Source organism: Rhodococcus aerolatus, from assembly GCF_054783215.1.
This window is the reverse complement of sequence record NZ_BAAGQZ010000046.1, coordinates 173,015-271,088: the sequence shown is the minus strand read 5'-3', so window position 1 is coordinate 271,088 and position 98,074 is coordinate 173,015. Positions and strand designations below refer to the sequence as shown.

Sequence of the window (98,074 nt, the reverse complement as noted above, 5' to 3'; positions counted from 1 at the left end):
ACCGGCGGTGCCGCCGGCCCCGAGGCCGCGCCCGCCGAGGCTGCCGGCGCCAGCGCTGCCGCGGCCGGAGCCCACACCGCCGACACCGCCCGCACCGTCGAACCCGCTCCCGCGGCGGGTGCCCGCGCTGCCGGGTGCGCCGTCACCGGTGCCCGCTCCGCCGGGGTTTCGGCCGCCGACCCCGCTGCCGCCGATGCCGGCCGGGCTGGTGCCCGCGCCGCCGCCGGGCCCGGTCGGGACGGTGCCCACCGTGGCGGCGCCGACGGAGCCGGGTCCGCTGCCGTTCCCACCGCCGCCGGAGCCGCTGCCGCCCGTCGACCCGCCGCCGGTGCCACCGGTCTGCTGCTGGGTGATGCCGCTGCCCTGGTCGAGGTAGCTCGCTCCTACGCCGGGTCCCTGGGCCGCCCCGACGAAGCCCGCGCTGCCGGTGCTGGCACCCGCGCCACCGACCTGCCCCGGGATGTCGGGTCCACCGCCCACCCCGGGGGGCTGGGTGGTGGGCGCCGCGACGCCGCTGTTGATGGTCGGAGGGGCCGCGAACTGGGGCATGTAGGAGACGTTGGACGCCGAGTTGCCCGCGTAGGAGGTGGCGACGGCCTGGTTGTGGGCGGTCTGGGCGGCGCGCTCGGCCATCTTGGTGTCGTAGTCGTCGCCGCCGAGCGCCCCGCCAATGAGAGGAACGTAGGCCTGCCATGGCTTGTCCGGCTCGGAGGCGACGGGGACGACCGACGACGATGCCGTGCCGAAGTCGCCCGACTGCATCGTCACCGCGCTCTTGGCCATGGCAGCGGCGGTCGAGGCGTTGTCCGCCCACGTGGCCATGGGCGCCACCGCGGCCTGCATGGCGTCAGCCGACTCGCCCGACCACACGGCGCCCGCGTCGCTGAGGACCTTCTGCACCGACTCACGGACCTGGGCCAGCTGGGTCTGGATCTGCCCCCAGGACTCGGCGAGGGGGTCGGTGCTGGACGCGGGCCGGGGGCCCTCGGTGAACCACCGGTAGATCGTCTCGCCGTCCACGCCGGTGACGCGGATGTCGGAGCAGCCTGGTGTCGTCATCGTCCGTCCTCTCTGTCGTCAGCCGGCAAGCTTCGTGATGACCTGGGTCGCGATCTCGGACGCCTTGCCGCAGGGGTCGCTCGACTCGGCAGTACCGAACGAAGGGATGTAGTCCACGCCCAGCAGCTGGGTGTCGTTGACTCCCACGCTGAGGCTGCAGTCGGTGTCACCGGGTATTGCCTGGGCGTTGACCGCGGGGTACCCGTCCACCGTCAACGGGGTGAAGACGGCGAAGCTCGAGCGACGCTGGTACGCGCCTTCGATCCCACCGGTCTGGTTGTTGACGCGGATGGTGAGGCGGGGACCGGAAGGCTGGGAGGCTTGCCACGCACATTCGGGCCCGAGCCCGAGCTTGCCGGTCGGGCTCGAGACGCCTGGGCCCGCGAGCCCCAAGGCGCTGAGCGCGCTGGTGTCCAGCACGCTGCAGGGGTTGGCCTCGGCTGCGGCGAGGTTGACCTGCGGCGCCGTGATAGCGGGCGCCAGTCGAGTGGTCGGAGCGGCTGCCGTGCTCGGGGTAGCAGTTCCCGACGCCGTTGACGTGCACGCCGCCGCGCCCATGACCAGGAGCGAAGCCGTGACGGCCTGCGCCGCACTGATGGCCCTCACGAGCCCGTCGACCCGAGGGACGAGCTCGTCGCCTGTTCTTGCGCCTGGGTCGACTTGAGCAGCTTCTCGAGGTTGCCGATGGTCTGCTTGATGCTGTCCACGTAGGCCATGTGCGCCTGGATGTATGCGTTGCTCCCGCCCGACATCGTGTTGGCGAAGTTCGTCATCGCGTCCGCGCTGTACGGGTCCCGTCCCGGGGGCTGCAGCATGATCGATTGCCCGGCGGTCTCGCGGATGACGTCGAGGTCGTTCAGCGCCGTCCTGAGGCCGTTGATCAGGCCGGGGATCTTGTCCGGCTCGATGCGGAACGCACCACCGCCGAGCTGCTCGGGTGGCGCATCGGGCGTGCAGAACGGGATGCCCCCGCCTCCGCCGTCTGCCGTCAACATTCTCGCGTCCCTCCTCCGATCACAGGCCCATCAGTGTCTCAGACGCGCGCGGTGGCGTCAGGGTTCCGACCATGTCCGTCGCTATCAGACCCGGCCAGGCGGTGACGCGTAGTCATAGTCACTGTCACTACCGCGGCGGGCCGGCGTCCAGGTCGGCCGTCTCCCGAGAGCTGCGCGACGACAGCAGCGCCGTCATGGGCGACGTGGCTGCTCCGCGGGGATCGGTGACGACTCGGGTCCCAGTCCGATTCCCGCGCTGAACCGCTGTCGCCACGGCCCAGGGCGGTCGCGCGGCCTAGCCGGTCGACGCAGACCGCGGCCCAGCTCAGCCAGGTCGGCGCGCGTCGGACGGACCCGGTGGTCAGCTGAAGGCGGAGCTGGGCACGTCGCGCTCGTCGCCGGTGAGTGCGGCGACGATGCGGTCGGCCACCGCGTCGGGGTCGGCCCCGTTCGGCATGGACGGCGCCTCGCCGGCGATGGCGCGGTCGGCCAGACCCGTGTCGGTGTGCGGCGGGCGGATGTCGAGCACGCGGATCTTGTTGCGCCGCGCCTCCTTGGCCACGGCGACGTACAGCGCGGACGCGGCGGCCTTGACCGCGGAGTAGGTGGCCATGTTCCCGACGGGCTGCTCGGCGAGCACGGCGCTGATCCCGGCGATCACCCCGCCCTGCTCGACGACGGGCAGCGCCGCACGCAGCACCCGCAGCGGGCCGAGGAAGTCGACGAGGACGAGGTCGTCCACGGTGTCGTCGTCGATGTCGGCGAGCGGGCCGAACGCGGCGATGCCGGAGGCCACGACCACGCCGTCGATGCGGCCGTGCTGCTCGCGGGCGGCGTCGATGACGGCCTGCCCCGCGTCCGGCCGGCGCAGGTCCGCGGCCACGGTGTGCGCGCCGTCGGGCAACGAGCCGGTGTCGCGGGCGGTGAGGGTGAGGGTCGCGCCCGCGTCGGCCAGCCGGGACGCGATGCGCGAGCCCAGCGCCCCAGAGGCGCCGACGACGACGAAGACCTTGTCCGAGAGATCAGCCATGCCCCCATCGTCCCGGGTTCGGGGGCATCGGCCAGTCGAGGTTCGCGCCGTCTCGCCGGGAGTCCGTGCCGAGCTCCGTCCCGACCTGCGCCGGTCCTCAGTCCGGCGGCCGCCACCGTCGGGCGGCGTCGCGCTCCTCGACGGTGACGTAGTGGCCCAGGGTGTTGAGCACGACCGCGAGGAGGTGCCCGACGACGAACGGTGCGCCGAGGACGGCGATGGGGCCGAGCCCGATGCCGGCCGCGCCCTGGCGGGAGCGGGGTGCACCGAGGGGCCGTGAGGGCCCGGCCCAGTAGGCGCGCCGCCAGCGGTACGCGCTCACCAGGCTGGCGCTGACCCCGAGGACGAGCACGACGACCACCACGACGCGCGCAGTGGGCCCGGCGGCCTCGAGCACCCCCGTGACCACGGCGACGGCGACGAACACGGCGAACGCAGCAAGCAGGGTGAAGCCGACGGTGATGAGGACGCGCCGGACGCGGTAGGCCGCGCCGCGGCGGTACCAGGTGGTCCCGAGCAGGGGGATCGACGGCGGCTCGCCGTGGTGCGGCGGGGCGGGGGTCCGGCTCATCCGAACACCGAGTGCCACGCCCCGGTGGCCAGGTCCTTGAGGTCACCGCCGGTGTTGCTGAGCACGTCCCCGCTGCCGTGCAGGATCCCGGCGATCACGCCGTGGTCGTGCACGTCCTCCGACCAGTGCTCGTGGAACGCCTCGTAGGCCACCTCCAGGAGGGCTGAGCCGACCGTCGCCCCTCCGCGGCACCGGCCTGCTCGGTCTACTCTCACACGCCCCCCGTTCGGTCGGAGGAGACGCTAGCGACGCCGGCCCGGATGCGACGGCGGTCCGCGGCGTTCGTCCGGAACACGGCCGATGTCGGGTCGGTGTCGGACCTCGGGTGCAGGGTGCGGGCGTGGTGGGTGATCCGGGCGCGGTGGTGACGTCGACCGACGCGAGCGAACCTGATCGGGTGCGGCCGGAGGCCGTCCTGGCCCGGAAGATGTCGACGCTGCGGCGTCGGGACACCGCGCCCGAGCTGGCGCTGCGCCGCGAGCTGCACGGCCGGGGCCTGCGCTACCGGCTGCAGGTGAAGGCCCCCGGCAACCGTCGGCGGACCATCGACATCTGCTTCCGCCGGCGCAAGGTCGCGGTATCCGTCGACGGGTGCTTCTGGCACGGCTGCCCGGTGCACCACCACCGGCCGCGGGCCAACGCGACGTGGTGGGACTGGAAGATCGCTAGCAACCGGGCCCGCGACGCCGACTGCACCCGGGCGCTCGAGGCACAGGGGTGGACGGTGGTGCGGGTGTGGGAGCACGAGGACCCCGTTGCGGCGGCGGATCGCGTGTGCGCTGCGCTGGGCAGCTTGAGATGACGAGGCAGGCGTGCGGACCTCGCGGGTGCGAGCACCAGCTACGACGTCAACCGCCAGGGCGGTGCGACGAGCGCACGCGCGAAGGCCCGCTCGAAGTTGCGCTGCTGACCGCTGCTGGGGAAGGGGATTCTCTCCTGCACGACGGGGAGTCCGGCGCTGAGCAGTGCGTTGTTCGCGACATCGAAGACGGTGGTTTTGATGAGGATGACGCGGTCAGGACGTAACGCTCGAGCCCGCTCGACGAGGCCAGGCACGCAACCGGCCAGTCCCTGCTCGCTCACCGGGTCTTCGCAGGCGTCGATGAGGAAGTACCCGCGGTCCCGGAGCATCCGGAGGTGTCGGGCTTTGTCGTGCGGCGTGCGCGACGGTTTCGCACCGAACACCCCCAGGGCGACGTACTGGAACAGCCAGTCGTTGGTGGGGACGTCCTCGTAGTAGAAGTAGCGGTCAGGTGCGGCAGGTGGGGCCTCGGCGACCAGCAGGCACGAGACTGAGAGCGGCCGGTAACGCTCCGCTGCGAGGGCGCGCCGGTGCCGGGACTGCTCAGACATGGTCGAAACCGTCCCCGCCGACGCCCAGTGCCGCAACCTCCGTGCCACGCATCATCCGGCGACGACGGAGCCGCTCTGCAGCACGTCCACCGGCATCGGCCGGGCCAGCCGCCACGTGATCGCGATCGGCCGCTCGCCCTGGTGCTCGACGTAGGTCGCCGGACCGAGGCAGAGGAACGGGGTCACCCCTAGGTCGTCGGTGGGCCGGTCCCGGACGAACAGCAGCGTGGTCGCCGAGCTGTCGAGGTATCGCCGGCCCGCGGTGGACGACGTCGACGTGGCGTTCTGCGACTCCCAGTGGAAGAGGTCCCGGGAGATCGGGTAGTCGCGGTACATCGTGGTGGGGCTGAACCCGCTGCCCTCCTTGTGCAGGTTGATCATCAGCGCGTCGATCTGCTCGGCCTCGGAGTACGCGACGCCGGTGATGTTGCCCCGCGCGCTGCGGTCCCACGACGCCCAGCTGATGCCGGCCAGCAGCTCTTCGCGTCGGTAGGTGGCGTGCGAGAGCAGCGGCAGGTGGGCCAGGGCCGGGCTCAGTGCGCGGGGCACGTGCTGCACCCGGTCGAGGGCGACATCGAGCAGCTGCCCGACCTCGTCGGCCACCGCTGGGTGCTCGCGCAGCGTGGCCAAGCCCGCCGCGTACGAGGCGTGGTCGCCCTTGTTCGGCCACAGCAGGAAGAACAGCATGCGGGCGAGGTGCTGCTCGCGGGGCTCGAGGTCGTCGTAGTCCGGGGCGTCGGGGGAGAACATCCGGCGGTAGAGCGCGGCCCGCTCCGCGTCGTCGACGTGGGCCAGCGCGGACATGCGACGCAGCAGGGCTTCCTCGCCCGCCCCGGCCGGGGTGCTCGTCGTGCCGGCCGCCCGACGGAGCGCCGTCCAGCTGCTCGCGCGGTAGACGTCGCTGAGCTCGCGGCCTGACTCGTCGAGGAAGCGCCCCAGGGTGACGTCGCCGGCCGCGGTGAGGTCGCGGATGACCTCCTTGCGGGCACCGAGGTTCATCGACCCGCGCACGCTGTCGAGCACGGTCTGGCTTGCCACCCGGTCGAGGACGATCCGGGAGCCGCTGGGCAGGAACGGGAACCCTGCCTCCACCTGCGTCTCGAGTTCCTTGCGGGTGCCGCCGGTCAGCGCGCGGAGCTTGAGGTCGAAGCGGAACTCGCGCCGCTGCTGGCCGATGAAATCGAGGACGGTGAGCACGGCCTTGCCGCGGGTACGCCGCAGCCCCCGGCCGAGCTGCTGGAGGAACACCGTTGCGCTCTGGGTGGGGCGCAGCAGCAGGAGGGTGTCGACGTCGGGGATGTCCAGACCCTCGTTGAACAGGTCGACGGCGAACAGGCAGCGGGCGTCCCCGGCGCGCAGGGAGGCGAAGGCGGCGGCACGGTCGTCCCGGGAGGACTCCCCGGAGACAGCCAGCGACGGCAACCCGGCCTCGGTGAACACCCGCGCCATGTACTGGGCGTGGGCCACGGAGACGCAGAAGCCCAGCGCACGGATGGTGGACGGGTCGTTGACGGTGTCGCGCAGAGCGTTGAGGACGATGCGGGCGCGGGCGTCGTTGCCGGTGTAGACGTTCGACAGGCCCGCCAGGTCGTAGGCGCCGCGGGTCCACTCGATCGTGGAGAGGTCGGTGCCATCGGCGACGCCGTAGTAGTGGAACGGGCACAGCAGGTCCTGGTCGAGCGCGTCCCACAGCCGGAGCTCGTAGGCGACGCGGTTGTCGAAGAACTGGCTGACGTTGACGCCGTCGGAGCGCTCGGGGGTGGCGGTGAGGCCGAGCAGCTCGCGCGGCTGCAGATGCTCGAGGAGGTGGCGGTAGGTGGGGGCTTCGGCGTGGTGGAACTCGTCGATGACGACGACCTCAAACTGATCGGGGTCGAGTCCGTCGAGCATCGTCCGGTTCAGGCCCTGCACGCTGGCGAAGACGTGGCGCCACCGGGTGGGCCGGAGCCCGTCGACGAAGAGCTCGCCGAAGGCACCGTCGCCGAGCACCTCCCGGTAGGTACGCAGGCTCTGCTCGAGGATCTCCTTGCGGTGCGCCACGAACAGCAGGCTCGGCTGGTAACCGGACTGCTCGCACAACGCGGCGTAGTCCAGGGCGGCGACGACGGTCTTGCCCGTGCCGGTGGCGGCGACGAGCAGGTTGCGGTGCCGGTCGTGGACTTCGCGCTCCACGGCCAAGGCCTCGAGCATCTGCTCTTGGTGCGGGTACGGCCGCACCTGCAGCCCCGAGGTGGACAGGACCGACTGGATCGGTGTGCTGGAGCCCGCGTCGGCGAGGGCGGCGTCGAGGCGCTCCGCGTCGGCATCGGGGTCGTAGGGGGTGAACGCGGGGTCGTTCCAGTAGGTGTCGAAGGCCGCGGTGAACTGGCGGACCAGGGTGGGGGTGGCGACGGAGGAGATGCGGACGTTCCACTCGAGGCCGTCGACCATGGCGGCCTGGGAGAGGTTGGAGCTGCCGACGTAGCCGGTGTCGAAGCTGCTGCTGCGGTGGAACAACCACGCCTTGGCGTGCAGCCGGGTGGAGCGCGAGTTGTAGCTGATCTTGACCTCGGCGCCGAGGTCCCGGACGAGCTGGTCGATCGCGCGCCGCTCGGTGGCGCCCATGTAGGTGGTGGTGATGACGCGGAACGGGATGCCGCGCTCGCGGAGCTCGACGAGCTGGTCGCGGATGATGCGGATGCCGCTGAACTTGATGAACGCGCACAGCAGGTCGACCCGGTCTGCGCTCCCGATCTCAGAGGCGATCTCTGCGCCGACGCCCGGAGTTCCTTGCGCGTTAGTCAATAAGGCGGTTTCGGAGAGCTTGGTCTGCGGAACCGGAATTTCTCGAAGGCGGGCGGCGCCGGGGGCGACCCGCTCGGTCAAGGTGATGAGCTGCTCAAGGGCAATCACGATGTCGGGGTGAGCGCTGGCGGAAGCGAGGACGGCGTTGACCAGCTTGAGGCGCTCCTCGGACTTGACGTCGGCCAGCGCGCTGCGGAGCGCCTCGGCGATGTGGCGCGCAAGGACGTCGGGAGCGTCGTCTGCCGCCACGCCGACGAAGATCGGGGTATACGGCGTCCGTGCAATGTGGGCGTCAAGCGAGGTGGTGCGGAGCGCCTCATAGGCGCCAGTCGTCAGGTCCTGAACCATGTATGTCAGCTGATCACGATATTCTCCCGTCCGCCGGCGTTTCGGTCAGCCGAGCGGGGTCGATGGGGCCGCGATACGAGCGGTGTGGGTGTGACTCGACGAAGTGGAGGGTCCACGGTGACTTTTGCGACGACGTTGGTAGCGATTCTCGCCGGTGTAGGCGCGCTGCTCTTTAACGGGGTCCAGTTGCTTAGGCAGGTGCGCGCTGATGAGCGTAATCGGGAGGTCGAACTGGAGGGCGTGGCCCTGACCTGGAAGGCGCTCGACGTTCCCCGCGAACCAAGAAGCGATTCTTGGTCAGTCGCAGAGCATATTTTTACTCTGCACAATCCGAGCCGACTGCCGATTACCTCAATATGCATCACGGTCTCGGCCCCCTGTGACATCAAGCGTTTTCACTACGATGGCTCCGCCGAACAAGTTGCTCGCGAACTTGAACTGACAGATCATGTGCTCGCAGGCGGCGAGACTCGTGAATGGAAGAGAAAAATCGGAGTCCAGTGGCCGGATCGAGATATGATGCGAAATCTCGGAGCCGAAGTGACGTTCTACTCGTTATACTATAATGAGCAACGCACTACCAGTTGGGGAACTAGTCGACGCGAAGGACCTTAACTGCAGTTCAAGATTAGTTCTCTTAGTCGAGAATTGGTCTCCGCGTCTATCGAGAAAAGTACCGTTCCGGCCATTCCTCGTGTCAGCAGCACTTTGTAGACGTGACGCACCAACTGGTCGAACTGCACGTCGGTCACCTTGGTGCGGTTGCGCATGTCGGGGTCGCGGTTGGCGTCGCGGACCGTCGTGAAGCCACCGTCGCGCCACACCAGGTCGGGGCCGAGGATGACCCCGCTCCAGTCATACTCGAACCCTTGGGCCGTGTAGATGCAGCCGACCTGGCCGAACCCGCCCTCGTTGGTCGCCCACAAGGCGGACGGCGGTGCCTCACCGACCGCGCGATCGCCCTTGAGGTTCCAGGGCCGTGCCCACCCACCGATCTCGACGTCCGGCACCAGCGTGCCGTCGTCGCGGGGGTCGCTCCACGGCCAGCAGTACCCGGCGGACATTCGCGCTGAGTAGCCCTCGTCGAGCCGCGCCTGCAGGAGGGCCTCCATCTCCTCCGGGCTGTCCGCCACTGTGACCGCGAAGGCGGGGTCGCCCCGCCACGGGCCCGGTTCACCATCGATCAGACCTAGCAGGCGCTGCACCCACAGCACATACTCCTCGCTGCCGCCGCAACGGAACTGCTCGCCGAGGTGTACGTGCTCGACCTCGAGGTGCAGTGACTCGGCGTAGCGGGTGATCTGGTCGAGCGACCCCATCTCGCCCGGCCGCACCACCTGGTGCTCGTCGAGGAGGAACACCGGTACTCGCGCAGCGGAGATCAGCTCGTCGATCTGAGGACGGTCGGTTCGCAGCGCTGCCTTCGTGTACCGGTCGACCGAGGTCTGCCGGATTCGGTGTGCCTCGTCGAGCACCAGCACGTCGAGGTCGTTCGCCTCCGCGGTCATGAACTGGTTGAAGTACTTAAACATCTTCTGCACGCGCGGAGCCCGTGCACCGGCCACCTTGCGAAGCGTCTGCGTGAACGACCTCGAGCCCGTGGCGTGGAGGACGGATCGCCCCTGCCTGGCCAGGTCCCCGAGCAGGGAGAGTGCGATGACGCTCTTGCCGCTGCCCGGCCCGCCCGTCACGACGATGACTCGCTTGGTGTTGGCGCGACGGGACTGCTCGACCTGGTGCATCACGAGGTCGACCGCGAGCTGCTGGTTGCCGACGAGTCGGAACTGCTCGCGGTCGCGCACCTCGCTCGCGGCCACCTTGAGCAGCTGCTTGGACGGTGCGACCGCGGAGTTGATGAGCCTGTCGGCCGCGACGCGTCCGCCGCCGTGCGTCGACAGGCGGGACTGGAGGAACCCGATCAGCTCGCCACGGTCGGCGCCGGTGTACAGCCGCCCGGTCGTCGACACGGGGTACCGGCGGAGATCAGCGACGGAGGCCCGGTCGGTGGCGTTGTGGAGGTAGGCGACGCCGGCGAGGGCGTCCGGCTGGTCGGCGAGAACGCGGGTGAAGTCGGCGAGGTAGTCGCAGTAGCCCTGCACTTGGGCCACCGGGTGCAGCTTCGGCCCACCCGGCATGCCGGGCACGTCGACGAGCTCGGCGGACCCCTCGAACGACCGGGCCGTTGACCACTGCTTGAGTTCGACCACCACGTAGGACGCCTCACCGGTGACGGGGTGGGTCCCGGCGAGCACCACGTCCGCTCGTTGAGAAGTCAGCGGGAGGTGGTACTCCACGAGCATCTCGACGTCGCGCAGCCCGGCGTCGACGAGGTCCCGGGCGAGCACGGGCAGGCTGCGACCCCAGGACGTCTGTTCTGACGGGCTCGCCCGCCGGCCCGTCCGGATCAGCATCTGCTCCAGCAGCTGCTCGACGAGCGAGTCAGGGCTGGCCATGCCGACGATGCTCGTCGGTGAGGTGCGCAGCAGCGTCACGAATGTGTCCCCCGGGCAGCACGAACAGAGTCGTGCGGGTGGGGGCGTGTCCGATGCTCACGTGCTCAGCGGGGGAAGCCGGTCGGGCCGCAGCGCCGACGTTAGCCGCCTGCGGCCGTGGACGTGGGACCCGACGGGGCGAATGAGCAAAGCCCGGGTAACTACTTGCCCCAGGGAACAGATAGGTTGCGGCTGGTTCGGTAGATCGCGGCGCCAGCAACGGGGGCATCGCCGCAGCGACGCATCAGGGGTGGGTACGGCATGGGTGTGTTCCTCAGCTTCGCAGGCTTGGTCGCCTTCCTGGTGGCGGTCTGGGGTGTCGTCAGAGGCCGGGTCGGATGGGCTCGCGTAGGCAGTCGTCGTGGTTCGGTTGCTCTGCTCGTCGTGGCCTTTGTCCTCATGGGTGTTGGTGGACAGCTCTCTCCGCAGACTGCGGCTGTCGAAGCGTCCGAGACGCCCGTCCCGGAGAGCACGGCACGTGCCGAGTCGACGTCTGCGGTTCCGACCACTACTCCTGCCACCACGACGACGGCGTTGACCACGACGGCGAAGTCCCCGGCGCAGCTGTGCGCTGAGAAGCCGTGGCCGTTACGAGCACCGGCCGTTGGCGGGTGGGATCTGGACCAGGCGCGCACCGGCCCGCTGAGCTGCTTCGCGCTCGCCGTGGCGACGGCCCCCGACGGCCATGACGTCCTGGTCGACGCTGCCGGCACGACCGCGCAGTGGCGCATCGTGAGCCAGATTCCCGCAGCGGGAGCACAGGTCGCGGCTGGCGAGAAGGTCCGCCTGACCGTGGCCTCGCGCCTCAGCACCCCGCTCCCGTCCTCCGTGGTGGCTGCTAGCCCGGAGCCGGCCCCGGTCGTCTCTCCCGCGCCGGTCTACGTCCCGGCACCTATGCCGGCACCCGCCCCGGCTCCGGAGCCGGCCCCGCAGTACGCAGGGAGCGGTGGCAGCTCCGACGGCGGTGGGTACTCCGGTTCCTGTGGCGACGGCGGGTACATCAACTCGCGCGGCAACTGCGTCTCCAGCCCAGTGGTCGCTGACACGGCGCCTGCAGGCGCGTCGGCGCAGTGCCAGGACGGCAGCTACAGCTTCAGTCAGTCGCGCCGTGGCACCTGCTCGGGGCACGGCGGTGTGGCGCAGTGGCTGTAGAGGCTTGCCTCGCGGCGACTACCCGGAGTTGCGACGCCGCTTGAACTCGATGGGGCCCTTGTTCATCTCGAACGTTCCATCGGGGTGCAGGACAGGACGTCGTTCGCTGCTGGCTTTGCTGTAGGTCTCCACGTGCTCGATTGACACCTCTAAGTCTGCGGTCAGGTCGATTCTCGCGATGGCGACCCAGTAGGCGAACGAGTTCTTGTGGAACAGTCCGGATGACACGGTGCTTCCGGCATGGTCTGTCACTTCTGCGTACGCGCCGAAGCTCTTGAAAGAGCCGAACCCGTTCTTGAGCGCTGAGTACGCGCAGATGAGGACGTACCGGACCTGGTCGGGTCGCGAGATCTCGATCGTCTCCTGTCCGGCGCGCTTCGAGTCGCCGCTGACCAGGCAGATGTACGGCGACGACGTGAGGGAACCCTGATTCTTGTAGTAGCAGACCCCTTGCTCACCGTTGCGGTCGACGTACAACGCGTACAGGTCGAGGTCCTTGTTCTTCGTCCATCTCAGGTGCGCGGTGATGGTCGACGTGGTCTTGGCGAACGAGACCTTCTCCGACTTTCGCAGCTCGACAGTTCCGAGCGGCGGCTTGGACAAGTCCACGACGCCGAGCGCTGGGGTAGGCGCCGGGGCAGCCGTGGCCTCCTCGTCGACCGTGACTCCGAACTCGGTTGCCACGCCGCCCAGACCGGAAGCCCAGCCCTGGCCGACGGCTCGGAACTTCCAGTCCTCGCCGCGCCTGTAGAGCTCGCCCATGAGAACCGCCGTCTCTGAGCCGAGCTGGTCGGCAGTGAACTGCATCAGCTCAGCTCCGCTCGCCGCGTCGCTCACCACCAGAGTGGTCGTTCCGAGCTGGCCGAACGGCCGCCCGTCGGCCGACGCGAGGAGGACGATGCGGTCGACCGTCGTTGGGACACGGTTCAAGGCGGCGATCAAGATTCCACCGTCGAAGGACACTGCTCCAGACGGGTGGCACGGTTGGTTGTAGAAGACCATGTCCTCGTCGCCCCCGACACGACCCGAGCTGTTCAGCAGAAGGGCCGAGACGTCGAGCGGGTTGCCGCTCGAGGTCGACATCGCCAGCCGAAGGCTCAGCGATGCTGTTGCCGAGTTTGCGCCCTTGCTCATTGAGATCACCCCGCAACATTCCACTGCGACAACTCGCTGTGGGCGGGTTCGGCTAGATGCGACCGCCCACCCGAGTGAGGTGACCTTGTCCGCAACGACCGGTTTGCGAGAACAGACCCGGTGATGCCAGACGGGATGTGACACTCCGCCGGTGAAGTTTCCCCGAGTCGCTGTCCTCGTCCTCATCGCCTCGATTGCCGCAGGGTGCGGCACGTCTGACGACCAGGTCGATGCATCACCAACGTCGATCGTGCCGGCCAGTGGATCGTCGACGACCACGGAGTCGACCCCAACCACGACGACCCCGACGCCGACGACACGTGCCGCGACGATGACCCCGCAGCCGACCACGACGACGCAACCCACCCCCGCACCGCCCGTCTTCAGCACCGGGATGGTTCGAGCTCGCGGAGTCTCGAAGGAGAACAAGGGTGGCCAGTCCAACGTCCGCTTCGTTGCAGAGAGCAGGGACGCGCAGGAGCTGGAGCAGCTCGCCCTGGCGTGCGTGGCCGAATTCGTGAAGCAGACCAAAGCTGCCTTTTGCTACGCCTACGGGACTCAGGCCGACTACGACGTCACGGAGCCCGACTGGACCCCCGAGTTTGACGAGTCGGAGTACGGCGGGTCGCGACCGTGCTGGGTCGCCTACGCGGGCCAGGCCTTGGCAGATTCATCGCCTTCGGTCGTCGTGCCGCCCAGCCCAGTGGGTTACGAGGTCAGCGGCTGTCCTGGTGGCGTTCAGTTCAGGTAGCAGTGGCGGTCCTACCCGCATCTGACCAGCCCCAAGTCCTGGTCTTGGTGGTGTGCATCGCGGGCCGTATTGACTCGTTCGGGGCCCCGCCGTCGTGCGGGTCACCGTGGTCGACGCCGCCGAGGCTGCTCGCCGCACCGCCGACCCGGTGGTGGTGCAGGAGGCGCTGTTCCAGCAGGTGCAGACCGACAAGCGACGCACCAGCCGGCTGCTGGCCCACGGCCGCACCGCCGAGGCGGCGGACCTGCTGCGCTCGACGTCGTACCTGCTCAGCGCCGCCCCGGGGCTGCGCCAAGACCCGCACCGGCAGCCGCCGCCGCTGAGCCCCACGGCCGGTCGGGCAGCGTCCGTGGTCACCACGACCACGGACGCTGCCCGATCGCAGCGGCGGATCGATCAAGGTGGCGCAGCGTGGCGCCCGGAAGTCGGCTCGACGAGGCCTGCAGGAGCCCAACCGCGGTCCAAGACATCGGCGACCCGGCCGAGGTAGCCGCGTGTGTGTCGCTCCCAATGCGCCCGCGCCAGCGGGTTCCACCGCATCCCGGCCGGCAGGTACATCTCGACGGCCAGCGTGAGCAGGCATCCCGTCGGCTGCTCCTGGACGCTGTGGAAGGTCCGGGTGGTCGAGTCCGGCGTGGGCAGGAGGGTCCGCGTGACGGCTTGCTGGAACGGGATCTCGTGCAGGACCTCCAGCACCGAGTAGGTCCCGTCGCGGTGCAGGAAGCACTGTTGCTCCCCGGTGCCGTCGGGCGTCCCCGGAATACGAAACCCGAGCATGACGTCCGGGTCAGTGAGCTTTCCGTTCTCGGCGGGCTTGATCAGGGACCAGACGTGCTCGACCGAGTACGGGAGCAGCAGCGACTCGCACTCGCGGGCCGCGGTGGACCACGACGGAGCAGGCTCCGCGGGGACCTCACGACGCCAGAAACCCACTGTCTGTCCCCCCGCCGTACTCGCCCTGAACGGGCTGACGGCCGACGATCACACGCGCCTCGGGCGCCGTTCAAGACCCCGAACGTGTGTCGTCGACGGGCCCTGGGTGGTGCCGCTCCCGGTGCGGGCCGGCCCTCATCACGTGCCGGCGCTAGCTGTCGACGCCGCAGTCGGAGCTGCGCCGGCGATGTGGGCGACGAGCTGCGGGAGTTGCTGCCCGAGGGCGGTGTCGGACGGCCGTGCCGGCTCAGTCACCGGTGCTCGTCCCGTCACCAGGGCTGGGCAGACCGGCCGCCCGTAGCTGTGCGGCCGGGGTCCACGCAGGGGGTGGCTGCGCGATGCGGACCGGGCGCCACGGCATCCCCGCCGCGATCCACCGCTGCCGCCACCCGGCGTAGGAGAAGTGCTGGTCGTCGTCGGTGTAGCCGGGTTCGAACCCGCACGACGGGCAGATGTCGTAGGAGGCCCACCGTGAGCATCCCGGGGTGGCTCGTCGAGCGCGGAGAGGTGGCGGGAGCCGGTCGCCATGTCCGCGGCGTACCGGTCGAACGCGTCGAACGCACCGCGGACGTCACCGCCGAAACCCTCGTCGAGGCGGGCCGGTGTGCCGCCGAGCAGGACGTGCTCCTCAGCGGTGTCGAGGAACGCGGACGACAGGTCGGGCTCGGCCAGCACGACGTCGACCATGATGTGCTCCTCCGCGCGCCACGCGTCGAACTCGTGCGGCTGCAGCGTCACCGCTTCGCGGGGCCAGGAGGCGATGGTCCAGCCGTCGAGCGGCTCGCACGTGCAGGCCACCAGCTCGGGGTGACCGCGGGTGAAGGCCTGGACCACCGACGACACCGCGTCGTGGGCGATCTCCCCGACGGGCACCGGTGCCCACCCCTGGGCGGTCACCCAGGCGTCGTCGAAGCGCGTGAAGTGCGGGACCGTTGTGCGCCGGATGGTCGTGACCGCCCGTTCGGGAGCCTGCTCCACGTCCGCCCCCGTCCCCTAGCTCTTGTCCTGCACGTTCGCGTTCAGCAGGTCGGCGTAGAAGTCGCGCACCCCCAGCTCGCGCCCCAGGGCGCGGATGGTGTCAAGCCCCTCCCGGGACACCGGCACGTCGTACTCGAAGGCCTGCTCGCACATCACCTCGAACGCGAGGACCCACTCGCCGCCGTCCAACATCGACTCGACTGACCCGACGTCGGTCGGTGAGAGACCGGGCACGAGCGCCATCGCAGCGCGGACCGCGCCTTCCGACCGGGACATCGACGGGTCCGTGGCCATCCCGTGCTCCGGCTTGCCGGCTCTCTGCGTGCTGAGCTCGTCGTCACTCATGGCGCCTCTCCGGGGCTGCGGGCAGGACCGGGGATGGGGACCTCCCGCGTCCGCACGTCTCCGTCCGGCTCGGCCCGGAGGTTGTCCACGTTCACGTAGTAGACCCGCCGCTCGCTGTCCGCGGGACTGCCGAACTCGTACTGGCTCGTGTCGAGGAGAAGCTCCGCGGTGGCACCGTGGTCGATCAGCTCGGGCTCGTCCTGCCACCGGCCACCCCACACCTGGATGCGGTGGGACTCGAGCAGCGAGACGAGGGCGCGGGCAACGTCGTCTGCTCGCCCGGATCGGTGGAGGAGCCCGACGGTCTCGACAGCGTGCAGCGTCTCCGGCAGCGCGATGAGATCCTCCATCCCCAGGTCGAGCAAGGCCTGCTCGAGATCGGTCACGTGATTCATCCTGCGGCCCGTCCGTGCAGCCCCGCGCAGATCCAGCCCGCGTACCACGCGTCGACGCCCAGCTCGCGGCCCAGCCGCTCGATGTAGTCGACTCCGACCTCGCTCACGGGGACGTCGTACTCGTCGATCTGGGTGCACACGACCTCGAAGGCGAGCTCCCACTCACCGCCTTGCATCATCATGTCGACCGAACCGACGTCACTCGGTGACAACCCAGGGGCGTAGGAGAGTGCTCGGTAGATCGCGATCTCCATCGGAGCGGTGGGACGGTAGCCGCCGCCGACCGGGTCCGTTCCTGCCACGATTCCTCGCCTCCAGGCTGAACAACGACTCCGGTCTCGTACCGCGTCACCAGGGCCGCTTTCCTCGAGGGGGGAGCGGAGACCGATCAGCGCAACACATGCTCAAGTCCAGTCAGGCGCGGTAGGCATCGCGTTGTTTCGTCGACCGACCCGGTTTGCCGTGCCGTCGGGCTCATTCCGATGACGACATCACGGCTCGGCGGTGTCGTCACGGGGTGGTCGTCCCCGGCCTGCATCGCGGCTCCGTCTGTCCGGGCGCGGGTCCGTGGGGTCGACGAGGTTCAGTGTCCCGTCGGGGTTGGTCCCGATCCCGAACTCCTGCTTGCCTGTGCTGAGCGTGCTGGATGGAGCGCCGGAGTCGATGAGACGCTGCTGGTCGGCCTTCATCCTCGCCAGCTTGGCCCGCTGCTCGTCGGACGGGACGAACTTGCTGTCACCGGTCACGGCGCTTCCTCCAGGTAGACGGTGGTAGTTCCATTCGGAAGCTCCGCGCGATCGAGGACCGTGAATCGGCTGCCGCTGTCGAGGCCAGCTGCTCGGTGTCGACCGTGAACTCCCCGGCCACCTCAGGCCCCCAGGTCAAGGCTGGACCCGGACTGGTCGAGCCCAGCGGCGTTGGTGCGCTCGGTCCCGGCGTAGGCGTGTGCGTTGTCGGTGAGCAGACCCGCGGTGGTGTCGAGCCCGCCGATCACCTCGTGCGCCCCGTGCGCCCGCTGGTCGACGTCGCGGCGGAACGCATCGGCGGCCTGGCTGGACCACCCGCCAGCGAGCAGTGCGTCGACCCGGGCGAGGAGGGCCCGCACCCGGCCGTCCAGCGCGTCGGCGGACGCCTGCACCCCGGCCGAGGCGCGGTGAGCTCCTCCGGGGTGACCCCCAACGGACCGGACACGCTCACACCCCCTCGCTCGGCCTCCTGTCTACCTGCGACGGGGGCCGGCGCGCAGCGGTTCCCGGACGAGACCGGTTCGCGCGCAACAAGATCGGACCAAGCGCGCAGGTCGGTAGCAACGGGACAACTCCGTCACCGATCGGCCGGGTCCGGCGTCGACCGGGCAGCGTCCGTGGTCACGGGGACGACGGGTGCTGCCGGATCGGTGCGGCGGAGGGGGAGCCTCAGGCGCGCTGGACGGCGTCGGCCTGCGGGCCGCGGTCGCTCTGCCGCGTCCGGAAGCGCACGCGGTCGCCCGCCTCGAGGGGCTCCTCGCCCTCGACCACCGACACGTGGACGAACAGGTCCGCCCCGCCGCCGTCCGGGGTGATGAAGCCGAAGCCGCGGTCGGCGTCGTAGCGTGCGACGGTGCCCTCGCCGCCCCCGCCCGGGGACCGACGGGCCGTCGGCGCCGGGCGGGTCGCCGCGTCACCCACGAGCTCCACGTCGCGGGCCTGCCGACCCTGGTCGGTGGTGACCGTGGAGAACGTGACCCGGTCCCCGGCCGCCAGCACGTGGTCGGGGTCGACGAGAGCGCGGCTGTGGACGAACACGTCACCCTTCCCGTCGTCGGCGGTGATGAAGCCGAAGGACTTCTCCTCGTTGAACCAGTCGACCGTGCCGTCCGCCCCGTCGCGCACCGCCGACGAGCCGGTCGCCGCGACGCCGGGACCGAGGGGGACGACGTGCTGGGCCTGCGGGCCGCGGTCCCCGGGCTCCACGACGAAGGCGACGCGCTGCTCGGCGGTGAGCACCCCACCGGTGACGATCGCCGACGAGTGGACGAACACCTCGGCCCCGCCGCCGTCAGGGGCCGCGAAGCCGTAGCCCTTGGCCGGCTCGTACCAGGAGACGGTCGCGAGCACGCCCAGCACGGCGCCGGCCGCGACGTCCCCGGTCACCGTCACCCCCAGCGCCTGGGGGCCGCGGGGTCCCTCGCCGGTCTCGAACTCGACGGCCTGTCCCTGCCGCAAGACCCGCTCGCCGGCCACGGGCGCCACCTCGGAGACGTGGACGAACACGTCCGGGGCGCCGTCGTCGGGCGCGAGGAAGCCGAAGCCGCGCTCGAGGTCGAAGAAGCGGACGGTTCCCTGCTGCACGAGTCCTCCACGGTTGGCCGTCACCTGTCGGGCCCAGTGTCGCAGCCGCCGACCCCGGTGGTGCCCTGGTGGTCGACGGGCCCGGGGCGTGGCCGGTCGGGCAGCGTGGGTGGTCGTGGTGACGACGGGTGCTGCCGGATCGGCGTGAGACGGGGCCGCGGGACGGCCGAACGCCCCGCCCGTGGTGCTGGTGGGCGGGGCGTCCGGGTCGTGCTCGGTCAGTACTGGGGGTCGGCGCCGATGACAGGAGGTGCGACGACGCGGCCGTCGGCGAAGTGCTCGAAGTCCTTGAGGTAGTCCGGGGTCTCGTGCTCGTCGTCGTCCTGCCCACCACGGCGACCGGCCCCACCCGGGCCCACCCCGGCACCACCACGACCACTCGTCCCGGCACCGCCGCGGGCACCGACACCCTCCCCGGCCGGACCGGACCCGTTCAGGGCACTGGAACCGCCGAGCTCGCCGCGGCCACCACCCTCGCCAGCGACCCCGCCACGACCGGTGGTCTCGCCGAACCCGCCGCGACCGGACACCCCACCACCGCGGCCGGCGGACGCCCCGGCACCACCACGGCCAGCCCCGGTGCCACCGCGGCCCGTCCCGGACCCGGCCAGACCGGCCGCACCCGCGGCCCCGAGCTGACCCGCACCGCCACCACCCCGACGCCCTGCGGTGCCGGCCCCAGCACCCGTGCCCGCTGCGGCACCCCCGGTAGCCGGGGCCGCGGAGTGCGCACCGCGTCCACCAGCACCCGCGGCGGTGGTGCCCGCACCACCCGGGGCGACCGAACCCCCTGTCACCGGGGTGTACCCGGCGCTCCCGGTCGAGGACCCCGGAGCACCGGACGCACCGGACACCGTGCCCTGCTGCGCACCCTGGTACTGCTGGGTGCCCTGGGCCACCTGACCACCCGCACCACCACCGGTCTGCGCCGTCGAGCCCACCGACGCCGCCGACGTCGTCGCCGCGTACCCCGACACCGCACCACCACCCAGACCGTCATACGTGGCGTTGCTGCCGCCGGTCCCGCTTCCGTCGGCGCCGCCGCCGGCCGTCATCGGCGGGACGGGCGCCCACTCCTTCGGCTCTGTGTGCTTCGCCGAGGCTGCGGCGTAACTGGCGAGCGCGGCTTGGGCCTGCGCGTTCTGTGCGGCGACGACCATGTCGGCGTGCTCGGCGGCGAGGGGCGAACCGGGCAGAGGCATGCCTAGCTTGGCGGCCTTGTTCCAGGCGCCCGCGGCCGCCTGGGCTGCGTCCGCCTCGGCAGGCGTCGGGCAGGCGTTCTTGCCGGCTTCGTAGGACACGCCGTATCCCGCCGCGCCCGCCCCGGTGAGCGACGCGTTCAGGCCGGCGTCGTCAGACCAGTCGCCAAACGGCGAGAGGCGGGCGATCGCGGCGTCCGCGGCCTCGCCCTCCCATCCCTCTTTCGCGTTGCCGAGGGCCTGCGTGAACAGGTCGTTAGCCGCGTCCATCGCCTCACGGACCGCCACCCACGCGTACTGGGCGTTGTAGGCCTCGGCTGAGCCAGGGCCGTTGTACAGCTGGTGCGCGATGTCAACGGCGGAGAGCGAGCCGATGTTTGGTGACTCCATGGGTCCTCCAGCTAGTTCGAGGTGAGGGCAGTGATGGCGGCGGCGGCGAACTCCGCGGCTTTCTCGCACAGCGGGGCTACCGGGTCCGACTGCGGCCCGCTGCTGCTCGTCGACAAGTTCTGCGAGTCGGCGACATCAACCGCGATGGTGCAACCACCGAGCTGCTGGTCCTGCACTGAATAGGCCATGTAGCCCATGATCTTCATGGGGCTGACGATGTTGCCTGGAGACGATTGGGAAAACTTCTGGTAGCCCTCAGCGGCGTCGAAGAACAACGTTGTTCCTTCTATTCCCGTCAAGTCTGGGTAGTCGCAGGCGAGAGCTGCCACGCCAGTTCGCTTCTGACCCACGCTTGAACGCCTGTAGCCCGAGCTGGCTAACACGTCGGCAGGAACAGCGGTGCATGGGTCCAGCCCCGCAAGGTCGATCTCGCGTGGCCGGGCGTTCACTGCTGGCGGGGGGCTTTCCGTCGCCGACCCCACTGTCGCTGTGGACGCCGTCGACGGCGTCTGGCTGGACTTAGCCGGTGCCGCACTTGGCTGTGAACTGCACGCGCTGACCAGGACGATCGACGCCACGGCGCCACCGACGACGGCAGATAAATTGGGGGTCAGAACGCCGAGCCTGCCCGTCATGGCAGTCGATCGTCGGCCAAGTAGGCCGATCCGTTTGCTCTGAGGTTCGTGATCGCGGCCTCGACCTGCTGCGCGGCTTCTTCCATCCGCGCTAAGAGACGCGCTGCCGACGTGTGCAGGTTCTCAACTGCGTTCGACGAAGCGAAGTCCAACGCAGCGGGATGTCCTGCGAACTGCTGGATCTTCATCCGTCGAACTGCATTGATCTGGTCGAGGACCCCTTGAAGTTGTCCGATGGTGGCCTCGATTGTCTCGGGTGCGAAGACGAGGTTCTTGCCCCCGATTGATAGAACTGCGCCGCCAGCTGCCCCTGCTGCGGCGCCTGCGCTGACACCTGCGTAGTCCGACATCGCATCCTCCCAGTGGCCGATCTCCACGCTAACAAGGACGCAATCGACCCCGCAGCGGTTCCCGCGAGCTCGCCTGTGCGGTCCGACGCGCTGGAGGGAGACGAGAGCGGACAGCAAGCGGGGTGCCGCGGTCGCAAGCAGGCGTGAGGGCTTCCCGCACGGTGAGGGCTAGCCGGGCGCCTCGATCGGTCAAGGCGGCACGCGCCCTCTGGGGTGCCTGCAAGTCCGCCGCCCGGGAGCCGTCGAGGTGCGAGGGGCACTGCCGAACGCTGTCGAGCAGCAGTGGGTCCGGATGGTCGATCTGGGGCAACGGCCGCCGCCCGCGTCATCGCATCCGCGCCGCAAGACCGAGGGCCACGAACTTGGCGGCTCGGTCGCATCGCTCCGCGGGGCCGACCGACACTGTGCCCGGTTCCTCGCTGGCTACCGACGCCGCGGTTCGGGCCGCATGTACAGCTACTTGGAGATGAGAGCGGTGATGGCAGCCGCAGCGAACTCGGCGGCCTTCTCGCACAGCGGTGGGACCGGCGCGTCGAACGACCCGACGGTGGTGGTCGCCAACGACTGCGAGTCGGCGGTGTCGACGCCGACGGTGCAGGCGGCGCGCGACGGCTTCTGAACGGCAGAGGCCCTGAAGCCGGCGACATCGACCGGTGTCACGACGACGCCCTCATTTCGCTCGCCGTACTGCTCGTACCCCTCGGCCACGTCGAAGCTCAACGACGTTCCGTAGGGCGAGTTGACATCGCGGTAGGAGCAGGCCAACAACGATGAGCTGAGCTGTTGGGCTCCCAGCTTGGCCGGTGACGAGCCCAGACCAGCCAGCTCTCGGTCAGACATGACCGTGCACGGGTCCTTGCCGTCCAGGTCGAGGGAACGCGCTCGTTCCGAGGAGCTGGACTGGCTCAGCGGCGCAGCGTCGGGCGTCGGCTCCTTGCTCGTCGCGGGAGCAGGTGTGGGTACGCCGCCAGTGGCGTCCTGGCTACACCCCGCGCACGCTGCGCCCACCAAGGCCATGACCAGCAGGGCCGTGGGCCGCCTCACGACTGAGCACTGGCTGGTCCAGTGACGTCGCTGGTGCGGTAGGCCGACCCGTTCGCCTTCAAGTTGTCGATCGCGGCCTGCACCGGTACCTGCGCCTCGTCGAGTCGGACGAAGAGCGACTCAGCGGACGCACGGAGGTTCTTGACGGCGTTGGCTGACGCAAGATCGAGGGCGGCGGGCTCGCCCGTGAAGCTGAGGGCGTCGAATTGCCGAACCTGGTCGAGTATCCCCTCGAAGTGCGCGATCGTGGCGGCAATCGTCTCGGGCTCGAAGACGAGCTGCTTGCCCCCGATCGTCAGGGCTGCTCCCCCTGCGTCCTGCAGCATCGTGACCTCCTGTTACGCGTTTCCCACGCTAACAAGGACGCACTGGACCTCGCAGCGGTTCCTCGAGGTTCTCGGCTCGACGTGCCGCGAAGCGGCGGGACGCGCAGAGCTGCGGCAGCCCTTCCCGGTGGCCGCTACCCGCCGCGCAGCTAATGTGCGTGCCGCGTTCGTGACTGATTCACCCGCCGCGCAGAACCGCCACGGTGAGTGTCGCGAACTGGATCGCGCGGTCGCAGAGCGGCGCGACGGGTTCGGATGGTGACCCGATGCCGGACGCTGAGAGCGTCTGTCCGTCGAAGACGTCAATCTTGACGGTGCAGCCCCCGAGCTGTTGGTCCTGCACGGTGTAGGCGGAGTACCCGGACACCTCAGTCGGTGCGAGCGTCGTGCCGGCAGGCGCCCCACTGGGCAGCGTCGCACCGGCCCCCGTGTCGAAGAAGAGACCAGCTCCGTCCATGCGGCCATCAAAACGGAACGTGCAGGACTTCTTTGTTGGGCCGATGTCTTGGGCTACGCCTGGGACCCGGTAGCCGAGCCCCGTCAGGGCAGCGGGGTCGATGGTGGTGCAGGGGTCCTTGCCGGTGAGGTCGATGTCCGTGGGTCGGGCCGAAGCCGTCTGGGTCGGGGCCTCCTGCGTCGTCGGCGGCTCTGCCGTCGTGCTCGAGTCCGCCTGCGGCGTCCCAGGTGAGACCGAGGGCCCGCCGCACGCGGCAAGCAGCAGTGCCGACCCGACCAGCGAACCGGCGCACGAGAGCAACGCAACCGTGGTGTGTAGAGCCCGCCGGCCTGGTGTCAGCACCTCTGGACGGTAGCGAGCGGCGGACCGTGATGGTCGCGAACTGATGACCGACTGGCGCACCCAGCTCGCAGACCGTGGACTCCGAGGGTGTGCACGACCGGCCGCGCCACGTCTCTGTTCCCGCGTCCCGGCCGTCAAGTAAAAGTCGAGGTCGCTGTGACGGCACGCCCCGTGGCGCGGTGGTGACTGCATCGACCCGGCCGTGGCGGCGCGACAACCCCGTCGAGGTCGTGGTGGTCTACGTGCGGTGGCGGCCGGTCCTGCCCAGGTGGTCGCCGATGCCCAGGTGCTGCCGCGCGGGTCGGTTGGTGTCCGCTCCTGCGGCCACTGAGTGCTCGAAGCCGTTGCGCACCAACGCCCAGGCGTCCCGGTTCTCGTAGAGGCTCGCGTTCGACACCCTCAGTCGGCGCCCGCTGGAGTCGCGCAGGACCCAGTCCATCCGCGTGAAGTAGTTCCCGCGGATGCTGACGAGGTCGTAGAGGCTGACCCACTTCCGGCCCACCCTCAGCCAGTCGGAGCCCACCTCGAGCGTCGTCCGGTGCCCGCGCGGCCAGGACACGACCACCACGAGCACGATGAACACCCAGGCACCCCACGCCGACAGCCACGAGACACCGTTCGACGCGATCGTCATCAACGCGACCCCGTACACGAGTATCGCGCCCCCGACGAGGAGAACGGTGCGCTGGCTCGTCGCTGTCCACTCGAGCGCGGGACCGCGACCGTCCGGGGGCGGCGTCGTCGGTCGCCCGGGCCGGTCCTCGCCGGCCGTCGGGGTGCTGCCGCTGGGACGGGGCAGACCGGTCCACCGGTCGGGGCGCGGCTCGAGCGGTGGCACCCAGCCCCCGCCGTCGGGGTCGTTCAGGGACACGGCCACGCGCGAAACCGGACCCATCTCCCGTGGTGACGGAGCCTGCGAGCAGTCACCCGACCACCGTAGGTCGAACCCGCCCGGCGCCGGGGGCCTTCCGGTGATCGGGCAGCGCGCGTGCTCACCGCATGATGGCCACGCGCTGCTCGGCGGTGAGCACACCGCCGGCGATGATCACGGACGAGTGGACGAACACCTCGGTCCCGCCGCCGTCGGGGCCGCGAAGCCTTGTCTCGATGAGACCAACCCGCCCGCGTAGCCGCGCACGAGGTCGACCACGCGGGCTCAGAGTCGCGGCCGTCGGTTGCCACGCGACCGTGGTGCCGGCGTCACGCGCGGCCGCCCAGCACCCCGGCGGCCCGTGCGGCGCGCAGCCAGTCCGGGAACTCGCCCAGCAGACGGTCGTAGAGCTCCGCGTCGCTGACCGCGTCGATGTCGTCGAGGGCGAAGAAGCCGACGTTGTCCACCTCGCGGCCGTCGAGCTCGTCGAGCCGCGTGAGCAGCCCGTAGTTGGCCTGCCCCACCCCGACGAACTGGAAGAACGCGGGCAGCCCGGCGGCGCGCCGGATGAGCGCGGTGATGGCGGCCTTCTGCGAGAACCCGCCGTCGGTGAAGAACAGCACCAGCGTCGGCAGCTCGGCCCCGCGCTGCAGCTGCTGGAGGATGGTGGTGAGGACGGGGATCTCGTCGTTGCTGTGACCGATCGCGTCGTGGTCGATGCCGGCGTGGACACCGGCGAGGTGCAGGTGCGCGTCGCACCACCGGGACAGCTCGGCCACGTGGAGGTCCGGCAGCACGGCCACCCCGCGGGCGTAGAGCAGGCACTCGAGCGCGCCGTCGTCGTCGAGCTGTACCGCCACGGGCACCACCCGCTCGACCACGCGCCGCACCACACCGGTGTTGTACTGCTTGCGCATCGAGCCGGTCTTGTCCATGACGAGGACGACGCGCGCCCGCACCTGCGGCGCCCCCTTGGTCAGCAGCACCGTCGCCACGGCCCGCTTGCGGAGGTCGAGCTTCTCGCGCACCGCCGGGGCCAGCCGCTCCTCCCCGGGCACCGAGCGGACCACCGGCTCGGTCGGCGCGTCGTCGTTCTCGTCGTCGTCGACGCTGACCCCGTGCTCGCGGACCAGTGCGGGCAACCCCTCGGCCCACCCGGCGGACCGGTTCCGGACCTTCCACGCCCCCGCGCGCCGGTAGACCTCCACGAGCACGGCAGCCCGCTCGGTCGTCAGCCCCGCCGCGTGGCACTCGTGCCCGCCCACCCGCACCGCGAGCCCGGCGACGTCGGCCAGCGGGGTCTCCGCGGCGACGGCCACCGCCAGGGTCGTGACGTCGGCGGGCACCCGGGCCAGGTCGACCTCGACCTGGTCGCCGCCGACGAGCCGCACCGCACCCTCCGGCGAGCGGGGCTGGTTGTAGAAGACCAGGTCGTCGTCGGTGCGCACCACGCCGGCGTCGGTGAGCTGCAGGACGAGCAGGTCCACCGTGCCGGGCTGCGCACCGGTGACGGCCAGGGTCAGCCCGCGGTCGGTCGGCTCGGTCAGGACGGCGTTGGCGCCGCGGGGGAGGTCGGCCACGCTGCCCAGTGTGACGGCCCCCGCGGGGGCAGCTGTGGACGAGACCTTGCCTCCTGGCTGCAGCAATCACGCACAGCCGTCAGCGGGCGTAGATCTCCAGCTCGTGCAGCGAGTACCCGAACGGGGTTCCCCGAGCCACACCCTGCATCCGTACGTACCGCGCCGTGGTCGGGTCGAACCCGACGGACACCGTGCCCGGCTGCCCGTCGCGCACGGCGGCCACGGTGCGGGACGTCGTCCCGTCGTCGGAGACCTGCACGTCGAACGACCGGCCGTAGGCGTACTCCCAGCGCAGCACGGCCCGGGCCACGGTCTGCGCCGAGCCCAGGTCGACGGTGATGGACTCCCCGTCGGCCCACCGCCCGCTGGCCCACCGGGTGCGCAGGTCGCCGTCGGTCGCGTTCCCGGCAGGCAGGTCCGGGCCCAGGCCGAGCACGGGGCGCTGGCTCGAGCTGGCCGTCGCCGGGCGGCCCAGCGCCAGGTTGGCCACGTCGTCCCCGCGGTGCGCCGGGTACTGCACCACCTGCTGGTAGGTGGGCCGGTTCTGCCAGCTGATCTGCGGGTCGCTGACCCCGCCGAACGGTGACTGCACGATGGAGTCCGCGCACCACTGGTCCCCCGCCGCGCAGTAGCTGTCGCCCGGGTAGGTCGTGGTCAGCGGCGTGGCCGCGGCCGCGCCCAGGGAGTCCAGCAGCACCTGCCGGCACGCCGCGGGATCCCCACCGCCGCAGAAGGTCCGGGGCAACGGGTCGGCCACTGGCCGGCCCAGCACCCGGCGCAGGTCCTTGTCGAGGTAGCCCCACCAGCCCTGCTGGAACGCCGAGCCCCGGTGCTTCACCCCCGACGGGGACTGGTCCACCGGCAGCGTCGCGGCCAGCGCCGTGCGCAGCCCCGCGCTGATCCCGTCCGGCCCACCGCCCAGCACGGCCTGGGTGACCAGCGGCCACCAGGCGTCCATCAGCGTCAGCGCGTCGGCGTCGGCGTTCGTCCTCGACCCCGCCGCGGTGGGGTGCCGGCCGGCCCCGTCGGCCAGCCACGACCGCAGGGTCGCCACCGCCCCGGCCTGCGCCGGGTCGGCCACCGGGGCGGACCCGATGACGTCGAGCAGCTCGGGCAGCACCTGCTGGCCGCGCAGGTCGGCCTCGGCGGCGGACTCCATCGCCTGCGTCAGCTCGACCGCGCTGACCCCGCCGCGGGCCACGAGCGCGGACACCCGCTGGTCGAGCAGGTCCCCGCGGTGCACCGCGCCGTAGGCGAAGTTGCCGTCGGCCGCGCTGTAGGCCGGGGCCTGCTTGTTGTTCCACGAGATGTAGTAGTCCTGGTCGACCGACTGCGGGTGCGCGTCGAACGGGGTCACCGCCGAGCGGTTCGTCGTCGGGTCGTAGCCCACCCACTCCTGGTCGGGCCGGGCGCGGGCGGGCAGGTTGGGGTCCATCGTGGACGACCGCACCGGGTTGGTGCCGGAGTTGTAGTAGGCGGTGCTGCGGGAGTCGGCGTAGAACCAGTTGAACGCGTAGCCGATGTCCGACGCCGCCCGCTGGAAATCCGCGGCCGACTGGACGAACGCGGGGTCGTTGAGCTCCTGGAACCCGATGATCGAGTCGGCCTCGTGGAAGTACGTGGAGCGCAGCTTGGCGAAGGCCACCGGCACCCCACCCACGGTGGCGCGGCTGCTGACGAGCCCGTACTTGGTCCGGTAGGTGACCAGGTCGTAGGAGCCGGCCGGGGTGTCGTCGGCCAGGGTCGGCGACCACGTGTTGCTCCGGGTCAACGCCTCCATCGGGGTGCAGCTGCCGTGGTAGTCGTAGAACAGCGACTGCGGGTCGACGGCGCCGCCGCTGGGGTTGCACAGGGTCAGCGCGTAGGTGTCGGTGATGTCCTGCCCCGCGGAGGTGGCCGACCACGAGTAGTCCTGCCCGCGGCCGAGCAGGGTGTAGAAGCTGACCCCGGCGAAGGCCGCACCGCGCGAGGAGATCCCGGGCCCCTGCAGCTCCTGGAGCATGAGCAGCTGCGGGGCGTAGTAGCCGGTCTGCGGGCCGAACACCGCCACCGGGTGGCCGTCGTCGGTGTGCGCGCCGGACACCAGCAGGGCGTTGGACATGCCGTGGGTGGGGTCGCGCAGCAGGCCGTCCGGCAGCACACCGGTGGCCTGCGTCTGCGCGGTGGTGGCCGAGCCGGTCGGGTTGGTCACCAGCGGCTGCGGGGTGAGCGTGCCCGGGTCCGGCAGGGCGACCCCGGAGGTGTCGGCGGGGGCCTGGCCGTACGGGAAGGAGGTGCCGTCGTGCACGGTGGTGACGGCCTCGGCGTCGTTCTGCGAGCGCAACGACCGCCACAGCGCGTCCCCCTGCTCGACGCCGTACTGGGCCTGCGCGGCCTGGCGGACCAGCGCGGACTGCAGCTCCATCCCGCCGCCGGCGCCGAAGATGCCGCCGACGAGGGAGGCGATGGCGACGACGTCGTTCGGGGTGAAGTCCGCGATGCCCTCCCCGGTGAGGCCGTTGGCGTTGCCCGTCAGCAGGTACTCCCCGGGCTGGGTGAGCACCCCCTTCGCCCTCGCGATCCACGCGTTGATGCCGGCGACGTAGGCCAGCACGTCCTGGTAGGCCTGCTCGCCGCGGGCGCCGAGGCCACGGACAGCCTGCACCTGGGCGGCCAGCTCGTCCTCGGTGTACGGCGCCTTGGACCACTGGTCCTGCTCCATGCTGCGGTTGCCCGCCGCGCCCCCGGCGAAGCTGGTGAGGTCGGCCCGGCCCGCGTGGCGCAGCACGTCCATCAGCCAGAGCCGGTCCTGCCCCGCGGCGTACCCGGCGCCGAACTCGGTGCCCTCCCGGGTGGTGCCGGTGACGTGGGGGACCCCAGTGGCCTTGTCTCGGACGATGGTGACGTCCGGGCGGGGGGAGACGCTGCTGGCCACCTGGTCGGGGGCGACGCCGAACGACGCGTCGTTGAAGAACCGCCCCAGCTGGTCCTCGGTGAGACCGCCGTACGACGTCAGCAGCGCGTCGTACGGGCCGAGCTGGTCGTCGGTGTGGGGCGGGCGGTAGTCGACGAGCTTGTTGCCGATGATCTGCAGCAGGGTGGCGCTGCCGTTCTCCCCGGGCGGGAGGATGTCGTGGCACTGCCCCAGGCAGTAGTCACCCGCGGCCGCGTACGGGCTGGTCGGTGGTGCGGCCTGCGCGGGCGTCGTGCCGGCGAGCCCGGCCGCGACCGCCAGCGCGGTGAGCAGCGTGGCAGCCCGTCGTCCCCAGCTGGTGTGCATGCCCGCTCCCGCCCTCGGTGACCCCGTCGGGCGCACCCTATGACCGGGGTCACACCGGCGGGGATCAGGTGGTGCGCAGCACCAGGAGGAACTGCCCGCCGCCGGGGTCGACCTGCGTGCTCACCCGCAGGTCGGGGGCGAGGCGGGAGAGCCGGTCGACCAGCCAGGCGCCGGCCTGCTCGGCGTCCTCGCGGGTGGGGCAGCGGGCGACGACCTCCCGGCCGCCCCTGCGGCCCAGCCGTTCCGCGACCCCGACGATGGGGGCCGGGTCGACGACGAACAGCTCCGCCGGCCACGGGACGACGGGGGTGACGGCGCCCTTGCGGGTGTTGCACGCGCGGTGGGCCAGGCGCTCCTGGCCCTTGGCGGCCTTCTTGCCCTTGGGTGCGGCGATGGAGTCCATGCTCGGGCCGCGGGCGTCGTTGACCGACATGGACGGGTCGACGGGCTCGTCGCACAGCCAGCAGCGCCAGCCCTCGCGCTCGCCGACCTCGGTCAGGGTGCTCATGACGGGCCACGCTACGGGGCTGGGCGGGCCGCGCTGCGGGGCTGGGCGGGCCGCGCTGCCGGGTTCGGCGGGGCGATGATGGGGGCATGGGAGCGCAGGAGAGCATGGCGGCGGCGGGCGAGGCGCTGGTGGACCGGGTGCTGGCCCTGGGGGTGGAGGGCGTGGGGCCGCTGCGCAGCGCCGTCGAGGTCGCCGACCGCGAGCTGGTGACCGCGGCCGACGCCGAGGTGGCCATCCAGTCGCTGCTCACCGTGCACCGCCGGCTGGTGGGGGCGACCGGGTTCGTCACCAGCATCGGCGGGGCGGCCGCGCTGGCCGTCGGGCTGCCGGCGGACGTCACGTCGTACCACGCCGTGGCCGCGCGGCTGTCCTTCGCGATCGCGCACCTGCGCGGCTACGACGTGACCGACGAGGCGGTACGCACCCTGGTGCTGCTGTGCCTGCTGCCGGAGTCGGCGGGCCGGGAGCTGTTGTCGAATAGGGGGATCGAGCCGTCCCGGTCGTCGACCGTGGGACAGCTGCGGACGCTGGACGCCGAGGCGCTCGTCGACCTGCAGCGCAGCGTCGGGCACAAGCTGGTGGCGTCGTTCGGCCGCAAGGGCGCGCTGAACCTGGTCAAGCTGGTGCCGATCGTCGGTGGCGGGGTCGGCGCGGGGACGAACGTGGTCGACCTGACCGGGAGCGCGCGGCGGACGAAGCTGGCGTTCCCGCCGCGGGGGCGACCGCGCTACGACGAGGGTGTGACGGTGATCGACGGCTGACCGGTCCGCCTGTGTGTGCGGTCGGGCAGCGTGGGTGGTCGTGGTGACGACGGGTGCTGCCTGATCGGCGGGACGCGGCAACGCGCGGTGACGTGCCCCGTTACCGGAGGTCGCGTGCTTCCCAGCGCTACCTCTGAGCAAGCAGGTTGGTCATCGCGATCTCAGCCAGCTGCTGCGCTGCGGAGCAGATGAGCTCGAGCGGCGTTCCCGTATCGTCGTCGCGCTGTGTCTCGAGCAGCTGTCCGTCGGCGACGTCGACCACGATGATGCAGCCGAGCGGGTCGGTGGGACGGGTAACCCTGAACGCGGGAAAGCCGGCCACGGACACGCTGGTTGAGTTACGGCTGCTGTTCGAGCCTCCGTACTGGGTGGCCGCTTGGCCGCTCGTTGTGAAGATCTCGTACGAGGACGGGACGGAGCTGCTGTTCAGCAGGCACTGAATGCCGGGGCCACCATCTTCCGGGCGCGACGAGCTCCGCACGCCGGGACCGAGTGCTGCGAGCTGGACGTCGGTGATCAACGAGCACGGCAGTACTCCGGTCAGGTCGATGGCGCGGGGTCGAACCGAAGAACTGGACGTCTCGACCGCCCACGACGTCCCCGCCGCCGACGGCGCAGCCGAAGGGGACTCGTACGCCGCCTCAGGTGATCCGCCGGTACGCGCGTCGCACGCCGCAATGCAAAGCCACGTGACCACGACGAGGAGGGCGGGAATTGTGCTGCGCGCAGGGCGGGCGGGGCCCCGGTGACCCGACGCCGTGACGCGACTGGCCGGGCTGGGCTTGTCAAACATCGCGGGGGGCCGCACGTCGTCCGCGGGGTGCGTCGCAGTCTGCTCGCCATGTCCCCGGACCCGGGGTCGGGCGGAGTGCGTCAATCGACGTAATGGGCTGGCCATCGTTCTGCAGTGCCGGCATTCTCACCCCCTGGCGACGTCGGCTGACGATAGCGAGCGGGCACTCACGCCCGCTGCGTTTCGCACGATGGCAAGCTCGGCCTCGGGATCGGGCAGCGTGGGTGGTCGTGGTGACGACGGGTGCTGCCGGATCGGCCTGAGGCGGGGGCCGCGGATGGCGGACGCCCCGCCCGTGGTGCTGCTGGGCGGGGCGTCCGGGTCGGGCTGGGGTCAGTACTGGGGGTCGGCTCCGATGACGGGGGGTGCGACGACGCGGCCATCGGCGAAGTGCTCGAAGTCCTTGAGGTAGTCCGGGGTCTCGTGCTCGTCATCGTCCTGCCCACCACGGCGCCCGGCCCCACCCGGGCCCACCCCGGCGCCACCACGACCACCGGTGGCCCCGGCACCGCCGCGGGCACCGACACCCTCCCCGGCCGGGCCGGACCCGTTCAGGGCATTGGATCCGCCGAGCCCGCCGCGGCCACCGTCCTCGCCGGCGACCCCGCCACGACCGGTGGTCTCGGAGAACCCGCCGCGCCCGGACACCCCACCACCGCGGCCGGCGGAACCCGCCCCGGCACCACCACGACCAGCCCCGGTGCCGCCGCGGCCCGCCCCGGACCCGGCCACCCCGGCCGCGCCCGCGGCCCCGAGCTGACCCGCACCACCACGACGGCCCGCGGTGCCGGCCCCAGCACCCGCACCGGCCGCGGCACCCCCGGTCACCGGGGTTGATGCGTGCGCACCCCGCCCCCCAGCACCGGCGGCGGTGGTGCCCGCCCCACCCGGGGCAACCGAACCGCCCGTCACCGGGGTGTACCCGGCGGTCCCGGTCGAGGACCCCGGAGCACCGGCCGCACCGGACACCGTGCCCTGCTGCGCACCCTGGTACTGCTGGGTGCCCTGGGCCACCTGACCACCCGCACCACCCCCGGTCTGCGCCGTCGAGCCCACCGACGCCGCCGACGTCGTCGCCGCGTACCCCGACACCGCACCACCACCGAGACCGTCGTAGGTGGCGCTGCTGCCGCCGGGGCCGGTCGTGCCTCCACCGGTGCCGGCGGTCAGCTGCGGCGAGGCAGCAAACGGGGTGGGCGTCGTGTGCTGAACCACCACAGCCTGGTAACCAGCCATAGCTGCCTGGGCCTGAGCGTTCTGCGCCGCGACAACCGCGTCGGCGTGCTCCGCGGCGACGAGGGATCCGGGAAGAGGCATGCCCGCAGCAGCGGCGGTGTTCCACGCAGCCGCGTTGGTCTGCGCGGCCGCGGCTTCCTCGGGGCTCGGGCAAGCGTTCTTGGCGGCCGCGTAGGCGACGCCGTAGCCCGCTGCTCCGGCACCCGTCCGAGAAGCCGCCAAGCCAGCGTCATCCGTCCACGCGGAGAAGGGGGTCAGCCGGGCAATCGCGGCGTCCGCGGCCTCACCTTCCCAACCCTCCTTGGCGTTCCCCAACGCCTGGGTGAAGATGTCGTTCGCGCGGTCCATGGCCTCGCGCATCGCGACCCACCCGTACTGGACGCGGTACGCCTCGGCAGCGCCCGGCCCGTTGTACAGGAGAGCGGCGATCTCGACGGCGGACTGCGATGCGATGTTCGTTCCCACAGCGGGCTCCAACTATTTCGATGACAACGACTGAATTGCGGCTGCGGCCGACCGCTCGTTGGCGTCACAGATGTTCGTCGGCGGCTGTCCTGGAGGTTCTTGACTCGACATGGTCAGGGTCTGCCCGTCGTTGATGTCGATGCCCACGATGCATGCATCGTCCTTCGTCAGGACCACGCTGACCGCCTTGTAGCCAGAAACCTGCCCCTCGGTGATGACCTTGTCAGGGGCGGGAGACAGGTACTTCTGGTAGCCCTGCGCTGAATCCAAGATGAGGGTCAGGGCGAACGGGTCGTCCTTGTGGAGGTAGGTGCACCCCACGGCACCCGCGTCCTTGCGTACGGGTGGCAGCACGTTGGGCCGCAGCCGGAGCTCGTCGAGCTGAGCGGTGGTCAGGACCGAGCACGGGTCGACCGTCGCGATGTTGATGTCTCGCGGACGGTCAGACGCGGGCGCGGCGCTGATGGACGACGACGGGTCCGAGCTGGACGAGCTCGGGTCGGGCGACGGAACATCCGTCGCCGCGCCGCCGGTTGCTGTCGCGCACGCGCTCGCGGAGAGCGCCAGCACAACTCCACTCAGACAGGCCACGGGAAGTCGCAGCACCGTCATCACCCGGGCGGGATGACGTCGCTCGCCCCGTAGCTTGCCGCGTTGGACCGCAGTGTCTCGGAGACCTCGAACATCTGCGTCATACCGCCGGTGAGAGCCTCGCGGGCCATGTCGGCGGACGTGGCCAGATTGTTCCGTGCCAGCGCGGACACAGGGTCGGCGGCGGCGGGCTGACCGGCAAGGTCGTCGTGGCTGAGGTTCGCGCTCTGGGCCAGCACCGAACGAATCTCGTCGAACCGCGCGATCGTGGCCGCGACCGTCTCGGGCTCGAACTTGAGCACCTTGTCGCCGATCGCGAAGCTGGCGCCCCCGCCGTCCATGGCCATCAACATGCCGAAACCCCTCCCGTGGTCCTTTGCCTACGTTAACAAGGACGCAGCCGCAACGACAACGGTTCCCCGGGGTTCAGGCCCAGTGTGCGCACGGTGAGGGCCGATCGGGCAGCGTCCGTGGTCGCTGTGACGACGGGGGCTGCCGGATCATGGCGGACCGGTGACGGCTGACACCCGCGCCGACCCGTCGACGGTCCCGCGGGACCGCCGACGGGGGTCACGCGCTGAGGTCGGCCCGGTCCGCGGCGGCCCGCCCGGCGTGCCACCCGCTGGCGTCGACCCGGGTGCGGCGCCGCCGGCCGAGCGCGGGGAACAGCTCCTCCAGCGCCCGGTCCACCGCCTCGGAACGCCGCGCCAGCACGGGCACCAGGTCCGTCCCGTAGGCCTCGGTCGCCTCGTCGCGGGCGTGCTCGCGCGCCGCCTCGAGCCGCTCCCCGATGCGCACCGCGTAGGAGAACAGGAACGCCCGCCGGAACGCGGGCGAGCCGGCCCCGGGCGAGCGGCCCGCCTCGGCCAGCGCCCGGGTGGCCTGCACCAGCAGCGACGTGAACAACATCTCGGAGAGGTCCAGGTCGCCGGGGTGCCCGACGACGGTGGCGGCGCCGATCGACGACGTCCACACCACCCGCACCCCGTTCGCGGTGCCGACCGCGTCGAGCAGCTGCACCTTCGCGCTCGCGTACGGCTGCTCCACGTGCACCCGCCGGGCGACCACCCCGGAGCCGGTCCCGGCGGGCTGCGCCGCGTCGAGCACGGCGGCGTCGATCGCGTGCCGGGTCATCAGGTCCTGCGCCTTGGCGGTCAGCGCGTCGGCCTCGTCGGGGAAGTCGGTGGACTCGGCCTTGGCCAGCAGCCCCCGGATCCGGGCCAGCACCTTGGGCTCGGGCGCCGCCCCGGACGCCGCGGCCGCGTCGGTCAGCGGCGGGCGGCGGTGCGCCCCCCACTGCGACGGCGCGGGGCCCAGGGCCTCGAGCCGCGGGAGCACGGTGAGCTGGCCGAGCAGACGCAGGCAGTCCCGCCAGCCGTCCTCCGCCGACAGCCCCTCCCGGGACCACCACCCGGCGACCACGGCCTCGCCCCGGCTGACCTGCGCCCCCACCTCGGCGAGCTGGTCGAGCCACTCCTGCGGCGCGCGCTGCGCCGCCCGGGCCAGCAGCGCCTCGTGCGCGACGACCTCCACCAGCAGCCGGCCGACCCGCTGCGACCACTGCTTGCGCACCGCGTGGGCCAGGTCCCGCGGTTGCCAGCCGTGCTCCCACAGCATCCCGACCGAGCGCAGCAGCTGCGCGGTGACCAGCCCGTTGGTGTCGACCCCGGCGTCCACCGTGCCCAGGGCGACGACGTGGCGCTCGAGCTCGTCCCCGTCGGACCGGGGCCCGAACGCGGCGTCGGCCCCCGAGCGGAGCAGCCCGGCGACCAGCCGCTCGTCGGGCACCGTCTCCGAGCGGCGGCGGAACTCCCGCCGGGGCCGTCGGCTCTCACGTGTGGTGGTCATGGCCCCATGGTGTCGGAGGGGTCCGACAGAACCGGGACCACCGTCGTCCGCGGTGCGTGCGCCGCGTGTCCCCGGGACGTCGGTGCCGGCTCGTACCCTGGGGGCCATGAGCAGCGACGGCGTCAACCTGTCCAAGGTCACCCTGACCAAGTCCGCCCCGTCGGTGTCGCTGACCAAGCGCGGCTCGGCCGGTGGGCAGCTGCGGGTCAACCTGAACTGGACCGCCCGGCCCGCGAGCAGCGGGGGCGGTGGCTTCTTCAAGCGGCTGACCCAGGGGGTGCAGCCGGGCATCGACCTCGACCTGGGCTGCCTCTACGAGCTGGCCGACGGCAGCAAGGGCGTCGTGCAGGCCCTCGGGAACTCCTTCAACTCGCACCCGGGCCCCGCGGGACGTCCGGTGGTGCGCCTCGACGGCGACGACCGCTCCGGCGGCAACCAGGGCGGGGAGAACCTGCTCGTCGACCTCGACCAGGTGCAGGCCATCCGCCGCATCCTGGTCTTCGCCTACATCTACGAGGGCTCGCCCAGCTGGGCGGACGCGGCCGGCGTGGTCACGCTGTACCCGGCGTCGGGCGAGCCGGTGGTGGTGCCGCTCGACGAGACCGACCCCAGCGCCCGGACCTGCGCGATCGCGATGCTCGACAACACCTCCGGCGAGCTGCGCGTCGACCGGCTCGTCCGCTACGTGCAGGGCTCGCAGCAGGCCCTGGACCAGGCGTTCGGCTGGGGCATGACGTGGAGCACGGGCCGCAAGTAGGTCAGCGCAGGACGCGGCTCAGCGCAGCTCGGCGGCGCGCAGCCGCGCGGCCAGGGCGTGCAGCTCGTCGCGCAGCCGGGCCCGCTCGGTCAGGCTCATGCCGGTGTCCTCCGCGACCACGGCCTGCGCCGCCCGTGCCTCGTCCCGCAGCGCCGCGCCCGCCTCGGTGAGGGTGAGCTGCACGGTGCGCTCGTCCTCCGGACGGCGGGCGCGGGTGACCAGCTGGTGCGACTCGAGCCGCTTGAGCAGCGGCGACAGGGTGCCGGAGTCCAGCTGCAGCCGGGTGCCCAGCTCGCCGAGGGTGATGGTCTCGCGCTCCCAGAGCACGAGCATCACCGCGTACTGGCTGTAGGTGAGCCCGATCTTGTCCAGCATCGGCCGGTAGCACCCGGTCATGGCCCGCGACGCCGTGTGCAGGGCGAAGCAGAGCTGCTCGTCGAGGACGAAGTCCTCGCGCTCGGGCGCCGTCATCACTACAGCGTAGGGCACCCTCAGCCGGGACCGGCACCCCCTGCTGCCGCGGCGTCACCGCAGGTGCGCGCGGTGGCGGCGGCCGGCTCGGGGCACAATCGCTCGTCGTGCCCCGCTCCCCGCTGCCCGCCGACGAGCACGTGCACTCCGAGTTCTCCTGGGACACCGGCCCGGACGCGTCGATGTGGCGGGCCTGCGAACGGGCCGCCGAGCTGGGCCTGCCCGCGATCTCCTTCACCGAGCACGTCGACTTCACGTCCTGGGCGCCCGGGGACGTCCCGCTGGTCGAGGACCACCGCCCCCGCGCCCCCGGCTGGTACGCCCCCGTCGACGTCGAGGCCTACCTGGAGTCGGTCGACCAGTGCCGGGCGGACTTCCCCGCGCTGCGGGTGCGCACCGGCATCGAGACCGGGGAGCCGCACCTGTTCGCGGGCAGCGTCGCCGGGGTGCTGGCGCAGGGCCGCTTCGAGCGGGTGCTGGGGTCGCTGCACTCGGTGGTCCGCGACGACGAGCTCGTCGGGGTGGGCCGGGTGCTGCGCCGCGGCGAGGACCCCACCGAGCTGGTCCGCGAGTACTTCGCCGAGCTGCTGGCGATGGTGCAGGGCAGCGCGGTGTTCGAGGTGCTCGCCCACTGCGACTTCCCCCGCCGCTACTGGCCCCGGCACCGCGGCCGCTTCGAGGAGGCCACCTTCGAGGCGGAGTACCGGGCGGTCTTCGCCGCGCTGGCCGGGTCCGGGCGGGTGCTCGAGGTGAACACGACGAGCCCGCTGGCGTCGGTCGAGCTGCTCGGCTGGTGGCGGGAGTGCGGCGGGGAGCGGGTGAGCTTCGGCAGCGACGCGCACGTGCCGTGGCGGGTGGGTCAGCACTTCCGGGAGGCGGCGGCGGTCGCCGAGGCGGCGGGGTTCCGTCCCGGGGACGACCCGGGCGACTTCTTCCATCTCTGAGCCCCGCGTCAGGCGGCCACCCGTGCGTGCCGGCCTAGGTCGAGCAGGGTGTCGCCGGGGCGGGCGAGCTCGGCGTCGTGGGTCACGCACACCACCACCCGGTCGGCCAGGCCGCGGCGCAGGTCGGCGACCAGGGCGGCCGCGGTCGGCGGGTCGAGGTGCGCGGTGGGCTCGTCGAGCAGCACCACGTCCCGGTCGGCGAGCAGCGCCCGGGCGACGGCCAGGCGGCGGCGTTCCCCACCGGAGAGCGCGGCCCCGCCCGAGCCGACGCCGGTGTCGAGCCCGTCGGGCAGCCCGGCCAGCAGCGGGCGGAGGCCGACGCGGTGCAGCACGGCGCGCATCGCGGCCTCGTCGGCGCCCGGGTCGGCGAGGGCGAGGTTGGCGCGGACGCCGGCGGCAAAGACGTGCGCGTCCTGCGGGCACCAGGCGGTGACGGCGCGGAGCTCGTCGGTGGTCGTGGTCGCGGTGTCGACGCCGCCCAGGGAGACGGTGCCCGCGCGGGGCCGCAGCGCGCCGAGCAGCACCGCGAGCAGCGTGGACTTGCCTGACCCGGACGGCCCGGTGACGACGAGCCAGCTGCCGGGGGCGGCGTGGGCGTCGACGCCGGTGAGCACGTCGGGGCCGTCGGGCCAGCCGGCGCGCAGCCCGGTGACGTCGAGCCGGCGCACGGGCCGGGGCAGTGCGACGGGGTTCCCCGGCTCGGCGGGGACGGGCGCGGCGAGGACGTCGGCGGTGCGGGTGCGGGCGTCGGCCCACGCCCGCCGCTGCCGCAGCGCCGCCCCCAGCGCGGTGAGCGGCTCGAGCAGGGCCAGCGGGGCGAGCGCGAGCACGGCGACGACCGGGGGTGCGAGCGTCGGCGCGTGCAGAGCGGTAGCGCACACCGCGGCCGCACCGCAGGCGAGGACGGAGACGGCCGTGGTGGCGGCGGTGGCCCGGGACGCGCGGCGGGCGGCGCTGCCCTGCCGGCGGCCCAGGGCGTCGAGCCGGGCCACGGCGGCGTCGGCCAGCCCGTGGGCGCGCAGGTCGGCCGCACCGTCGAGCACGGTCGCGGTCTCGTGCAGGGTGCGGGTGGTGAGCTCGTCGGCCTCCCGGGCGGGGCCCCGGTCGGCGGCCCGGTGCACGGCGGCGATGACCGCGACCGCGACGGCCAGCACCCCGGCGGTGACGAGCCCGACCTGCAGGTCGAGCACGGCGAGGGCGGCCGCGGTGCCGGCGAGGACGGCGCCGGACACCCACGGCGGGGCCAGCACCCGCACCGAGAGGTCCTGCAGCAGGCCGACGTCCCCGACCACGCGGGCCAGGGCGCGGCCCGGGGTGCGGTCGGCGGCCGGGCCCTGCGCGGTGAGCGCGGACCACACCCGGGTGCGGGTGCGCGTAGCCAGGGACAGCGCGGCGTCGTGGGTGGCGAGGCGCTCGAGCCAGCGCAGCCCGGCGCGGAGCAGGCCGGTGGCGCGGACCCCGACGATCGCGACGAGCAGCGTGAGCATCGGCGGCTGCTCGGCGGCTCGGACCACGAGCCAGCCGGAGATGGCGGTGAGCGCGACGGCCGAGGCGGCGGACGCCGTGCCCGCGGTGACGGACCGGGCGAGCGCAGCCCGCGGCCAGCCGAGCCCGTCCACGTCGTGCCCGCGCCCCTGCCCTCGCCCGGCGCACTTTGCGGTGTCCGGGAGGCCCTCGGGAGAACGGATAGTGCGCCCGGCGCGAGAGGGCAGGTCGCGGCATGTGGGCGCAGCGCGGTCCAGGGGGGCCTGCTGGCCGCGGGATGTGGGCGAAACGCCGGGGGCGAGGTCGAGGGTGCGGTCGGCCAGGGCGGTCAGGGCCGGCTCGTGGCTGACGAGCACCACCCGCACCCCGTCGACGCCGCGCAGCTCGGCCAGCACCCCGGCCACCAGCGCGGTGGCGTCGTCGTCCAGCGAGGCCGTGGGCTCGTCGAGCAGCACGACCCGCGCCCCGTGCCGCACCCGGGCCAGCGCACGGGCGAAGGCGACCCGGGCCAGCTCGCCGGGGGACAGGGTGCGGCACAGCCGGTCCGCGAGGTGACCGGCACCGACCCGGGCCAGCTCGGCCGGTCCGCCCCCGTGCACGGCGAGCTCGTCGGCGACCGTCGTGCCCGTGGTGCGGGGGTGCTGCGGCACCAGGGCGACCGGCCCCGGCAGCGCCACCGTGCCCGAGGTCGGCGCGACCGCCCCCGCCAGCACCCCGAGCACGGTCGACTTGCCGCACCCGCTGGGCCCGCGCAGCGCCAGCACCTCCCCGGGCGCCACCGCGAGGCTCACCCCGTCGACCGCGGGGTGGTCGCGACCGTCGAAGCGCACCACCAGGTCCCGGACCTCGAGCCCCGCCCCCGCCGTCACCGCCGGGACGGCCACCGGCAGCGCCAGGAGCTCGCGGGACGCCCGCACCGCCTCCGCGGCGTCCTCGCTCGCGTGGTGCGCGGCGCCCAGCGCGCGCAGCGGGCCGAACGCCTCCGGGGCCAGCAGCAGCGCCAGCAGCCCCACCTGCAGGCCCAGGCTGCCGCCCACCAGCCGCACCCCGACCGTCACCGCGACCAGCGCGACGGACAGGGTGGCCAGCACCTCGAGCACCAGCGCCGAGAGGAACGCCACCCGCAGCGTGGCCAGGGTGCGCTCGCGGTGGGCGCGGCCGAGCCGCGCCAGGGTGGCGAGCTGGTCGGCGGCCCGGCCCAGCCCGACGAGCACGGGCAGCCCGCGGACCAGCTCGGCGACGTGCTCGGCCACCCGGTCCAGGGCGGCGGCCGCGGCGGCGGTGCTGTCGCGGGTGTGCATCCCCACCAGGGCCAGGAACAGCGGCACCAGCGGCAGCGTCACCCCCACCAGGACGGCGGAGAGCGGGTCGGTCGCCCCCAGCGCGACGAGGACGACCAGCGGGACGACGGCGGCGTCGGCGAGCGCGGGCACCACGGTGGCCAGGGCCGGCCCGAGCTCGTGCAGCCGCGTCCCGGCGAGCACCGCGGCCGGCCCGGTGCCCCCGGCGGCGTCGACGGCCTCGCCGCGCCCGGCCAGCAGCCGGGTGAGCACCCGCGAGCGCAGCGCGTCCTCCCCGCGGCGGGCGTCCCGCGCGGCCAGGACGTCGCCCAGCCCGCCGGCGCCCGCGCGCACGGCCGTGCCGGCCAGGGCCAGCAGCGCCCAGCCCGTCACCGCGCCGCCGTCGACCACCGCGGCGACCGCGCCGGAGAGCCCGACGGCCAGGGCCACGAGCCCCCCGGTGCGGACCAGGGCGACCAGCCCCGCGCGCACCAGCGCCGCCCGCAGCCCGGGGGTGCCCTCGAGCGCGGCCAGCGGCCCCCTCACGACGGCACCGGCGCGGTGTCGTCCACCGTCAGCCGGCGGCGGAACACCCAGTAGGTCCACGCCTGGTAGCCGAGCACCACGGGCAGCCCGACGGCGGCGACCCAGGTGATGACGGTGAGGGTGTACGGGCTGACGGACGCGGTGGCGGTGGTGACGTCGAACGCGGGGGAGAGCGTCGAGGGCAGCACCACCGGGAACGCGGACCCGAAGATCGTGGCGGTGCTGCCGAGGAGCACCAGCGCCCAGGCGGCGAAGGCCTGCCCCTCGCGCCCCGCGCGCAGCCGGTCCCAGGTGAGCACCACCCCGGCGGCGGCCAGCGCCCACGTCAGCGCCGCGGGCCAGCCGCCCGAGCGCCACGCCACCAGGGCGGCCCAGCCGAGCAGCGGCAGCGCCGCCACCGGGGCCAGGCGCACGGCCAGGGCCCGGGCCCGCTCGCGCACCGGGCCGTCGGTCTTCAGGGCCAGGAACACCGCCCCGTGGGTCACCGAGAACGCCAGCACCGCGACCGATCCCAGCAGCGCGGGCCACCCGAGGCCGGACAGCGGCCCGCCCACCCGGGTGCCGTCGGCGTCGACGGGCAGGCCCAGCGTGGTCGCGCCCAGCGCCGCCCCGACCCCCAGCGCGGCCACGACCGAGGCGCCGGTGATGACGCGGGTCCACAGCGCGTCCCAGCGGGCGTCGTGGTGGGCGTGGCGCCACTCGAACCCCACGGCCCGGACGATGAGGCCGAGCAGCACCAGGACGAACGGCAGGTACATCGCCGGCAGCCAGGTGGCGTACCACCCGGGGAACGCGGCGAACACGGCCCCGACCGCGGTCACCAGCCACACCTCGTTGCCGTCCCACACCGGGCCGATGGTGCGCAGCAGCAGGTCCCGCTCCCGGGTGTCTCGGCCCAGCACGGGCACCAGGGCGGCCACGCCGAAGTCGAAGCCCTCCAGCAGGAGGAACCCCGTCCACAGCACGGCGACGGCGACGAACCAGACGGTCTGCAGGTCCACGGTGGACTCCTCGTCTCCGGTCGGTGGGCTAGTGGGCGAACGAGAGGACGCCGTCGCGGGCGTCGTGCTCGTCGTGGGGGTCGGTCCGGTCCCCCGGCTCGGGGGGCACCCCGGCGCGGACCAGCTTGACGAGGATCCCGAGCTCGACCACGGCGAGGACGCCGTAGAGCGAGGCCAGGACGACGAGCGAGGTGAGCACCTCCCCGGCCGACACCCCGGGGGAGACGGCTTGCGCGGTGAAGAACCAGATCCGTTCCGCCGCAGGCACGTCGGGATTGGGGACGACCACGAAGGGCTGGCGGCCCATCTCGGTGAACACCCAGCCCGCGGCGTTGGCCATGAACGGGGCGGGCACCGCGGCCAGCGCCAGCCACATCCCGGTCCGGGTGCGCGGCAGGCGTCCCCGCCGGGTGGACCACAGCGCCAGGGCGGCCACGGCCGCGGAGGCCAGCCCCATGCCGATCATCAGCCGGAAGCCCCAGTAGGTCACCGCGAGCAGCGGGCCGTAGTCGACGGGCTGCCCGGCCAGGTCGCCGAAGCGCGACGGGTCGTCGGGGTAGGTGGCGCCGTAGGTGTCGGCGTAGGACTGCTGCAGCTCGTTCACCCCGGGCACGGCGGACGAGAGGTCGCCGTGCGCGAGGAAGCTGAGCAGGCCCGGGACGGTCCAGGAGTGCACGTCGTCGCAGGTGTTCGAGCCGAGCTTGCCGATCGCGAGCACCGAGAACGACGCCGGCGCCTCGGTGGTGCACAGCGCCTCCGCCGAGCTCATCTTCATCGGCTGCTGGGCGTACATGAGCTTGCCCTGGTAGTCCCCGGTGAGCGCCACGGCCAGGAACGCGGCCAGCGACACCCAGCCGCCCAGGCGCAGCGAGCGCCGCCAGACCAGGTGGTCCACGTCGGTCACCGGCAGCTCGGCCGCGCGGCGGCGGTGCAGGTGCCACCAGCCGACGGCCACGAGCAGCGCGCCGGCCACGGCCAGGGAGGCGGCGAGGGTGTGGCTGAACGCGGCCACCGCGGTGTTGTTGCTGAGCACGGCCCAGACGCTCACCAGCCTCGGCTTGTCGCCGTCCATGACGACGCCGACGGGGTGCTGCATCCAGGAGTTGGCGGCGATGATGAAGTACGCCGAGACCACCGAACCGAGGACGGCCGCCCACAGCGCGGCCAGGTGCAGCCGCTTCGGGATCCGTCCCCAGCCGAAGATCCACAGCCCCAGGAACGTCGACTCCAGGAAGAACGCGAGCAGCGCCTCGAGGGCCAGCAGCGAGCCGAACACGTCGCCGACGAAGCGGCTGTACTCGCTCCAGGCCAGACCGAACTGGAACTCCTGCACCAGCCCGGTGGCGACGCCGAGGGCGAAGTTGACCAGGTAGATGCGGCCCCAGAAGCGCGTCATCCGCAGCCACTCCGCCGACCCGGTGCGCACCCACATCGTGTGCATCACCGCCACGAGCAGGCCCAGGCCGATCGTCAGCGGGACCATGAGGAAGTGGTAGACGGTGGTGATCCCGAACTGCCACCGAGCGATGTCGAGCACGTCCACGGTCAGCTCCCTGGGTGTCGTCGTACCCTCGGATCTAGTTCTACGCGCCGTAGACAGGTATTTCTACGAGTCGTAGAAGAGTGGTCGTGTGAGTCGGGTGACAGGAGGTGGGCAGTGGCGTCGCTGGGAGAGCTCGAGCGCGAGGTCATGGACCGGCTGTGGAGCGACGGGCCGCGCAGCGCGGCGGAGCTGCGCGACGGCCTGGCCGCGCGGGGACCGGCGCTGACCACCGTGCACACCGTGCTCGGCCGGCTGGAGCACAAGGGCTTCGTCGCCCACGACGACGCGCGGCCGCGCCGCTTCCGGGCCGTCGCCACCCGGGAGGACCACGTCGCCGGGCTCATGCACGAGGTGCTCGGGCAGGCCGGGGACCGGGACGCGGTGCTGGCCCGCTTCGTCTCCAGCGTCAGCGACGACGAGGCCGCGGCGCTGCGCCGGCTGCTGGCGCGCGGCCCGACCCCGGGGTGAGCACCCTGGCGTGGACGGCGCTGGTGCTGGCCGTCCTCGCGGCCGCGCTGGCCTGGCCCGTGCCCGCCCTGCTCGACCGCTGCGGCTGGACCCGCCGCGACCCCGGGGTGGCCCTGCTGTGCTGGCAGGCGGTGGGCCTGGCCGGCGGGCTGTCCATCATCGGGGCCCTGCTGGTGCACGGGCTCTCACCGTGGGGCGGCTCGCTGCCCGGCGCCCTGCTCGACGTGGCCACCGGGCGCGGCGCCACCGACCCGGTGCGCGGTGACCACTGGGTGGCGCTGACCCTGGCGGTCGCGCTGGCCGGGGAGCTGCTCGGGGTGCTCGTGCTCTCCGGCGTGCGCACCGCCCGCACCCGGGCCCGGCACCGCGAGCTGCTCGAGCTGGTCACCGACGAGGCCGGCCGCGGCGTCCCCGTGCCCCGGCTGCTCGACCACCCCGCGCCCGTGGCGTTCTGCGTGCCCGGGTCACGGCCGCTGGTGGTGCTGAGCTCGGGGATGCTCGCCGAGCTCGACGACGACGAGCTGGCCGCGGTGCTGGCCCACGAGCGCGCCCACCTGCGCGAGCGCCACCACCTGCTGCTGCTGCCGTTCGTCGCCTGGGAGGCCGCCCTGCCCGTGCTGCCCGCGGCGGCGCGCGCCCACGAGGCCGTCGCGACGCTGGTCGAGATGCGGGCCGACGACGTGGCCGCGGCCGGTGGGGTGCCGCGCGACGTGCTGGCCCGGGCGGTGGTCGCAGCGGTGGGGTCGGCGGCGGCCGTGCCCTCGGGGGCCCTGGCGGCCGGGGCCGGTTCGGCCGAGCTGCGGGTGCGCCGGCTGCTCACCCCGCCGGAGCCGCTGGGCGTGCCCGGCCGCGCCCTGGCCCTCGCCGGCGCCCTGGCCCTGCTGCTGGTGCCGACCGCGCTGCTCGTCCTGCCCGCGCTGTAGCCGACCCGCCCCTCGCACACTGCCCGCAGTGTGGCCCCGGCCGGGCGGGAACCCCCCACACTGCCCGCAGTGTGGCCCCGGCCGGGCGAGGGACACGGCACAGTGCCCGCAGTGTGCGGGGGCGCGGGCGGGCGGAGGGGTCAGTGCTTCCAGCGGACGGCCGCGCAGACCTCCTCGGGCGAGGCGTCGGCGAGCAGGGTCATCTCCCCGCGCCGCACGTCGGCCAGGCTCACCGCCAGCTGCTCACCGAACGCCTCGCGCAGCACCACGTCCGCCTCGAACGCGGCCACGGCCTCGCCGAGCGACGTCGGCAGCGCGCGGATGCCTGCCTCGGCGCGCTCGTCGTCGGACAGCGTCGCCGGGTCCACCTGCACCGCGTCGGGCAGCACGGACCCGGCCGCCACCCCGGCACGGCCCGCGGCCAGCAGCGCCGCGAGCAGCAGGTACGGGTTCGCGGCCGCGTCCACGCACTTCACCTCGAGGTTGGCCGCGGCGTCCCGGTTGCCCACCGCGCCGGTGACGAAGCGCAGCGCCGACTCCCGGTTCTCCACCCCCCACGTCGCGTACGCCCCCGCCCAGTGCGACGGCACGAGCCGCAGGTAGGACGCGACGCTCGGCGCCCCCACGGCCAGCAGCGCGGGCAGCCGCTCCAGGATCCCGGCGACGAACGCCGCACCCTCGGCCGTCGTCCCCGCGGGCCCGTCACCTCCGGCCATGAGGTTCACCCCGTCGCGCCACAGCGACAGGTGCGCGTGCCCCCCGTTGCCCACCCCGTCGGCGACCACCTTGGGGGAGAACGAGACCCGCAGCCCGTGCGCGGCGCTCACCGCACGGATGGTGTCGCGGACCAGCAGCGCCGTGTCGGCCGCACCCACCGGGTCCTCCGCGGCCACGGACACCTCGAGCTGCCCGGCGGCGTACTCCGGGTGGAGCTGGCCCACCTGCACGCCCTGCTCGGCCAGCGCCTCGAGCAGGTCGCGCGCGTAGTCGCTGACCTCGGCCAGCCGCGTCATCCCGTACGCGGGCCCGGAGAGCGCGGGCACGAAGGCGTCCGGGTCCTCGGCCGTCCCCGCGGGCAGGCCCACCACCCACTCCACCTCGTAGGCGCAGCGCACGGTGAACCCGTCGGCGGCCAGCTCGTCGACCACGCGGCGCAGCAGGGACCGCGAGCACTGCGGGTGGACCACCCCGTCCTGGTCGAACCGGTCCACCGGTGCCCACGCCCACCCCGGCTGCCCCGCGAGCACCGTGAGCCGGGACAGGTCCGGGTGCAGCCGCAGGTCGCCCACCGCGGAGCCGGCAAACCGGCCGGCGACGATGGAGTCGTCGAGCAGGAACCCGTCGAACACCCCGCTCATGCCGACGCCCCACCGCGCGGCCGTGGGCAGCCCGGCCAGCGGGACGGTCTTGACCCGGGTGATGCCGGAGGTGTCCACCCACGGCAGCGCCACCCCGACGACCCCGGCGGCGTCGAGCCCGCCCAGCGCGTCCTCGGCCCTCGCCGCGCGGGCGTCGCGCTCGTCCTGGGTCAGCTGCTCCGGCTGGGACTGGGTCACGGGGCCTCCTCGTCGACGGGCCTGCACACTTCGGGCGTGGCTGACCTCGACCCCACCCTTGCCCACCTCGCCCTCACCGACCACCACTGCCACGGCGTGGTGCGCCGCGACCTCGACGCGGACGGCCTCGCCGACCTGCTCACCGAGGGCGACGGGCCGGGGGTGGGACGGCTGGACTCCGCCATCGGGTTCGCGCTGCGCCGCTGGTGCCCGCCCGTGCTCGACCTGCCCGCCCACGCCCCCGCCGAGGACTACCTGGCGCGCCGCGGCGAGCTGGGCCACGCCGAGGTGTCCCGACGGATGCTGGGTGCCACCGGCACCTCGACGTTCCTCGTCGACACCGGGCTGGAGCCCGAGCCGTTGACCAGCCCCACCGAGCTGGCGGGGCTGGTCGGGGGCACCGGCCGGGAGGTGGTGCGGCTGGAGACCGTGGCCGAGGAGGTGCTGGCCGGGGGGTGCACCGCGGGCGGGTTCGCCGAGGCGGTGCGGACGCGGCTGGCGCAGCGGTGCGCCGACGCGGTCGCGGTGAAGTCCGTCGCCGCGTACCGGGTGGGCCTGGCCCTGTCCGGGGAACGACCCTCGCCGGCCGAGGTGGCCGTCGCCGCGGGCCACCTGCTCGACGCCGGGGGCGCGCCGCGGGTCGCCGACGAGGTGCTGCACCGCTTCCTGCTGTGGTGCGGGGTCGACCTGGGCCTGCCGGTGCAGCTGCACACCGGGCTCGGCGACGCCGACGTCGACCTGCACCGCTGCGACCCGACGCTGCTGACGCCGTGGCTGCGGGCCACGGCCGGGGCGGGGGTGCCGGTGATGCTGCTGCACGGCTACCCGTTCCACCGCCACGCCGGGTACCTGGCGCAGGTGTTCGACCACGTGCACGTCGACGTCGGCCTGGCCACCCACCACGTCGGGGCCCGGGCCCGGGAGGTGCTGGCCGAGCTGACCGAGCTGGCGCCGTGGTCGAAGGTGCTGTTCTCCTCCGACGCCTACGGCCTGCCCGAGCTGTACCTGCTGGGCACCGTGCTGTTCCGCCGCGCGCTGGGCGGGCTGCTGGCCGACGGGGTCGCGGGCGGGGAGTGGACGGGGGCGGACGCGGTGCGGGTGGTCGGGATGGTCGGCACCGGCAACGCCGCCCGGGTGTACGGCCTCTAGCCCCCTCGTGGTCGAGCGCCGGTGTGTGGCGGCCGCAGGGGCCCGGGAGCGCGCCACACACCGGCGCTCGACACCGGCGGCCGGGGTCTAGCGTCGGGCGGGCACCGTCAGCCCCAGCAGAGGAGCCCCGCCGTGTCCGTCGTCGTCGTCGCCACCGCCCTGCCCGCCGAGGGACACCGCGAGGAGGTGATGGCCGCGTTCGAGCGTGCCGTGGTCACCGTCCACGCCGAGGACGCGGGGTGCGAGCTCTACGCGATCCACGAGGCGAAGGACCGCATCGTCATGATCGAGAAGTGGGCCAGCACGGGTGACCTCGCCGCCCACGGCAGCAAGCCGGCCCTGACCGCGCTGCGCGACGAGCTGGCCGACCGGCTCACCGCCCCGCTCGACGTCGTGGTGCTCACCCCGCACCCGGCCGGCACCCCCGAGCAGGGCACCCTCTAGGCGACCCGCCGGGCCCGCGCCGGCTGCGCGGGCACTGAGTCCGGGTGCAGCACCGACGCGATCGCCTCGACCCCGTCGACGAGCCGCGGGCCGGGTCGCACCACGAGCCCGTCGCCGTCGAGCGCCCACACCGGCACCCCGGGCAGCTCCCCGGCGACGAGCGCGGCCTGGGCCGCGGCGCCGTCGAGGTGGAAGCCGCACGGGGCGACGAGCACGACGTCGGGGGCACTGGCGCGCAGGGCGTCCCACGTCACCGGGACCGACCGCTCGCCGGGCCGCGCACCGACGGCCTCGCCGCCTGCGGCGGTCACGAGGTCCGGCACCCAGTGCCCGGCGCCGAACGGCGGGTCCACCCACTCCACGACGAGCACCCGCGGCCGGGGCCGTCCCGCGACGGCCGCGGCCACCGCGTCGAGCCGGCCGCGCAGGCCCGCCACCAGCGCGGCGGCCTGGGGCGCGCGGCTGGTGCGGGCCCCGACGCGGCCGATGTCGGCGAGCACGTCGTCGAGCCGGTGCGGGTCGAGGGTGAGCACGTCCGCGACCGTGCCCAGGTGCCCCAGCGCCTCGGCCACGGTGGCGCCGGGCAGGGCGCACACCTGGCACAGGTCCTGGGTGAGGACGAGGTCCGGGGCCAGGGCGGCCAGGGCGTCGGCGTGCAGCGTGTAGAGATCCTCGCCCGCGGCGACCCGGGCCCGGACGGCGGCGTCGATCTCCCCGGGGGTCAGCCCGGCGGTGTCCAGGCCGCCGACGACGACGGTGTTGTCGCGGCGCGCACGCTCCGGCTCGTCGCACTCGAAGCTGACCCCGACGAGGGCGTCGGCGAGGCCGAGGGCGTAGACGACCTCGGTGGCCGCGGGGAGCAGGGAGACGATGCGCACCCCGACGACGCTAGGCGCGGGTGAGCGCGAGCGCCCCGAGACCGACGAACGTGGCGGCCCCGGCCGCCACCCCGAGCAGCGAGCCGGCCGGGGCGCCGCGGCGCACGCCGATGACCGAGGCGGCCACGTCGGCGGTGTCCACCACCAGGCCGGCCTGCAGCGCGGCCCGGCGGACGGCCGGGTCGGGGTGGCGGACGGCGGCGGCCAGGGCCACGTCCCGGACCCCGAACAGCCGCCCGATGATCCCGGCGCCGGCGGAGTACTCGGCGTCGCGGGCGACGTGGAAGGTGCGGTAGGCGAACCGCGGGTGCGCCCAGGTCACCGCACCCGCGGCGGCGCGGGCCACGGACATGACGAGGGCGGGGTCGAGGGAGCGGGCCATGGTGTCCTCCGGTTGTTGTAGTGGTCGCTACGAACGGTACGCCATCGTTGTAGCAACCGCTACAGTCTCGGGGTGGGACCACGACACTCGCGGGAGCAGCTGCTCGACGCCGCGCTCGACGTCGCCCGGACGGACGGGCTGAGCCGGCTGACCTTCGGCCGGGTCGCGCGCCACGCGGGCACCAGCGACCGCGTCGTCGTCTACTACTTCCCCGACGCCGCGGCGCTCGTCACCGCGGTGCTCGAGGCCGTGGGCGCGCAGCTGCAGGAGGTGCTGGGCCGAGCGCTGGGAGGCCCGGCAGTCGACCACCGGGCGCTGGTCCGCGCCGCCTGGCCCGTCGTCTCCTCCGACGACGCCGAGCCGGTGTTCCGCCTCCTGTTCGAGGCCATCGGGCTCGCGGTGGCCGGCCGCGAGCCCTACGCGGGCCTGGCCGGCGGGCTCACCACGGGCTGGGTCGGCTGGATGGCGGCGCTGCTCGACGGCGACGAGGGGCAGGCCGCCGCCGCGCTGGCGCTGATCGACGGGCTGGTGCTGCTGCGGCTGCTCGCGGGGCCCGCGGCGGCGGACGCGGCGGCGGCCCGGCTCGACGTCGGGTGAGCTACCCGACGGCGTCGCCGACGCGGACCGTGCCGCCCGCCTCGACGCCGGCGTAGACCCCCGCGCACGCCCACGTGCCCAGCCCGGGGATCTCCTCGCGGTGGTGGCGGGCGATGGCGCGCAACGTGTCCGGGTCGGCCGGCAGGTCGCGCTGGGCCAGGGTCGTCATGACGCACCGCATCGCGAGCATGCTCACCGAGCACCGCAGCCCGTCCCCGACGGCCAGCGTCGTGCCCACCCAGGCGTCCTCGGCGAACCCGCCGTCGTCGGTGTGCAGCAGCAGGTTCGGCCGGTAGCGGCGGGCGTCGAAGTCCGCGCCCGGGGCCAGCCGTGCCAGCTCGGCCAGGGTCGACGTGGTCAGCACGTGCAGCACGGCCAGGTCGAAGAACGTCCCCGCGGGCGCCATCGAGCCCAGCGCGATCGTGCTCACGCTCTCCCCGGTGGGCTCGGTCGAGGAACGGGTGCCGTCGATGAACCGCTGCGGGGCCAGGCCGGCCACGTCGGGCCACACCTCCTCGAAGCTCGAGCCCTCCGGCGGCACGCTCGTCAGCCGCACCGGGCGACCGGTCACCGCCTCCAGCGCGGCGTCCACCCCGGCGTCGTCGCTGCGCAGCACGCTGCCGTCGGGCAGGGTCAGCTCCACCGGCGGGGGCACCTCGCCGGACCGCGGCTCGGCCAGGTAGCGGGCCGAGACACCCAGCAGCGCAGCCCACTTGCGCGGGTTCTTCGCACTGGCCACCACCCCGTCGTCGGCGTCGACCAGCGCCCACCCCCGGTCGCCGACCAGGCCGCGCTCGGTGACCACGCAGTCGGTCAGGTCCTCGCCCAGCACGGACTTGACCGGGTAGCGGTGGATCGACGCCACGCGGGCCACGCCGCTCACGCCTCCGCCACCACGTCGGCCAGCGCGGCGTCGAGCAGGCCCAGCAGGTCCTCGAAGTCCGGCACGAGGTCCGCGTCCGCGGCCAGGCCCACCCGCAGCCGGCCCGCGTAGCTGACGATCGACATCCCCACGCCCACCGGGCCGGTCATCGGCACCCAGGCCAGGATGTCGCGCACCGCCACCCCGGCCAGCTCCACCACCGCGGGTGGGCCGGCCACGTTGGTGACCACTGCCGTGCCCCGCCCGGCGAAGGTGTCGATGAACGCGTTCTGCGCCCGCGCCGGGAGCCCGCCGGCGGTGCGCAGCACGCCCTGGATGAAGGCGGCCTCCCGGCTGTGCTTGATGACGCCCATCCGCTCGTGCACCACCCGGCGGTGCAGCCGCGCCCCGGTCAGCCCCGTCGGCAGCGGCAGGAACACCAGGCCGAAGTCGTTGCCCAGCCCGGCGGGCATGGGGGCGCCCTTCTCCCGCAGGTCGACCGGGCAGATGACGACGACCTCGTCGACCAGGCCGTCGTGGCGGCGCAGGTACTCCCGCAGCGCCCCGGTCAGCGCACCCAGGACCACGGTGTTGAGGGTGAAGCCCCCCGCCTTGCCCACGGCGACCACGTCGGCCAGCGGCACCGCCGTGGTCCAGCCGAACCGCTTGGCCGGGGTCAGCGGGCCCTGCAGCAGGTTCGGCTCCGGGCGCATCCCCACCCCGAGCTTGGCCAGCATCGTGGTGTCGGACGCCGTCAGGTCGGCCAGGTCCCTTGCTGCGTCCCCGCCGACGAGGGCGGCCAGCAGGGGGCTGCCCAGGGTGGCCGTGGTCGCGGTGACGGCCCGGGCGGCGTCGGCGGCCCGGTCGAGCACGCGGCCGACGGGCCCGGGCACCGACGGGGGCGGCGGCCGGTCGTCGGCCAGCTCGAGGCGGGGCAGCCGCTCCTCGCCCGCGGGCGGCTCGGTGGCGGTGAGCACCAGCTGCACCAGGGCGCCGCCGTCGGCCAGGGCGTGGTGGCTGCGCAGCAGCAGCGCGCACCCGTCGCCGTGCCCGGTCAGCAGGGTCAGCTCCCACAGCGGCCGGTCGGTGGGCAGCGGCCGGCTCGCCAGCTCGTCGACCACCCGGTGCAGCGCGGCGTCGTCGCCGGGGGCGGGGACCGCGCGCTCGGCCAGGTGCGCGTCCAGGTCCACCTCGTCGACGTCGACCCACGCCGGGCCCGACACCGGGCCGAACGTCACCGCCGGCTCCTCGACCCGCTGCCGGAACCGGCGGAACGGGGGCAGCACCCGCTCCGCCACCCACGTCCGCACCGCGGCCAGGTCGAGCGGCCGCTCCAGGGTGAGCAGCAGGTTGACCACCATCGCGTTGTCGGGGCGCTCCATGTGCAGCCAGGCCACGTCCAGGTCGGCCATCCGCTCGCTCACGTCCGCGCCCCCTCGTCCGGGCCGCGACGGTGCGTCCCGGCCCCACTCTCCCGGCCCGGGGGTGCTCCGCGCCACACCGGGGGGAACCCGGCGGGCCCGCCGCGCGTCCCAGCCCCCGAGCAGGCCGCACGCCCCCGACCGGGAGGAGACCCCCATGCCCAGCCCCGTCCCGCCCGCCCCGGCGCAGGAGTCGCTGCCGCAGGCCGCCGGCAGCGGGCACCTGCGCCTCGAGCCCGGGGTCGCCGAGCGGGCCGCCGCCCGCTGCGACGAGCTGGCCGACCGGGTGCTGGCCCACCGCGCCCGCCTGGCCGGGCTGGGGCCGCTGCAGTGCGGCACGAGCACCACCGGCACCACCCTGGGCGACCAGCTCGACCGCAAGCTCCACGGCAGCGACTCCTCCGTCGACCAGGTGCTCGCCGAGCAGGCCCGCACGCTGGGGGAGGTGGCGGAGGCGTTCCGCGCCGCCGGCCGGGCCGCGCAGGCGCAGGACGAGGCGGCCGCCGGCGGGATCACCACCTGCGGCTGACCCGGACCCGGACCCGGCGTCGCGGGTACCGTCCCCGGGCATGACCGACCGTGACCTCGACGTCGTCGTCTACGGGGCGACCGGCTTCGTCGGCGCCCTGCTCGCCGACTACCTCGTCCGCAACGCCCCCCACGACGCCCGCATCGGCCTGGCCGGCCGCTCCCGCGACAAGCTGGAGAAGGTCAAGGCCGGCCTCGGCCGCGCCGCTGCCGGGTGGGAGGTGCTCGTCGCCGACGCGAGCGACACCGCCGCGCTCGACGCGATGGTCGGCCGCACGCGGGTCGTCGCCACCACCGTGGGGCCCTACGCCCGCTACGGGCTGCCGCTGGCCTCCGCCTGCGCCCGCTCCGGCACCCACTACGCGGACCTCACCGGCGAGGTGCTGTTCCACCGCGACAGCATCGACGCCAACGACGCCGACGCCCGGCTGTCCGGGGCCAAGATCGTGCACTCCTGCGGGTTCGACTCCATCCCCTCCGACCTCGGCGTGCACGTGCTGCACGAGGCCGTGCAGGCCGCCGGGGCGGGCGAGCTCACCGACACCACGCTGGTGGTCCGCGGCACCCGGGGCGGCGTCTCCGGCGGCACCATCGACTCGCTGCGCGCCCAGGTCGAGGTGACCCAGGCCGACCGGGCCCAGGCCAAGGTCGCCCGCAGCCCGTACTCGCTCACCCCGGACCGGGCCGCCGAGCCGGACGTGGGCCCGCAGCCCGACGGCGTCGTCGCCCGCGCCTCCGGCATCGCCCCCGGCCTCGACGGCTGGATCGCCCCGTTCGTCATGGCGCCGTACAACACCCGGGTGGTCCGCCGCTCCAACGCGCTGCGCGGGCACGCCTACGGCAGCCGCTTCAAGTACGCCGAGGCGGTCAGCATGGGCAGCTCGCCGGTGGCCCCGGTGCTGGGGGCGGCCATGGCCGGCGGCCTGCTCGGCTTCCAGCAGGCCATGGCCTTCGGCCCCGCGCGGGCGGTGCTCGACCGGCTGCTGCCCTCGCCCGGCGACGGGCCGGGTGAGAAGACCCGCAACTCCGGCTTCTTCCGGCTGCAGGTGCACGGCACCACGACGACCGACCGCCACTTCACGGCCACCGTGGCGGCGCAGGGCGACCCGGGCTACAAGGCCACCGCGGTGATGCTCGGGGAGAGCGCGCTGTGCCTGGCCTTCGACGACCTCGGCGAGGCCGGCGGCGTGCTCACCCCGGCCACCGCCATGGGCACCCCGCTCGTGGACCGGCTGCGCGCGCAGGGCTTCACCCTCGAGGCCGACGAGGACTGACACCGGTGGGGCAGACGGGGGAGTCGCGGGAGCAGCGGCTCACCCGCAACGTCAACGAGCTGCTGCAGGAGCTGCGGGTCGCGCAGACCGGGGTGCAGTTCCTGCTCGCGTTCCTGCTGGCCGTGGCGTTCACCGACCGCTACCAGCGGGAGTCGGGCTTCGTCCACACCGTGCACCTGCTCGACGTGACGGTCACGGCGGTGGCCTCCGCGCTGCTCATCGCCCCCGCCGCCTGGCACCGGCTGGAGTTCCGGGCGGGACGACGGGAGGCGGTGCTGCGGTACGGCAACCGGTGCGCCATCACGGGTCTGGCGTTCCTCGCCGTCGCCATCGCGGGCACCGTGCTGCTGGTGGCCGACGTCGTCGTCGGGGGCGTCTACGCCGGCGTGCTGGCCGGCGGTGTGGCGCTGGTGATCGGCGGGCTGTGGTTCGTCGTGCCCCGCCTGCTGCCCCCGGACGACGCGCTGCGCCGGTGAGGGCCGCTACCGTGGCACGGCCCCGCACCCCAGCCCCCGGGAGAGCACCGATGGCCCTGCCCGACCCCAGCACCGGCGTCGCCGTGGTGACCGGAGCGTCGTCCGGCATCGGTGAGGCGCTGGCCACCGAGCTCGCCCGCCGCGGCTACGACCTGCTGCTCGTCGCCCGGCGCGCCGCGGTCATGCAAGCCCTCGGGGAGCGCCTGGCCGCCGAGCACGGGGTGTCCTTCGAGGTCCGCGGGGTGGACCTGTCGCGGCCCGAGCAGCGCGCACCGCTGGTGGCCGAGCTGACGGGGCGGCCGGTGTCGGTGCTCTGCGCCAATGCCGGGGTGGCCACCTTCGGGCCCGTCGCCACGCTCGACCACGCGGTGGAGCGGGAGATCGTCGAGCTCAACGCCACCGCGGTGCACGACCTGGTGCTGGCCGTGCTGCCCGGCATGCTGGAGCGCGCCGCCGGCGGGATCCTGGTGACGGGCTCCGCCGCGGGCAACCTCGCCGTGCCGCACAACGCCACCTACGCGGCCACCAAGGCGTTCGTGAACACCTTCGCCGAGTCGCTGCGCGGCGAGCTCGGGGGCACCGGCGTGCACGTGACGCTGCTCGCGCCGGGCCCGGTGCGGGCCGAGCTGGACCAGCCCGTCGAGCGGTCCGTGGTGGACCGGCTGGTGCCCGACGCGATGTGGGTGACCACCGAGATGGCCGCCCGGGTGTCGCTGGACGGCCTGGCGCGCAACGAGATGCGGGTGGTGCCCGGCATCGTCAGCAAGGTGATGTCGCTGAGCGGGGCCTACCTGCCGCGGCGGCTCACCGCCCCCGTCATCGGCGCGTTCTACCGGAAGATGGGGGAGGGCTGACCCCGGCCCGCTCGGCCAGCCACCGCCGGTTGACCAGCACCGCGTGCACGCCGCCGACGAACCACAGCGCGAGCAGGCCCAGGCCCGCCGGGTCGAGCTGCCCCGTGGTCCGCTCGCCGGTGAGCAGCGCGACGAGGACCACGGCCAGCACCACCGCGTAGCCGACGCCGGCCGCGAGCCAGCCGCGCCGCCGGGCCACCGCACCCGCGTAGCCGAACGACACCCAGGTCAGCAGGCCGAACCCCAGCAGCGCCGGGGCCGTCCACAGGCTGTGGCGCAGCCGCCACCGGCCGTCGGCCAGGCGCCGCGCGGCCTCGTCGTCCGCCGCCGGAACGGTCACCGGGCCTCCTCGTCAGGGTCGGGCAGTGCAGGCTACGGAATCAGGCAGGAGCACCTGAAACTGGAGCCCCGGGGCCACCACCCCCGCCCACGCCGTCGAGCAGGTCGGCCGAGCGCGGCCCCGGCGCCCGGCCCCGCTGCACGAACCACTCCCGGCCCAGCACGAGGCGGAACAGCGGACCCGGCAGCCGCAGCAGCACGGCCAGGGTGCGGACCCCGGAGTCGGCCCCCGCCTGGCTGGCGTGCGCGGCCATCGCCGCCCGCTTGGCCCGCCACTGCGCGCGCACGTCGACGACGTGGGTGATGTCCGCGGCCGCGGTGTAGCTGCGCGCGAACGACTCCGGGCCCACCCCGGGCAGCAGCCGGGGCACCCAGGACGCCAGCCTGACGAGCCGCTGCAGCAGGCCCCGGTCCAGGGTGGCCTCGAGGACCACCGGCGTGCCCGCCAGCGCCGCCGCCCGGACCCCCACGTGGTGCACGGCCACGTGGTCGGGGTGGCCGTACCCCCCGGCCGGGTCGTACACCGTCAGCGCGTCCGCGGCCTCCTCCCGCAGCACCGCCACCAGCCCGGCGGCGGCCTCGTCGACCGGCAGGTCGGAGAACCCCCCGGCGCGCGCGCTGTCGCGGAACCCGGAGTCGCGGTGGCCGAGCCAGACCACCCGCGCCACGCCCAGCGCCTGCGCCGAGGCCGCCAGCTCGGCGCGGCGGCGCTGCCCGAGCCGGCCGTCGTCGCGCAGCGCGGACTCGGCGAGGCCCGCGTCCCCGTCCGTGGCCACGACGAGCACCACCCGGTGGCCCTCGGCGGCGAGCCGGGCCAGGGTGCCGCCGGTGAGCAGCACCTCGTCGTCGGGGTGGGCGTGGAAGGACACGACCGTGTGGGGCACCGGCCCAGCGTCACACACCCCCGGCGTGGCTGAGCCCGCTCTCAGCGCCCGGGGGAACACCCGCCGGTACGGTGCGCGTTGTCCGTCGGCGCACCGCCGACACCGAGGAGACCACCGTGACGCAGGACCACCCGACGCGCAGGACGGCCGACGCGTGAGGATCGTCCACGTCTCCGACGTCTACCTGCCCCGCCTCGGCGGCATCGAGATGCAGGTCCACGACCTCGCCGCCCACCAGCAGGCCGCGGGCCACGACGTCACCGTCATCACCCCGACCGGCGCGGGCGAGGGTCCGGAGGCCCCGGGGGTGCCGGTGGTGCGGCTGCCGGGCACGGGACCGATCGGGGCCGGGGACGCGCTGCGTGCCGGCACCGCCGACGCCGACGTCGTCCACCTGCACGCCTCGCTCGTCTCCCCCACGGTGTGGCGCACCGGCGCCCAGCTGACCACCTCGGGCACCCCGTTCGCCGTCACCATGCACTCGGTGCCGCCGCCCGGCTGGGTGCTGCGCGCCGTCGGCACCACCGTCGGGTGGACCCGGTGGCCCGCCCGGTGGACCGCCGTCTCCGACGTCGCCGCCCGGCCGCTGCGCGGGATGCTGCCGCGCACCGAGGTCGGCGTGCTGCACAACGGCATCGACGTCGAGTGGTGGCGCAGCACCGAGCGGGCTGCCGACGACGGCGTGGTCACCCTGGTCAGCGTCATGCGGCTGGCCCAGCGCAAGCGCCCGCTGCACCTGCTGCGCACGCTGCGGCGCGTGCGGGCGCTGGTGCCGGCGTCGGTCCCGCTGCGCGCGGAGATCATCGGCTCCGGCCCGATGCACGACAAGGTGGCCGCCGCGCTGCACCGCTACGGCCTCGAGGGCTGGGTGGAGCTGCGCGGCCAGCTGACCCGCGAGGAGATCCGCGAGACGTACCGCCGCGCCGACGTCTACCTCGCCCCCGCCACCCTGGAGTCGTTCGGCATCGCCGCCCTCGAGGCCCGCAGCGCCGGGCTGCCCGTGGTGGCCATGGCCGTGGGCGGGGTGGGCGAGTTCGTCCGCGACGGGGTGGAGGGCTTCCTCGTCGGCTCCTACCGGGAGATGGCCGAGGCGACCGCCCGGCTCGCCACCCACGCCGGCGCGCTGCGGGCCATGAGCGAGCACAACCTCGGCACGCCCCCGCCGATGGGCTGGGACGACGTGGTGGCCCGCTGCGACGAGCACTACGCGCTGGCCACCGCGCTGCGCCGCGGCACGCGCAGCTCCGTCGCCACCGGCTAGCGGGTCCGGCCGACACCGGAACCGCCCGGCGGCGGGCTGCGTCACACCCGCATGACCGCCTCCACGACACCCCCACCCACGGCGGAGGGCCACGCCCGGCGTGAGCAGCTCCGCACCCGCAACGCGCGGCTGCGCGGCGAGGTCGACGCCCGCATGGCCGACCTGACCCGCCAGGTCGACGAGCTCGCCCGGGCCCAGCAGCAGGCCGCTGCGGTGACCGGCGAGGGCACCTCGGCCGACGGCCTGGTCCGCGTCCTGGTCAACGCCGCTGGCGTCGTCCTGTCCGCCGAGGTGCGTCCCGGCGCCTACGAGCGGGTCAGCCCGCAGGCCCTGGGGCGCGACGTGGTGCAGGCCTCCCAGGCCGCGGCCCGCGACGCCCGCCGGCAGGTCGAGGACGTCATGGCCCCGACCCGGCGCGACACCCCCGACCTGACGGAGCTGGTGCCCGGCGCCCCGTCGCTGCGCGACCTGCTGCCGCCGGTGCCCGAGCCCCCGACCACCCCGCCGCCGACCGCCGGCCCCGCGCCCGCGGTCATGGACCTCGCCCCGGCGGCGGCCCCGCCCGCGCCCCGGCGCGCCCCCCGTCCCACGTGGGACGACGACGACGCCGGCCCGCTGCTGCGGGGGGCCGGGTCGTGAGCACCAGGATGGACCCGAGCCGGCCGAACCCCAGCGTCGGCGCCACCGCGGGCGGCGGGGCGGGCTTGACCGCCGACCCCGACGGGATCCGCACCGCCGCAGGCGGGTTCGCCACCGTGAGCGACGCGGTGACCGACCTCGCGGACACCCTGGACGCCGCGCTCGGGGCGGAGGGCCAGAGCTGGGGCTCCGACGAGCCGGGCCAGGCCTTCGCGAAGGACTACGTGCCGGGGGTGCAGGCCGCGCAGCAGATGATCGCGGCGCTGGCCCAGGGGATGCTCGACATCCAGGCGCTGCTGGTCCGCAACGCGGACGACCTCGAGCACGCCGACACGGCCAACGGGTCGCAGTACTGCGGTGACGGCGGCGCGACCGGCGGCATCGGGGGCGGTGTCGGCGGGGGCGTCGGTGGTGGCGCGACCGGTGGTGGCGGTGTCGGTGGTGGTGTCGGGGGCGGGACCGGTGGGGGCACCGGGCGCGTCGAGCCGGACTGGCCGCCCTACGACCCCGAGCCGCAGCCACAGCCCTGGCCGGAGTGGCCGCGCGACGACGACCCGCAGCCGCTGCCGACCTGGCCGCGCGACGACGACCCGCAGCCGTGGCCGGAGTGGCCGCGCCCCGGTGACCCCCAGCCCCTGCCGACGTGGCCGGGCGAGCAGGACCGGCCGTTCCCGCTGCCCACCTGGCCCACCGACGAGCAGCCCCACGTGGTTCCCGTCGACACGACCACCGGCGCCACCACCGACGAGAGGCGAGTCTGATGACCATCATGATCCCCGGCCCGCTGCAGGGCCTGGCCTCGATCGTCGTCGGGGCCGACTGGCCCGAGGCCGACGAGGACTCCCTGTGGCGGCTGCAGGAGGCCTGGCAGCAGGCCGCGACGTCCGTCGAGGAGGTCTCCCGGCTCGGTGAGGACGCCGCGCGCCGCGTGCTCGAGCACGTCGACGGCCTCGTCGCCGAGGGCTTCACCCACCACTGGCAGGGCATCGACGGCCCCGGCGGCCCCATCGAGTCGCTGCACACCCTGCTCGAGGGCCTGGGCGACGCGTGCGACGAGTTCGCCCTGCAGACCGAGCACGCCAAGCTGTCCATCATCGCGGCCCTGGTGGCGCTCGCCGCCGAGATCGCCTCGCTCGTCGCCGCCTCGTTCGCCACCTTCGGCGCGGCGTCGGCCGGCATCCCCGTCGCCGAGGCCGCGACCCAGCTGGCGGTGCGTGCCATCCTGCGCGAGCTGATCATCGAGATGCTCAAGGGCGCGGCCATCAACGCCGGCACCGAGCTCGCCATCCAGGCCTACCAGCTGGCCAACCACGACTCCGCCACGCTCGACCTCGGTGCCGTGGGCGCGACCGCCCTCGACGGGGCCGTCGCCGGGGCGACCGGCGTCGGGATCGGCACGGCGAGCAAGGGCCTGTTCGGCACCACCACCTCGGGCTTCGCCGGGGCGGCGCTGCGCGGCGGCGCCGAGGGCGCGCTGTCCGGTGCCACCGCGAACGCGCTGAACGGGCTGCGCAACGACGGCGGGTTCAGCGGGCAGGACCTGCTCTCCGGCGGGCTGTCCGGCTCGGTCAGCGGCAGCCGCGGTGGCCTGGAGACCCGGCTGGACGGCCTGGCGCAGACCTACACCCGCTCGCACACCGACGAGTTCGGCCTCGGCCGCGACGGCGGGCTGCTCACCGGGGGCACCCCCGGGCTCCCGACCCCCACGCCGCACCCGACCCCCGCACCCACCCCGCACCCGACCCCCGCACCCACCCCGCACCCGACCCCCGCGCCCGCCCCGCACCCGACCCCGGCCGGGCAGGGCCAGCCGGCGCCGGTCCGCACCGACGAGGCCGGGTACGACGGCTGGAGCTACGCCCGCGCCGCCACCGCCACCGGGCTGGTGCAGGACCGGCCCGACGTCAACGACCCCCGGCCCGGGCTCGAGCAGGACGCCTGACCCGCCCGGCGCCACCGCCCGGTGAGCCGTGTGTGAGGCTCGCCGGGTGAGTGACTGGACGAGCCCCGGCGTCGAGGCGGTCGCCCCGGGCGTCCACCGCATCCCGCTGCCCCTGCCGAACGACGGGCTGCGGGCGGTGAACGTCTACGCCGTGCTCGACGGTGACGGGGTGACCCTGGTCGACGCCGGGTGGGCGCTGGCCGACTCGCTCGACCTGCTCGAGGCGGGCCTGCGCGAGCTCGAGGTGGGCCTGCGCGACGTCCGCCGCATCCTCGTCACCCACGGCCACCAGGACCACTACACGCAGGCCGTCACCATCCGGGAGCGCGTGGGCACGCCGGTCCTGCTCGGCGAGCACGAGCGCACCATGCTCGAGACGATCCTCGACCCCGACGACCACATGGGGGAGCGCCGCAGCGCTGCGATGCGCCGGATGGGGGCGGCCGAGCTGGCCGAGCGCATCCAGGGGGCGCGCAACCAGCGCAACCCCTACGAGCTGCCCGACTCCTGGCTCGCCGACGAGCAGCGCGTCGAGCTCGACGGGCGCACCCTGCAGGTCACCCACACCCCCGGGCACACCCGCGGGCACGTCGTGTTCGCCGACGACGCCGCCGGGCTGCTCTTCGCCGGGGACCACGTGCTGCCGCGCATCACCCCGTCGATCGCCGTGGAGCCCGACCCGCCGGAGCTGGCGCTCGGTGACTACCTGGGCTCGCTGGCCCGGGTGCGCGCGATGCCCGACCGCCGCCTGCTGCCCGCCCACGGCCCCGTCACCGACAGCGTGCACGCCCGCATCGACGAGCTGCTCGCGCACCACGACACCCGCCTGGCCCACACCCTGGCCGCCGTCGAGCAGGGCACCACCTGCTTCGCCGTCGCGGGCCGGCTGGCCTGGACCCGGCACGAGCGGGCGTTCGCCGACCTCGACCTGTTCAACCAGCTGCTCGCGGTGGGCGAGACCCGCGCGCACCTGGACCTGCTCGTCTCCCAGGGCCGGCTGACCCGCACCACCACCGACGGCGTCGAGCACTACGGCAGCTGAGCCCGCGAGCCCCCGCGGGGTGCCCGCGCCGGCGCCGGTCCGGCAGGATCGTGCGGGTGAGCAACCCGGAGCCGTGGTCACCGCTGGGCCACCAGCGCCCCCAGCCGGGGCAGGACGGGTTGCTCGACGAGCCGTACTACCACGACCTGTTCACCCACGACGGCGGCTACTCCCGCCGCCCGCCCGGCCCGCCCCCGGAGCCGCCGCGCTCCCGGCGGGGGCTGTGGGTGGCGCTGTCGGTGCTGCTCGCCCTGGCCGTCGTCGGCGGCCTGGTCACCGTCGCCGTCGTCGCCGCCGGGCCGCGCAGCACCCCCACCGCGGCCCCCGACCCGACCCCGCCGCCGGCCGCGCTGCCCACCACCGTCGCCCCCACCACGACCACCGCGCCCGCCCCCTGCCCGCGGCCGGCCCGGCTGGCGGGCACGTCGTCGGTGCTGGGTCCCGACGGCCTGCGGCTCGGCTTCGCCGCCACCCCCGGCTGCCCGGGCGGCCAGGTGCTCACCGGCCCCACCGAGCTGCGGGTGACCGACGGCCCGGTGCAGCTCGCCGGCGCCGCGATCGACCTCAGCGCCACCCCGCTGGCGCTCGGCCCCGGCGCCCCCGGCTCGCTGACGGTGCTGTTCCCGCCCGGGACCTTCTCCGTCGTCCCCAGCCAGGCCGGCGCGAGCGCGCTCACCACGACGCTGGTCACCGGGGCCGGACCCACCCCGCGCGATGCCCCGGCGCAGGCGAGCGTCACCGCGGGCGCCCCGCTGCCCCCGCCCGGCGACGCGGAGGCCGCCGCGCTCGCCGCGCTGCAGCGCCAGGCCGCCCTCGACCGCCCCGACGTCGAGGCCCGCCTCGCCGAGCGCTGGCAGCCGCAGGTCAGCTCCAAGCAGGCCGGTCTCGTGGTGGCCGGGCGCACCTTCGACCAGCAGGCGGTGCTCGCCGACCACCTCCGGCTGCGGCAGCGCTACCCCGACGCCCGGCTGGTGTTCTCCGGGGACTGGCAGAGCTACCGCGGCAAGGACTTCTGGGTCACCCTGTCCGGGGCGACGTTCCCGACCAGCGGGGGCGCCCTGGGCTGGTGCGGCCAGCAGGGCTTCGGCCCGGACGACTGCGTCGGGGTGCTGCTCAGCCACACCCAGGGCCCGGACGGCACCTTCGCCGGGCGCTGACCCCGGTCAGCCCGGTCGTCGGGGCAGCCCGTCGTCGGGGGCCGGGTCACCCGTGAGCGTGCGGGCCCGCGCCTGGTCCACCTCGGCGACGAGCACGGTGTCCCCGCCGACCAGCAGCGGCATGCGGTCCGGCGAGAACCCCAGGTACACCAGGGGTTCCAGCGGGCCGAGCTCGGTGGTGTCGACGAGCCCCGGCGGCAGGGCGTGCCGCTCGTAGCGGACGCCGCGGCCCTCGCACACGTCGAGGACGGTCAGCTGCTCGGGGCTCGCCCACCACACCGCGTGGGTCTCGACGTGCCCGGGGCGGGCGGCCAGGGTGGCGGGGCGGGAGCCGTCGCGCTCCCGGAACCCCCACGCCCACACCGCGGCCAGCCCGGTGGTGCGGGCGGCGAGGACGTGCACCGGACCCGCCAGGCCCAGGGCCCGCCGCAGCCAGGTGATCTTCGACGGGCAGCGGTTGGAGCCGTAGGCCAGCACCGGCACCCCGTCCGCGGGCAGCTCGGCCAGGTCGCGCCCCACCCCGTCGTCGTGGGTGAACGAGCGCTGCGGCCACGACCCGGGGTAGGGGTGCTCCGGGTGGTCGGCGTCGGTGAACTGCACGGTCAGCGACGCACCAGCCGGCTCAGCGCGAGGCGGGCCAGCGGGGCGTAGCCCGTCACGACGACCCGGGCGCCGCGCACCTCCAGCCAGGTGCGGGTGCCGGCCCCGGGGTCGTCGGTGTCGCGGGCCTCGACCCCGTGGCGCAGCGCCAGGTGGGTGCCCAGCAGCAGCACCCGCACCCGCCACGCCCAGGTGCGGGCCGCGGGGTCGACGTCGGTGACGGTGAAGTCGACGGCCAGCCCCGGCGGGCCCCACACCCGGCCCGTGGTGCCGACGCGGATCTCCTCGGTCGAGCGCTCCACGCGCCGGATCTGCGGGGACCACTCCGACCAGCGGCGCGGGCGGAAGTAGCGGTCCCACACCTCGTCGGGGTGCGCGGGGCCGGCGGCGGTCAGGCGCAGCTGCATGGCCCCAGTCTCCCCGTCGGTCGGCGTCCCCGTCAGTCGGTGGGCCTGCCGCGCAGCTTCTTCGTCGTGCTGCGCTGCTTCTTGCCCGCCAGCCGCCGCTCCTTCGACCCCCGGGTGGGGCGGGTGGGACGCCGGGCGCGGGGCGGCGGGGCCAGCGCGGCGGCGAGCAGGGCGGCGAGGCGGTCGCGGGCCAGGCCGCGGTTGCGCAGCTGGGAGCGGGTCTCGGCGGCGACGACGGTGAGCCGGCCGTCGGGCGCCCTGCTCTGCAGGCGTGCGCACACCGCGGCCCGCCGCGCGTCGTCCAGGGTGCTCAGGGTGGTGAGGTCCACGGTCAGCTCGACACGGGAGTCCGTCGTGTTCACCCCCTGCCCGCCGGGACCCGACGCCCGGCTGAAGCGCCACGACAGCTCCGCGGCGGGCACCAGGAGGTGCCGCGTCACGGGCAGGTCGGCCTCCACCGGTCCGGTCACGGGGCCCAGTGTGGCCGCCGGGGCGCTGTGTCTGCAGTCACACCTGTGCCACGATGGCCGGGTAGCGACGGGAGCGTCGCGCGCGCAGCCCCACCCCGGCGTCGCGCGCCCGCTCCCGCCACCGCCGGCCCCACCACCCCGGGGCGGGCGGCCACGCGAGAACAGGAGCACCACCCATGCCCGACACCGTCCCCCCGGCCCCGTTCGGCGCGCCGGCCGTCGCCACCGAGCCCGACGACGTCATCGCGGGCCTGCGGGCCACCAGCGAGGGCGGCCCCGAGCTCGTCCAGCTGCTCACCCCGGAGGGCGAGCGCCGCGCGGACGAGCGCTTCGACCCCTTTGTCGCCGGCACCACCACCGACGAGCTGTGCGCGCTGTACCGCGACATGGTCCTGGTGCGCCGCGTCGACCGGGAGGCCACCGCGCTGCAGCGGCAGGGCCAGCTCGGCATCTGGGTGCCTCTGCTGGGCCAGGAGGCCGCGCAGATCGGCTCCGGTCGGGCCATGGCGCCGCAGGACATGGCGTTCCCGTCCTACCGCGAGCACGGCGTCGCCTGGTGCCGCGGGGTGGACCCCACCGAGCTGCTGGGGCTGTTCCGCGGCGTCGACCACGGCTCGTGGGACCCGGCCACCACCGGCTTCCACAGCTACACCATCGTCATCGGCAACCAGTGCCTCAACGCCACCGGCTGGGCCATGGGCTCGGTGTTCCGCGGCCGGGTCGGCGGGCCGGACACCGAGGCCGCCGTGTGCTTCTTCGGTGACGGCGCCACCAGCCAGGGCGACGTCCACGAGGCGTTCGTGTGGGCCGCGGTGTACGACGCCCCGCTGGTGTTCTTCTGCCAGAACAACCAGTGGGCGATCTCCGAGCCCACCGAGCGCCAGACCAGGGTGCCGCTCTACCAGCGCGCCCGCGGCTACGGCTTCCCCGGCCTGCGCGTCGACGGCAACGACGTGCTCGCCTGCCTCGCCGTCACCCGGTGGGCCCTCGAGCAGGCCCGCACCGGCAACGGGCCCGTGCTCGTCGAGGCGTTCACCTACCGGATGGACGCCCACACCACCTCCGACGACCCCACCCGCTACCGGCTGGCCGACGAGCTGGAGACCTGGAAGCTCAAGGACCCGCTGGAGCGGCTGCGGGTGCACCTGGTGCGCAGCGCGGGGGTGGAGCAGGCGTTCTTCGACACCCTGGCCGAGGAGTCCGACGCGCTCGCCGCCCGGCTGCGCGAGCACTGCCTGGCCCTGCCGGACCCGGCGCCGGGCCGGATGTTCTCCGAGGTCTACGCGACCGAGGACCCGGACCTCACCGCGCAGCGCGAGTCCGCCGAGGCCCTGGTGGAGGCGTCGTGACCACGATGACGATCGCCAAGGCGCTGGGCTCCGCGCTGCGCACCGCGATGGAGGACGACCCCGACGTCCTCGTCATGGGCGAGGACGTCGGCAAGCTCGGCGGGGTGTTCCGGGTGACCGACGGCCTGCAGAAGGACTTCGGCGAGCAGCGGGTCCTCGACACCCCGCTCTCGGAGTCCGGGATCATCGGCGCCGCCGTCGGTCTCGCGCTGCACGGGTTCCGGCCGGTGTGCGAGATCCAGTTCGACGGGTTCGTGTTCCCCGGCTTCGACCAGATCGTCAGCCAGCTGGCCAAGCTGCGGTTCCGCAGCCAGGGCCGCACCCCCATGCCCGTCGTCGTGCGGATCCCCTTCGGCGGCGGCATCGGGGCGGTGGAGCACCACTCGGAGTCCCCGGAGTCGCTGTTCGCCCACGTCCCCGGGCTGCGGGTGGTGGCGTGCTCGAACCCCGACGACGCGCACTGGATGCTGCGGCAGGCCATCGCCTGCGACGACCCGGTCATCTTCTTCGAGCCCAAGCGGCGGTACTGGGAGAAGGGCGAGGTCGGTGCGTCGGCGCCGGCAGAGCTGTTCGCCTCCCGCACGCTGCGCGAGGGCGGGGACGCCACCCTCGTCGGGTACGGCCCCGTGGTGCGGACGTGCCTCGACGCGGCCGCCGCGTCGGAGGACGACCTCGCCGTGGTCGACCTGCGCTCGCTGTCCCCGCTGGACCTCGGACCGGTGCGGGAGTCGGTGCGGCGCACCGGCCGTCTCGTCGTGGTCAGCGAGGCGCCGGGCTCGGTGTCGGTGGCCTCCGAGGTGGCCCGGCGGGTGCAGGAGGAGTGCTTCTACTCCCTGGAGGCCCCCGTGCTCACCGTCACCGGTTACGACACCCCCTACCCGCCGAGCCGCGTCGAGGAGCAGTACCTGCCCGACGTGGACCGCGTCCTCGACGCCGTCGACCGATCGCTGGAGTTCTGATGCTGCAGACCTTCCCCATGCCCGACGCGGGCGAGGGGCTCACCGAGGCCGACGTGCTCGGCTGGCGGGTGGCCGTCGGCGACGAGGTCACCGTCAACCAGGTGATCGTCGAGATCGAGACGGCCAAGGCCGCCGTCGAGCTGCCGAGCCCGTACGCCGGGACGGTGCGCTCCCTGCTCGTGGCCGAGGGCGACACGGTGGCCGTCGGGGCCCCGATCATCGAGATCGACACCGGCGGTGGGGCTCCCCCCGCTGACGACGTTGCCGACGACGCGTCCGACGCCGGCGACGAGGCGGTGCCGAACCTGGTGGGCTACGGGCCGCGCTCGGACTCCGTCGTGCGCCGTCGCCGCCCGCGGCGCACCGGCACCGGCCCGGTCCCGTCCGCGGCGGCGGCCGTGGGGGAGCCGACGGCCGGGGTGTCCCCCGCCGAGCCGGCCCCGGCCGCGGCGCCGGTCCCGACCGAGCCGGTGCAGGCGGGTGCGGGGCCGACGGGTGCGGTGCCGCTGGCGAAGCCGCCGGTGCGCAAGCTGGCGCGCTCGCTCGGGGTGGACCTGCGGACGGTGACGCCGTCGGGCCCCGGCGGGGTCATCACCCGCGACGACGTCCACGCGGCCACGGCTCCCGCACCGGCCCCGGCCGTGGCGGGGGAGCGTCGGGTGCCGATGTCCGGGGTGCGGCGGCGGACCGCGGAGGCGATGTCGCGCAGCGCGTTCACCGCCCCGCACGTCACCGAGTTCCTCACCGTCGACATCACCCCGACGATGGAGCTGCGCGAGCGGCTGCGGTCGTCCTTCGTGGATGGTCCGCCCACGGTGCTGGCCTTCGCCGCCCGTGCGGTGTGCCTCGCCGCGCGGCGCACGCCGGACGTCGTGGCCCGCCTCGACCCCGACACCTGGGAGCTGGTGCACCGCGAGCACCTCGGGCTCGGGATCGCGGCCGCCACCCCGCGCGGGCTCGTCGTGCCCGTGGTGGCCGACGCCGACACCCTCGACCTGGCCGGGCTGACCACGGCGCTGCGGGCGCTGACCGTGACCGCGCGGGAGGGGCGGACCTCGCCCGCGGAGATGAGCGGCGGGTCGATCACGATCACCAACGTCGGGGTGTTCGGGGTCGACACCGGCACGCCGATCCTCAACCCGGGGGAGACGGCGATCCTGGCCCTGGGCGCGGTCAAGCAGGCGCCGTGGGTGGTCGACGGGGCGCTCGCGGTGCGGCAGGTGTGCACGCTGGCGCTGAGCTTCGACCACCGCGTCGTCGACGGCGCGGAGGGCTCGCGCTTCCTCGCCGACGTCGGGGCCCTCCTCGCCGACCCCGCCCTGGCCCTCACCTACTGACCGCCACCCCTTACCCCCACCCCGCATTCGGCGGGCGCGATGCAGAATTCGGGGCCCGTTTCCTGCATCGAGCCCGCTGGATGCGCGTCGGGGACGTGGACCCCAGGTTGTCCACAGGGTGGGTGCGGGGGGTGTCGGGGCGCGGGCGCCACCGTCAGCATCGGGGTCGTGCGACGACGAACCGAGCTGACCGGGGTGTTCCGGGGGACCGAAGCCGTGGGGGAGGGGGTACTCACGCGCGGTGAGCTGCGGGGCCCGCGGTACCGGCGACTGTTCCAGGACGTCTACGTACCGGCCGGTGTGTCCGTCACCCACCGCGTCCGGGCCGAGGCGGCTCATCTCGTCATCCCGCCGGGCGCGCTCGTCACCGGTCGGTCGGCCGCGACGCTGCTCGGCGTCGAGCTGGGTCGGGCGCACGACCCGGTGCAGGTCGTCGTGGACGAGCCGTCCCGCTTCGGGCCGGTGCGGGGGCTCGTCGTCAAGCGGACGCCGCTGCGGCCCGACGACGCGGTGCCCGGTCCGTTCGGTCCGATCGCCAGCCCGGCACGGATGGGTCTCGACCTGGCGCGCGAGGCCGACCTGCGGCGGGCCGTGGCCGACCTCGACCGGGTGGTCCGTGCCGGCCTGCTCACCGTCGAGGAGCTCCGACGCCGGTTGCACACCCACGAGCACGGTGTCGTCACCGCCCGCCTGGCCGCGGACCTGGTCGACCCCCGCGCGGAGTCGGCCCCGGAGTCGGAGCTGCGGGTGGCGCTGCGGCAGGGCGGGCTCGACGTCACCCCGCAGGTCGAGATCGTCTGCGGCCACGGGGTCCGACGGGTGGACCTCGCCGTGGACGGCTGGTGCGTGGCCGTCGAGTACGACGGGGCGTGGCACGCCCTGCGGGACCAGCTCGAGCTCGACCGGCGGCGCGGCCGCGAGCTGCGCGACGCCGGCTGGGAGCTGGTCCACGTCACCAGGGCCGACCTCGCCGGGGACCCCCGGGCACTGTGCGACACGGTCCGCCGTGCCGTGCGCCGCGCCCGTCCCCGGACGGCATTCAGCGGGCTCGATGCAGACCGGAGAGCGATCTGAGTGCATCGAGCCCGCTGAATGCGGGGTGAGACTGGGGGTCAGGACAGGCGCATGCCGGAGATGTTGCGCGCGATGACGAGCTGCTGGATCTGCTCCGTGCCCTCGAAGATGTCGAAGATCTTCGCGTCGCGGTGCATGCGCTCCACCGGGTACTCCCGGGTGTAGCCGACGCCGCCGAGGATCTGGATGGCGCGCTCGGTCACCCACACCGCGGTGCGGCCGGCCTTGAGCTTGCTCATCGAGCCCTCGCCATTGGTGAACTTCACCTCGTTGGCGCCCATCCACGCCGCGCGCCACACCAGCAGCCGCGCCGCGTCGATCTCGGTCTTCATGTCCGCGAGCATGAACGAGATCGCCTGGTTCTCGATGATCGGCTTGCCGAACACCACGCGGCTCTTGGCGTACTCCAGCGCGTACTCGTACGCGGCGCGGGCGATGCCGATGGCCATGGACCCGACGATCGGGCGGGTCAGCTCGAACGTGGCCATCGCGGCCTGCCCGCCACCCTTGACGCCCTCCCGGGCCCGGGCCAGCTTCTCGTCGAGCTTCTCCTTGCCGCCCAGCAGGTTCGCGCCCGGGATGCGGACGTCGTCGAGGAACACGTCGCAGGTGTTCGACGCGCGCAGCCCGTGCTTCTTCAGCTTCTTGGCCACGGCCAGGCCCTTGGTGCCGGCGGGCACGATGAACGCCGCCTGCCCGCGCGAGCCCAGGTCCTTGTCCACCACGGCCTGCACCACGTAGATGTTGGCGACGCCGCCGTTGGTGGCCCACGCCTTGAGCCCGTTGAGGACCCACTCGTCGGTGGCCTCGTCGTACACCGCGCGGGTGCGCATCGCGTTGACGTCGGAGCCGGCCTCGGGCTCCGAGGAGCAGAACGCCGCGGTCTTGACGTCGTTCTCGTCGCCGAAGCACTGCGGGATCCACTCGGCCATCTGGTCGGGGGTGCCGGCGGAGAAGATGCCCGCTGCGGCCAGGCCCGTGCCCTGGATGGCGAGGCCGATGCCGCCGTCGCCCCAGAAGAGCTCCTCGTGGAAGATCGGCAGGCTCAGCCCGGTGGGGTCGAACTGCAGGTTGGCCATCAGCTCGATGCCGTACATCCCGATCTTGGCCGCCTCCTGCAGGATCGGCCACGGGGTCTCCTCGCGCTCGTCCCACTCCTCGGCGGCGGGACGGACCACGTCCGCGGCGAAGCCGTGGACCCAGTCGCGCATGTCGGTCTGTTCCTCGGTCAGCTCCAGCGAGAACGACACGGGTTGTGCTCCTTCGTCAGTGCGAGGTGGGGGCGCTCAGGCCTTGGGGATGTCGAACACGTTGGTCACGCCGGCCGCGAAGCCCACGTCGCCGTCGATCTTCAGCTTGCGGGTCATGAACATCATCGGCGGGTTGCCGTTGCCGGAGGCCAGCTTGAGGAAGTCCGGCAGCGCCATCTTGATGGTGCAGCGGGGGTCCTCGGCGTGCGCGCCCTCGGCGACCTCGCAGCCCGCCTTGCTGACGGTGGTCTCGTAGGTGCGGTCGCCCGCCTTGGCGCTGATCTCCCAGCGGATCACCGAGGTGCGCGAGGAGCGGAACTTCTCGGGCTTGAAGCGCTCCTGCATGCGCTTGAAGATCCCGTCGGTCACCTTCGCCGAGACCGGGTCGGACTCGAGGGTCTTGAACTGGTCGTTCGAGGTGCGCTTGACCAGCTTGGCGAAGTCGGTCGGGTCGACGTCGAGCAGGCCCTTCTCCGTCGAGGTCAGGTCCTGCAGCAGGGCGAGGTACTCCTCGTCGCTGAGCTTCTTGGGGTCGGTGGTGCTGAGGTCGGCCACGGTGCCTCCACGGTCGGTCGGTGGTACTTACTCGTGGGTAAGGTTACGCGCCAGTAGGATGGTGGGCAACAGACGGGTCGGAGGTGTGACGTGGCCGGAGGCACCAAGCGGCTGCCGCGCGCCGTGCGGGAGCAGCAGATGCTCGACGCCGCGGTGGAGGTGTTCTCCCGCAGCGGGTTCCACGCCGCCTCGATGGACGACGTGGCCGAGGTCGCGGCGATCTCGAAGCCCATGCTCTACCTGTACCTCGGCAGCAAGGAGGAGCTGTTCAGCGCCTGCCTCACCCGGGAGTCCGAGCGGTTCGTGACGGCGGTGGCCACCGCGGTCGACCCGGACGGGGCCGCGTACGCCCAGCTGCGGGCCGGGGTGCTGGCCGTGCTCACCTACGTCTCCACCCACCGCGACAGCTGGGTGGTGCTCTACCGGCAGGGCTCGGTGCTGGAGCCGTTCGCCCGGCAGGTCGGGCAGGCCCGCGAGCAGATCGTCGCCATCGTCTCCGCGCTGTGCCAGCGGCTGTCCAAGGCCGACCTCGGCGCCGCCCACTTCGACACCGTCGCCCTGGCCGTGGTCGGTGCGGTGGAGACGCTGGCCAACCGGATGCTGGACCAGGCCGAGCCCGACCCGGTGGGCACCGCGGAGACGGTCGTCGAGCTGGTGTGGTTCGGCCTGGCCGGCCCGCACCGCCGGGTGGCCGACGGTGCGGGCGGGCCCGCCTGAGACGGGCCGGGCCTAGCGCGCGGTGACCTCGCCGTGCAGGTGCGAGGCGCCCTTGCGCGGGTCGCGCAGGTCGAGCTCCCAGCCCCCGCCGCGGCGGTGGGTGGCCAGCTCGGCCGTGCCCGGCAGCAGCACGGGCTTGCGGAACTCGACGGTGTAGTCGAACGCGTCGGGCAGCCGACCCTCGAGCGCCGCGACCGCCCGCGCCGCGGTCCACATGCCGTGCGCGATGGCCCGGGGGAACCCGAAGGCCTTGGCGCTCAGGGCGTGCAGGTGGATCGGGTTGCGGTCGCCGGACACCGCGGCGTAGCGCCGCCCCAGCCCCTCGTCCAGCCGCCACGTCGCGGTGGCCGTCGGCTCCTCGACCGGCTCGGGTGCCGCGGGCCGCGAGTCCCCGGCGGGCCGGTCGACCCGGTGGCGGCGCAGGTAGGTCGACGTGCCCGTCCACACCCGCTCGCCGGCGACGTCGATCTCGGTGACCAGGTCGACCTGGGTCCCGCTGCGGTGCGGGCGCAGGTCGGCCGCGTGCACCCGGACGTCGAACGTCTCGTCCGCCGTGGCCGGCCGGGCCACCTCGATCCGGTTGGCCACGTGGACCAGGCCGAGCAGCTCGAACGGGAAGTCCCCGGCCGACATCAGCCGCATGCTCATCCCGAAGGCGAGCACGTGCAGGTACGTCGGGGGCAGCACGTCGGCGTTGCGGAACCCGCACACCTCGGCGTAGCGGGCGAGGTGCTCGCGGTCCACGGTCAGCCCGTCGAGCACGACCTGTCGCTCGGGCAGCTCGCGCGGCCGCGACCCGGTGGGCAGCGGCAGCGCGCCCAGGGCGGCCTTGAGGTAGGGCTGCAGCAGGCCCGGGGCGGACTGCAGCTGCTCGGTGGCCATCACGCCCCCAGCAGGCTCTGCCCGCACACGCGCACCACGTTGCCGGTGACCTGCGCGGAGCCCGGGTTGGCGTACCAGGCGATGGTCTCGGCGACGTCGACGGGCAGCCCGCCCTGCGCCAGCGAGCTCAGCCGGCGGCCGGCCTCGCGGATGGCGATCGGGATGGCCGCCGTCATCGCCGTCTCGATGAAGCCCGGGGCGACGGCGTTGATGGTGATCCGCTTCTCGGCCAGCTGCGGGGCCAGCGCGTCGACGAGGCCGATGACGCCCGCCTTGGACGTGCCGTAGTTGGTCTGCCCGGCGTTGCCCGCGATGCCGGCGATGGAGGCGACCCCGACCACGCGGCCGCCGTCCTTGAGGGCGCCTGACTCGACGAGCGCGGCCGTGAGCCGCTGCGGCGCAGCCAGGTTCACCTGCATGACCGAGCTCCACCGGTCGACGTCCATGTTGGCCAGCTTCTTGTCCCGCGTGATGCCGGCGTTGTGGATGACGACGTCAGCGCCGCCGTGGCGGGAGAGCAGGTGCTCCGAGAGGGTGGCCCCGGCGTCGGGCGCGGTGACGTCCAGGGTGAGCGACGTGCCCCCGACCCGGTTGGCCGTCTTCGACAGCGACTCCCCGGCCTGCGGGACGTCGACGCACACCACGTGGGCGCCGTCGCGGGAGAGGACCTCGGCGATCGAGGCGCCGATGCCCCGAGCGGCCCCGGTGACGACGGCGACCTGGCCGGCCAGCGGGCGCTCGGCGTCGGCCGGCGGCGTGACCTCACCGGCACCGACCCGGACGACCTGGCCGTCGACGTAGGCGGACTTGGCCGAGAGCAGGAACCGCAGGGTGGACTCCGCGGCGGCGACGGGGCTCGCACCCGCGGCGGGCGGGGCGACGTAGACGAGCTGGGCGGTGGCGCCGCGCTGCGCCTCCTTGCCCAGGGAGCGGGTGAACCCCTCCAGCGCGCGCTGCGCGATCGCCTCGTCGACAGAACCGGTGTCCTCCGGGGCGGTGCCCAGCACCAGGAAGCGGCCGCTGGGCAGGATGCGGCGCATCACGGGGGAGAAGAAGTCGTGCAGCGCGGTCAGCCCGGCGACGTCGGTGATGCCGGTCGCGTCGAGCACCAGGGCGCCGAACTTCTCCGTCGTCGAGTCCGGGTCGGTGGTGGCGTCGAGGTCGCCGAGCAGCTCGAGCAGCGGCTCGACGAGCCGGCCGGACCCGCCGAGCAGCACCGGGCCGGGCAGCGCCGGCTCACCCGGGGTGTAGCGGCGCAGCGCCTCGGGGCGGGGCAGGCCCAGGCGCGAGGCCACGAAGCTGCCGGGGCCGGAGCCCACGATCTGCGAGTAACGGTCTGACGGCTGGGCGCTCACGTCTCTCCCTGCGTTGGGTGGGGTCGGTCGACAAGCAACTTACTCGCGGGTAAGAATACTCACGAGTAACAACCCCCGTCGACCCCGTCGAAGCCCAGGAGCTGATCGTGACCTCCCCGCAGACCACGCCCCCCACCCCCGTCGCCGCGCGCCCCGTCGCCGTCCTGGGCGGCAACCGCATCCCCTTCGCCCGGTCGAACTCCCACTACGGCACCGCCTCGAACCAGGACATGCTCACCGCCACCCTCGACGGGCTGGTCAGCCGGTTCGGCCTGCAGGGCGAGCGGCTGGGCAACGTCGTCGCCGGCGCCGTGCTCAAGCACAGCCGGGACTTCAACCTCACCCGCGAGTCCGTGCTCGGCTCGACGCTGAGCCCCGAGACGCCGGCCGCCGACCTGCAGCAGGCGTGCGGCACCGGTCTGCAGGCCGTCGTCACCGTGGCCAACCAGATCGCGCTGGGCCAGGTCGACGCGGGCATCGGCGGCGGCGTCGACACCACCTCCGACGCCCCCATCGCGGTGAACGAGGAGTTCCGCAAGGTGCTGCTCGAGCTCAACCGCACCAAGACCACGGCCGGGCGGCTGCGGCTGCTCGGCGCGCTGCGGCCCGGCCAGGTCGTCCCGGAGATCCCGCGCAACGGCGAGCCGCGCACCGGGCTCTCCATGGGTGAGCACCAGGCCCGCACCGCGCTGGAGTGGGGCATCAGCCGCGAGGCGCAGGACGAGCTGACCGCGGCCAGCCACCAGAACCTCGCCGCCGCCTACGAGCGCGGCTTCCTCGACGACCTGGTGACCCCGTTCCTCGGCCTGACCCGTGACGAGAACCTGCGCCCCGGCTCGTCGGTGGAGAAGCTGGCCAAGCTCAAGCCCGTCTTCGGCTCCGGGCCCGACGCGACGATGACCGCGGGCAACTCCACCCCGCTCTCCGACGGCGCGTCGGCGGTGCTGCTGGCCAGCGAGGAGTGGGCCGCGCAGCACTCGCTGCCCGTGCAGGCGTGGATCACCCACTCCGAGACCGCGGCGGTGGACTACGTGCACGGCATCGACGGCCGCGCCCCCGACGGCCTGCTCATGGCCCCCGCCTTCGCCGTGCCGCGGATGCTGGCCCGCGCGGGGCTGACGCTGGCCGACTTCGACTACTACGAGATCCACGAGGCCTTCGCCTCCCAGGTGCTCTCCACGCTGGCGGCGTGGGAGTCCGAGGAGTTCGGCCGCGACCGCCTCGGCCTCGACGGCGCGTTCGGCTCCATCGACCGCAGCAAGCTCAACGTCAACGGCTCCTCGTTGGCCGCCGGGCACCCGTTCGCGGCGACCGGTGGCCGGATCGTCGCCGGCCTGGCCAAGCAGCTGGCGGAGAAGGGCTCGGGCCGCGGCCTGATCTCCATCTGTGCGGCCGGCGGCCAGGGCGTCGTCGCCATCCTGGAGCGCTGACCCCGCACCTCCCGCCCCCCGCATCCAGCGGGCTCGATGCAGATCCCCGGCCCGATCCGGTGCATCGAGCCCGCTGGATGCGTTGAAGGGGGATGGGTAGGGGTGTCTGCGTGTCTATCGGGTGAGCGCTAGAGACGGCCATAGAGTCGCAGAGTGGACCCCGTGCGCAACCCCTTCGCCCCCGGCGCCGGCCAGCGCCCGCCCGAGCTCGCGGGCCGCGACCGCGAGCTGGAGGCGTTCGACGTGCTCGTCGAGCGGGTCTCCCGCGGCCGGCCCGAGCGCAGCCTCGTGCTCACGGGGCTGCGCGGCGTGGGCAAGACGGTCCTGCTCGGCGAGCTGCGGTCCCGGGCGCTGCGCCGCGGCTGGGCCAGCGGCAAGGTCGAGGCCGCGGCCGGGCAGGGCCTGCGTCGGCCGCTCAGCGTCGCGCTGCACCGGGCCGTGCGCGACCTCGCCGTGCGCCACCGCGCCCCGGACCGCGTCGAGGACACCCTGGGCGTGCTCAAGGCGTTCGCGCTCAAGGCCAACCCGCCCGGCACCGGGATGCGCGAGCTGTGGCAGCCCGGGATCGACGCGCCCACCGCGCGCGGCCGGGCCGACTCCGGCGACGTCGAGATCGACCTCGTCGAGCTGCTCAGCACCGTCGCCGAGCTGGCCACCGACGTCGGGACCGGGCTGGTGCTGCTGCTCGACGAGATGCAGGACCTGGGGGCCGAGGACGTCTCCGCGTTGTGCGTGGCCTGCCACGAGCTCAGCCAGTCCGGCGCGCCGCTCGTCGTCGTCGGCGCCGGCCTGCCCCACGTGCCGGCCGTGCTCGCCGCGTCCAAGAGCTACTCCGAGCGGCTGTTCCGCTACCTGCGCATCGACCGGCTCGACGCGGCCGCGGCCGAGCGGGCCATCCGCACCCCGGTGCAGCGCGAGGGCGCCGACATCGACGACGACGCGCTGGCCGCCCTGCACGCGGCGTCGGGCGGGTACCCCTACTTCGTGCAGGCCTACGGCAAGGCCGCCTGGGACGACGCGCCGGGGGAGCGCATCACCGCCGCCGACGTCCGCGTGGCGGGTCCGGTGGCGGAGGCCGAGCTGGCCGTCGGGTTCTTCGGCTCCCGGCTGGAGCGCGCCACCCCGGCCGAGCGGGAGTACCTCCACGCGATGGCCGACCTGGCCGAGCAGGGCGGGGACGCCGAGGCGGCGGTGGCGACGTCGGCGGTGGCGGCCCACGTGGGGCGGCGTCCGTCCTCGCTCTCGCCGACCCGCGACAGCCTGCTCAAGAAGGGCCTCGTCTACGCCACGGCCCGGGGCTTCGTGTCCTTCACCGTGCCGCACTTCGGTCGATTCCTCGCCGCACAGCGAGTGTGACCGGGATTTGACCGGTGGGTGCGCCACATCACCGTCGATCTGGTGGCAGCAACTGGTACGTCCGTGCAGAATGAGGGAGCACCAACCACACGCGACAACTCCGAGGTAACTGCAGTGACGCTCTCCACCCGCATCCGCTCCCACCGCGACCGCACGCGCGCCCGTCGCGAGTTCAACCGCGCCGTCGCCGGCGCCCCCACGATCGCCCTGCGCGACGAGCTGATCACGATGGACCAGGCCCAGCGCGGCACCCTGCGCTGAGCGGCTCCGCGACCCGTCGGACCGCCCTGTAACGATCCGCGCGGCCCCGGCGACGTAGTAGTCAGCCCCGCACCGCAGCCTGACCCCCGACCTGGCTGCGGTGCGGGGCATTCCACCGCCTGGGCCAGGTCCGGTCGGGCAGGGCCGGCCCGGAACGCCGCCGGCGACCGCCGTGTTGCACCCGGCGTGACCCGCCACCGCACCACCCCCGTGCGCGCCCCCGAGCTCGCGGGCACCTGGGTCAGCGGCCCGGCCGACCTGACCCTGCGCAGCCTGCGCGGCCGCGTCGTCCTGCTCCACCTCATGACGGCCGGCTGCATCAACTGCGTGCACGTCGTCGACGAGCTCCGCCCCCTGGCCCGCCGGTGGGCCGACGAGCTGGTGGTGCTCGGCGTGCACTCCCCGAAGTTCGACCACGAGGCCGAGCCCGACGCGGTCCGCCGGGCCGTGCGCCGCCTCGGGATCGACCACCCCGTGCTCGCCGACACCGGCCGGCGCACCTTCGACGCCTACGCGGCCAAGGCGTGGCCCACCCTGGTCGTCGTCGACCCCGCCGGCTACGTCGTGCACACCACCAGCGGGGAGGGCCGCGCGGCCGAGCTCGACGCCGTCGTCGCCGAGGTCGTGGCCCGGCACGGGGTCGCGGGTGCAGCGGCCGCCCGCCCCGCGGTCGACGTCCCCGACGACCCGCGCCCGTTGCGGGACCCCGCCGGCCTCGTCGTCACCCCCGCCGGGACGCTGCTCGTCGCCGACACCGGCCACGGGCGGGTCGTCGAGCTCGCCGCCGACGGGTCCACCGAGCTGGCCCGGCACGACGTCCCCGCCACGGGCCTCGCCCTGCTCCCCGCCGACGTGGCCGACGCGGCGGGCGTCGACCTCGTCGTCGCCGACCGGGCGGGGCACCGGGTGCTGGGGCTGCACCGCGGCACCGGCGAGGTCCGCACCCTGGCCGGCACCGGTGCGGTGTGGCGGCCCGGCGACCCCGCCGACGGCCCGGGCACCGAGCAGCGCCTCGCCAGCCCCACGGCGGTCGCCTGGTGGCCGCACACCGGGGAGCTCGTCGTCGCGCAGGCGGGCAACCACACCCTGTCCGCGCTCGACCTCGGCACCGGGCACCTGCGCCGGCTGGCGGGCCGGGTCACCGAGGGGCTCGGGGACGGGCCGGCGCAGGAGGCGTTCCTGGCCCAGCCGACCGCGCTCGCGGTCGACGGCGAGCGGCTGTGGTTCGTCGACGCCGAGTCCTCGGCGCTGCGGTGGCTGGCCGACGGGGTGGTGCGCACCGCCGTCGGCGCCGGGCTGTTCGACTTCGGCCACCGCGACGGCCCGGCCGCGCGGGCCCGGCTGCAGCACCCCGAGGGCCTGACCGTCGCCGCGGACGGGTCGGTGCTGGTGGCCGACACCTACGACGGCGCCGTCCGCCGGTTCGACCCCGCGACCGGGCTGGTGAGCACGCTCGCGGCCGGCCTCGTCGAGCCGCGCGGGGTGGCGGTGCTCGACGGCCGGGTGCTGGTGCTCGCCGGCGACGAGCTGGTGGCGCTGCCCGGAACCGCCCCGGGACCCCGGCCGGCGCCGGTGCCCGACGTCGCCCCCGGGCCGGTCGAGCTGCGGGTGCGGCTGACCGTGCCCGACGGCACCCGCACCGACGACCGCGACGGCCCCGCCACCCGCCTCGACGTCACCGCCACACCGGCCGGGCTGCTGGCCGACACCACCGGGACGGGGCTCACGCGCACGCTGACCCTCACCGGCGAGGGCCAGCTGCACGTCCGGGCCCGGGCCGCGCTGTGCGAGGCGGGGACGGAGCACCCGGTGTGCCGCGTCGTCGAGGGCCGGTGGGACGTCGACGTGCGCGCCGGGGGGACGACCGCGCTCGTGCTGCCGCTCGGCGACCCTGGGTAACCTGGGCGGACAGGAACGGCAACAGACGAGCAAACCGACGGGCACGGGGGTGGGACGGGTGGACGGCGACGACGCGGGTCGGCACCGCACGCCCGAGCCCCCGGTCGTCGAGCAGGAGCCGGAGAACGGCCGACGCGGCCGCCGCACCGCCCTCGTCGTCGCCGGCTCCGTCCTCGGCGTCCTGCTCGTCGCCTACGTCGCCGACCTGCTGCTCACCCGGGGGGACGTGCCCCGCGGCACCGTCGTCGCCGGGGTCGCGGTCGGCGGCCTCGACCCCGCCGCGGCCGAGGCGACGCTGCGCCGCGAGCTCGAGCCCCGCACCACCCGGCCCGTGGAGCTCCGCGCGGGCGACGTCACCACCACCCTCGACCCGACCGCGGCCGGTCTGGCCGTCGACTGGCCCGCCACCCTCGCCCGGGCGGGCGACCAGCCGCTGAACCCGCTGGCACGGCTGACGTCGTTCGTCCGCGAGCGCACCGTCGAGGTCGTCCCCACCCAGGACCGCCGGCAGCTCGCCGCCGCCCTGGACGCGCTGCGCCCCACCAGCGACCGCGCCCCCGTCGAGGGCGGCATCCGCTTCGACGGCGCGACCCCCGTCCCCGTCGACCCCGTGGCCGGGCAGACGCTGCAGCAGGACGCGGCCGTCGACGTCGTCGCCTCCCGCTGGCTCGACGGCGGCCCGCTCGAGGTGCCCGTCGACACCACGCCCGTCACCGTCACACTCGAGGGGCTGGCGACCGCGCTGGACACCGTCGCCCGCCCCGCCGCGAGCACCGACCTCGTCGTCCCCGGCCGGGGGCGGGATGCCGTGCTCGCCGCCGCCGACGTCGGACGGGTGCTGCGGTTCGAGCCCGACGGCGCGGGGGGCCTGCGGGCGCTCGTCGACCGGGACGCCGCGACCGGGCTGCTCGCCCCGCAGCTGGCCCCGACCGAGACCGCGCCGCGAGACGCCGACGTCGTCATCTCCGGGGGCTCGCCGACGGTGGTGCCGGGCGCCGACGGCCAGCGCGTCGACTGGGGCGCGACGCTCGCCGGGCTCGACACCCTGCTCGCCGCCCCCGCCCCGCACGTGGTGCCCGCCGCCTACGTCGTCGCCCCGCCCGCGCTGACCACCGAGGCGGCCACCCGGCTGGGCATCCGCGAGGTCATCGGGGAGTTCACCACCGGCGGGTTCAGCGCCGCGTCCGGGGTGAACATCCGGCTGGCGGCCTCCGAGATCGACGGCGCGCTGGTCCGCCCCGGGGACACGTTCTCGCTCAACGGCTACACCGGGCCGCGCGGGGCCGCCCAGGGCTACGTCGACTCCGGGATCATCAACAACGGTCGGCCCGACACCGCGATCGGCGGCGGCATCAGCCAGCTCGCCACCACGCTGTACAACGCCTCCTACTTCGCCGGGATGGAGGACGTCACCCACCAGGCGCACAGCTACTACATCTCCCGGTACCCGGCGGGGCGCGAGGCGACGGTCTTCGAGGGCGTCATCGACGTCGCCTTCCGCAACCCCGCGCAGACCGGGGTGCTCATCGAGACCATCGGCACCGGCTCCGACATCACGGTGCGGCTGTGGGGGACCAAGACCGTCGAGGTGGAGTCGGTCAACGGCGGCCGCTTCGACGCCACCTCGCCGAGCACGGTGCGGCTGCCGGCGGGCAACGACTGCATCTCCTCGGCCGGGGCGCCCGGCTTCACCACCACCGACACCCGCATCATCCGCGCGGCGGGCACCGGCGCCGAGCTCTCCCGCCGGACGACGACGACGGTGTACGACCCGGTGCCGCGGGTGATCTGCGAGTAGCGACCGGTCTGGCACGCAGCGTCACGACGCGCGAGACCTTGGTCATGACGTGGGCGGTAGACCTGCAGTCCGGGTGGTCCTGAAGCGGCCCCACGGTTACCGTCGGTGCAGACCGAGCCGTCGGCGTCGCCCGTCCGGGTGATCCACGGTTCGCCGCGCCTGACCGACGTCGCCCGGGCGGTCCGGTCGTGCCCGCCCACCGCGGGAGCGACGACACCACCGCGTCCCTGGGGGCCCACCGTGCACGAGCGTCACCCGACCGACCGCGTCGGGCGCCCGTGACCGCGGCGACCGACGGGCCGCTGCGCGTGCTGCACCTCGGGTTCGAGGACCCGCTGCGCCCCGGTGCCGGCGGCGGCTCGCGCCGCACCCACGAGGTCAACCGCCGGCTCGCCGACTCCGGGGTGCAGGTGACGGTGCTCTGCGCCGCCTACCCCGGGGCCCGGGCGCACGTGGACGACGGGGTGGCCTACCGGCCGCTGGGCCGCCGCCTGCTGGCCCGGCCGATCCACCCCTTCCTCGCCCAGCTCGGCTACTTCCTCGTCGTGGTGACCACCCTGTGGTGGCAGGTGCGCCGGCACCGGCCCGACGTCGTGGTCGAGGACTTCGCCGCCCCCTTCTCCAGCGTGGCCGTGCCCCGGCTGACCCGGGTGCCGGTCGTCGGCGTGGTGCAGTGGCTGTTCGCGGCGCAGAAGGCACGGCAGTACCACCTGCCGTTCGACCGCGTCGAGGCGCTCGGGCTGGCGTCGCACCGGCGGCTCGTCGCGGTGAGCGAGGACCTCGCCACCGAGCTGCGCGCCCGCAACCCGCGCGCCGAGGTGACGGCGGTGCCCAACGGCGTCGAGACCCGCGCGGCCGCGGGCGGGCCCGTGCTCGACGCCGCCGACCGCACCCAGCTGGTCTACCTCGGCCGCATCGAGGTCGAGCAGAAGGGCCTCGACCTGCTCCTCGAGGCGTACGCGGCGGTCGCCGACCGGGTGTCGGCCGACCTGTGGCTGGCCGGGGACGGCCCCGACGTCGCCCGCGTCCGGGCCCTCGCGGCGCAGCACGGGGTCGCCGAGCGGGTGCACCTGCTCGGGGCCGTGGCCGGCTCGCGCCGCTTCGACCTGCTGGCCCAGGCCCGGCTGCTCGTCGTCCCCAGCCGGTACGAGACGTTCGGGATGGTCGCCGCCGAGGCGCTCTCCGTCGGCACCCCCGTGCTCGCGTTCGACATCCCGTGCCTGGCCGAGCTGGTGGGGGCCGACGTCGGTCGCACCGTCGCGCCGTTCGAAGTCGCCGCCCTCGGGGCCGAGCTGGCCGCGCTGGCCGCCGACCCCGCCCTGTGCCGCCGGCTCGGCGACGCCGGACCCGCCTCCGTCGCGCACCTCGACTGGGACCTGCTCGCCGCACGGCAGCTGGCGGTCTACCGCGCCGCGGTGGCCGCGTGACCGCGCTGGCGGAGCGACCCGCCGCCACCCGCACCCCGGCCCACCGCCGGCCGGCGGCGCCCGGGATCGGCTGGCCCGTGACCGTGCTCGCCGTCCTGGCCGTGGCGGCCGCGCTGCGGCTGGTCCACGTGCAGACCGCCTACGACGTGTTCATCGACGAGGTCTCCTACTCGCAGCTGAGCTCCAACGTCGCCGCCGGACGGGGAGTGGTGCTCGACGGCGGCCCGTTCGACCTGCACCCGCCGCTGCTGTTCCTCCTCTTCGGCGGCGTGCTGCGGCTGCTGGGCACCGACCTGGCCGAGCCGTTGGCCGTGGTGGCCGCGCTGCGCCCGCTCGAGGCGGTCGCCGGGGCGCTGAGCTGCGCGCTCGTGGTGCTGCTCGTCGCCCGCGTCGCGCCCCGCTGGGTGGCCGTCGGAGCCGGGCTGCTGCTCGCCGTCGACCCCTTCGTCATCCGCTTCGACAGCCGGGTCATGCTCGAGGCACCCGCCATGCTGCTGACCCTGCTGGGGCTGCTGGCCGTGGTGCGGGTGCTCGACCGCCCCGCGCGGGCGACGCGCGGCGACCTGCTCGGCCGCGTCCTGCCCGCCGCGCTGCTGCTGGGGCTGGCGCTGCTGGTCAAGGAGACGTTCGCCTTCGTCGCCGTCGCGCCGCTGCTGCTCACCGCGCTCGTCCTGCCGCGGCACCGCCGGTCGCTGCTGGGCGTCGTGGCCGGGGCGGCCGGGGTGTACCTGGTGTACCTGGCGGTGCTGCTCTCCGTCGGCCGCGGCGGGCACTGGGCGGGGCAGAAGCTCTCCGGGGTGGCGCGGCTGCTCGGCCTGGAGCAGGTCACCGGGTTCAACAAGCCCGGCTCGACGTCCTTCGCCGCCCGGCTGGTGGAGCTGTTGAGCACCTACGCCGTCACCTACGCCGTCATCGGTGCGGCCACCGTGGTGTCGGCGCTGGCCGCGCTGTCGCACCTGCGGGCGCGCCGCCGGGGGGCCCGCCCCGCGCCCCGGCCGGACGTGGTGCTGCTGGTGTCCACCCAGCTCGGCGCGGCCGCCTACCTGGGCTACGCCGTCGGCTTCGGCACGCTCGAGGAGCAGGCGTTCTACCTCGTGGTGACCCCCAGCGTGGTGGTGCTCGGCCTGGCCGTCGCCCACCTCGCGCGGCGCCCGTCGCGCCCGCGGGTGCTGCCGGTCCTCGCGGCCGTCGTCGCGGTGGGCGTCCTCGCCGTCGACGCCACCGCCTGGTGGCGGGTGCACACCGTGCGCGACGACGGCTACCGGCAGTACGTCGCCTGGGTCGAGACCACGCTGGGCCCGCAGGACCGGGTGGCCGTCACCGACGACACCGCGCAGTTCATCACCCCGGGCGTCGTCCTGGGCAGCTGGGCCACGCCCGCCGCGGTGGTCGAGAACCGCGCCGGCTACGTGCTGGTCAACCAGCGGCTCGTCGACAGCGGACTGGGCAAGGCCGACCCCGCGATGGTGGCCTGGCTGGACGCGAACGCCACCGTGGTGCTCGACGTCCGCACCCCCAGCGTGGAGTCGCTGCGGGTCTACGAGGTGGACCGGTGAGCGTGGGGACCGCACCGCCGGGTGCGGCGCCCCCCGCCCCGTCCTGGTTGCGCGGCGCCGGGTGGCTGGCGCTGGCCACCGTCGTGGTCAGCACGCTGAACTACGTCTTCAGCCTGGCCATGGCCCGGGTGCTGCCCGCCGGCTCGTTCGTCGACTTCGTCGCCGTGCAGTCCCTGCTGCTCGTCGCCGGTACCGGGGTCATGTCCGCGGTGCCGTGGGTGGTCGCCAAGCAGGTCGCCCTGGCCCGCGACACCCCCGACGCGCCCGCCCGGCTGCGGGAGAGCCTGCACTTCGGGATCGTCGGATCGGTGGTGCAGGGCGTGCCCGTCGGGCTCGTCGCCGCCGCCGTCGGCGCCCACCTCGGCGGCTGGGGCCTCGGGGTGGTGGCCGGGGTCGCCGGGTTCGCGCTCTCCCTGGTGGCCGCGCCCGTCGGGTTCCTGCAGGGGGAGCACCGCTTCGGTGCCATCGCCGCCCTGCGCCTGGGCGAGGCCGTGCTCCGCGTCGCCGCCGGGCTCGCGCTCGCGGTGGCCCTCGCCGGCTCGCCGCTCGGTGCGCTGGCCGGGTTCCCGCTGGGCAGCGCCGCGCTCGTCGTCGTCGGGCTGCTGCTGTGCCGCCGGGGCTTCCCGCTGCGCCGGCCCCGCCGCGGCACCGTCGGGGCGCTCGTCCGGCAGGCGGTGTGGCTGGGCGGCGTGCAGGTGGTGCTCTCCCTGCTCGGCGCCGTCGACACCATCACTGCGGCCGCGGCGGGCCTGAACCCGTCGGAGGCCTACGCCTACCAGCTGGCCGCGCTGCTCGGCCGGGTGCCGCTGTTCCTCTCCGTGGCCATCGCCCAGGCCCTCTACCCGAGCCTGAGCAGTGCCGTGTCGGCCGGAGGGCTCCGCCACGAGCTGCGCCGCGGCGGGGGGCTGTACCTGCGGGTCGCGGCCCTCGTCGTCGTCGCCTCGTGGACCGTGCCGCCGGTGCTGCTCGCCCTCGCCGCGCCGCAGGGGACGGCCGAGGTCGCGACCCTGCTCCGGGTGACCACCGTGAGCGGGCTGCTCGTCGGACTGCTCAACGTGGTCACCACCGCCCACCAGGCGCGCAGCCGCTTCCGGCCCGTGCTGGCGCTGCTGGTGCCCGTCGCGGTGCTGCAGCCCGTGGCCCTGCTGCTCGCCGGCCGGCACGGCGCCGTGGTGTTCGCCCTCGTCTCCGCCGTCCTGCTCGCCCTGCTCACCGCCGCGGTGCTCGTGCAGTCCCGCGACTGGTGGTGGCAGGGCGTGCCGCGGCTGACCGGCGCGGTCGCCGCGCGGTGGGCCGCCGTGCTCGTGCTCGGCGTGCTCGCCGCGGCCGGCGGGCTGCTCGTCTGGGTGCCCGCGATGGCCGCGCTCACCCTCGTCCTGGGGTGGCCGTACCTGCCGGGCTCGCTCCGGGGCCGCATCCCCGTCCACCGCTCGACCCGAGGAGGACCCGCATGACCGTGCCCGTCGTCGACCGACCCCGCGTGCTGCTCCTCGGGGGCAGCACCGCCCACGGCCTGGGGGTGCACCGCCGTTCCTGGGGCGTCCGCGCCGCCGAGCTCCTCGACGCCGGCGAGGTGCTGGACCTGACCAGCAGCGGCCCGCTGGTCGACGAGGACGTGGCGAACCTGGACCAGGTGGCCGCGTTCCGGCCCGACGTGGTGCTCGTCAGCGTGGGCATGGCCGAGCAGATCGTGCACGCGACGCCGGTGGTGCAGCGCGCCATCGAGCGGTTCGCCCCCGCCGGGTGGCACGGCGTGGCCGGGCTGCAGCCCCGGCCGTACTTCTCCACCTCCCGGCGCAAGGCGCTGCGGCAGAAGCTGGTCTCGCGGGCCAAGACCGTGGTCAAGCGGACCGCGCTGCGGCTGGGCGGCAGCCCCCGGATGCCGCTCGACGAGGTGCGCACGCACGTGGCCACGTTGCTCGAGGGGATCGACCGCACCGGGGCCAGGACGCTCGTGCTGGGGACCTTCCCGGTGGACGAGGCGCTGTTCCCGGGCACTCCCGCCGCGTTCGTCTCGGTGGAGGAGCTGCTGCGCGACGCCGTGGCCGAGGTGCCGTCCGCCCGGCTGGTGGTGCCCGACGTCGCGGTGTGGGGTGACTACCTGGCCGACCACATGCACTGGAACGACGCGGGCCACGACCGGGTGGCCGCGCAGGTCGTGGCCGAGCTGTCCCACCCCGCCGCCGCCTGACCCCGGTCGCTTTCCCGCATGTAGCGGGCTTCCTGCGGCGCGGTGGGCCCGACTAGGTGCATGTAGCGGGCTTCCTGGCCTGCGCCGGGCCTGCGCGCCTGCAGGTAGCGGGCTTCCCGCGGTGCGCCGTGGGGCCTCAGGCGGCCCGGCGGTCGAGAGCAGCACGGACCGTGGCCACCAGGATGCGGGGGTCCTTGCGCAGGTCGGCCGCGGTGACGACGACGAGCGTCCACCCCGCGGCCTGGAGGGCGTTGTGCCGCGACCGGTCCCGCTCGAGCTGGCCGCGCAGGGCGTGCCAGGCGCCGTCGTACTCGACAGCGACCCGGGACCGCGCGAAGCCGAGGTCGACCCGGACGATCCTGCCGTCGGCCAGCGTCACCGGCAGCTGCGGCGTCGGGTGCAGGTCGGCCAGGGCGAGCAGCACCCGCACCACGGACTCCGGGGGCGACTCAGCCCGCACGTCCGCCATCCCGAGGGCCGTGCGGACGGTCCCGACGCCGGTGTCGAGCCTGCCGTCGACCAGTCGGGCCAGCTCGTCCGACTCGACCACCCCGGCGCGGAGCAGCGCGTCCAGGGTGCCGACCGCCCAGGGCAGCGACTGGTGCCGCAGCGCGTCGAACCCGGCCCGCGCGGGGGTGGCGAGCCGTGCTCCCTCCCACGGGCGCGACTCGTCGGGACGCACGGCGGTGCGGACGACGTGCAGGCCGCGGACGGGTCCGAACCGGCACGACTCCGGCACCGCGACCTCGACCGGGTCGTCCGGGCGCACGAGGTCGACCCCGCGGACCGCTGCGGCGCTCAGCCCGGTGACCACCGCGGAGCCGGGGATCACGAGCGTGGCCGCGCGAGCCTTGATCTCGTGGGTGACCGGTGTGGCCGCGGGCAGGTAGACGCCCCTGAACAGCCGCCGGACCAGCGGTGACCTCAGCTGCGCACGACTGAGGGCGCCGGAGGCGATGGCCTCGCTGCCGCGGAACGGCCCGGTCAGGTCGGCGGTCGGTCGTCGGCGAGTCACGACGGTGATCGTCAGCCACGGAACGGCAGGGCCGGCGCCCGATGACGCCCCTGTGGACAGCGCCCGCCACGAGGGTCTGCGCGGGGTGCACCGAAGCACGGCGCGGGTGCTCCACGGGTGCGGGGTGGTAGTGGACGACACGTAGCCCGCTTGATGCCGGGCCCCACCCGAAACCGCCGCAAGTAGCCCGCTACATGCGGGACAAGACGCCTGGGAGGCCGCAGGTAGCCCGCTACATGCCGGACGGGGCGCCTGGTGGGCCGCAGGTAGCCCCTACATGCGGGGGAAGAGGGGGGAGGACGGGGGCGGCCCGCGGTCCGCCCCGGGGGTGGGGGGAGCGCGGGCCGCCGGGGCGTGCGGGTCAGGTCAGAACGCGGCCTCGTCGAGCTCCATGATCGCGTTGTCGGTCTCCTCGGCCACCAGCCGGCGCGCGGTCAGCTGGGGCAGCACGGTCTTGGCGAAGAACGACGCCACCGCGACCTTGCCTTCGTAGAACGCCTGGTCCTTGGCCGAGACCTCGCCGGAGAGCGCCTCGAGGGCGACCACCGCGGAGCGCAGCAGCAGCCAGCCGATGAGCAGGTCGCCGACGGACTCCAGCAGCCGCACGCTGTTGAGCCCCACCTTGTACAGGTTGGACACCTCGTCCTGCGACGCCATGAGGTCCTGCGTCATGTGCCCGACCATGCCCTGCACGTCGGCCAGCGCGGTGGCCAGCTTCTCGCGCTCGACCTTGAGCCGGCCGTTGCCGGAGCCGGAGTCCAGGAAGGACTGGACCTCGCCCGCGACGTACCCGAGGGCGGCCCCGCGGTCGCGGATGATCTTGCGGAAGAAGAAGTCCTGCGCCTGGATCGCCGTGGTGCCCTCGTACAGGGTGTCGATCTTGGCGTCCCGGATGTACTGCTCGACGGGGTAGTCCTGAAGGTAGCCGGAGCCGCCGAAGGTCTGCAGGCTCTGCGCGAGCTGCTCGTACGCCCGCTCGGAGCCGACGCCCTTGACGATCGGCAGCAGCAGGTCGTTCACCTTCTCCGCCAGCACGACCTCGTCGGAGGTGGCGGCGTCGGTGCCGGCGGCCGCGGCGATGCGGTCCTGGAAGCGCGCGGTGTAGAGGTACACCGAGCGCAGGCCCTCGGCGTAGGCCTTCTGCATCATCAGGCTGCGGCGCACGTCGGGGTGGTGGGTGATGGACACCCGCGGGGCGGCCTTGTCCGTCATCTGCGTCAGGTCGGCGCCCTGGATGCGGTCCTTGGCGTAGGCCAGCGCGTTGAGGTAGCCGGTCGACAGCGTGGCGATCGCCTTGGTGCCCACCATCATCCGCGCGTTCTCGATGACCTTGAACATCTGCGCGATGCCGTCGTGGACCTCGCCGACGAGCCAGCCCTGCGCGGGCACGTCGGTGGCGCCGAAGGTGACCTCGCAGGTGGCGGAGACCTTGAGGCCCATCTTGTGCTCGACGCCGGTGACGAAGACGCCGTTGCGCTCGCCGAGCTCACCGGTCGTCGCGTCGAAGTGGAACTTGGGGACGAAGAACAGCGACAGGCCCTTGGTGCCTGGCTTCGCGCCCTCGGGGCGGGCCAGCACCAGGTGGAAGATGTTCTCGGTCATGTCCTGGTCGCCCGAGGTGATGAAGCGCTTGACGCCCTCGATGTGCCAGGAGCCGTCGTCCTGCTGCACCGCCTTGGTGCGCCCGGCGCCGACGTCGGAGCCCGCGTCGGGCTCGGTCAGCACCATCGTGGCGCCCCACTGGCGCTCGACGGCGAGCTGCGCCCACTGCTTCTGCTCGTCGGTGCCGAGGTCGTAGAGGATCTGCCCGAAGCTGGGGCCCGCCATGTACATGTACGCGGCCGGGTTCGCGCCCAGGATCAGCTCGTTGAGGCCCCAGACCAGCGAGCGGGGGGCGGGCTGGCCGCCGAGCTCCTCGGACAGGCCCATGCGCCACCACTCCCCGTCGAGCAGGGCCTGGTAGCTCTTCTTGAACGGCTCCGGCAGCGTGACGGAGTGGGTGGCGGGGTCGAAGACGGCCGGCTCGCGGTCGGAGCTGGCGAAGGAGTCGGCCAGCGGCCCCTCGGCCAGGCGGCGCAGCTCGGAGATCATCTCGCGCGCCGTGTCGACGTCGAGGTCGCCGCCCTCGAGCTCCTCGCCGAGGCCGAGCAGCTCGAAGAGGTTGAACTCGATGTCGCGGACGTTGCTCTTGTAGTGGCCCACGTCAGGTCCCCTCACACTTCGTCAGACGGCGCCGAGGGTGCTCGGGGCCGGTGGTCGTCCCCATGTTACCCGCTGGTACTACCCGCCGGTAACTTGAGCGCGCCACCCACCCTGAGCAGCGACGATCACCCCGGTCGGCGGGCCAGGACGAGGGTGTCGACGGCGGTGCGCGGGCCGTCCTCGGTCTCGACGACGCGCCCGACGCGCCCGGCCCGCTCGACCTCGACCCCGGCGCCCAGCGCGGCCACCACCGCGTCGGCGTCGAAGAGCACGGCCGGGTCCTCGGGCCCGCCCCACCCGTCGGCGAGGTTGGTCGCGTCGTGGCAGACCAGCAGCAGGAGGCCGCCTGGGCGCAGCACCTCGGGCACCCGGGCCAGCGCGGTCTCCCGGTCGGGCGAGGACAGCTGCAGGTACGCCCACACCACCAGGTCGTACCCGTCCCCGGTGGGGTCGAGCGGGTCGGTGGTCGCGTCGGCGACGGCCCAGGTCAGCCGCTCGCGGACCGCCACCGGGCTGCGGGCGGTGATCTGCGCGGCCCGCTCGACGGCGACGGGGGAGAAGTCGAGCCCGACGACCTGCCACCCCCGGGTGGCCAGCCACAGCGCGTTGCGGCCCTGCCCGCACGCCAGGTCCAGCGCCCGGCCGCGGGGCAGCGCGGTGGCGTGCTCGACGACGAAGCCGTTCGGCGGGGAGCCCCACACGAGCTCGCGTCCGGCGTAGCGCTGGTCCCAGGCGGCGGCGTCCACGGCGGCGACGCTAGTCCTGGGCCGTCAGTCCGGGGGGAGCGCGGCGAGCAGGTCGTCGCGGGCCCGGTCGAGGTAGTCGGTGAGCAGCTCGGCGGCACCGCCCGCGTCGCCCGCCTCGAGCCGGCGGCACACCGCGTCGTTGCCGGCCAGGTAGGGCAGGTGGAACTCCCGCGCCCGGCCCACACGGTGGAAGACCAGGCGCATCTCGGCCAGCAGCAGCGCCATCTGCGCGTCGAGCCGTGGGCTCCCGGCGAGCGCGACCACCGCGCGGTGGAAGTGCTGGTTGGCGGTGCCGACCCCGTCGCCGTCCTGCACCGCCGCGGCCCGCTCGCCCTCGGCCACGGCCGCCCGCAGCCCGTCGGCCACCCCCGGGCCGGGCTGCACCGAGCGCAGGGCCCCGGGTTCGAGCACCCGCCGGGCGCGGTAGACGTCGCGCACCGTGGCCACGTCGGGGGTGGCGACGAAGACGCCGCGGTGCGCCTCGCGGACCAGCACCCGCTCGTCGACGAGCCGGCTCAGCGCCTCCCGGACGGTGTTGCGGGAGACGGCCAGCGCGTCGCAGAGCTGCTGCTCGGGCAGCCGGGTGCCGGAGCGCAGCCGGCCCTCGGCGACCTCGCCGCGCAGCACGTCGGCCACCCGGTCGGCCGTGCTCGCGGCGGTGACGCGCGAGCGGGCCGCGGCGAGGCCGCCCAACGGGTCGGGGGTGTCCACGACGTCAACCTAGGTGACGTTCACGTGACGGATCGTCGGATCGACCCGTCGACCCCTTGTCGGATTGTTCAACAATCCCTACGGTGCTGTGTGAACGCGGTCACACGACCGGACACTCCTGCGAGAGGCAGCCCCGTGCCCGACACCCCCGCCGCCACCGCGGTCGCCGGCAAGGCGAGCCGCTCGGCCGTGCTCGGGGCCATGTTCCTCATGGCCACCAGCGCCATCGGCCCCGGCTTCATCACCCAGACCACGACGTTCACCGCCCGGCTCGGGGCGGCGTTCGCGTTCGCGATCCTCGCCTCGATCCTCGTCGACGTGGCCGTGCAGCTGAACGTCTGGCGCGTGGTCGGGGTGTCCGGCAAGCGGATGGGCGAGCTGGGCAACTCCGTCGTCCCCGGCCTGGGCTGGGCGCTGGCCGGGCTCGTGGTGCTCGGCGGCGTCATCTTCAACATCGGCAACATCGGGGGGACCGGGCTGGGCACCGAGGCGATGCTGGGCCTCGACGCCAAGATCGGTGGGGCGGTCTCCGCCCTGGTGGCCATCGGGATCTTCCTGTCCAAGAAGGCCGGCGTCGCGCTCGACCGCATCGTCGTGGTGCTCGGCGCGGTGATGATCCTGCTGACCGGGTACGTCGCCGTGGTCTCCGGCCCACCCGTGCTCGACGCGCTGCGCAACACCGTCGCGCCCGAGACCGTGGACCTCCTCGTCATCACCACCCTCATCGGCGGCACCGTCGGCGGGTACATCACCTACGCGGGGGCGCACCGGCTGCTCGACTCCGGGCTGACCGGGCCCACCCACGCCCGCGACATCGCCCGCAGCTCGGTCGTCGGCATCCTGGTCACCGCCGTCATGCGGGTGCTGCTGTTCCTCGCCGTGCTCGGCGTCGTCGCCGGCGGGGTCACCCTGGCCAAGGAGAACCCGTCGGCCAGCGCCTTCCAGGCGGCGGCGGGCCAGGTGGGGTTGCGGGTGTTCGGCGTGATCCTCTGGGCGGCCAGCATCACCTCGGTCATCGGCGCCGCGTACACCTCGGTCAGCTTCCTCACCACGCGCGGCACCCGGGAGCGCACCCGCAACCTGCTCACGGTCGGGTTCATCGCGGTGTGCGCGGTCATCTTCGTGATCATCGGCGCGGCGCCGGTCAAGCTGCTCGTCTTCGCGGGCGCGTTCAACGGACTGATCCTGCCCGTCGGGTTCACCCTGGTGCTGTGGGTGGCGTGGCGGCGGCGCGACCTGCTGGAGGGCTACCGCTACCCCGCCTGGCTGCTGGGGGTGGGCGTGCTGGCCTGGCTGGTCACCCTCTACCTCGGGTACTCCTCGATCACCAGCCTGGGCAACCTGTGACGGCCGGTGACTTCACCGGTGTCGACCTCAACAGCGACGTCGGGGAGTCCTTCGGCCGCTGGACCCTCGGCGACGACGAGGCCGTGCTGGGCAGCGTCACCAGCGCCAACGTGGCCTGCGGCTTCCACGCCGGGGACCCGACGACGCTGCGGCGGACCTGCGAGCTAGCGGTGGCCGGTGGGGTGGTCGTGGGCGCGCAGGTCGGCTACCGCGACCTGGCCGGGTTCGGTCGCCGCTTTATCGACGTCAGCCCCCGGGAGCTCGTCGACGACGTGCTCTACCAGCTCGGGGCGCTGGAGGCGCTGTGCCGGGTCAGCGGGACCCGGGTGCGCTACGTCAAGCCGCACGGTGCGCTGTACAACGCGGTGGTCCACCACGAGGCGCAGGCCCGGGCCGTGGTCGACGCGGTCGCGGACTACGACGCCGACCTGCCGCTGCTGGGCCTTCCCGGCTCCGTGCTGCTGGCCGCCGCCGAGGCCCGCGGCCTGCGCGCGGTGCCCGAGGCGTTCGCCGACCGCGGCTACACCCCGGACGCCACCCTGGTGCCGCGGACCGAGCCCGGTGCGCTGCTGGACGACCCGGACGCGGTGGCGGCCCGGGTGCTGCGCCTGGTGACCGAGGGCGTCGTCACCGCCGTCGACGGCTCCGACGTGGCCGTGGCCGCCGAGTCGGTGTGCCTGCACGGCGACTCCCCGGGCGCGGTGGCGATGTCGAGGGCCGTGCGGGCCGCGCTGGACGACGCGGGCGTCGCGGTGGCGCCGTTCGTGGGGGGCGACGGTGCCTGAGGCACAGGTGCTCCCGTGCGGGGACGCCGCGGTGCTGCTGGAGGTGGCCGACCTCGACGCGGTGCTCGCCGTCACCGCGGCGGTTGAGGGGGCGCGCTCCGAGCTGGACCTGCTCGACGTGGTGCCCGGGGCGCGCACCGTGCTGGTGACGGTGCACCCGGGCCGCGCGCTGGGGCCGGTGCGCGAGCGCCTGCAGAGCCTGGCCGCCGCCGCCCCCGACGCCCCACCGGCGCGGTCCGGGGACGAGACGACGATCGAGGTGGTCTACGACGGCCCGGACCTCGACGACGTGGCCGCGCTCACCGGGCTGAGCCGCGACGAGGTCGTCGCCGCGCACACCGGCACGCCGTGGCGGGTGGGCTTCGGCGGGTTCGCCCCCGGCTTCGCCTACCTCGTCGGCGGCGACCCGCGGCTCGAGGTCGCACGGCGCGAGGAGTCCCGGACGTCGGTGCCCGCCGGGTCGGTCGGGCTGGCGGGGGAGTTCAGCGGGGTCTACCCGCGCGCCTCGCCCGGGGGCTGGCAGCTGCTGGGCCGCACCGACGCCCGGCTGTTCGACCTCGACCGCGACCCACCCGCCCTGCTGCGCGCCGGTGACGTGGTCCGCTTCGTGGCGGTGGACCGGTGAGCCTGACCGTGCTGGCCACCGGCCCGCTGGCGCTGGTGCAGGACCGCGGCCGGCCGGGGCTCGGCGGCATCGGGGTGGGCCGCTCCGGCGCCGCGGACCGCGCGTCGCACGACCTCGCGAACCGGCTGGTGGCCAACGACCCCGGCGCCGCGACGGTCGAGGTCACCCTGGGCGGGCTGCGGGTGCGGGCGGAGGCCGACCTCACCGTGGCGGTGACCGGTGCGCCGGCGCCCGCAGAGGTGGACGGCACCCCCGTCGGGCACAACGCGGTGCTGCGGCTGCGGGCGGGCCAGGAGCTCGCCCTCGGTGCCCCGCCGCACGGGCTGCGCAGCTACCTGGCCGTGCGGGGCGGCGTCACCGTCGAGGCGGTGCTGGGCTCCCGCGCCACCGACGTGCTCTCCGGGCTGGGCCCGGACCCCCTGGCCGAGGGCACCGTGCTGCCCGTCGGCGCTGCGCCGCAGGAGGTCCCGACGGTCGACCAGGCCCCGGTGCGCGGGCCGGCCGACGGCCCCCTGGTGCTCCGCGCCCGCCGCGGCCCGCGCGACGACCGCGTCCGCGACGACCTGTTCGGTCGGGAGTGGACGGTCTCGAGCCGCAGCGACCGCGTCGGCGCGCGGCTCGAGGGCGACCCGCTGCGCCCGGTCGAGGGCCGCGGCGAGCTGCCCAGCGAGGGCGTCGTCCGCGGTGCGGTGCAGGTGCCGCCCAGCGGGGAGCCCGTGCTGTTCCTCGCCGACCACCCCGTCACCGGCGGGTACCCCGTCGTCGCCGTCGTCCTCGACGCCGACGTGGACCTCGCCGCCCAGGCCCGCCCGGGCCAGGTCGTCCGCTTCCAGGAGGCTCCCGCATGACCACCACCGAGACCACCGCCGGGACCACCGCCCCGGCCCGGCTCACCCCGGCCCAGGCCCGGGCCCGCTTCCGCGACGGCCTGGCCGTCCCCACCGCCGGGTGGTGCGACGGCTACGCCCAGGCCAACCTCGTCGCCGTCCCGCGGGAGCTGGCCTACGACCTGCTGCTCTTCGCCCAGCGCAACCCGAAGCCGTGCCCCGTGCTCGACGTGCTGGACCCCGGCGCGGTCTCGGGGCCGATCCTCGACGGGGACGTCCGCACCGACCTGCCCCGCTACCGGGTGTTCGTCGACGGTGAGCTGGTCGACGAGCCCACCGACGTCACCGCGTGGTGGCGCGACGACCTGGTCAGCCTGCTGGTGGGGTGCAGCTTCACCTTCGAGCGCGCCCTGCTCGACGAGGCCGTGCCGGTGCGCCACGTCGAGCAGGGCGTCAACGTGCCGATGTACGTGACGTCGCGACGCTGCCGGTCCGCGGGAGCGGTGTCGGGCCCGCTGGTGGTCTCGATGCGGCCCGTGCCGGCCGACCGGGTCGCGGACGCGGTGCGGGTCACCGCGCGGTACCCGGCCGTGCACGGCGCCCCCGTGCACGTGGGCGACCCGGGTGCGCTGGGCATCGCCGACCTCGACCGGCCCGACCACGGCGACCCGGTGCGCCTCGAGCCGGGCGACGTGCCCGTCTTCTGGGCGTGCGGGGTGACCCCGCAGGCGGCGGTGGTGGAGTCGCGGCCGTCGTTGGCCATCACCCACGCCCCGGGCCACATGCTCGTCACCGACGCCCGGGACTCCGCCTACCTCGTGCCCTGACGGCCCCACCGGTCGCGGAGCGCGGCCAGCTCGGCGTCGGTGACCCCGTGGGAGCGCAGCCACGCCGCGGCCCCGCCCGCCTCGTCGACCACGGCCAGGGCGGCCTCGAGGTCGGCGGCGTGGCAGGTCAGGTCCAGGGTCAGTGCCGGACCGCCCTCGATGCGGGACAGGAAGCGCGGCACCTCGGCGGTGGTGGCGAGGTAGTCGGCCACCGTGTCGGACCGGTCGTGGCCCAGCACCTCCCGGACCAGCGCGACGAGGACGCCGGTGCGGTCACGGCCGACCATGCACGCGACGACGACGTCCCCCTCGGTCGCGGCCAGGGTGCGCACGGCCTCGGCGACCTGGTCTGGGTGGTCGCGCAGGATCTCCCGGTACAGGTCGCCGAACGTGGCGCGGCCGTCGCGGATGTCGGCCAGCAGGGTGCCGTCGGCCCGGTCGACCTGGGCGCGGGGGTGCAGGTCGACCGACGCCCGGGTCCAGCCGTCGGGGACGGTGCCGCGGTCCCGGGTGTGCTCCCCGGGGGTGCGCAGGTCCAGCCAGGTCAGCGCGCGCGGGGTGGCGGCGAGCTCGTCGGGGGTGCCCAGCGGGGGCGCGGCCGAGCGGTACAGGCCGGGGCGGTCCCCGGTGGGCGCGACCACGGTGCGCCAGTTGGGGGGCAGCGTCGGGGCGGCGTCGGTCACCCGCCCATCCTCCCCGGCCCGGCCGCGGCACGTGTCGGCGGCCGCGCCGCGGGCTAGGTTTCCCCGGTGGACGACACCCGGTGGCTGACGCCGCAGGAGCAGCAGGCCTGGCGCAGCTACCTCACGGTGGTGCGGCTCGTCTCCGAGGACGTCGAGGCGCAGCTGGGCCGCGAGGCGGACATGCCGCACGCCTACTACGAGATCCTGGTCATGCTCTCCGAGGCCCCCGAGCGGCGGCTGCGGATGCGGGACCTCGCCGAGGCCAGCCTGTCGAGCAAGAGCCGGCTCTCCCACGCGGTCGCGCGGCTGCAGGAGCGCGGCTGGGTGCGCCGGGTGCCGTCACCGTGCGACCGCCGCAGCCAGATCTGCGAGCTGACCGACGCCGGGTTCGACGCGCTGGCCGCGGCCGCCCCCGGGCACGTCGCACAGGTGCGGGCGTCGTTCATCGACGCGCTGAGCCCCGAGCAGCTCGACGCGCTCGACGGCATCGCCTGCGCCGTGGCCCGCCACCTCGGCCGCGAGCCGCGGGTCGTCGGCCGGACCCCGTCGTGAGCGGTGACGGCGGTGCGGCGACGAACCAGCGCTACCCGCTGGGGTCCCGGCTGCTGGGCAGCGGGGAGGAGGGCACCCGACGGCTGCGCATCCGCACCCAGGTGCTGCTGACGCTGCTCGTGGTGGGGGCCAACGTCGTCGGGGCGCTCGTCGCCGTCGCCATGGTGTCGGTCGTCATCCCCGGCCCGTCGGTGTTCACCCGCGACCTGGTGCTGGTGCGCGCCATCGCCGTCCCCGTCTACGTCGTCACGGCGCTGGCCGTCGGCACCGTCTACGGCACGCTGCGGGTGCTGCGCTCGCTGCGCTGGGCCATCGACGGTGACGAGCCCACCGTGGCCGACCAGCGGCGCACGCTGGCCGTGCCGTGGCGGCTCACCCTCATCCAGGCTGCGCTGTGGGGTGGGGCGGCGGTGGTGCTGGGCACCCTCTACGGCCTCGCCGATGCGAACGTGCTGCCCAAGGTGCTGTTCACCATCGTGTTCTCGGGCGTCGTGGTGTGCGCGAACGCCTACGTGCTCACCGAGTTCGCGCTGCGGCCGGTGGCGGCGCGCGCCCTGGCGGCGGGGGTGCCGAAGCTGCGGCGCTCGGCGCGCATCGGCTGGCGGACGGTGACGCTGTGGGTGATCGGCTCGGGCATCCCCGTGCTGGGGCTCATGGTGGTGGCCGTCTTCGCCATCGTCCGCTCCGACGTGTCGAAGAACGGGCTCGCGGTGGCCGTGCTCGGCCTCGGCGGGGTGACGCTGGTGTTCGGCCTGCTGCTGACGGTGCTCACGGTGTCGTCCCTCGTCGCGCCCGTCCGCTCGGTGCGCCACGCGCTGGCCTCGGTGGAGCGCGGCGACCTCGACACCGAGGTCGTGGTGTTCGACGGCACCGAGCTCGGCGAGCTGCAGAGCGGGTTCAACCGGATGGTCACCGGCCTGGCCGACCGGGAGAAGCTGCGCGACCTGTTCGGCCGCCACGTCGGGGAGGACGTGGCCGCCGCCGCGATGGCGCGCAGCCCGGAGCTGGGCGGGGAGGAGCGCGACGTCGCCGTCTTCTTCGTCGACCTCGTGGGTTCGACCAAGCTGGCCTCCGAGCGGGAGCCGCAGGAGGTGGTGACCCTGCTGAACCGCTTCTTCGGGGTCGTCGTCGACGAGGTGGAGTCCCACGGCGGGCTGGTGAACAAGTTCGAGGGCGACGGGGCGCTGGCCGTGTTCGGCGCCCCCGCGGACTGCGACGACCCGCCCGGGGCGGCCCTGGCCGCGGCGCGGTCGATCTGCCGGCGGATGGCCGAGGAGATCCCGGAGTGCTCGGTGGGGATGGGGGTGGCCTCGGGGCGCGCGGTGGCCGGGAACATCGGTGACGAGCGGCGCTTCGAGTACACCGTCATCGGGGACCCGGTGAACGAGGCCGCGCGGCTGGCGGAGCTGAGCAAGACCGTGCCCGGCGGCGTGCTGGCCGCGGTGACGGCGGTGGACGCGGCGGGTCAGCAGGAGCGCGACTGCTGGACCGCGGGCGACGAGGTGACCCTGCGGGGGCGCGGCGTGCCGACCCAGCTGGCGGTGCCGGTGGGCTCGGAGGACCTGCCCGTGCCCGCCCCGGACCGCGACCCGGCCGACGCGTAGCACTCTCTGCCCTTCTCTAGCGCGCGCACTAGACACCGGTATCGACCGTCAGACGGACCGCACACTGCCCGCAGTGTGGCCGTCGGGGTGCGCGGGGGCCGGCACGGTGCCCGCGGTGTGCGGGGTGCCGCCGCGCGTCGGGCACGCTGGTCGGGTGAGCGACGCCGCACGACCCCCCGTCCGACGTCGCGTCCTGCGCCTCCCGCTGGGTCGCCGCCGCCGCCACGGGGGCGACCCGCTGCGGGTGCAGGACCCGCCCGGCTTCGCCGGCACCGCGGAGGACCTCGACCGGGTGGTGATCGGGCTGCAGGCCGTGGCCCGGTGGCTGCTGCTCCCGGCGCACGTCGTCACCGTCGGCGCGCTGGCGGCGGGCCTGCGGCGGACCGCCGCGGTGGCCGGGCTCGGGTCGGTGGCCCAGCTCGCGCTCGGTCGGGCCGCGGTGGGCGGTGACGGGGCCGACGCGGCGGTGCCCGGCGCGACCCCGCTCCGGCTGGTGACGGCGAACCTGCTGCTGCTCAACCGCGACGTCGAGGCGGTGGGCCGCGCGCTGCTGGCCTCGGGTGCGGACGTGGTGTGCCTGCAGGAGCTGGTGCCGCGCCACCTCGACCCGCTGCGCGCCTCCGGGCTGCTGGACGCGGTGCCGCACAGCGTCGTCGACGCCCGGCCCGGGTACCACGGCTCCGCGGTGCTCTCCCGGTGGCCGCTGGCGGGGGAGGTGCTGCAGGTGGCGGCACACCCCATGGCCGCCGCGGACGTGCGGACCCCGGCCGGGGTGGTGCGCGTGGTGTCGGTGCACGTCGTCAACCCCGTCTCGCGCACCCGGGGAGCGCCGCGGACGTGGCGGGCGCAGCTGGCCGAGCTGGCGCGGC

100 protein-coding genes (1 of these 100 only partly in view) are annotated in these 98,074 nt (G+C 74.3%); 44 read left to right on the top strand and 56 right to left on the bottom strand.

The features are described from left to right. The 6 genes from ACYVOF_RS18155 to ACYVOF_RS18130 all read right to left on the bottom strand — a co-directional run. The coding region (locus ACYVOF_RS18155) for a PPE domain-containing protein (RefSeq protein ID WP_460868964.1) at positions 1-1,059 on the bottom strand (1,059 nt) is incomplete at its 3' end. Between the two features lie 18 nt (positions 1,060-1,077). Continuing rightward, positions 1,078-1,617 (bottom strand): DUF3558 domain-containing protein, encoded by a 540-nt coding sequence (locus ACYVOF_RS18150; RefSeq protein ID WP_460868991.1) that lies wholly within the window; start codon positions 1,615-1,617, stop codon positions 1,078-1,080. Positions 1,618-1,661: 44 nt separating this feature from the next. Continuing rightward, the gene (locus ACYVOF_RS18145) at positions 1,662-2,054 is read right to left on the bottom strand and encodes a hypothetical protein (protein ID WP_460868962.1); all 393 of its coding nucleotides are present in this window, start codon (positions 2,052-2,054) and stop codon (positions 1,662-1,664) included. A 361-nt stretch (positions 2,055-2,415) separates the two neighbouring features. Beyond that, complete coding sequence (locus ACYVOF_RS18140; RefSeq protein WP_460868960.1) at positions 2,416-3,084, bottom strand: SDR family NAD(P)-dependent oxidoreductase; 669 nt, start codon at positions 3,082-3,084, stop codon at positions 2,416-2,418. 97 nt (positions 3,085-3,181) lie between these two features. Further along, positions 3,182-3,655, bottom strand: a complete 474-nt coding sequence (locus ACYVOF_RS18135) for a hypothetical protein (protein ID WP_460868958.1) — start codon at positions 3,653-3,655, stop codon at positions 3,182-3,184. Next, a complete protein-coding gene (locus ACYVOF_RS18130) occupies positions 3,652-3,807 on the bottom strand; it encodes a hypothetical protein (RefSeq protein WP_460868956.1) in 156 nt (51 codons plus the stop codon). The genes ACYVOF_RS18135 and ACYVOF_RS18130 overlap by 4 nt, the downstream gene beginning before the upstream one ends. 245 nt (positions 3,808-4,052) lie before the next feature. Between ACYVOF_RS18130 and ACYVOF_RS18125 the strand changes: the two genes are divergently transcribed. Continuing rightward, positions 4,053-4,457 (top strand): very short patch repair endonuclease, encoded by a 405-nt coding sequence (locus tag ACYVOF_RS18125; RefSeq protein WP_460868989.1) that lies wholly within the window; start codon positions 4,053-4,055, stop codon positions 4,455-4,457. 38 nt (positions 4,458-4,495) lie between these two features. Here ACYVOF_RS18125 and ACYVOF_RS18120 read toward each other — a convergent pair whose 3' ends face one another. Next, a complete protein-coding gene (locus ACYVOF_RS18120) occupies positions 4,496-5,008 on the bottom strand; it encodes a hypothetical protein (RefSeq protein ID WP_460868954.1) in 513 nt (170 codons plus the stop codon). A 51-nt stretch (positions 5,009-5,059) separates the two neighbouring features. Beyond that, positions 5,060-8,140 (bottom strand): DUF3427 domain-containing protein, encoded by a 3,081-nt coding sequence (locus ACYVOF_RS18115; RefSeq protein WP_460868953.1) that lies wholly within the window; start codon positions 8,138-8,140, stop codon positions 5,060-5,062. 117 nt (positions 8,141-8,257) lie between these two features. Between ACYVOF_RS18115 and ACYVOF_RS18110 the strand changes: the two genes are divergently transcribed. Next, complete coding sequence (locus tag ACYVOF_RS18110; RefSeq protein WP_460868951.1) at positions 8,258-8,755, top strand: hypothetical protein; 498 nt, start codon at positions 8,258-8,260, stop codon at positions 8,753-8,755. Here the strand turns inward: ACYVOF_RS18110 and ACYVOF_RS18105 are convergent. Continuing rightward, positions 8,752-10,632, bottom strand: a complete 1,881-nt coding sequence (locus ACYVOF_RS18105) for a DNA/RNA helicase domain-containing protein (protein ID WP_460868949.1) — start codon at positions 10,630-10,632, stop codon at positions 8,752-8,754. The two genes, ACYVOF_RS18110 and ACYVOF_RS18105, sit on opposite strands and share 4 nt — an antisense overlap. A 261-nt stretch (positions 10,633-10,893) precedes the next feature. On the opposite strand from ACYVOF_RS18105, the gene ACYVOF_RS18100 reads away from it, so the two are divergent. Next, the gene (locus ACYVOF_RS18100; RefSeq protein ID WP_460868947.1) at positions 10,894-11,784 is read left to right on the top strand and encodes a DUF3761 domain-containing protein; all 891 of its coding nucleotides are present in this window, start codon (positions 10,894-10,896) and stop codon (positions 11,782-11,784) included. A gap of 18 nt (positions 11,785-11,802) precedes the next feature. Here ACYVOF_RS18100 and ACYVOF_RS18095 read toward each other — a convergent pair whose 3' ends face one another. Beyond that, positions 11,803-12,918 (bottom strand): TerD family protein, encoded by a 1,116-nt coding sequence (locus ACYVOF_RS18095; RefSeq protein ID WP_460868945.1) that lies wholly within the window; start codon positions 12,916-12,918, stop codon positions 11,803-11,805. A 151-nt stretch (positions 12,919-13,069) separates the two neighbouring features. Here ACYVOF_RS18095 and ACYVOF_RS18090 point away from each other — a divergent pair, with 151 nt between their 5' ends. Next, the gene (locus ACYVOF_RS18090) at positions 13,070-13,669 is read left to right on the top strand and encodes a hypothetical protein (protein WP_460868943.1); all 600 of its coding nucleotides are present in this window, start codon (positions 13,070-13,072) and stop codon (positions 13,667-13,669) included. Positions 13,670-14,065: 396 nt separating this feature from the next. Here the strand turns inward: ACYVOF_RS18090 and ACYVOF_RS18085 are convergent, their stop codons facing one another. From ACYVOF_RS18085 to ACYVOF_RS18000, 18 genes are all read right to left on the bottom strand, one after another. Then, the gene (locus ACYVOF_RS18085) at positions 14,066-14,602 is read right to left on the bottom strand and encodes a hypothetical protein (protein WP_460868942.1); all 537 of its coding nucleotides are present in this window, start codon (positions 14,600-14,602) and stop codon (positions 14,066-14,068) included. 138 nt (positions 14,603-14,740) lie between these two features. After that, a complete protein-coding gene (locus ACYVOF_RS18080; RefSeq protein ID WP_460868940.1) occupies positions 14,741-15,580 on the bottom strand; it encodes a hypothetical protein in 840 nt (279 codons plus the stop codon). A 15-nt stretch (positions 15,581-15,595) separates the two neighbouring features. Further along, positions 15,596-15,925, bottom strand: a complete 330-nt coding sequence (locus ACYVOF_RS18075; protein WP_460868938.1) for a MafI family immunity protein — start codon at positions 15,923-15,925, stop codon at positions 15,596-15,598. Next, positions 15,922-16,311, bottom strand: coding sequence for a hypothetical protein (locus ACYVOF_RS18070; RefSeq protein WP_460868937.1), 390 nt, complete (start codon positions 16,309-16,311; stop codon positions 15,922-15,924). The genes ACYVOF_RS18075 and ACYVOF_RS18070 overlap by 4 nt, the downstream gene beginning before the upstream one ends. A 5-nt stretch (positions 16,312-16,316) precedes the next feature. Beyond that, positions 16,317-16,622 (bottom strand): MafI family immunity protein, encoded by a 306-nt coding sequence (locus ACYVOF_RS18065; protein WP_460868935.1) that lies wholly within the window; start codon positions 16,620-16,622, stop codon positions 16,317-16,319. Between the two features lie 189 nt (positions 16,623-16,811). After that, positions 16,812-17,066 (bottom strand): hypothetical protein, encoded by a 255-nt coding sequence (locus ACYVOF_RS18060; protein ID WP_460868933.1) that lies wholly within the window; start codon positions 17,064-17,066, stop codon positions 16,812-16,814. A 122-nt stretch (positions 17,067-17,188) separates the two neighbouring features. Then, a complete protein-coding gene (locus tag ACYVOF_RS18055) occupies positions 17,189-17,458 on the bottom strand; it encodes a WXG100 family type VII secretion target (protein WP_460868931.1) in 270 nt (89 codons plus the stop codon). A gap of 277 nt (positions 17,459-17,735) precedes the next feature. Further along, positions 17,736-18,650 carry a cold-shock protein gene (locus tag ACYVOF_RS18050; RefSeq protein WP_460868930.1) on the bottom strand — a complete coding sequence of 305 codons (915 nt, stop codon included), beginning with the start codon at positions 18,648-18,650 and terminating at the stop codon, positions 17,736-17,738. A 218-nt stretch (positions 18,651-18,868) separates the two neighbouring features. After that, positions 18,869-20,239 carry a PPE domain-containing protein gene (locus tag ACYVOF_RS18045; RefSeq protein ID WP_460868928.1) on the bottom strand — a complete coding sequence of 457 codons (1,371 nt, stop codon included), beginning with the start codon at positions 20,237-20,239 and terminating at the stop codon, positions 18,869-18,871. An 11-nt stretch (positions 20,240-20,250) separates the two neighbouring features. Continuing rightward, positions 20,251-20,874 carry a DUF3558 family protein gene (locus tag ACYVOF_RS18040; protein WP_460868927.1) on the bottom strand — a complete coding sequence of 208 codons (624 nt, stop codon included), beginning with the start codon at positions 20,872-20,874 and terminating at the stop codon, positions 20,251-20,253. Further along, on the bottom strand, positions 20,871-21,251 hold the full coding sequence (locus tag ACYVOF_RS18035) for a PE domain-containing protein (protein ID WP_460868925.1): 381 nt from the start codon (positions 21,249-21,251) through the stop codon (positions 20,871-20,873). Before ACYVOF_RS18035 ends, ACYVOF_RS18040 begins: the two co-directional genes overlap by 4 nt. Before the next feature lie 429 nt (positions 21,252-21,680). Next, the gene (locus tag ACYVOF_RS18030) at positions 21,681-22,241 is read right to left on the bottom strand and encodes a DUF3558 domain-containing protein (RefSeq protein WP_460868923.1); all 561 of its coding nucleotides are present in this window, start codon (positions 22,239-22,241) and stop codon (positions 21,681-21,683) included. A gap of 23 nt (positions 22,242-22,264) precedes the next feature. Then, positions 22,265-22,594, bottom strand: a complete 330-nt coding sequence (locus ACYVOF_RS18025; protein WP_460868922.1) for a hypothetical protein — start codon at positions 22,592-22,594, stop codon at positions 22,265-22,267. Positions 22,595-22,772: 178 nt separating this feature from the next. Continuing rightward, positions 22,773-23,393 carry a DUF3558 domain-containing protein gene (locus tag ACYVOF_RS18020; RefSeq protein ID WP_460868920.1) on the bottom strand — a complete coding sequence of 207 codons (621 nt, stop codon included), beginning with the start codon at positions 23,391-23,393 and terminating at the stop codon, positions 22,773-22,775. 238 nt (positions 23,394-23,631) lie between these two features. Beyond that, positions 23,632-24,027, bottom strand: a complete 396-nt coding sequence (locus ACYVOF_RS18015; protein WP_460868918.1) for a hypothetical protein — start codon at positions 24,025-24,027, stop codon at positions 23,632-23,634. Positions 24,028-24,593: 566 nt separating this feature from the next. Next, positions 24,594-25,844 (bottom strand): VWA domain-containing protein, encoded by a 1,251-nt coding sequence (locus ACYVOF_RS18010; RefSeq protein WP_460868917.1) that lies wholly within the window; start codon positions 25,842-25,844, stop codon positions 24,594-24,596. Positions 25,845-25,923: 79 nt separating this feature from the next. Then, the gene (locus tag ACYVOF_RS18005) at positions 25,924-29,103 is read right to left on the bottom strand and encodes a penicillin acylase family protein (protein ID WP_460868915.1); all 3,180 of its coding nucleotides are present in this window, start codon (positions 29,101-29,103) and stop codon (positions 25,924-25,926) included. 64 nt (positions 29,104-29,167) lie between these two features. Then, positions 29,168-29,611 (bottom strand): hypothetical protein, encoded by a 444-nt coding sequence (locus ACYVOF_RS18000; RefSeq protein ID WP_460868913.1) that lies wholly within the window; start codon positions 29,609-29,611, stop codon positions 29,168-29,170. Positions 29,612-29,697: 86 nt separating this feature from the next. On the opposite strand from ACYVOF_RS18000, the gene ACYVOF_RS17995 reads away from it, so the two are divergent. Then, a complete protein-coding gene (locus ACYVOF_RS17995; protein WP_460868912.1) occupies positions 29,698-30,372 on the top strand; it encodes an EcsC family protein in 675 nt (224 codons plus the stop codon). Between the two features lie 127 nt (positions 30,373-30,499). Here ACYVOF_RS17995 and ACYVOF_RS17990 read toward each other — a convergent pair whose 3' ends face one another. From ACYVOF_RS17990 to ACYVOF_RS17970, 5 genes are all read right to left on the bottom strand, one after another. Beyond that, positions 30,500-31,165, bottom strand: coding sequence for a DUF3558 domain-containing protein (locus ACYVOF_RS17990; RefSeq protein WP_460868910.1), 666 nt, complete (start codon positions 31,163-31,165; stop codon positions 30,500-30,502). Positions 31,166-31,498: 333 nt separating this feature from the next. Beyond that, positions 31,499-32,866: a PPE domain-containing protein gene (locus ACYVOF_RS17985; RefSeq protein WP_460868908.1), complete on the bottom strand. Its 1,368-nt coding sequence runs from the start codon at positions 32,864-32,866 to the stop codon at positions 31,499-31,501. A gap of 12 nt (positions 32,867-32,878) precedes the next feature. Next, positions 32,879-33,478 carry a DUF3558 domain-containing protein gene (locus ACYVOF_RS17980; RefSeq protein WP_460868987.1) on the bottom strand — a complete coding sequence of 200 codons (600 nt, stop codon included), beginning with the start codon at positions 33,476-33,478 and terminating at the stop codon, positions 32,879-32,881. Next, positions 33,478-33,810, bottom strand: a complete 333-nt coding sequence (locus tag ACYVOF_RS17975) for a PE domain-containing protein (protein ID WP_460868907.1) — start codon at positions 33,808-33,810, stop codon at positions 33,478-33,480. The genes ACYVOF_RS17980 and ACYVOF_RS17975 overlap by 1 nt, the downstream gene beginning before the upstream one ends. 217 nt (positions 33,811-34,027) lie before the next feature. Further along, positions 34,028-35,305 (bottom strand): DUF2786 domain-containing protein, encoded by a 1,278-nt coding sequence (locus tag ACYVOF_RS17970; RefSeq protein WP_460868905.1) that lies wholly within the window; start codon positions 35,303-35,305, stop codon positions 34,028-34,030. 106 nt (positions 35,306-35,411) lie between these two features. Here ACYVOF_RS17970 and ACYVOF_RS17965 point away from each other — a divergent pair, with 106 nt between their 5' ends. Beyond that, positions 35,412-36,062 carry a TerD family protein gene (locus ACYVOF_RS17965; protein WP_460868903.1) on the top strand — a complete coding sequence of 217 codons (651 nt, stop codon included), beginning with the start codon at positions 35,412-35,414 and terminating at the stop codon, positions 36,060-36,062. A gap of 18 nt (positions 36,063-36,080) precedes the next feature. Here the strand turns inward: ACYVOF_RS17965 and ACYVOF_RS17960 are convergent, their stop codons facing one another. Further along, complete coding sequence (locus tag ACYVOF_RS17960) at positions 36,081-36,533, bottom strand: MarR family winged helix-turn-helix transcriptional regulator (RefSeq protein ID WP_460868901.1); 453 nt, start codon at positions 36,531-36,533, stop codon at positions 36,081-36,083. A 107-nt stretch (positions 36,534-36,640) separates the two neighbouring features. On the opposite strand from ACYVOF_RS17960, the gene ACYVOF_RS17955 reads away from it, so the two are divergent. Continuing rightward, positions 36,641-37,477 (top strand): PHP domain-containing protein, encoded by an 837-nt coding sequence (locus tag ACYVOF_RS17955; protein ID WP_460868900.1) that lies wholly within the window; start codon positions 36,641-36,643, stop codon positions 37,475-37,477. Positions 37,478-37,485: 8 nt separating this feature from the next. On the opposite strand, the gene cydC is transcribed toward ACYVOF_RS17955, so the two are convergent. From cydC to ACYVOF_RS17940, 3 genes are read right to left on the bottom strand one after another with little or no spacing between them, the layout of a single operon-like run. Next, complete coding sequence (gene cydC, locus ACYVOF_RS17950) at positions 37,486-40,788, bottom strand: thiol reductant ABC exporter subunit CydC (protein ID WP_460868898.1); 3,303 nt, start codon at positions 40,786-40,788, stop codon at positions 37,486-37,488. After that, the gene (gene cydB, locus ACYVOF_RS17945; RefSeq protein WP_460868896.1) at positions 40,785-41,789 is read right to left on the bottom strand and encodes a cytochrome d ubiquinol oxidase subunit II; all 1,005 of its coding nucleotides are present in this window, start codon (positions 41,787-41,789) and stop codon (positions 40,785-40,787) included. The genes cydC and cydB overlap by 4 nt, the downstream gene beginning before the upstream one ends. Before the next feature lie 28 nt (positions 41,790-41,817). Then, positions 41,818-43,332 carry a cytochrome ubiquinol oxidase subunit I gene (locus ACYVOF_RS17940; protein ID WP_460868894.1) on the bottom strand — a complete coding sequence of 505 codons (1,515 nt, stop codon included), beginning with the start codon at positions 43,330-43,332 and terminating at the stop codon, positions 41,818-41,820. Between the two features lie 114 nt (positions 43,333-43,446). On the opposite strand from ACYVOF_RS17940, the gene ACYVOF_RS17935 reads away from it, so the two are divergent. Both ACYVOF_RS17935 and ACYVOF_RS17930 read left to right on the top strand, forming a co-directional pair. Then, positions 43,447-43,800: a BlaI/MecI/CopY family transcriptional regulator gene (locus ACYVOF_RS17935; protein WP_460868893.1), complete on the top strand. Its 354-nt coding sequence runs from the start codon at positions 43,447-43,449 to the stop codon at positions 43,798-43,800. Next, positions 43,797-44,723 (top strand): M48 family metalloprotease, encoded by a 927-nt coding sequence (locus ACYVOF_RS17930; RefSeq protein ID WP_460868891.1) that lies wholly within the window; start codon positions 43,797-43,799, stop codon positions 44,721-44,723. Before ACYVOF_RS17935 ends, ACYVOF_RS17930 begins: the two co-directional genes overlap by 4 nt. Positions 44,724-44,863: 140 nt before the next feature. Here ACYVOF_RS17930 and ACYVOF_RS17925 read toward each other — a convergent pair whose 3' ends face one another. Further along, positions 44,864-46,279 carry a type I glutamate--ammonia ligase gene (locus tag ACYVOF_RS17925; RefSeq protein WP_460868889.1) on the bottom strand — a complete coding sequence of 472 codons (1,416 nt, stop codon included), beginning with the start codon at positions 46,277-46,279 and terminating at the stop codon, positions 44,864-44,866. Between the two features lie 36 nt (positions 46,280-46,315). Here ACYVOF_RS17925 and ACYVOF_RS17920 point away from each other — a divergent pair, with 36 nt between their 5' ends. Both ACYVOF_RS17920 and ACYVOF_RS17915 read left to right on the top strand, forming a co-directional pair. Continuing rightward, positions 46,316-47,428 (top strand): amidohydrolase family protein, encoded by a 1,113-nt coding sequence (locus ACYVOF_RS17920; RefSeq protein WP_460868887.1) that lies wholly within the window; start codon positions 46,316-46,318, stop codon positions 47,426-47,428. 132 nt (positions 47,429-47,560) lie between these two features. Continuing rightward, a complete protein-coding gene (locus ACYVOF_RS17915; RefSeq protein ID WP_460868885.1) occupies positions 47,561-47,872 on the top strand; it encodes a putative quinol monooxygenase in 312 nt (103 codons plus the stop codon). Here the strand turns inward: ACYVOF_RS17915 and ACYVOF_RS17910 are convergent. Both ACYVOF_RS17910 and ACYVOF_RS17905 read right to left on the bottom strand, forming a co-directional pair. Further along, positions 47,869-48,750 carry an ABC transporter substrate-binding protein gene (locus tag ACYVOF_RS17910; RefSeq protein WP_460868883.1) on the bottom strand — a complete coding sequence of 294 codons (882 nt, stop codon included), beginning with the start codon at positions 48,748-48,750 and terminating at the stop codon, positions 47,869-47,871. The two genes, ACYVOF_RS17915 and ACYVOF_RS17910, sit on opposite strands and share 4 nt — an antisense overlap. 10 nt (positions 48,751-48,760) lie before the next feature. Next, complete coding sequence (locus ACYVOF_RS17905) at positions 48,761-49,132, bottom strand: hypothetical protein (RefSeq protein WP_460868881.1); 372 nt, start codon at positions 49,130-49,132, stop codon at positions 48,761-48,763. 72 nt (positions 49,133-49,204) lie between these two features. On the opposite strand from ACYVOF_RS17905, the gene ACYVOF_RS17900 reads away from it, so the two are divergent. After that, on the top strand, positions 49,205-49,729 hold the full coding sequence (locus ACYVOF_RS17900) for a TetR/AcrR family transcriptional regulator (protein WP_460868879.1): 525 nt from the start codon (positions 49,205-49,207) through the stop codon (positions 49,727-49,729). Position 49,730: 1 nt separating this feature from the next. Here the strand turns inward: ACYVOF_RS17900 and ACYVOF_RS17895 are convergent, their stop codons facing one another. Both ACYVOF_RS17895 and ACYVOF_RS17890 read right to left on the bottom strand, forming a co-directional pair. Beyond that, the gene (locus ACYVOF_RS17895; RefSeq protein WP_460868877.1) at positions 49,731-50,603 is read right to left on the bottom strand and encodes an MOSC domain-containing protein; all 873 of its coding nucleotides are present in this window, start codon (positions 50,601-50,603) and stop codon (positions 49,731-49,733) included. 5 nt (positions 50,604-50,608) lie between these two features. After that, positions 50,609-52,015 (bottom strand): wax ester/triacylglycerol synthase domain-containing protein, encoded by a 1,407-nt coding sequence (locus tag ACYVOF_RS17890; protein WP_460868875.1) that lies wholly within the window; start codon positions 52,013-52,015, stop codon positions 50,609-50,611. A gap of 154 nt (positions 52,016-52,169) precedes the next feature. Between ACYVOF_RS17890 and ACYVOF_RS17885 the strand changes: the two genes are divergently transcribed. The 4 genes from ACYVOF_RS17885 to cmrA are packed head-to-tail and all read left to right on the top strand — an operon-like array spanning position 52,170 to position 55,144. Further along, on the top strand, positions 52,170-52,541 hold the full coding sequence (locus ACYVOF_RS17885) for a hypothetical protein (protein WP_460868873.1): 372 nt from the start codon (positions 52,170-52,172) through the stop codon (positions 52,539-52,541). A 40-nt stretch (positions 52,542-52,581) separates the two neighbouring features. Next, the gene (locus ACYVOF_RS17880; protein ID WP_460868871.1) at positions 52,582-53,814 is read left to right on the top strand and encodes a saccharopine dehydrogenase family protein; all 1,233 of its coding nucleotides are present in this window, start codon (positions 52,582-52,584) and stop codon (positions 53,812-53,814) included. Positions 53,815-53,819: 5 nt separating this feature from the next. Next, positions 53,820-54,290, top strand: a complete 471-nt coding sequence (locus ACYVOF_RS17875; RefSeq protein WP_460868869.1) for a DUF6328 family protein — start codon at positions 53,820-53,822, stop codon at positions 54,288-54,290. 50 nt (positions 54,291-54,340) lie between these two features. After that, positions 54,341-55,144, top strand: coding sequence for a mycolate reductase (gene cmrA / locus ACYVOF_RS17870; RefSeq protein WP_460868867.1), 804 nt, complete (start codon positions 54,341-54,343; stop codon positions 55,142-55,144). Here cmrA and ACYVOF_RS17865 read toward each other — a convergent pair. Together ACYVOF_RS17865 and ACYVOF_RS17860 are read right to left on the bottom strand one after the other, a co-directional pair. Beyond that, positions 55,107-55,484, bottom strand: coding sequence for a hypothetical protein (locus ACYVOF_RS17865; protein ID WP_460868865.1), 378 nt, complete (start codon positions 55,482-55,484; stop codon positions 55,107-55,109). The two genes, cmrA and ACYVOF_RS17865, sit on opposite strands and share 38 nt — an antisense overlap. Positions 55,485-55,524: 40 nt before the next feature. Continuing rightward, positions 55,525-56,367, bottom strand: a complete 843-nt coding sequence (locus tag ACYVOF_RS17860; RefSeq protein ID WP_460868863.1) for a PIG-L deacetylase family protein — start codon at positions 56,365-56,367, stop codon at positions 55,525-55,527. Between the two features lie 154 nt (positions 56,368-56,521). Here ACYVOF_RS17860 and ACYVOF_RS17855 point away from each other — a divergent pair, with 154 nt between their 5' ends. The 6 genes from ACYVOF_RS17855 to ACYVOF_RS17830 are packed head-to-tail and all read left to right on the top strand — an operon-like array spanning position 56,522 to position 62,408. Continuing rightward, entirely contained in the window at positions 56,522-57,628 is a 1,107-nt protein-coding gene (locus ACYVOF_RS17855) for a glycosyltransferase family 4 protein (protein ID WP_460868862.1), read from the top strand. A gap of 51 nt (positions 57,629-57,679) precedes the next feature. Next, positions 57,680-58,267, top strand: coding sequence for a YbaB/EbfC family nucleoid-associated protein (locus ACYVOF_RS17850; RefSeq protein ID WP_460868860.1), 588 nt, complete (start codon positions 57,680-57,682; stop codon positions 58,265-58,267). Beyond that, the gene (locus tag ACYVOF_RS17845; RefSeq protein ID WP_460868858.1) at positions 58,264-59,028 is read left to right on the top strand and encodes a WXG100 family type VII secretion target; all 765 of its coding nucleotides are present in this window, start codon (positions 58,264-58,266) and stop codon (positions 59,026-59,028) included. Before ACYVOF_RS17850 ends, ACYVOF_RS17845 begins: the two co-directional genes overlap by 4 nt. Then, a complete protein-coding gene (locus ACYVOF_RS17840) occupies positions 59,028-60,209 on the top strand; it encodes a WXG100-like domain-containing protein (protein ID WP_460868856.1) in 1,182 nt (393 codons plus the stop codon). Before ACYVOF_RS17845 ends, ACYVOF_RS17840 begins: the two co-directional genes overlap by 1 nt. A 46-nt stretch (positions 60,210-60,255) precedes the next feature. Next, on the top strand, positions 60,256-61,251 hold the full coding sequence (locus ACYVOF_RS17835) for an MBL fold metallo-hydrolase (RefSeq protein ID WP_460868855.1): 996 nt from the start codon (positions 60,256-60,258) through the stop codon (positions 61,249-61,251). A 56-nt stretch (positions 61,252-61,307) separates the two neighbouring features. Next, positions 61,308-62,408 carry a hypothetical protein gene (locus ACYVOF_RS17830; protein WP_460868853.1) on the top strand — a complete coding sequence of 367 codons (1,101 nt, stop codon included), beginning with the start codon at positions 61,308-61,310 and terminating at the stop codon, positions 62,406-62,408. A gap of 6 nt (positions 62,409-62,414) precedes the next feature. On the opposite strand, the gene ACYVOF_RS17825 is transcribed toward ACYVOF_RS17830, so the two are convergent. Genes ACYVOF_RS17825 through arfB form a run of 3 tightly spaced genes read right to left on the bottom strand, consistent with a single transcriptional unit; the run spans position 62,415 to position 63,885 of the window. Continuing rightward, entirely contained in the window at positions 62,415-63,008 is a 594-nt protein-coding gene (locus ACYVOF_RS17825) for a gamma-glutamylcyclotransferase family protein (protein ID WP_460868851.1), read from the bottom strand. A gap of 2 nt (positions 63,009-63,010) precedes the next feature. Continuing rightward, positions 63,011-63,415, bottom strand: coding sequence for an SRPBCC family protein (locus tag ACYVOF_RS17820; protein WP_460868849.1), 405 nt, complete (start codon positions 63,413-63,415; stop codon positions 63,011-63,013). 32 nt (positions 63,416-63,447) lie between these two features. Then, a complete protein-coding gene (arfB, locus tag ACYVOF_RS17815) occupies positions 63,448-63,885 on the bottom strand; it encodes an alternative ribosome rescue aminoacyl-tRNA hydrolase ArfB (RefSeq protein ID WP_460868848.1) in 438 nt (145 codons plus the stop codon). Positions 63,886-64,061: 176 nt separating this feature from the next. Between arfB and pdhA the strand changes: the two genes are divergently transcribed. The 4 genes from pdhA to ACYVOF_RS17795 all read left to right on the top strand — a co-directional run bounded on the left by pdhA (position 64,062) and on the right by ACYVOF_RS17795 (position 68,604). Continuing rightward, positions 64,062-65,234 carry a pyruvate dehydrogenase (acetyl-transferring) E1 component subunit alpha gene (gene pdhA, locus ACYVOF_RS17810; protein WP_460868846.1) on the top strand — a complete coding sequence of 391 codons (1,173 nt, stop codon included), beginning with the start codon at positions 64,062-64,064 and terminating at the stop codon, positions 65,232-65,234. Between the two features lie 5 nt (positions 65,235-65,239). Then, the gene (locus tag ACYVOF_RS17805) at positions 65,240-66,193 is read left to right on the top strand and encodes an alpha-ketoacid dehydrogenase subunit beta (protein WP_460868986.1); all 954 of its coding nucleotides are present in this window, start codon (positions 65,240-65,242) and stop codon (positions 66,191-66,193) included. Beyond that, positions 66,190-67,530, top strand: a complete 1,341-nt coding sequence (locus ACYVOF_RS17800; RefSeq protein ID WP_460868983.1) for a dihydrolipoamide acetyltransferase family protein — start codon at positions 66,190-66,192, stop codon at positions 67,528-67,530. Before ACYVOF_RS17805 ends, ACYVOF_RS17800 begins: the two co-directional genes overlap by 4 nt. 168 nt (positions 67,531-67,698) lie before the next feature. Next, positions 67,699-68,604: an endonuclease domain-containing protein gene (locus ACYVOF_RS17795; protein ID WP_460868844.1), complete on the top strand. Its 906-nt coding sequence runs from the start codon at positions 67,699-67,701 to the stop codon at positions 68,602-68,604. Positions 68,605-68,642: 38 nt separating this feature from the next. On the opposite strand, the gene ACYVOF_RS17790 is transcribed toward ACYVOF_RS17795, so the two are convergent. Together ACYVOF_RS17790 and ACYVOF_RS17785 are read right to left on the bottom strand one after the other, a co-directional pair. Continuing rightward, positions 68,643-69,854 (bottom strand): acyl-CoA dehydrogenase family protein, encoded by a 1,212-nt coding sequence (locus ACYVOF_RS17790; protein WP_460868843.1) that lies wholly within the window; start codon positions 69,852-69,854, stop codon positions 68,643-68,645. Positions 69,855-69,890: 36 nt separating this feature from the next. Further along, positions 69,891-70,409, bottom strand: a complete 519-nt coding sequence (locus ACYVOF_RS17785; protein ID WP_460868841.1) for an SCP2 sterol-binding domain-containing protein — start codon at positions 70,407-70,409, stop codon at positions 69,891-69,893. A 90-nt stretch (positions 70,410-70,499) separates the two neighbouring features. Here ACYVOF_RS17785 and ACYVOF_RS17780 point away from each other — a divergent pair, with 90 nt between their 5' ends. Then, on the top strand, positions 70,500-71,126 hold the full coding sequence (locus ACYVOF_RS17780) for a TetR/AcrR family transcriptional regulator (RefSeq protein ID WP_460868839.1): 627 nt from the start codon (positions 70,500-70,502) through the stop codon (positions 71,124-71,126). A 12-nt stretch (positions 71,127-71,138) separates the two neighbouring features. Here ACYVOF_RS17780 and ACYVOF_RS17775 read toward each other — a convergent pair whose 3' ends face one another. Together ACYVOF_RS17775 and ACYVOF_RS17770 are read right to left on the bottom strand one after the other, a co-directional pair. Next, the gene (locus tag ACYVOF_RS17775; protein WP_460868981.1) at positions 71,139-72,008 is read right to left on the bottom strand and encodes a MaoC/PaaZ C-terminal domain-containing protein; all 870 of its coding nucleotides are present in this window, start codon (positions 72,006-72,008) and stop codon (positions 71,139-71,141) included. After that, positions 72,008-73,363: a 3-oxoacyl-ACP reductase gene (locus ACYVOF_RS17770; RefSeq protein WP_460868837.1), complete on the bottom strand. Its 1,356-nt coding sequence runs from the start codon at positions 73,361-73,363 to the stop codon at positions 72,008-72,010. Before ACYVOF_RS17770 ends, ACYVOF_RS17775 begins: the two co-directional genes overlap by 1 nt. A gap of 101 nt (positions 73,364-73,464) precedes the next feature. Here ACYVOF_RS17770 and ACYVOF_RS17765 point away from each other — a divergent pair, with 101 nt between their 5' ends. From ACYVOF_RS17765 to ACYVOF_RS17725, 9 genes are all read left to right on the top strand, one after another. Next, a complete protein-coding gene (locus ACYVOF_RS17765; protein WP_460868979.1) occupies positions 73,465-74,793 on the top strand; it encodes an acetyl-CoA C-acetyltransferase in 1,329 nt (442 codons plus the stop codon). A 153-nt stretch (positions 74,794-74,946) separates the two neighbouring features. Next, entirely contained in the window at positions 74,947-76,149 is a 1,203-nt protein-coding gene (locus ACYVOF_RS17760; protein ID WP_460868835.1) for an ATP-binding protein, read from the top strand. Between the two features lie 114 nt (positions 76,150-76,263). Continuing rightward, on the top strand, positions 76,264-76,410 hold the full coding sequence (locus ACYVOF_RS17755) for a hypothetical protein (protein WP_460868833.1): 147 nt from the start codon (positions 76,264-76,266) through the stop codon (positions 76,408-76,410). A 186-nt stretch (positions 76,411-76,596) separates the two neighbouring features. Continuing rightward, positions 76,597-78,309, top strand: a complete 1,713-nt coding sequence (locus ACYVOF_RS17750) for a redoxin domain-containing protein (protein ID WP_460868831.1) — start codon at positions 76,597-76,599, stop codon at positions 78,307-78,309. 49 nt (positions 78,310-78,358) lie between these two features. Then, positions 78,359-80,107, top strand: a complete 1,749-nt coding sequence (locus ACYVOF_RS17745) for a VanW family protein (RefSeq protein WP_460868829.1) — start codon at positions 78,359-78,361, stop codon at positions 80,105-80,107. A gap of 278 nt (positions 80,108-80,385) precedes the next feature. Beyond that, entirely contained in the window at positions 80,386-81,534 is a 1,149-nt protein-coding gene (locus ACYVOF_RS17740) for a glycosyltransferase family 4 protein (protein ID WP_460868827.1), read from the top strand. Beyond that, positions 81,531-83,090, top strand: coding sequence for a phospholipid carrier-dependent glycosyltransferase (locus tag ACYVOF_RS17735; protein ID WP_460868825.1), 1,560 nt, complete (start codon positions 81,531-81,533; stop codon positions 83,088-83,090). Before ACYVOF_RS17740 ends, ACYVOF_RS17735 begins: the two co-directional genes overlap by 4 nt. Then, the gene (locus ACYVOF_RS17730; protein WP_460868823.1) at positions 83,087-84,544 is read left to right on the top strand and encodes a lipopolysaccharide biosynthesis protein; all 1,458 of its coding nucleotides are present in this window, start codon (positions 83,087-83,089) and stop codon (positions 84,542-84,544) included. Before ACYVOF_RS17735 ends, ACYVOF_RS17730 begins: the two co-directional genes overlap by 4 nt. Beyond that, positions 84,541-85,281 carry an SGNH/GDSL hydrolase family protein gene (locus ACYVOF_RS17725; RefSeq protein WP_460868821.1) on the top strand — a complete coding sequence of 247 codons (741 nt, stop codon included), beginning with the start codon at positions 84,541-84,543 and terminating at the stop codon, positions 85,279-85,281. The genes ACYVOF_RS17730 and ACYVOF_RS17725 overlap by 4 nt, the downstream gene beginning before the upstream one ends. Positions 85,282-85,417: 136 nt before the next feature. Here the strand turns inward: ACYVOF_RS17725 and ACYVOF_RS17720 are convergent, their stop codons facing one another. The 4 genes from ACYVOF_RS17720 to ACYVOF_RS17705 all read right to left on the bottom strand — a co-directional run bounded on the left by ACYVOF_RS17720 (position 85,418) and on the right by ACYVOF_RS17705 (position 89,955). Further along, positions 85,418-86,296, bottom strand: coding sequence for an endonuclease domain-containing protein (locus ACYVOF_RS17720; protein ID WP_460868819.1), 879 nt, complete (start codon positions 86,294-86,296; stop codon positions 85,418-85,420). Positions 86,297-86,662: 366 nt separating this feature from the next. Then, complete coding sequence (locus tag ACYVOF_RS17715; protein WP_460868817.1) at positions 86,663-88,498, bottom strand: acyl-CoA dehydrogenase; 1,836 nt, start codon at positions 88,496-88,498, stop codon at positions 86,663-86,665. 125 nt (positions 88,499-88,623) lie between these two features. Continuing rightward, on the bottom strand, positions 88,624-89,244 hold the full coding sequence (locus tag ACYVOF_RS17710) for a class I SAM-dependent methyltransferase (protein ID WP_460868815.1): 621 nt from the start codon (positions 89,242-89,244) through the stop codon (positions 88,624-88,626). Between the two features lie 24 nt (positions 89,245-89,268). Continuing rightward, positions 89,269-89,955, bottom strand: coding sequence for a GntR family transcriptional regulator (locus tag ACYVOF_RS17705; protein ID WP_460868813.1), 687 nt, complete (start codon positions 89,953-89,955; stop codon positions 89,269-89,271). Between the two features lie 135 nt (positions 89,956-90,090). Between ACYVOF_RS17705 and ACYVOF_RS17700 the strand changes: the two genes are divergently transcribed. Genes ACYVOF_RS17700 through ACYVOF_RS17680 form a run of 5 tightly spaced genes read left to right on the top strand, consistent with a single transcriptional unit; the run spans position 90,091 to position 94,366 of the window. Next, a complete protein-coding gene (locus tag ACYVOF_RS17700) occupies positions 90,091-91,302 on the top strand; it encodes an NRAMP family divalent metal transporter (protein WP_460868811.1) in 1,212 nt (403 codons plus the stop codon). Next, positions 91,299-92,087, top strand: coding sequence for a LamB/YcsF family protein (locus ACYVOF_RS17695; protein WP_460868809.1), 789 nt, complete (start codon positions 91,299-91,301; stop codon positions 92,085-92,087). Before ACYVOF_RS17700 ends, ACYVOF_RS17695 begins: the two co-directional genes overlap by 4 nt. After that, positions 92,080-92,712 (top strand): 5-oxoprolinase subunit B family protein, encoded by a 633-nt coding sequence (locus ACYVOF_RS17690; RefSeq protein WP_460868807.1) that lies wholly within the window; start codon positions 92,080-92,082, stop codon positions 92,710-92,712. The genes ACYVOF_RS17695 and ACYVOF_RS17690 overlap by 8 nt, the downstream gene beginning before the upstream one ends. Then, positions 92,709-93,560: a 5-oxoprolinase subunit C family protein gene (locus ACYVOF_RS17685; protein ID WP_460868805.1), complete on the top strand. Its 852-nt coding sequence runs from the start codon at positions 92,709-92,711 to the stop codon at positions 93,558-93,560. Before ACYVOF_RS17690 ends, ACYVOF_RS17685 begins: the two co-directional genes overlap by 4 nt. Beyond that, positions 93,557-94,366, top strand: a complete 810-nt coding sequence (locus tag ACYVOF_RS17680) for a putative hydro-lyase (protein WP_460868803.1) — start codon at positions 93,557-93,559, stop codon at positions 94,364-94,366. The genes ACYVOF_RS17685 and ACYVOF_RS17680 overlap by 4 nt, the downstream gene beginning before the upstream one ends. On the opposite strand, the gene ACYVOF_RS17675 is transcribed toward ACYVOF_RS17680, so the two are convergent. Then, complete coding sequence (locus tag ACYVOF_RS17675; protein ID WP_460868801.1) at positions 94,351-95,049, bottom strand: tyrosine-protein phosphatase; 699 nt, start codon at positions 95,047-95,049, stop codon at positions 94,351-94,353. The two genes, ACYVOF_RS17680 and ACYVOF_RS17675, sit on opposite strands and share 16 nt — an antisense overlap. Positions 95,050-95,115: 66 nt before the next feature. Between ACYVOF_RS17675 and ACYVOF_RS17670 the strand changes: the two genes are divergently transcribed. The 3 genes from ACYVOF_RS17670 to ACYVOF_RS17660 form a co-directional block, all read left to right on the top strand. Then, positions 95,116-95,601, top strand: a complete 486-nt coding sequence (locus ACYVOF_RS17670; protein WP_460868799.1) for a MarR family winged helix-turn-helix transcriptional regulator — start codon at positions 95,116-95,118, stop codon at positions 95,599-95,601. Further along, positions 95,598-97,205, top strand: a complete 1,608-nt coding sequence (locus ACYVOF_RS17665; RefSeq protein WP_460868797.1) for an adenylate/guanylate cyclase domain-containing protein — start codon at positions 95,598-95,600, stop codon at positions 97,203-97,205. Before ACYVOF_RS17670 ends, ACYVOF_RS17665 begins: the two co-directional genes overlap by 4 nt. A gap of 154 nt (positions 97,206-97,359) precedes the next feature. Then, on the top strand, positions 97,360-98,074 hold the 5' portion of the coding sequence (locus ACYVOF_RS17660) for an endonuclease/exonuclease/phosphatase family protein (protein ID WP_460868795.1). The gene runs 293 nt beyond the window's last position; 715 of the gene's 1,008 nt are visible here — the first part of the coding sequence; the start codon lies at positions 97,360-97,362; its stop codon lies beyond the right edge, outside the window.

Excerpts from the sequence above, each read along its gene's own strand:
- ACYVOF_RS18005 (WP_460868915.1), bottom strand. The coding sequence starts at position 29,103 with ATGCACACCAGCTGGGGACGACGGGCTGCCACGCTGCTCACCGCGCTG.
- ACYVOF_RS17680 (WP_460868803.1), top strand. The coding sequence starts at position 93,557 with ATGACCACCACCGAGACCACCGCCGGGACCACCGCCCCGGCCCGGCTC.
- ACYVOF_RS17965 (WP_460868903.1), top strand. The coding sequence starts at position 35,412 with ATGAGCAGCGACGGCGTCAACCTGTCCAAGGTCACCCTGACCAAGTCC.
- ACYVOF_RS18115 (WP_460868953.1), bottom strand. The coding sequence starts at position 8,140 with ATGGTTCAGGACCTGACGACTGGCGCCTATGAGGCGCTCCGCACCACC.
- ACYVOF_RS17960 (WP_460868901.1), bottom strand. The coding sequence starts at position 36,533 with ATGACGGCGCCCGAGCGCGAGGACTTCGTCCTCGACGAGCAGCTCTGC.
- ACYVOF_RS17840 (WP_460868856.1), top strand. The coding sequence starts at position 59,028 with ATGACCATCATGATCCCCGGCCCGCTGCAGGGCCTGGCCTCGATCGTC.
- ACYVOF_RS17805 (WP_460868986.1), top strand. The coding sequence starts at position 65,240 with ATGACGATCGCCAAGGCGCTGGGCTCCGCGCTGCGCACCGCGATGGAG.
- ACYVOF_RS18000 (WP_460868913.1), bottom strand. The coding sequence starts at position 29,611 with ATGAGCACCCTGACCGAGGTCGGCGAGCGCGAGGGCTGGCGCTGCTGG.
- ACYVOF_RS17975 (WP_460868907.1), bottom strand. The coding sequence starts at position 33,810 with ATGTTGATGGCCATGGACGGCGGGGGCGCCAGCTTCGCGATCGGCGAC.
- ACYVOF_RS17970 (WP_460868905.1), bottom strand. The coding sequence starts at position 35,305 with ATGACCACCACACGTGAGAGCCGACGGCCCCGGCGGGAGTTCCGCCGC.
- ACYVOF_RS18015 (WP_460868918.1), bottom strand. The coding sequence starts at position 24,027 with ATGACGATCGCGTCGAACGGTGTCTCGTGGCTGTCGGCGTGGGGTGCC.
- cmrA (WP_460868867.1), top strand. The coding sequence starts at position 54,341 with ATGGCCCTGCCCGACCCCAGCACCGGCGTCGCCGTGGTGACCGGAGCG.
- ACYVOF_RS17885 (WP_460868873.1), top strand. The coding sequence starts at position 52,170 with ATGCCCAGCCCCGTCCCGCCCGCCCCGGCGCAGGAGTCGCTGCCGCAG.
- ACYVOF_RS18040 (WP_460868927.1), bottom strand. The coding sequence starts at position 20,874 with ATGACGGGCAGGCTCGGCGTTCTGACCCCCAATTTATCTGCCGTCGTC.
- ACYVOF_RS18135 (WP_460868958.1), bottom strand. The coding sequence starts at position 3,655 with ATGAGCCGGACCCCCGCCCCGCCGCACCACGGCGAGCCGCCGTCGATC.
- ACYVOF_RS18025 (WP_460868922.1), bottom strand. The coding sequence starts at position 22,594 with ATGCTGCAGGACGCAGGGGGAGCAGCCCTGACGATCGGGGGCAAGCAG.
- ACYVOF_RS18075 (WP_460868938.1), bottom strand. The coding sequence starts at position 15,925 with ATGAGTGACGACGAGCTCAGCACGCAGAGAGCCGGCAAGCCGGAGCAC.
- ACYVOF_RS17820 (WP_460868849.1), bottom strand. The coding sequence starts at position 63,415 with ATGCAGCTGCGCCTGACCGCCGCCGGCCCCGCGCACCCCGACGAGGTG.
- ACYVOF_RS18100 (WP_460868947.1), top strand. The coding sequence starts at position 10,894 with ATGGGTGTGTTCCTCAGCTTCGCAGGCTTGGTCGCCTTCCTGGTGGCG.
- ACYVOF_RS18095 (WP_460868945.1), bottom strand. The coding sequence starts at position 12,918 with ATGAGCAAGGGCGCAAACTCGGCAACAGCATCGCTGAGCCTTCGGCTG.
- ACYVOF_RS17775 (WP_460868981.1), bottom strand. The coding sequence starts at position 72,008 with ATGGCCACCGAGCAGCTGCAGTCCGCCCCGGGCCTGCTGCAGCCCTAC.
- ACYVOF_RS18045 (WP_460868928.1), bottom strand. The coding sequence starts at position 20,239 with ATGGAGTCACCAAACATCGGCTCGCTCTCCGCCGTTGACATCGCGCAC.
- ACYVOF_RS18120 (WP_460868954.1), bottom strand. The coding sequence starts at position 5,008 with ATGTCTGAGCAGTCCCGGCACCGGCGCGCCCTCGCAGCGGAGCGTTAC.
- ACYVOF_RS18150 (WP_460868991.1), bottom strand. The coding sequence starts at position 1,617 with ATGGGCGCGGCGGCGTGCACGTCAACGGCGTCGGGAACTGCTACCCCG.
- ACYVOF_RS17725 (WP_460868821.1), top strand. The coding sequence starts at position 84,541 with ATGACCGTGCCCGTCGTCGACCGACCCCGCGTGCTGCTCCTCGGGGGC.
- ACYVOF_RS17850 (WP_460868860.1), top strand. The coding sequence starts at position 57,680 with ATGACCGCCTCCACGACACCCCCACCCACGGCGGAGGGCCACGCCCGG.
- ACYVOF_RS17995 (WP_460868912.1), top strand. The coding sequence starts at position 29,698 with ATGGGAGCGCAGGAGAGCATGGCGGCGGCGGGCGAGGCGCTGGTGGAC.
- pdhA (WP_460868846.1), top strand. The coding sequence starts at position 64,062 with ATGCCCGACACCGTCCCCCCGGCCCCGTTCGGCGCGCCGGCCGTCGCC.
- ACYVOF_RS18140 (WP_460868960.1), bottom strand. The coding sequence starts at position 3,084 with ATGGCTGATCTCTCGGACAAGGTCTTCGTCGTCGTCGGCGCCTCTGGG.
- ACYVOF_RS17990 (WP_460868910.1), bottom strand. The coding sequence starts at position 31,165 with ATGTTTGACAAGCCCAGCCCGGCCAGTCGCGTCACGGCGTCGGGTCAC.
- ACYVOF_RS17905 (WP_460868881.1), bottom strand. The coding sequence starts at position 49,132 with ATGGCCCGCTCCCTCGACCCCGCCCTCGTCATGTCCGTGGCCCGCGCC.
- ACYVOF_RS17880 (WP_460868871.1), top strand. The coding sequence starts at position 52,582 with ATGACCGACCGTGACCTCGACGTCGTCGTCTACGGGGCGACCGGCTTC.
- ACYVOF_RS18145 (WP_460868962.1), bottom strand. The coding sequence starts at position 2,054 with ATGTTGACGGCAGACGGCGGAGGCGGGGGCATCCCGTTCTGCACGCCC.
- ACYVOF_RS17980 (WP_460868987.1), bottom strand. The coding sequence starts at position 33,478 with ATGACGGTGCTGCGACTTCCCGTGGCCTGTCTGAGTGGAGTTGTGCTG.
- ACYVOF_RS18030 (WP_460868923.1), bottom strand. The coding sequence starts at position 22,241 with ATGGCCTTGGTGGGCGCAGCGTGCGCGGGGTGTAGCCAGGACGCCACT.